Genomic DNA, 114,627 nt, shown 5'->3' with positions numbered 1-114,627 from the left:
GAACACCCTGTCGATGGTCCAGGGCATCGCCGCCCAGACCCTGCGCGGCGTGCCGGACCAGGCCCCGGTCCAGGCGTTCACGCAGCGCCTCATCGCCCTGTCCCAGGCGCACGACGTGCTCCTTCAAGATAGCTGGGCGGCCGCGTCGATCCGTGCCGTCGTCGAGCGAGTGCTGACCCTGCAGGCCCCCCTTGAGCGCTTCCAGACCGATGGACCGGACCTCGCTCTCGCGCCGCCGGCAACGCTATCGCTGTCCATGCTGCTGCACGAGCTGACCACCAACGCGATGAAGTACGGCGCACTCTCGACGGAAGCGGGAACGGTCAGCGTGGCTTGGCGGATCGAGGATGACGACGAACGGTCGGCCGTGCTCACCTGGAAGGAACGCGGTGGGCCGCCGGCGCAGGCACCGGCACGCCGCGGGTCCGGGACACGACTGATCCAAATCGGGCTCGTGGGAACCCGTGACACTCAGTTGAGCTATACCTCGCTGGGGCTCGACGTAGAATTTCGCGCGCCCAGCTCACAGGTGATAGCGTCGTGATCCGGGCGGTGACGGGTTCTCTCAAGGGGAATCCATGACAACGCTGGGCGACCAGCGCCGGCCGATCGTGCTTCTGATCGAAGGCGAGCCTATCCTGATGATGACCCTGTCGGACCTCATTGAGGAGGCGGGCTGTGAAGTCGTCGAGGCACCGACGGCTTCCAAGGCAATCCGCATTCTGGAGGAGTGCACGGACATCCGGGTGGTCATAGCGGATCTGGACGTGCGCGGATCGATGATGGGTCCCAAGCTGGCCGGGCTGATCCGTGATCGCCGGCCGCCGATCGCACTGATCCTCACGGGAGCAGTCAAGCCGGCATTAGCGACCATTCCGGCTCGTGGCGTTTTTCACGACAAACCATTCAATAACGCGATTCTTGTTCGAAGCATTCGTTCATTTATATCAGCCAAAATATAATTGACTAACACAGAACTACGGCTTCGAGCTAAATTGAAACACAATATTTGAATGTATTGTAGAAATTGCGAACAATTTATAGCTCTATACGAAAAAATATATTTCTATCATATTGATAAGAATATTTCGATTAGTTATTATTTTGTTTATAATGCAATATACCCCTCGATTTTGATTTGATATTCCGCTTATGATGTCCATGGAGCCAATTCGGCGTGTGGATCAACGTCGAATTGGGACCCATGCTGAATCAGAAGTAAAACCATGAGGATAGACCGAAGATATGCTCCAGGACGCGTTCCGCTCGGCGCCGAGCGGGACCTCTCCCGAAGTACTTTTTATGATTGATCACTGATTTAGGCATTATATTTCGTGGGGATCCGCTTCGGTGCTGATCTACACACCGTCCTCACGGAGCCGGCCGGAGCCTGGACCTCCGAGCAGTGGATCCTGCACGGCGCGGGGCACGCCTGGGCCGGCGGCCATCCGTCCGGTTCCGAGGTCAACCGCGAGATGATGCGGTTCTTCCTGGCCCACCTGCGCCGCCGCCGGCGAGGCGGCCACCGACCGGCCGCGAGGCTGCGGGCGGCGCCTAAGGGGAGACCGGGCGCCCTACGGCGAGGAGGCGCTCGTACTCGGCCTCCGGGCCGCCGTAGCAGGCACCGGCCTTCGCGAGCAGCGCGGCGCGGTCGAGGATTGCGATGGCGCCGCGCTCTGTCCGGATCATGCCGGTCTGCTCGAACGCCGACAGCGCCGTCGTCAGGCCCGGCCGGTTGATCCCGAGCATCAGCGACAGGAAGCGATGCGTCGTGGGCAACTCGTCGCCCCTGGTGCGGTCGTGGCACATCAGCAGCCAGCGTGCGAGGCGCTGGTCCACCTTGTAGCGGGTGTTGGCGAGCGCCGTGCCGGCGATCTGCACGGTCACCGAGTAGGCGTAGCGCAGCAGGAAGGCCTGCAGGTCGGGGCTGCACGCGAGGATCTCGCGCATCGCGTCCGCGTCGAGGCACCAGGCGTAGCCACTCGCCTGGACCCGTCCCTCGTGCACGCTACGATCCGTGCCCATGAGGACCGGCAGGCCGAGGAGGCCCTCCCGTCCGATCAGCGCCAGATCGATCTGTCGTTCGTCCGACGCCGTCGCGACCACCGAGAGGATACCGTCCTCGATGAAGAGGATGTGCCGGATCGGAACGCCCGGCGCCATCAGGACTTCCCCTATGCGTAACGGCACCGTCATCAGGTGAGGCTGGAGCCGCGCAAAATCCGCGGGCGGAAGCGCCGTCAGCAGACGGTTGTGGCAGGCTCTCTGGACGGACACGATCCCGACCTCGTTGGGGGGCGGGAGCCAAGTACCCTCACCGCTTGCGCCGGGTTGCATCTGCAAGCGACACCCCCTTTATGATCTTAATCGCCGTCGATCGCAAGAAAACAATCATAAGACTGGGCGGAGGTCGGATTTGCGACATATATTGTCGCATCTCTCTGACTGATGTAGCCGATGCAGGACGCACTGATCCGAAAGCTTGAGAGCTTCGAAGAATTGACCGAAGCGGATCGCAAGGCATTGAGTGCCTTGACGCTCCGCATTCGAAAAGTGCCCGCGCGCACCGATCTGATCAGCGAGGGCGATCCGCCGAACAGCGTCCACCTGATCCTCGACGGCTACGCTTGCCGCTACAAGGTTCTGCCGGACGGGCAGCGTCAGATCATGGCCTATCTCGTGCCCGGTGACTTCTGCGACCTGAACGTCTTCATCCTCGACCAGATGGATCACAACATCGGTACGATCTCGGCATGCCAGGTCGTGGACATCCCGAGGCAGGCCATCGTCGAGATCACGGACGACCATCCCCGGGTCACGCAGGCCCTGATGTGGTGCGCCCTCGTCGACGAGGCGGTCCTGCGCGAGTGGCTCGTCAACGTCGGAGGCCGCCCCGCCAACCTGCGGATCGCCCATCTCATCTGCGAGCTTCTGCTCCGCCTGGAGGCCGTGGGTCGCGTGACAGACAACAGCTTCAGCTTCCCGTTCACCCAAATCGACATCGCCGACACGATGGGCCTGTCGAACGTGCACGTGCATCGCACGCTGCGCGACCTTCGCTCGCTCGGCTTGATCGCGCTCAAGCGCCGGACCCTGACCATCTTGGACGTGCCGCGGCTGAAAGCCCTGTGCGGCTACAACCCGAATTACCTGCACCTGAAGAACACACGGTGGGGCGCGCGCCGCCGCATCCCATGGCCGAGCGTCGGCCGACGGGGCTCGGGATGACTCTCACGCACAACGTCGAGACTCTTGTCGTGCTTCAACCGATCGGCGTCGACACGGGCAGCGACGATCGTGAGGGTTTGCTCGTGATGGCCAACGGTCTGCTGGTTGGGGTGCTCGTGCGGCTCGATACGCCCGGCCACGAGCAGATCCACGGCTGGTTCCTCGAAGCGGGATTCGGCCGCCTCGCCGGCCTGCGGGCACCCACCTTCCACACGCCGGAAGCGGCGACCCGCTGGCTGCGGCAGCGGCTGAGACGGTGAGCCAGATGGTCTTGCCGCATCCGGGGAGCGCAACGTGACCGACCCATTACCGCGGCGGCCGGTCGAGGACGCAGCCGCGGACGTCCCGCGCTCCGACCCCCACGCCCTGATCGCAAAGCTCGAACGCGGCGCGAGCCTGACGGATGCCGACCGGACGACGCTGGCGGCGGTGACGAGCCAGCGGAAGGTCGTATCCTCCCACGTCGACCTGATCCGGGAGGGCGATCGCCCCGAGAGCGTCTTCCTCGTCACCCAGGGCTTCGCCTGCCGCTACAAGATCCTGGCCGGCGGCCAGCGCCACATCCTCGGCCTGCTCGTGCCGGGAGACACGTGCGACCTGCACGCCGCCATCCTGAGCCGCATGGACCATTCCATCGCCGCCCTGACGGCCTGCGAGATCGTGGAGATTCCGCGGGGCACCATCGTCGACCTGACCGGCAACCATCCCCGCATCGCGCAGGCGCTCTGCTGGGCGACGCTGGTGGATCAGGGGATTCTGCGCGAGTGGTTGACGAATCTCGGGCAACGTGGGGCGGACCAGCGGATGGCGCATCTCTTCTGCGAGCTGCTGCTGCGCTTGCAGGTCGTCGGGTTGGCCACCCGAACCGAGTGCGTCATGCCGCTGACGCAGGCCCATCTCGCCGATATTCTCGGCCTCTCGATCGTCCACACCAACCGCACGCTGCAGCATCTGCGCAGTCTGGGTCTGGTCGATCTCAAGCAAAAACGATTGAACATTCCAAACGCGGCGCGGCTGCAGGATTTTTGCAGCTTCAATTCGAATTATCTGCACCTCTCTCGGCGGACGTAAGTTATCAACTAAGACCCGTTTCGAGACTTGATGCCGTGCGGCGGGCGGCATGGACTTGGTGCGAGGGTCGTCCGACGCGGGGCTTGGGCCGCTCCCATCGCAGATCCTGCCCAAGCACCGCCCCGCGCGGATGAGGGCGTGGGTTGTCTTCGGCGGCAGGGACGTTGCCGACGGGCCCGGGGCCGGCCACGGCGGTCGTGCCTGCCGACCCACGAGGCGTTGGGCAGCGCGGGCGATGTGCCGGATGTCCGGCGCGATCGGCCTCGAGATGGGAAGGACCCGCAGGCGGGTATCGGCCTGGACACGTGCCTCGTCACGCCGGCGCAATCAGCCCCACTCGCCACCCCGAATTCCGTGGTCATTCCATGAGTATGACTGAGAAATAACGTTATTTGCCTGCATGTCGGCAGCTTTCGTCCAGCGAGGGAGAGGATGAGTAAAGTGTTGCCGTCTATGGTATTCCCGCCCCGTCGCCGCACGTTGCGGTCGAGGCGGTGCGGCAGATAATGCCGCGTGACGTGCATGTTGAGCTTGCCGGCACCCTCTCCAGGAAGGTCGCGCGAGCCCTTCGGCTGAAGCAGGGCGAGGCCAGGCGGCTGTGACCCGAGCCGTCCGAGAGCGCCCCCCCACGCTCACCGGTCTATCAGCAGTCCTGAAAATGTCAGGGTGGCGGCGTAGACGGTCCGACGATCGTCGTTGGTGACCATCACCGTGATCGTGTGGCGGTCCCCATCTCGCGGGATGGAGTCGAGCGCCATCGCCGGCAGGGTGCGCTTCGCGTGGCGGCAGGTTTCCTCGATATTCCTGCACTCGACACCGACGTCATCGCGACTCCCCCGTCACGGATGTCGAAGAAGAATCTGGGCATCGCACTCTCCATCCGAGCCGTCCGAGCATGCGCACGTCTCGCAGCCTCCATCGGGCATGATGGAGGCTGGAAACGATCGACGATTGCCACAAGAAAACCTCCGATCACCGAGGCTTTTTTATGAATCACACATTATATGTCAGAATTACGACCGCAAATCGGCTCGGAAATCTTGCTATTGAAAGTAGAATGGCAAAGCACCAGTTCCGGTAAAGGACCCCGATCGTTTGCGATCGGGGTGACGAGAGAGACACCATTCGGAAGCGAACGGGGTACCGGGCGGGCGAGCCGCCGATCCGGAGGACATCGAGACACGTCGGGAGGGACTGGAGGCGCCATGACACGCACCATCGACCTTGCCCCCGCACCCGCCCGGGTATTGGCCTGCGTCGCTGGCGCGGCATCAGGGCTGAGGCGGGCGGCTCGGCGCATGCGAGCCCGACGGAGGCGCTTCTTTGGCGCAGCGACGACCTGCCCTTCTGCCGACCCCGAGCGGCGCGACGTCATCGCTCGCGAACTCCACGAGCTCACCCGCAGGCGCATCCCGTCCTTCCCTGCTTGGGAAGATCTGGATGCGAGCGATCCGTGGCACGCGGGGATGATCCGGATCGCCTACAAGCGGGCGCAGGGTTTCATGGCCGATCAGGACTGACGCTGAGAGAGCCATGACCCGACCGGTCTTTCGGGCCGAGTCGATCGAGGCTCTTTGCGGGGCAGGGTGGCGGCTCTCGCCCGCCGGGCGGCCACGGGCGGCCGGACGGTCAGGTCCGGAATGGTGACGGGCACGGGCGGCCGGTAACCCCGGGACGATCGCGGCCCGACGCGGTGACGGGTCTTTCGCCAGCGACCGCGACCGAGCGGCCTCGAGGAGCCCTCACGCCCGGGGCGCCACCGAAACGGCGGCGGGAGCGTGGGCCGCGCCCGGCACGACCGCTCCGGTGTCCCGCGACGGGGCCGTCGAGCCCGCCCGGCGCCGCAGCCTCAGCATCGGGCGCTCGATCGCCAGCCAGCTGACCGAGGACAGCAGCGCCGTCAACCCGACATAGACGACGATCCGGAGGATCGGGGACCGCGCGAAGCCGTAGGTGGCGATCATTCCGGCCAGCCAGTGCCAGAGGTAGATCGAGTAGCTGAGGCGGCCGATGAGGACCGGAATCCTCCCCTCGAGCAGGCGGCGCAGGCGGGACGGGCCGACGAGGAGGGCGGGAACCGCGATCAGGAAGGCGAGCCCCTGGACCGTGTAGCGAAGGACCTCGCGGAAGGTCTCGTCGCGCACGAGGAAGCCCGCCGCGATCAGGCCGAGCGCCGCCGCCTGCGCGCCGCGGGCGTGCAGGAGCGGCAGGAACCGCCGCGTCTCGGTCTGGACGGCGAGCAGGGCGGCGAGCGCCCCGTAGGCGAGGGAGTCGAAGCGCGTGTCGGTCGCGGCGTAGATGCGGATCTCCGGCACCATCCCGCATCCGGACCCGGGCAGCGGGCCGTGGCAGATCGCGTGGAGGACGGCGCGCCAGACCGGCTCGACGAGGCAGAGGAGCACCAGCAGCGCGACGGCCGCCCGCCATCCGCCGGCCCGCAGCAGCGCGAACAGGGCGACCGGCCAGAGGAGGTAGAAGTGCTCCTCGACGGCGAGCGACCACAGGATGCTGAAGGGGTGGGCCACCGCCACGGCGCCGTGCGGGCCCGCGACCGCCAGGTCCGAGCGGTAGCCGGCGAAGATGTCGAAGTAGTTCGCCCCGTAGAGGAGGGCCGAGACCCATTCGGCGGCGCCGAGCGACCCGCCGAGGGCCAGGAAGACGAGGCCGGAGACGGCGACGAAGGCGAGCCCGGCCGGCAGCAGCCGCAGCATGCGCCGCAGGTAGAAGCCGCGGAAGTCGATCCGGCCGGTGCGGCGATGCTCCTCGGCCAGCTGGCCGGTCAGCAGGTAGCCGCTGATGAAGAAGAACAGGGTCACGCCGAACCCGCCGGGGACGAGGTGCGCGGGCGCCGCGTGCGAGGCCACGACGAGCAGCACGGCCACCGCCCGCAGCCCGTCGAGCGTCGGGATGTAGCGGGTGGGGCGCAGAGCCTCCCGGTCCCGCTCCGCCCGCGCGGCGGCGTCGGCCCCGCTCATCGCCGCGTCTCCTGCGGCTCGCCCGGCGGAACGAAGACGCGGATGCGGTCGATCTCGAAGCGCGCCGGGAACGGCGTCGTCGCGTCGGGGCTGCCGGTCCAGGTGCCGCCCACCGCGAGGTTGACGAGGAGGAACATCGGCTGGTGCAGGTCGGCGGGCGTCGCCATCTCGAAGACCGGCGCGCCGTCGAAGGACCAGACGATGCTCTGGGCCGTCCAGGTCACCGCGTAGACGTGGAACGCCTGCGAGAGGTCGGGCACCGGCACCTTCCGCTGGACCTGCCGGTGGCTCCCGCCCTCGCCGGTATGCACCGTGACGTCCAGGGTGGTCGGGCGGTCGCCGTAGACCTCGAGCACGTCGATCTCCGGCGGCCATCCGCCCTTCTGGGCGAGCAGCCAGAAGGCCGGCCACAGGCCGCGCCCGGGCGGCATCCGGGCGCGGATCTCGGCGTAGCCGTAGCGGAACGCGAAGCTGCCGTGCGTCGTCAGCATGCCCGAGGCGTAGGGAAGACCCTGGCTCGCGCGGCGCTCGGGGACGGAGAGCGGCCAGGCCCGGATCGCGAGCACGCCGTCGGCGACCGCGAACGGGGTCGCGCCGGCCAGGGGCGCCATCTCGTGTTCCGGCCGCGGATCGACGTAGTATTCGAGCTCCCGGTTGCCGCGGTTGGTCCGCCAGCCGTCGGGATAGGCAAAGGCGAAGCGGCCCGGCGCCAGCACGGAGGTCCCCAGGTCGTCGAAGCGCTCCTCAAAGGCGAGCCGCCAGCCGGATGGCGGGCCCGACGGGTCCTCGCCCCGGGCCGGGAGCGGCGCGCCGGCGAGCAGGGCGAGCAGGGCGAGCGCGGCGGCCGCCCGATGCCGGGGGGATGGTCTCATGGCGCTGCGCCTTCCTGGGGAGGCCGGGGGGTGGGATGGGGCACCCGCCAGGCCGCGTCGCGCGCCAGCACGGCGAACACGACGAGGTTCTGCAGCGCCGGCATGATGAAGATCGGCGCCTCGCTCAGCCCGGAGACGACCATCAGCAGCGTCACCTGATCGCGGGTCGGGTCGGGCGAGCGCAGGAGCCGCCAGAGCAGGCCCGCCACGAAGCCCAGACCGGGCAGCGCGCCGAGGAAGCCGAGGCCGAGCACGAGCTGCACGCTCATGTTGTGGGTGTTGACGTGACTGCCGTAGAAGGTCGTCGGCACGCTGTCGGCGATGAGCTGCTCGGTGCCGTTGTAGCCCCAGCCGAGGAGCGGGCGCTGCGAGATCAGGTCAGCGGCGACCGACCAGATCTCGGTCCGCCCGGTCAGCGTCGTCAGCTCGCTGGCAGATCCGCTGCGGGTGAGGCCGCCAAAGAGCCCGTCGAGCCCCGTGCCGCCGCCGAGCGAGCCGGCCAGGAGGGCGAGCGCCGCCGCGACGCCGACCGGGATCGCCAGAGCGCGCAGGCGCCCGCGCTCGCGCAGCCCGACCAGCGCCCAGGCGAGCAGGCAGGCCAGCAGGGTGGTGCGGCTGTTCGAGAGCAGGATCGCGACGATCGCCACCACGAGGCAGGCGAGGACGGCGCCCCGGCTCAGGTGCCGCTCGCGGCGGGCGCAGAGCGCGAGTGTCAAGAGGTAGCCGGCCTGCTGCGCATAGACGTTGGGCTGGCCGGACAGGCCCTGGAAGCGCCATTGCGGCTCGCCGTGCGAGGGCGGGATCCAGCCGAGATCCGGCAGGAGGGTCCCGATCACGAGGCCGCCTCCGATGAGGGCGAACAGGCTGCCGGTCGTCACCCGGAGCGCCGTCCGCTCCGGGAGACGGACGGCGACGAGGCAGGCGAGGCCGAGATAGCCGACCAGGCCGATCCCGTTGACGAGGGTGTAGAGCGGCGCAAGCGACCAGGCGGCCGAGACCAGGGCGACGAGGACGTGCAGGCCCGCCAGCGCCAGCACGGGATCGCGCAGCATCCAGAGGAAGCGGCGGGCCTGGAGCAAACTCACGAGGGCGAGGAACAGCCACACCACCAGCTTGAGGAAGTTCTGCGGCGTCAGGCCGACCTCGCCCTCCTGCCGCTGGTCGAACGCGATGGTCAGGCCGGCGAGCACGACCACGAGCAGGATCGCGACGCCCACGGGGCGCGCCGCCGCGGCCCCGGCGAGGGCGACCGCCAGGACGGTGAGGACGGCGGCCAGCGCGGGCGCGGCGTAGACCGCCGGTCCCAGCCGGGGCTCGAGGGCGACGCTGCCGGCCCATCCCGCACCGACGAGCAGCGGGATCAGGACGGTGCTCCGGTCGAGGATGGAGGCCGCGCGGCGCATCACCGGTCCCGCCCCGTCACCGTTCCGCGAGGGGCGCAGGAGGGCTGCCGGGACCGCGCTCCGGCACCTCGCCCGTGCGCCGCGCCGGCGGCGTTCCGAAATTCGGCGGCGGCCGCCCGGCGGACCGATGCGTCAGCGCGCGGCATCGGCGAGCGCTCCCGCCCTGGCGCCGACGACGAGCTGATCGGGCCGGATCACGACCTCGATCACGTCGTCCGGCTGAATCTCGGTTCCCTCCTCGACGGCGAGGCGGACGGTCCCGTCCGCGCCCTTGCGGTGGATCACGATGTCCGGGGCGCGGCCCGTGCCGCGCAGCTGCGCCTTCAGGGCACCGGTATAGAGCAGGCGCTCCCCGGCCGAGCGTACCTGCGCGCGCTCCCGCTCCATCTCCACCACCGTCGCCTGGAGGTTCTGGAGCAGCGCGGAGCGGTGCTCGTCGACCGTGCGGTCGAGGCGGCGTTCCAATTCGGCCAGCTCGCGCCGGGCCTGCGCCAGGCGCGAGGTCGCGTCGGTCTGCTGGCCCTTGAGCAGGGCCACCGCGCGCCGCTCCTCCTCCAGGCGGTAGGTCGGCGACAGGCCGCGGGCGGCGTTGCCCGCGGTCCGCTCGATCGACTGGACCTGCTGCTCCACGGTCGCCTGGCTCTCGCGCAGCGACCGTTCCAGGCCGGCCACCGACGTCTTCGTCTGGGCGACCAGCGCCTGGATCGCCTGGCGCTCCTTGCGGAAGTTGGCTGCCCGGGTGACGAGGTCGCGGGTCTCGAGGCTGGCGATCTGATCGATGACCCGGGGATCGACCGGCGCCTGTCGCAGGACGGCGAGATCGACGGTGTCGCCCTCGTCGATCTCGGCCTGGAGGCTCAGGACCCGCGCCTTGCGGCGGACGAACTCGACCCAGTGCGAATCGTACTGGCTCTGCATCTCGGGAGCCGCGAGAAGCGGGTTCTCGGCGCGGAAGCGCAGCGCATCGTAGCCGCCCGCCACCGCCACCGCGTGGCGCACCGTCATGCCGGGTCGGTAGGGCTGGGCGCCGGGGCGCGCGACGTCGCCGCTGATGTAGAACGGGCGGTGCTCGACGAGCTCCACCGTCACGTCCGGATTGCGCACGGTACCGCTGGCCTCGAGCCCGGTCGTCACCGCCTTGCGCAGATCCGCCAGGCTGAGGCCGGCGGCCTTCGCCTCCCCGAGGAAGGGCAGCGAGACGGTGCCGTCGATGTTGACGGTGACGCGGCGGCGGTAATCGGCCATGCCGAAGATCGCGACCTCGACGATGTCGCCGGTCCCGAGGCGATACTCGGCCAGGGCCCGGCCGCTCGCGAGCGGCAGCAGGGCGGCCCAGAGGCCGACCGCGACCGCGATACGGGGACCCCGGGACCGCGTCGCCCCGGCTTTGCCGGGGCTCCGACCTCGACCCGCGCGGGGCCCGCCCTCCGACGCCGCGGCGTCGGGTCGCCTGCCTGTGCTCATCGTGATGCCTCGCCGCTCGGGACCGGGATGGAGCCTGTCGCGCCGGGTGCGGCGCCGTGCAGCCAGAGGGCGGCCGCCAGCGCGAGGAGGCCGAGCAGCACCGCCTGGGTGGCGACGGCGCGCCGCGCGGCCTGCGGCGACAGGATGCCGGCGCGCCGGAAGATCCCGGCGAGGCCGACGAACAGGAACAGGCCGGTGCCCGCGCAGGCCAGGCCCTGGCCGGCGATGCCGGCGAGCGCGTCCCCAGCCGTCATCGCCGCGGCGAGGAGGACGAGCGTCGGCCCGAACACCCGCACCGCCTCGCGCAGCGGCGCGTCGGTCAGCACCAGGGCCATCGGGACGACCCAGGCGACCGTCCCCAGCGGCAGGCAGGCGAGGGCGAGCCAGACGGTCGCGCCCGCCGCCCCCTCGTAGCCGGGAAACAGCAGCGCGATCAGCGGCGCCGTGACGGGAATCGCCGCGAGCGCGCCGGGGGCCAGGACGAGGCTCACCCGCCGGAGCTCGCCCGCCAGGAGGTCGCTCCGTCCCTCCGGCGCACGGGCCATGGCGCCGAGGAGCTTGGGGTAGCGTACCTGCGCGACGGCGCCGACGATCGTCAGCCCGACCAGCGCGAGGTTCGCCCCGAAGGCGAAGAGGCCGAGCTGGTCGGGAGCCGACAGGAGCGCCGCGATCCACCGGTTGGCCGTGACGGCGATGAGCCAGAAGCCGTTGAAGACGAACAGCGGAAGGGCGGCCCGCACCATCGGGAGGACTACGGGGAGCCGCCAGGCGAGGGCATGACCGGGATGCGCGAAGGCGAGCGCGAGCAGCCCCGAGCAGAGAAGGAGGGCGGCAAAGCACCCGGTCACGCCGCCGATCAGCAGGCCGGCCAGCCGGGGCGCCGTGAGGCTGGCCTGCTGGAGCAGGGCGAGCAGGGCGAAATCCCAGTGCTGGCTGGTGGCCCGATAGAGCGAGGTCGGGGCGTGGGCGACCATGCCGAGCACGCCCGCGACCACCGCCAAGGCCGCATCCCCGGGCGCGAACCGTCCGCTCGCCACGGCGCCCGCGACGGCCAGCGGCGTGAGGATCACGATGGCCAAGAGGCCCAGGGCCCAGGAGGCCCGCAGCAGCTCGACCCCGCGGGCGGCCGCGGCCCCGGCATCGGTCGCACCGGCCCGCGCCAGGTCCCGGTCGGCGAGCTGCGACAGGCCGAGATCGGCGCGCGCCGCGTACTGGAACAGCGTCCCGAGCAGGGCGAAGGACCCAAAGGCGACCGGATCGAGGAGCCGCGGCACGATCAGGGTGGTGACCATGCTGAGCAGGCTGATGAGGCAGACGCCGACCGCGTAGGCGGACGGTCGCGCGAGGAAGGACAGGCCGATCCGCCGCCGCACGCTCCGGAGCACGGCGGACCGGGGCAGCTCGACGCAGTCGAGATCCGCGCTCACCGACTCGCTCTCCGCGGCAGGGCACCCGGCATCGCCACGGGCTCGGCCGCGACGGCTTCCGGGAAGCCCGGGGGGGCCTGGAGATGGCCGAGGGCGAGGAGCTGGGCGGAGGAGCGGTACGTGTCGCTGCCTTGATAAAAGAAGCTCAGGTCCGGCCGGGCCTCGGCGATGGCGCAGTAGCGGGCGTACTCGGCCGCGCCGTCCCAGTGCTGGCCGCGCCGCGCCTCGACAACGGCGCGGGCGTGGAAGTCGGAGAAGAACTTGAAGTGGAGCAGGGCGGCGGTCACGGGGGCGGGCCGGAACGGCGTCGTGGCGTGGTTGCCGGTCCAGTGCAGGCCCGGCCGCACCTTGAGAAGCGCGACCTTGCGCAGCTCCGGCGGCAGGGCCCGGCCCCAGGGCAGGCGCGAGAGGCCGAGCCGCTCGCCGAGCGGATGCAGGCGCAGCATCCGCCACGCCCGGCGTGCCAGCAGCCCGGCCGGGCCGACCTCCATGAACTCTGGGTAGAACACCCGCAGGCGCGGGCCGCCGACATACGCGACCGGGGCGGTGCGCGATCCCGGGCGGCGACGGCGCGCGTAGGTCCGGTCGAAATGCGGGCAGACGCTCAGGAACGGCAGGCCGGCGGTGTAGTGCGCCTGCCGGACCGGCCCGTGGCTGTACATGTCGAGCATCAGCGTCTCGACGCCCTCGCTCCCCATCGCATCGAGCAGCGCGCAGAACCGGGGCAGCCGCAGGGTCTCGCAGAACGGGTAGACCAGGAGCTCGTCGGCATCGACGAACAGGCACCAGCTGCCGACCGTCAGCAGGGCCAGGAGCGCGTTGATCCAGTCCATGCCGCAGCCGGCCTCGCGAAAGCTGTCCTGCGTCGTGAAGACGTGGCAGTCGGGCTGGGCGAGCAGCCAGTCGCGACCGCCGTCGGTGGACCCGTTGTCGACGACGAAGAACCGATCGACCCCGAGCTTGCGGTGATGCTCGAAGACGTGGGGCAGCCGGATCGCCTCGTTGCGCACGACCATCAGGGCGGAGACGGCCGAGCGGGCCGGCGAGATCGGATTTCGGTCGAGGCGCGTGAGCGGCATGGCGATCCTCTGGGCGGCGGATGGAGACGGGGCGGCACTCAGAGTTCGAGGAAGCGGCGGCCCCATCCCAGCAGCAGGCGCCCGTTCAGCGCCGCGCCCGCCAGGCAGGCGGCCAGCAGGGTCCCGAGAGCGTAGAGCGGCAGGCTGGGGAAGGCGGCCGCCCGCGGCATCTCGGGGCGCGACACCACCTCGACGTCGGTGCGTTGCGCCCCGCCGCTGGCGGTCTGCCCCTTCAGCCGGGTGAGGGCGTCGGACAGCGCCGTGCGGTCGTTGGCGGCCTCCTGCTGCAGGCGCTCCAGCACCATCGTGGCCTTCTGCCGCTCGGTCAGCGCGGCGCGGATGGCGCGAATCTGCGCCTGGAGCGCGGCCTCGCGCCGGCTCCAGTTCTCGCCCTCGGCGGTGGCGCTGCGGACGATGCGGCTCGACTCGGCGGCGATCTGCTCGGTGATGGCCCGCTGCTCGGGCGACATCACCACCGTCCGGCCGAGGGCCGCGCTGAGGCTCTGCTTGAGCGCCTGGATCGTGGTGGAGGCCAGCACCTCCGGCGCGCCGTCGAGGCCGTTCGACGCCTGCAGGGTCGCCAGCGTGGCGGCCCGCGTCGTCAGCTCGATCGACCGCGCCTTGGCGAGCGCCGCCTCCTGGCTGAGGGTGACGAGCTGCGCGTCCAGCGAGATCTGGTCGCCGCGATCGACGAGGCCGGAGCGCGCCATGAAGTCCTCGACGGACTGTGCGCTGTCCTGCTCCTTGGTGCGCAGCAGGGCGACGCGCAGCTCGAGCCACTGAAACAGCGACTCGGCCGCCTGGCGCTTGCGCGTGACTTGGTCGTCCAGGTAAGCCGACACCAGCGTCTGCGCGACGGCGTGGGCCTTGGCCGGGTCCGCGGACCAGAAGCCGACCCGCACCGTGTAGGAGCGCCGATCGCGCGCGACAACGAGGTGACGCCGGACCCGCTCCCGCAGGTCGGCCTGCGTCGGCGCCACCGGGCCGGGCGTCCAGCCGGTCCGGTGGGCGAGGTCCGCGAGCAGGGACGGGGTGGCGAATTCCGGATCGGCGGCGACGGCGTGGCGCTCGATGACGGCGTCGATCACCGAGGTCGCCGAGACGAGGTCCATCTCGGACTGCACGGCGTTGTCGTCGAGCGGCTGGCGCATGGCGAGCGCCGAGTCGGACTGTCCCTCCCGGTCGGTCGGGCGCAGGATGACGCTGCCGATCGCCTCGAAGCGGCGCGGCAGGACGGGCCAGGCCGCTACCGCCACGCACAGGACGAGGAAGAAGCCGGTCACGAAGCGCCGCAGGACGGCGGCGTCGACGTGCGCCTCGCGCCTCAGCAGGTCGCCCGGCATGAAGCGGATGGTCTGCCCGACCGGCGGGAGGCGGCGCGATGTCAGATCGTCCACGGGGATGGCCCCTTCCTATCGGGTCGACGGGGGAGCGGTCAGGTCCGCGCCAGGGCGTAGAGCCTGTTGCGCAGCCCGCCCGAGATCAGCCGGAACACCGTGTAGAGCGCGGTGATCACGAGGAACTGCCGGGTGTCGAGGAAGCCGGCGCGCCGGCAGTCGAGCCGGAACCGGACCTCGTTGAGGGCGTAGCGCAGCCCGCCGCGGCGCCGGCGCTGGTCGAGGCTGGCCCGGATATGCACCAGCACCTTCGGGATGACCCGGAAGCGGGCTCCGCGCAGGGCGAGGCGCACGAACAGGTCGTAATCCTCTAGCAGTCCGTACTTGGCCCGGTAGCCGCCGACCGCGCGCAGGGAGTCCGTGCGCACGAAGATCGTCGAGTGCTGGATGACGTTGCGCCACCGCAGCGCGGCGATCAGCGCCTCGTGCGTCACCGGGGCGACCTTGAGGCGCACCGGCCCGCCGCCGTCGAAGAACTCGTCGTTCCACGAACAGAGGAAGTCGCTGTCCGGCGTCTGCATCGCGCAGCGGGTCTGCAATTCGATCCGGTCGGGCAGGCAGAGGTCGTCGCTGTCCATCCGGGCCGTGTAGTCGCCGGTGCAGCGCGCGAGCCCGGCATTGAGGGCGTGGGCGAGGCCGACGTTGTCGGGCAGGCGGAGGACGTCGAGCCGGGCGGCGTGAGGGCCGGCCGCGTGGCGGGCGACGACCGCCTCCTGGTCGTCGCCGACCGGACCGTCGAGGACGAGCACCACCTGGTCGGGCAGCACGGTCTGCGCCCAGAGGCTGTCCAGCGAGGCCTCGAGATTGGCTGCGGTCTCGCGGGCATAGGTGGACATCAGCACGCTGACGCCGGGCCGCCCCGGCAGGGCGGCGGGGAGGGGAGCCGGCATGACGGGCCCCCTCACTTGGCGCCGCAGCGGCGCAGCACCGCCCGCGGCGTGGCGAGAAGGATCCAGAGGTCGAGGCGCAGGCTCCAGCCCTCGATATATACACGGTCGAGGGCGACGCGGCTGTCGTAGCCGAGGTCGTTGCGCCCGCTGACCTGCCACAGGCCGGTCATGCCCGGCACGACGCCGGTATAGAGGCGGGCGACCGGCCCGTACCGCGTCAATTCCGGGCGCGTCACCGGCCGCGGCCCCACGAGGCTCATCTCCCCCCGCAGCACGTTCACGAGCTGCGGCAGCTCGTCGAGGCTCCACCGTCGCAGGACGGCGCCGATCGGCGTCACGCGCGGATCGCGGTCGAGCTTCTGGCTCAGGCACCACTCGTCGTTGGCGTGCGGATGATAGGAGAGGTACTCGGTGAGGCATTCCGCGGCGCCGGGGATCATGGTGCGGAACTTGAGGCAGTCGAAGCTGCGTCCCCCCTGGCCGATGCGGCGGTGGCCGTAGAAGACGCTACCGCCGTCGAGCGAGACCAGCGCCGCGATCACGAGGAAGAGCGGCGAGAGCAGGACCAGCAGGCAGGCCGCCCCGCAGACGTCGAGCGCCCGCTTCGCTCCTTGGGCGAGCTGATGGGAGGTCGGGCTCGCCGGCGGGCCGATCAGGCCGACCGGCGCCGGACTCCCGAGCAGGTCCGCCTTGGTTATCCGATGGCGATCGATCTTCGTGTGCGCCGATTGCTCGTTCATCCGATGTCCTCCCGGTATCCGGAGAGGTCAGGGAGCGCCCGCCGCCGAAGGAATGCGGACACCCGGTCGTACGGCGCGGGGAGTGTGCGGCCGGCGAAGCCGCCGCACTCTGTCCACGCTTGGCACTGTACAGAACGTTCCCGCGGGATGCCGAAGACCGATTCAGATCTTCTTAAGGGATTTCCTGTATTCCGGCCCCTGACGCATGCCGATGGGGCCAATAGGGCCAGGATGGCGGCAATTCGCAATCTATGCTGAAGCGGTAGTTCGGGCGCGCACGGCGTCGCGCCGCGAAGGCGGGCGATGGCTGGCCGGATGTCCGATCCTCGCGGGTCGCGCGCCGGACCCTGCTCCCCTTCGCTCAGGCGACGAGGCGAGCGACGGCCCTTCCGTTTCGGTCCGCGTTCGAGTTGGAGGCCGAAGGGCCAGCCCCGTTCCCGGCCTCATCCCGAGGGACTAGTCGATTCGCGATCACCCCCCCCGCGACCGGGGGTTTCGGATGGCGCCCGGCCTGCCGGGGCGTCCTACCTCGAGGCCAGCCCCCTCCGGTGGAGCGCGATCGCCGATCCCCGGCCCTTCGCCGCCCGGGACGGGAGCGCAGATGACACGTCCACCGCGATGACGGCTTCACCGGACGGACAGGCCCCCGAATCGCGCCCGTTTGTCGGGATGAGGGCGACGGCATCCCCCGGATGGGACAAAGCCCCGGGTCCGCTCGGTCCGCCAGGCCCCGTGCCGGCCCGGCGCGGTGTCCCGCGCCGGGCCTCGTTCCGCCTGCGCGCGCGCTCAGGCGAACATCCAGTCTCCGTGATGGAGCTGCGAGGGCAGGACGTGGTCGATCGTGGTCAGCGGGACGGGACCGCTGCCCCCGGCGTCGAAGGCGACGTCCGTTCCCCCGGCACCGTTCTGCGTCAGCGTCAGGTGGTGGTCGGCGAGCGGGTCGGTGCCCGCATAGCCGGTCGACTTGAGCAGGTTGCGCAGGTCGAGCGTGTCGGTGCCGGGCTGGAAGTCGGTAACGTGGCCGGCCTGCCACGGCAACTCGTCGAAGCGGAAGCTGTCCGCCCCCGCGCCCCCGGTCAGGGTCGCCGGCCCGTGCTTGGCCACCAGCGTATCGTCGCCGGCCCCGCCGGACAGGTGGGCCTCGTTCCAGGCCGAGGCCAGGATGTTGTTGTTGCCGGCATTGCCAGTGCCGGTCTGCGGTCCGCTGCCGTTGAGCTGCAGGTTCTCGACGTGGTCCGGCAGGGTGTAGCTCGTCAGGGTGGTGCGCACGAGGTCAACGCCGCCATTCGCCGCCTCGGACACCTTGGTCGCGGGATTGGCGACCATGTAGGTGTCGTCGCCCGACCCGCCCGCCATCGAGACGGTGCCCCAGCTGCCGACGAGCAGGTCGTTGCCGGCACCGCCGGACAGGGCCGTCCCCGCCGACGCGGTGACGGTGTGGGTGGGATCGGCCGTCCAGGGAAGGTCCGCATGCACCGGGGCCGCGGCCTGCCCGGCCGCAGCCGGGGCCGCGACCGGATCGACGGCCGACGATGGCGCGAGCGCCGCCGTGGCGGTGGACTGGGACGCGGAGCCGGTCGTGTCGGCCGGCGGAGGCGTGCCGCCGCCGGGCATCTCGGAATAGGCCCGGACGTAGTCGATCAGCATGTGGTTCGTGCTGCCGTCCGGCTGCCCGGCCCACTGGCCGCCCGCCGCGAGGTTGGCCAGCATGTACATCGGCTGGTGCATGTCCGCCGGGGTCGGCGCCTCGTAGACCTGCTTGCCGTCGAGGTACCAGGTGATCGTGTCCGGCTGCCAGTCGACGCCGTAGGTGTGCATGCCCCCGCTCGACAGCCCCGGCACCTCGGTGGCCTTGTTCACGAACTGATGCCCGTTCTGGTCCCAGTGCACGGTGGTCACGAGCGAGTTCGGCGAGGAGCCCACGACCTCCATGACGTCGAGCTCGGGCGGCCACGCACCGCCCTCCTGCAGCAGCCAGAAGGCCGGCCACATGCCCTGGCCGGCCGGAATGTCGGCCCGCATCTCGAAGTAGCCGTAGGTCTGGCTGAACGACTTCTCCGAGTTCACCATCCCGGAGGTGTAGTGGTAGCCGTTGACCAGCGACTGGGTCGCCGCGTCGGCGGGAGCCTCCTTGATGTCCAGGACACCGTCATGGACCGTGTAGGTCTGGAGATTGGCGGTCGGGGCGTAATCGGCGTTGACGTACCATTCCGCTTCGCCCTGGGAGGTGTTGGTGCTGCCGTTGGCGGCGCCCCAGGGATAACCTGTCCCCCACTTGGCCGTGTCGAGCGTCTGACCGCGGAACTCGTCCGAGAAGGTCAGCGTGGCAGTGCCGGCGAGGTTGTTGGGATCAATAGCCATGAATGTCCTCGTGCGGCCTCGTTCCCGGCGGGACGCCGAGGCCGGATCGTACGTCTGGGAAGAGCTCCGGAAGCCGGCGAGGACGGCGGAGACAGGTCTCGGTCGTCCAAGCCTCCATCAAGCCTCGATCAAATCGGTCTTGATCGAATGAGTCTTGGCCGTGCCAAGCCTGGCCGCAGCGGCGGGTCCTGGCCTTGCCGGTCGCTGCCGGCCGCGCCCGTTCCGGCGCCGTCGCGTCGAGGGCTGGCCGGGGCGGATCGTCCGGAGATCGCGGTGTAGAGGTCGGCGGCGCGATCCGTAGCGGATCGCCGTGTCGGGAACCGGGTATCAGGCGAGCGGCATGGAAACCTCCTCCGTTCGTGGCGGGAATGCCGCGCGTCCGCCAGGGCGTGGTCGCGCGGAAAGGGGGCGGTCACTTCTCCCGGAAGGCCCGGGCGACCTGATCGGCGAAAGGCTTGGTGACGTAGCTGAGGACGGTGCGGGCCTGCGTCTGGACGAAAACCTCCACCGGCATGCCAGGCGCGACCTTCACGTCGCCCAGCCGCGCGAGCTGGTCGTCCTGCACCGCCACCCGCGTCGTGTAATAGGCCTGCCCGGTCTTCGGATCGGTCGTGACATCGGCCGAGATCATCGCCACGCTGCCCTCGATCTCCGGCGTCGTGCGCTGGTTGAGGGCCGAGAAGCGCAGGATCGCCCGCTGTCCCGGGTGGGTCTGGTCGCGATCCTGGGGCGGCAGGCGCGCCTCGACGGCGAGCCGGTCCTGCGCGGGGACGACCCGCATCAGGGTCTCGCCCGCCGCGACGACGCCGCCGACGGTGTGGACGGCGAGCTGATCGACGACGCCGTCCTGGGGGGCGCGGATCTCGACCCGGCTCAGCTGGTCCTGCGCCGAGACCTTCCGCTCGACCAGCTCGGCGACGCGGTTCCAGATCTCGCTGAGGTCCTGGCCGACCTTGGTGCGCATGTCCTGGTCGAGCTGGATCAACTGCAGCCGCGTCTCGCTGATCCGCCCGCGGGTCTGCGCCACCTCGGAGACGAGGGCGCCGCGCTCGCCGCGAATACGCACGAGGTCGCGTTCCAGGGCCGTCACCCGCTGGATCGGGATCAGCTTCTTCTCCCAGAGCTCGCGCACGCCCCTGATCTCGCCCTCGATCAGCTCGACCTCGCGGGCCTTGGCCTCGATCTGCTCGGAGAGGCCTTTGACCTGCTCCTGCGACTGCGCGATCCGCTCGGCGAGCTGCGCCTTCTGGCCGTCGAGGGCCGCGCGACGGATCGCCAGCAGGCTCTCCTCCGCCTCCATCACCCGGCCCGCCTCCGCCTTCCGGGCGAGGAGCTCGGCCGGGAAGGTGATCGCCGTCGCGTCCGCCTGCTCGGCCTGGAGGCGGGCGCGGCGCGCCAGGGCCTCGTCGAGGGCGTTCGACACGATGGCGAAGTTCGCCTGGAGCAGGGTCGCGTCGAGGCGGACGAGCACGTCCCCCGCCCGCACGGCGCTGCCGTCTCGCACGCGCAGCTCGCCGACGACGCCGCCCGACGGGTGCTGGACCTTCTTGACCTGCGACTCGACGACGAGAAGGCCCGAGGTGACGACCGCGCCCGAGAACTCGACCCGCGTCGCCCACACACCGACGCCGAGGACGAGGGCCGCGAGGCTCGCCGAGGCCGCGACGAGCTGCCCGCGCAGCCGCCGCGCGGTGGCCGGGCTCAGGGCATCCAGGGCCGCCGGACCGGACCCGGCCGGGGAGGGGGACAATGTTCCAAGACCGATCACGAGACAGCTCCCGCGGTGTGCGCTCGGGGCGCGGAGGAAGCCTGCGGCGAGGCGGGGACTTGCGGCGAGGCGGGGACTTTCGGGAAGGCGGGGACTTGCGCGGCCGACCCGCCGGCGGGCGGCACCGCCTTGAGGGTGTGGGCGAAGACCGTCTCCTTCGGTCCCACGGTGAGCATCCGCCCCTCGCCCATCACGAGCACCCGGTCGACGGCGGCCAGGGCGCTCGGGCGGTGCGCGACGACGACGACGATCCCGCCGCGGCGGCGCACCGTCATCAGCGCGTCGGTGAGCGCCTGCTCGCCCTCGCCGTCGAGGTTCGAGTTCGGCTCGTCGAGGACGACCAGGAACGGGTTGCCGAACAGGGCGCGGGCGAGCGCGATGCGCTGGCGCTGCCCCGCCGAGAGGTCGGTGCCGCACTCGCCGATCCTGGTCTGGTAGCCGGCTGGCAGGGCTTGGATCATCGTGTGGACGTTGGCGGCGCGCGCCGCCGCGATGATCGCCTCGGCGCCGGCATCGGGGCGGAAACGGGCGATGTTGGCGGCCACGGTCCCCGGCAGAAGCTCGGATTCCTGGGGCATGTAGCCGATGTGCCGGCCGAGCGCGTCCGGATCCCAGTCGCCAAGCGCCGATCCGTCGAGGCGCACCGTCCCGCGCACCGGTGCCCAGATCCCGACGAGCAGGCGGGCGAGGCTGGACTTGCCCGAGGCGCTGGCGCCGACGATGCCGAGGCCCTGGCCGCTCTCGAGGGTGAAGCGGATGTCGACCGCCGTCAGCCGCGCCGCGCCGGGCGGGGCCGCGCTGGCGTTCTCGACGCTCAGGACCGCCCGCGGCGCCGGCAGCGCCATCCGCGGCGGCGCCTCGGGGGCCGCGAGCAGGGCCGTCAGGCGCCGGGCACTCTGGCGGGCGAGGGCGAAGCCCTTCCAGTGTCCGATCGCCTGATCCACGGGGGCGAGGGCGCGGGTGGCCAGGATCGAGCTCGCCACGATCACGCCGCCGGTGGCGTCCTGGCGCAGCACCAGGCAGGCCCCGAGGCCGAGGACGAGCGACTGAATCAGCATCCGCAGGACACGCGAGAGCGCCCCGAGGCCCGCCGTCGTCGCGGCGACGCGCTCCTGATGGCGGCTGTAGGGCCGGCTGGCTCGATCCCAGACCCGGGTCAGCTCCGGCAGCATTCCCATCGCCCGGACGGCCTCCGCGTTCCGGCTGAGGCAGGCGACGACGTGCAGGCGGGCGCCGCCCGCCGCAACGGCCTCTCGCGTCGGTCCGCACACCGCGGCCTCCGCAACCAGCGTCAGCCCGATCATCAGGAGGGCGCCGACGAGCACCGCCGCCCCGATCCAGACGTGGAACAGGAAGCACAGGGCGAGATAGATCGGCAGCCACGGCAGGTCGAAGAACACGGCGGGACCGCCCCCCGTCAGGAAGGCGCGGACCTGGTCGAGGTCGCGTACCAGCTGCGCGCCGTCGCTGCCGAGGGAGGCCTCGCCCGGCCGCAGGAGGGTGGCCCGAAAGGTCCGCTCGCTCAGCGCCTCGTCAACGTGCGCGCCGACCGTCAGCAGGAGCCGGCCCCGGATGAGGTCGAACAGGCCGTGAAAGGCGTAGAGCAAAAGGATCAGGGCGGTGAGGCCGGCCAGCGTCGCGAGGCTGTGGCTCGGCAGCACCCGGTCGTAGACCTCCAGCATGTAGAACGAGCCGCTCAGCGCCAGCAGGTTCAGCACGCCGCTCAGGAAACCGACGACGAGGAGCGCGGTGCGGCAGGGTCGGATCACCTCGACGAGCGCATTGCCTTTCGCCCGGTGCAGTCCCCGGCCGATCAGGTCGAAGGCCATGGCGACACGATCGGATATTCTGTCTCTATTTAGATGTATCGCCATCGATCCCATTGACCTCCATTCTCAAAAAAGATGATATTTGCCCAATTTATATTTCGGATTCATCATAATTCATGTTATTAACTTCTGATCGAAAGATGGCGTGGCTTGGGCTCCGTCGAGGGCCGGGTCGGGATTTCTCGCCAAAATTCCGGCAAAAGCGGCCAAGCTGGCCGGTCCGGCCGCGCCGGGCCGCGGGCCCCCTCGTCCCCCCTTCGGGACCCGGCGATAGCGCGAAGGTCGTAGACGGCTTTGGCGATTGCGCGGATGTGGTCGGGACATCGATCATGCGGCGGTGAGGTTGGCCGTGCCCCGCACGCCGCCGGCGCCGCCTTTGCCGGCGCGAGGATGGCGCGGCCTTTCCGCGCCGGCGAAAGGGCGCGCCATGGTCGAGACCCCGATCGGCCCGTCGTTGGCTCCGCGCGAGGCGGATCCGGGCTCGGCCTCCTCGCCGCTCGCGGACGCCACGCTCGCCCGGCTCGCGTGCAGGCATCTCCTCGCGAGGGGGCGCCCGGCCCGGGCTCTCCTGCGCGAGGCGGGGTTGCCGCCCTCCGTCATGGATCAGCCCGAGACGGTCGGCGCGATGCAGCAGGCGAGCTTCCTGGAACTGGCCGCGCGCGACCTCGGCGACGACCTGCTCGGCTTCCACCTCGCCGAGACCGTCGACGGTCGGGTGTTCGGCCCGTTCTTTCACCTCCTGGCCTCATGCACCGATCTGGGCGAGGCCCTCGCAAGGCAGGCGCGCTACCTCGCGACGGTGAACCGCGCTCTGCGCTGCCAGATGAGCGGGGGCGCGGCGCCGGCTTCCGCACCCGTCGCGCTCGACCTCGCCCTGGAGGGCGTCGACCGGGCGCTCGCGGGGCAGGAGATGACCTTCTGGGTCACCTTCCTGGTCCAGATGGCCCGGACGCTGACGACGCTGAACCTCGTGCCGGTTCGCGTCGCCTTCGTGCACACGCCCCCGGCCGGCACCGGCGAGATGGCCGAGTATTTCCGGCGCGAGCCCGTCTTCGGGGCCGCAGCGGACGGCGTCGCCTTCGACGCGCAGGTGCTGGCCCTGCCCCTGATGCGCAGCGATCCCTACCTCAACGCCTTCCTGACGGAGTTCCACGAGGACCGGCTGGCGCGGGAGGCCTCCGCCTCGCCCGCCCTGACGGCCCGCATCGGCGACGTCCTCGCCCCGCTGCTGGCCCAGGGCGAGGCCCGGCTCCTGACGGTCGCGGGCGAGTTCGGGATGAGCGCGCGCACCCTCGGGCGGCGGCTGGCGGAGGAGGGCGTGACGTTCCGGGTGGTCCTCGACCGCCTGCGCGCGGACCTCGCGACGCGCTACGTGCGGGACACGACCATGCCGCTGTCCCAGGTCGCCTGGCGCCTGGGCTACAAGGATCCGAGCGCCTTCATCGTCGCGTTCAAGCGCTGGACCGGAAAGACGCCGTCTGCCCTGCGGCGCGAGACGCGCGCCTGAACCCGGCCGCCCGGGCGTCACCATCCCCGAAGGTCCTACCCCTTGCGAGGGAATTGCGGCCCGCTCGAACCCGTTGCCACTCTGTAACCGTCGAGACGGCAACCGGGAGCGTCTTCAGCACCGGCCCACCTCGGATCGGAGAGTTCAGCGGAAGTCCTTCCCCGGGTCTTCCGTGGTCTAGCGACAATAATTTTTCAAAGGCGGCGTCAGGAGACAGACCCCGATGTGCGGAGTGGTCGGCTACGTGGGCGATCCTGGACCGGAGGACGGTCTGTCCCTCCTGCACGGCCTGTGCGGCGCGCTGCGCCACCGGGGGCCGGACGACGACGGCGTCCTCCTCCTCGACGGGGCCGGCCTCGGCCACACGCGGCTTGCCGTCGTCGACATCGAGGGCGGGCGCCAGCCGATGGCGAGCCGGGACGGGCAGGTCTTCGTCAGCTTCAACGGCGAGATCTTCAACTACGTCGAGCTGCGCCGGGAACTGGAGGACCGGGGCCGGCGCTTCCGGACCACGTCCGACACGGAGGTGCTGCTCCAGCTCTACGAGGAATACGGACCGGACTGCGTCCGCCGGCTCAACGGCGACTTCGCCTTCGCGATCTGGGACGCCCGCCGCCGCCGGATGGTGATGGCCCGCGACCGCATCGGCGTCCGGCCGCTCTTCGTCACGCGGCGCGCGGGCCTCGTCGTGTTCGCCTCGGAGATCAAGGCGCTCCTGACGGTGCCGGGCGTGCGCGCCGAGATCGATCCGATCGCCCTCGACCAGATCTTCACGCTCTGGGCGCCGATCCCGCCGCGCACGGCCTTCAAGGACATCGAGGAGCTGCCGCCCGCGCACATGCTGATCGTCGAGGACGGGCGGGCGAGCCTGAGCGCCTACTGGGAGCTCGCCTTCCCCCGGCGGGGCGAGGTGCGGCCAGCCCGCGGCGAGGCGGCGTGGCGCGACGAGGTCCGCGCCCTTCTCGAGGACGCGACGGCGATCCGGATGCGCTCGGACGTGCCGGTCGGAGCCTACCTGTCGGGCGGGCTCGATTCCGCGGCGGTCGCCGCGCTGGCGGCCCGCCTGGCGCCTGCGGGCCTGAACACCTTCTCGGTCACCTTCGACTCGGCCGAGCACGACGAGAGCGCGTTCCAGGCGGTGATGGTCGACCGCCTCGGCACCCGGCACCGCTCGATCGCCTGCGGCGGCGGCGCGATCGCCCGGGCGTTCGCGGCGGTCGTCGCCCATGCCGAGCGGCCGATCCTGCGCACCGCACCCGCGCCGCTCTACCTGCTCTCGGGGCTCGTTCGCGAGAGCGGCATGAAAGTCGTCCTCACCGGCGAGGGGGCGGACGAGATCTTCGCCGGCTACGACCTGTTCAAGGAGGCCAAGCTGCGCCGCTTCTGCGCCCGCCAGCCGGCCTCTCGGCGGCGGCCCCAGCTCCTGCGCCGCCTCTATCCGTACCTGCCCGGCCTCCAGCAGCAGACGCCCGAATCGCTCGCCGCCTTCTTCGGGTCGGACGCGGACATGGCGGACGATCCGCTCCACTCCCACCGCCCGCGCCTGCGCGGCACGGCGGCCACCAAGATGTTCTTCGGCGCCGACCTGAGGGCGACGCTCGGCGACTACGACGCGGCGGCCGAGCTCGTCTCGCGCCTGCCGGAAGGGTTCCGGGAGTGGCACCCGCTGCATCAGGCCCAGTACCTCGAGACCCGCTTCCTCCTGCCCGGCTACATCCTGTCGAGCCAGGGCGACCGGATGGCGATGGCCCACGGCGTCGAGGGCCGCTTCCCCTTCCTCGACCACCGCCTCGTCGAACTCGCCGCGACGATTCCGCCGGAGATGAAGCTGCGGGGGCTGCGGGAGAAGCACATCCTGCGCGAGGCGGTGCGCGACTGCCTGCCGGCGGCGATCCTCGACCGGCCCAAGCAGCCCTACCGGGCCCCCGACAGCGCCGCCTTCTTCGCCCCCGGCGAGCCCGACACGGTGAGCGCCCTCCTCGAGCCGGAGGCCGTGCGCGCCGCCGGCTTGTTCAACCCGGCCGCCGTCGCCCGGCTCGCCGACAAGTGCCGCCGGGGCCTGGGCCGCGGCTTCCGGGACAACGCCGCCTTCGTCGGCATCCTGTCGACCCAGCTCTGGCACCGCACCTTCGTCGAGCGACGGGAGAGCGGGGCGCTGCCTCGATCCCGGGCGACCGCCCTCTGACCCCGGCGGTCGCCCGCCGTGGCGGGGCCGAGCCGCCTTCACCAGCACCCCACGAGGAGAGACGTCATGCCGTCCGACATCCGAGACCAGCTTCGTGCCTTCGTCGTCGAGACCTTCCTGTTCGGCGACGCCTCGACCGACCTGCCGGAGCACGGCTCCTTCATCGAGCACGGCATTATCGACTCGACCGGCATCCTCGAACTCGTGGCCTTCGTCGAGGACACGTTCGGCCTCGCGGTCGCGGATGCCGAGATCCTGCCCGCCAACTTCGATTCGATCGCCCGTGTCGCCGATTTCGTCGCCCGGAAGCGGACGACGGCGCAAGCCGCGTGAGGAGGGGTCGGATGCGCATCGAGACCTATCTCCGCGACAGCGCCCGCCGGCTGGGCGCCAAGGTCGCACTCGTCACGCCCGAGAGGCGGCTGACCTACGGCGAACTCGACGCCCTGTCCGACGCCCTCGCGGCGGCGCTCCAGGCCCGCGGCGTCGAGCGGGACGACCGCGTCGTCGTCCAGATGGAGAACGGCTGGCAGGCGGTGGTGTCGCTGTTCGCCGTCCTGAAGGCCGGCGCGGTGCTCAGCCTCGTCAACCCGACGGTCAAGCCTGACAAGCTCAGCTACATCCTGCAGAACTGCGAGGCGCGCGCGCTCCTCATCCGGGGCGGCCTTGCCGCCGCCGCGGCGGAATGGATCGCCGCCGTCCCGAGCCTCGCCGTGACGATCGCCGACGGCGAGGCCGCGGGCCTGGACGACGCCGTCGCGTTCGATTCCTGCCTGGCGCCGGCGCGGCCGCTGCCGCATGGCGGCATCGATTCCGACCTCGCCATGCTCGTCTACACCTCCGGCTCCACCGGCCGGCCCAAGGGGGTGATGATGACGCACCGCAACGTCGACGCGGCCGCGACCTCGATCACCGGGTACCTGCGCAGCGTCGAGGACGACGTCGTCCTCTCCGTCCTGCCGCTCGCCTTCGATTACGGCCTCTACCAGGTGCTGATGGCCGCCAAGGTCGGGGCCCGGCTCGTGCTGGAGCCCTCCTTCGCCTATCCGCAGGCGATCCTGGCGCGGATGCGGGAGGAGGGGGTCACGGGCCTGCCCCTCGTTCCGACGATGGCCGCGCTGATCCTGCGGATGCGCTCCCTGGCACCGGGTAGCGTTCCGACCCTGCGCTACCTCACGAACACCGCCGCCGCCCTGCCGGTCCCGCATATCGAGCGGCTGCGGCGGCTCTTTCCCGGCGCCGCACTCTACTCGATGTACGGCCTGACCGAGTGCAAGCGCTGCACCTACCTGCCGCCGGAGCACCTCGACGGCCGGCCCGGCTCGGTCGGCATCGCGATCCCGAACACGCAGGCACGGGTCGTCGACGAGGCGGGGCTACCGGTTCCCCCGCACGTCGTCGGCGAGCTCGTGATCCGCGGGCCCCACGTCATGCAGGGCTACTGGCGGGACGAGGCGGCGACCCGCGCGGCCCTGCAGCCGGGCTGGAACCCGTGGGAGCGGGTCCTCCATACCGGCGACCTGTTCTTCTCCGACGCGGACGGGTTCCTCTACTTCGTCGGCCGCAAGGACGACATCATCAAGACGCGCGGCGAGAAGGTCGCCCCGAAGGAGGTCGAGGCCGTCCTGCACGCGCTGCCGGGGATCGCCGAGGCGGTCGTCGTCGGCCTGTCCGACCCCGTGCTCGGGCAGTCGATCCTGGCGCTCGTGGTCGCCTCCGACCCGGGCCTGACCGCGGCCGACGTGATGCGCCACTGCCGCGCCCACCTCGAGGACTTCATGGTGCCGCAGGCGGTCGAGTTCCGCGCCGAGCTGCCGAAGACCGAGACCGGCAAGATCAGCCGCCGGCTCGCCGCCGAAATCCTGCTGGAGGCCTGACGATGACGCCGGTTCTCGCCCTCGCCTCCGCCCCCGGGGCATCCCCGGTCGCTTCCCCGGCCGCCGCTCCGTCCCTGCCGCAGCCCTTCACCGCGGACGCGCTCCGGCTCGACGCCGCGGCGGCCGTCGCGCGGATCACCGACGCCCTGCGCCGGCAGGTGCGCGGCACCCTGCGCAAGCGCGGCGTGGTGCTCGGGCTGTCGGGCGGCGTCGATTCGAGCCTGTGCGCCGCGCTCGCCGTCCACGCCTTCGGGCCGGACCGGGTGCTCGGCCTGATGATGCCCGAGCACGATTCCGAGGACGAGAGCCTCACGCTCGCCCGCGCGGTCGCGGACGCCCTCGGCATCCCCCGGCTCGTCGAGGATATCGGACCCGCCCTGGAGGCCATGCACGGCTACGCGCGGCGCGACGAGGCCATCCGCGGCGTCGTGCCGGATTACGGCCCGGGATGGACCTCGAAGGTCGTCATCGCCGATCCCCTGGACGGCGCCGAGTACGGGATCTCGTCACTCGTCGTCCGCGCGCCTGGCGGGGAGACCCGCAAGCTGCGGCTGCGCGCGGAGGCCTATCGGGCGATCATCGCCGCGACCAACATGAAGCAGCGGACCCGCAAGCAGATCGAGTACTACCATGCCGACCGCCTGAACTACGCGGTCATCGGCACGCCGAACCGGCTCGAATACGACCAGGGCTTCTTCGTCAAGAACGGCGACGGGGCCGCGGACGTCAAGCCGATCGCCCACCTGTACAAGACCCAGGTCTACCAGCTCGCCCGGCATCTCGGGGTTCCGGACGCGATCCTCGCCCGTCCGCCGACGACGGACACCTGGTCGATGCCGCAGACCCAGGAAGAGTTCTACTTCGCGCTGCCGTGGCGGACCATGGACCTTTGCCTCGCCGGCCTTTCCGCGGGGGCCACGCACCGGGAGATCGCCGCCTGCACCGGGCTCGCCGAGGACCAGGTGGCCGAGGCCGCGCGCGACATCGCGGCCAAGCGCAAGGCCACGATCCCCCTCCACCTGCCGCCGCTCCTCGTCGACGAGTGAAGACCGCCATGGGAGCGGCGCGGCGCCGCTCGGGAGTGCCCACATGCAATCGGACAGCCAGGGACAGGACCGCGAGCGGGAGCGGACCCGCGCCCGCCGCCTGGAGAAGCTGCGCTTCTGGCGCTCCGCCTGCGCGGACGGGATGCCGGTCGCGGCGCGCTACAACGAGGTGTCCGATGCGCCGCCGTTGTTCTTCTTCCACGGGGACTGGGACAACGGCGGCTTCTACATGGCCCGGCTCGCCGCCGAGCTGCCGTGCCCGGTGATCGCCCTCGCCCCCCATCTCGATCCCGTGCCGCCGACGGTCCGCGCGATGGCGCAGGACAGGCTGCCCGCGATCCTGGGCGCCCAGCCGGACGGCCCCTACCGGATCGGGGGCTTCTGCAACGGCGCGCTCGTCGCCTACGAGGCCGCGCGCCTGCTGATCGAGCAGGGCCGGGCGGTCGAGTCGGTGCTGCTCGTGGCGCCGCCCTCCCTCAACGCCCGGCGGAGCTACCGCGTGATCCTCGCCCTGGCCGCGCGGTGGCTCGCGGCGGGGCCGGACACGCCCGCCCGGCGTCACCGCGTCGTGGTCCTCATGGGCCGGCTGACGAAGCTGTGGCGCCTGAGGGGCTACTCGTTGGCCGATCTGCGGACCGTGGTGGCGCGCAAGCGGCGGCTGCGCGCCGCGGCGCGGGCGCGCCTCGATCCGCGACGGGCACGAGCCCCCGCCGACATCGCCGCGGAGGCCGCGGTCCTCCATCGCCGGCGGGCACTCCTGTCAGCCTACGAGGCGGCGGTCCACACCTACGGGCCCTCGCCGATCCCCTCGCGGCTCGTCGTGTTCGGGACCGGCCTCGGCGCGGCGGGCCGGCCGGGACCCGGCTACGACGCCGCCTATGACGGCCGGGCCTGGGCCGAATTGTGCCCCCAGGCGGTCTGCGTCCCGGTCTCCGGCGACCACTACACCTGCATCGCCGACCACGCGTCGGACCTCGCGCGCGCCTTGCGCCTGGCGCTGCGCGCCGGCCCGGAGGTCGAGGCCGGCGCGGGGGCCGACACCGGAGCCGATACGGCACGGCGCGGCGCCTGGTTCGCCCCCGTCGTCGCACCGGTGCCGGAACAGGCCAGGCTTACGGGCTGAGGACCGGTGCCGCCCCCGAGCCCGGCGGTCGCCCGGGTCGGGGGCGGCGAGACGATGCGGGCGCCCGCTTCCGGCCGCCCTCTTGCGAGGACCGGCATTCGGGGACGGACGGCGAATGGGGGGAGGAAGGCACGCCATGAGCGGAACGGTCGCCGGCGCAACCGACGAACGGACGACCCGCCTCCTGCGGGTGGGGGGTGGTCCGGCCCAGACCGAGGGACTGCCGGGCCCGGCCGCGGCGCCCGCCCGCGCCGGACCGCCCGACGAAGGGCGGCGGGACGCGCCGCGCCTCACCGTCGCGCCGAGCCGGGCCTCGGCGCGATGCTGGGACGCCTTCGCGCAGACCTGCGACGCCTCGTTCTGGAGCAGCCGGGGCGGCGCCCGGATGTGGCAGTTCAAGCTGCACGCGCGCTTCCGCCTGCGGTTTTTCGATCTGATCCTGACGATGCCGACCGGCGAGCGCTGCAAGATCGGGCAATGCGCCGTCGGCCTCGGGCCGCGCCTGCGGGTGATCGCGGACGGCCTGGCCCTGAGACCCGAATACGCCGATCTGTGGCCCGTGGCGATGGAAAGCCTGCTCGGCCATCTCGGTCCCGGCCGCTACGTCTACGGGTCGTTCTGGAGCACCGAGGTGCCGCGCCACCGGGCGATCCTGCGCCTGCCGCATACGCGGGTCGTCGCGGTCCGGCGTCTCGTCGTCGAGGCCATCGACCTCAAGCGCGCCGAGCGTTGGTCCGACTTCCTTGGCCGGGTCAGCCGCAACGTCGTGCGCAACGCCAGGGGCTTCCAGCAGGCGCATGCCGACCGGCGGTTCCTCGTCAGCTACGGCGCAGGCTGCCTGACGCTGCTCCCCAAGGTGATCCGGCTGCGCCGGCGGATGTACGACCGCAAGCGCATCGCCTTCAGCCAAACCCGTGCGATCGTCAGCTACGTCCTGCGCAGCCTGCTGCTGCGGCGCTACGTGTCGATGTGGGTGACGGTGGCGGGGCGGCGCGTCCTGGCCTCGGCCGGCACGGTCGCGTTCGGAGAGTCGGTCTCCTTCCTGGACGGGGCCTCCGCCCCGACCCCGGCGGGAGCGGGCTGGGACGTTCTGCTCCACGCCATCGAGGATGCCCACCGCTCCGGCCGGACGCGCTTCCAGCTCGGCTACACCGACGTGACGGACGAGTTCGACGGCCGGGCCTGGGTCAGCCCGATCCGCTACCGGAGGGACTGCCGGGCCCGGGCGATCGAAACCAGCCTCTTCGCCTTCGACTTCGCGATCGAGGGAGCGGGCGACCGAAACGTTCCCCCGGTCCTGCTTGAACGAACTGACCCGTGCTGGACGGGCGAGGCGCAGACATAGGGCATGCCGGCTCGCCGGGGAACGGCGCGTCGTGACGAGGATTCGGAGGCGTGATCCGGGCCGGTGCGGTCGGGCACGGCTTCGGGAGCGGACCGACGGAGCCCTGGCGGGCCTCCGCGCACCGAGACGGAGTCACCGATGATGGACGACCTCTACCCCTCGCCCGACGGCCTCACGGCATCGCTGATCTCCGAGCGGGACGGCACGCCGGCCCCCGGGGAGGCGCGGGACGACGGCCCGCTCTTCGTCGCCCGCGTCGGCTGTCCGGTCTGCGGCGCGGACCGTCCGGCCACTCTCTACGACGCGACCTACGACAGTCCCGCGGTCCTGCGACACGTCGACAGCCATTACCGGCGGCAGGGCAAGGTCGACCACTCCCTGCTGCGCGGCGTCGATTTCACGATCTTCGAATGCCGGGACTGCGCGCTGATCTACCAGAAGATGGTTCCGGCGCCGGCGATGCTGCATCACCTGTACGATCGGTTCATCGACCCGGAGAAGCTCAAGGACCACGAGCACGCCCGGCTGACGCTCGACAACCATCTGGATGTCGCGACCCGTCTCGCCAGCCTGCTGGTGCGGATCGGCAAGGAGCCGAAGGACGCCACCCTGCTCGATTTCGGCTTCGGCTACGGCCGGTGGGCGCGGGTCGCCGTCGGCATGGGGATGCAGGTCTTCGCGACGGAGATCTCGCCCGAGAAGATCGCCTTCGCCCGGTCGATCGGCGTGCGCATCGTTGACGAGTCCGCCTTGGCGCGAATGCAGTTTGACATCGTCCACACCGAGCAGGTGTTCGAGCATCTGACCCATCCGGTGGAGGTGTTCGACATGCTGGCGCGGTGCATCGGCCCCGGGGGCGTGCTGAAGCTCGCCGTCCCCCGGCAGGGCCGCATCCGGCAGCTTCTCCGCAGGAACGGATTCATCGATTGGTCGCCCTACGAGAAGGACTTCCGGTGCGGGGCCTACAACGACTACAATGCCGTGCTGCCGCTCGAGCACCTGAACGCGTTCTGCCGCAAGACCGTCGAATCCCTGGCGCGCCGCCACGACCTGGTCGTCGAGACCGGACGCTACGGCGGTAACGCCGTCTTCCTCGACGCCTCGAGCCGGGGGCGCTTCCTCGCGTCGGCCCGGCACTCCGCAAGGCGGCTCCTCAAGGACCTCTACGTTCGGGTCGGGCCGGGACGGGCCGATACCGGATGCTACGTGCTCGCCCGAAGGGCGTGAGCGACCGGCGCGGGCCGGTGTCGTACCGGCCGGAGGGCCGCGACACCGGCGCGCCCGACCCGTCCCGACGAGCGCCGACACGGCGTCGTAGTCCGGTTCCATGCACGTCGCGGAGGCTTCGCGCCCGGGTTCGGGCACGATCGGCGAGGTCGAACGCTCGTCGTTCCCGCCTGTGCCGGGAAGCGAGAGGCTCGCTCGGCCTTCGGGCCCGCCGCGATCCGCTTTCGGGAAGATCCCTCGCGAAAACCGGGTTGCCGGCCCGCGCGGCGGCCGAGCGGAACCGATTCCCGCGCGGCGATACCAACGATCTGAAATCATGGGGCGCCACGATCGCAGCGCCGACGTTCGCCTCGCGACGGCTGACCGGTCCAGGCACGGCGTTACGTCGCTCTTCGGGCCGGACGAACCTATCCTTTTGAGCTATGGGAAAAACCCGACATCTTGATCTGAATCAAATTTGTATGGGAAAAATTATATAAATCATAATCCGAAATGAAAGCAATTCAATATATAAAATTCGATCTTAAATAAATCACATGCATAAAACATCTCTTTTGTTAAAATTTATGTATAAAAATTCTTACCATTGGTAATACACATAAAGGTGAAAATTTTGATATTAAGTTTTCATAACGATAAATAATCATTAAACCGTCTGCATATCGTGTCTATCAAAGCGAATACTGTGCAACAGGGATGGGTAATATGAACGAGAAATCCCGATCGCCGGCAGCGACCAGGCGGAAGGGCGGCGCGTCGCGGCGGGACGCCGATCAGGTCCGCAACAGGAATTGTGGTGTCCTGCTCGCGATGAGCAACGCGATCCTGCGGGAAGGACTGCGCAGCATGATTACACAGTGCGGCTTTCGGGTCTTCGATTGCCAGGCCACGCATCAGGGCTTCGTTCTCGACGATCTCGTCGTGAAGAAATGCCGGATCTACGTCGTCGACGCGTCGGACGACATCGACTTCAGCCGGACGAAGGCGTTCGTGGCGCAGATCCGCCAGCGGAACGCGCACGGGCACATCGTGGTCCTGATCCCGCCGCACCTCGCCAACGCGCCCGATCCCGCGGTCGTCGCCGAGGCGAGTGCGATCGTGACGACCGATGTCACGGTCTACGTGATCGGGAACCTGCTGCAGCTCGTCTCGGAGAACTACGTCGTCCGTTCGGCCATCGTGGCCGTCGCCCCCGATCCTTCGAGCGCCGGCATCGCCGAAGGGGCCGGGCCGCCCGGTCCCGCCGACTCGCCGCTCCCCGGCCGCGACGGGAACATCCCCGGCGGGAACATCCCCGGATTGTCGAGTCGCGAGAGCGAGATCCTGCTCCACCTGATCCGGGGCTCGTCCAACAAGGACATCGCGCGGGCGCTCGGGATCGCCGAGGCGACCGTCAAGATCCATATCAAGGGCATCTTTCGCAAGACCGGTGCCACCAACCGGACGCAGGCCGCCTTCTACGTCTTCAACAAGCGCTGGCTCGGCGGCCAGACGGCGGGCCGGCAGGATGCCGGGGACCCGCCGCGGCAGAGGCCGAACTCGTTTGAGAACGGACTGGACGTCATCTTTCCGAACGGCGGGCCGCGCTGACGGTGCGCCACGGGGGGATCCCGCGTCCGCGGGCGGGCCGGTCACCCCCGCGTCCAGGGGCGCGGGTCCCCGCTTCCGCCGGCGGCCGGCAGGGGGCCGTCAGCCCCGGTCGGGGTCGCGGACGTCCGGTGGGGCTGCCGCCGTCCCGACGCGAGCCCCCTCGGTCGGCGATCCGTCCCGCCGCGCCACGGCAACGCGCGGCACGCCCCGCGGGTCGCACCTGTACTGGAGGTCGTGATAGCCGCCCGCCCGGCGGAACAGGGCGGCGATCTGGTTCTCCTGCCGCTCGCCGAATTCCAGCGCAACCCATCCGCCGGGCCTGAGGTAGCGCAGGGCCGAGCCGATCACCCGCTGGTGGATCGTGAACCCGTACAGCCCCCCGTCGAACGCCTCGCGCGGCTCCGCGTCCAGGAGGTGGGCCTTGTCGCCGTCGAGCCGGAGGCTCGGGATATAGGGGGGATTGCAGATCACGAGGTCGATGCCCCGGTCGAAGTCCTCGATCGGGAGCGCCGCGAACAGGTCGCCCCGGCGAACCTGCACCCGGTTGGAGAGCCCGAGCCGATCGACGTTGTACGCGGCGGCGGCCACGCAGGCCGGCATCAGGTCGCAGGCCCAGACGGTGGCGGCGTCGCAGGCCGTCGCGACGGCGCAGGCGAGATTGCCCGAGCCGCAGCACATGTCGACGACGCGGGCGGGGCCGGGTCGGCCACGCAGGATCTCGATCGCGGTGCGCCCCAGGAGCTCGGTCTCCTCTCGGGGCGCCAGGACATCCGCGCGATACGCGATGTCGACATCCAGGAATCGGCCGGTGACGTAGGCGACCTCATCCTGGTTCTGCGACACCTGCCGGCCCTCCGGGTTCCGCACCACATCAGATCCCACCGCCCATCCCTTGCGGAGGAGTCCGCGATTCATCCCTCATCCTCGGAAAGCGGAATTGATCCATCTCAACGCCGCGACAGATCGACGGCCCGCATCCCGGCGGGACCGCGGCCGTACCCGGCCCGCATTGGGGGACCGCACGCCCGTCGCCGTCGCGGTCGCCGCGAACGTTCCTTGCGTCAGCCGCGCGTGACGGCCCCGGTCAGGAATCTCACAACCGCCCACGCGATCGGCAGCTCCTCGTTCGCCGGCACGACGTAGGCCGCCGCGCGCGAGCCGACCCAGCCGATGCAGGTCTCGGCCGTTGCATTGCGCGCCGGGTCGAGTGCGACCCCGAAGGCCGCGAGGCCGGCCGCGATCGCCGCCCGCATGCGTGGCGAGCGCTCGCCGATGCCGGCCGTGAACATCAGGGCGTCGAGGCCGCCGAGGGCCGCCACGAGGGAGCCGGCCTCCCGCACTACCCGGTAGACGAAGAGGTCGAGGGCCTCGGCCGCCCGCGGATCGCCGGAGGCCTCCAGCACGCCGACGTCGTCGCTGATCCCCGAGACGCCGAGCAGCCCGGACCGGACATAGAGGAAATCCGCCACGGCGTCGGGCGAGAGCCCGCGCTCGCGGATCAGGTGGAGCACGAGGCCGGGATCGACCGCGCCCGAGCGCGTTCCCATCATCAGCCCGTCAGGCCCATCGTCGCGGCGATGCTGCGCCGGTCGCGCAGGGCGCAGAAGTTGGCGCCGTGGCCGAGATGCGCGACGATCACCCGGCCCTCCGCGCGCGGTCCCGCCACCTCCGGCAGGGCCGCGGCGACATGCTCGCAGGACAGCCCGTGGAAGCCGTAGCGCAACAGCCCCTCGTCGCTGAGCGCCCGTCATGCACGACCCGGTGCCCCGCCCCCCGCACGGCGAGGCCCGGCACGCGCCGGAGCGCCCCGAGGAGCCAGGCGAGCGCGCCGGCATGATTGCAACCGGGTGCCGGCCCGGTCCCCGCGAGCGTCAGCGCGCCGGAGACCCGAAGCGCGGCCGCGCCGCCGAGGACCGACACCCCGCCTCGGCACAAGGGCCACGAGCGTCTCCGCCGCGTAGAGGGCGAATTTCAGGGTCGACGAGCCGGCGTTGATCGCCAGGATCGCGTCGGTCATGGAGCCGCTCCTGCCGGATCTGCGACGGTGGCCCCGTCCCGGCGCACGACCGGGCGGCTGCGACGGGCCGCGCGGATCCCGGCGGCGCCGATGGTCGGGATGTCGCGATCCCGGGCGGCCCTAGAGCATGACCGGGTCGGCGCCCCAATGGGCGACGAAGGTGTGGTCGCGCACGGCGACGACACCCGGGATTCCCGCCGAGGCGGTCACCAGCGCCTGGGCCTCCGCCTCGTTCGTCACGGCGCCCCAGAGATGCACGACGCCGTCGAGCACCGTGACGTTGCCCTCGGTCTTGTCCGTCCAGGGCTGGCGAGCGAGCTCGGCCAGCAGCATGTCGCGCAGGTGCCGGTCGGTCAGGTCGCAATCCGTGACCGCAGCGGGCGGCACAGGGATCAGGGTCGCCAGCGCCCGCACGAGGTCGCCGCGCGTCACGATCCCGATCAGCCGCTCGCTGCCGTCGGGCCCGGCCTCGACGATCGGAACGCGGCGGATGTGGCGGCACTCCATCAGGTCGACGATCTCGGACAGCGGGGCGTCGGGGCCGGCGGTCACGACGGAGCGCGCCATCACGTCGCGCGCCAGCCGGCCGTGGGCGCTCCGGTAGGCGTTCGCCAGCGTCTCGATCGACGCGAAGGCGTCGAGCCAGCGGTTGCGCCGCCGCTCGGTGCCGAGCTCCTCTCGGTGGAGCAGGTCGGCCTCGCTGACGATCCCGACCAGGCGGCCGCCCGCGTCGGTGACCGGAACGGCGCCGAACCGCTTCTCGACGAGCAGCCGGGCGATCGCCCCGAGGCCGGTCTCCGGGGTCACCGTGACGACGTCGCGATGCATGATGTCGCGTGCACGCATGGCACTTCTCCGCTGAACCATGCGGGGAGACTGCACCCGGATTCGCCGGCCGGCATTGATCCTGCGCAAGGACCGGCCGGCGTCGCCGCGCCCGACCCGGCGCCTCGTTGATCCAGCGCATGGCCGGCCATCCGCCTTTGCGCGCGTCTCGGAGAGTCGTCGTCGGGGAGGCAAGGGACCGCCATGACCAGATCACGCGCGCCGGCCGGGGCGGTCCGGGCAGTTCCGGCCGGATCGGCGACGGCCCTGCAGGCGCGCTCGTCGCGCTGCCGCTTTCCGGCCTGGTCGCCGGGCTCGTCGCCCACGCCCTCGGGCAGGCCGGCACCGCCACCCTGGCCTGGAGCCTCGCCACCCTGGCGGTCCTCGCCGTCCTCCTCGTCCAGGTGGCGACGAGCCTGGCGCGCGGGGATGTCGGGCTCGACCTCGTGGCCCTGCTGTCGATGGCCGGTGCGCTCGCCCTGTCGCAGGCATGGCGCGGCTGGCGGACCGCTACGGCCTCGTCTTCCTCCCCGTCACGCTTCTCCTCGCCGGCAGCGCCTGGGCCGTCGCGGGCGACCCGCTGCGGGCCCTGTCCGTGCTGGTGGTCGCGACACCCTGCCCGCTGATCCTGGCGGTGCCCGTCGCCCTGGTCCCGGCCTGCCGCGGGCGGCGCGGCACGGCATCGTGGTCAAGGGCGGCGGCGCGCTGGAGACATTGGCCAAAGTGGCGGTCCTTGTGGTCGACAAGACCGGCACCCTGACCCAGGGCCGGGCGCGCCTGACGGCCGTCGCGGCCTTCCCGCCTTTCGGGGAGGCGGAGGTGCTGCGGCTGGCGGCCTCCCTCGATCAGGCGTCCGCGCACCCGGTCGCCCGCGCCCTCGTCGACGAGGCGAGGGCGCGTGGCCTAAGCAGACTTGCGTTGGCAGGCCAACGCTTCGCCCGCTTAGGTTCTTGTTTTGGCGCAGATTTTCGGCGCCGAACCGGCAACTACTTCGGCGAAATCTACGTAGCGCTCGCCTCCCCGTCGGACGTGACGGAGATGCCCGGCGACGGCGTGATCGGGTTTGTGGAGGGCGGCGCGCGAGCGCGGGCGGACCGCGCCGCATGCGCCTGCAGGCGATCGCATTTCCGTCCGCGGGGTCCGGTGCGGACGGGCAGGGCGCCGCGGTGCGGGTGCGCGTGGCGATCGACGGCCGGCCGCGATCCTGTCCTTCGCCGACCGGCTGCGCCGCGGCGACGCCGACACCCTCGCTGCGTTGCGGGCCTGCGGCATCGCGCGGATCGTGCTCGCGACGGGGGACCGCCGCGCCGTCGCGCAGGCGCTCACCGCCGGCCTGCCGATCGACGCGGTCGCGGCCGACCTCGACCCGGCGGACAAGACACGGATCGTCCTCGAGGAACGGCGGCACGGGCCGGTGATGATGGTCGGCGACGGGATCAACGACGCCCCGGCCCAGGCGGTCGCGGATCTCGGCGCGGCGCCCGAGGCGCCCGAGGCGCCGCTGCCGGCGGCGATCCGCATCGCGCGGCGGGCCCGCGCCATCGCGCGCCAGAGCGTGCACGCCGGGCTCGGGCTCTCGCTCGCCGGCATGGTCGCTGCGGCCTTCGGCGCGCTCACGCCGGTGCAGAACGCCCTGCTGCAGGAGGCCATCGACGTCGCCGTGATCCTGAACGCGATGCGGGTCCTCTCGGGCCCCGGAGCCCACTCGCGGATCAGACCGGGCGGGCGGGGGCGGACAGCTGCCCTGAACGGCCCCCCGCCCGGCGGGCCGGCATCCGGGAGCCCCGGGGCGGGCGGTGCCGGGTCGCGGGGCGCCGCGCCGGTCAATGCGCGAGGAACAGCGGGACCGGTGCGTCCATCAGGAGCGAGCGGGTCACGCCGCCGAAGACGAATTCCCGCACGCGGGAGTGCCGGTAGGCGCCCAGCACCATCAGGTCGGCCCGGAACAGGCCGGCATGGCCGCGCAGCGTGTCGGCGATGCTGCCGACCTGTGGCAAGTCGCTGAGCGTGACGGCGACGCCGTGCCGCGCGAGGCGAGGCGCGATCTCGGCCCCCGGCACCGTTGCCAGGAGGTCGTCCGCGTCGCCGACCGACACGATCTCGACCGCCTGCGCAGCGCGCAGAAGCGGCATGGCCTCGCTGGCGGCGCGGGCCGCCTGCAGGCTGCCGTCCCAGGCCAGGAGGATCCGCCGTCCGGCGAAGGCGGGGTGCGTGTGCGGAACGGCGAGGACCGGGCGGCCGCTCGTCATGAGCGCCGCCTCGATTGTCTCGAGCGAGAGGATCTCGCCGCGCGGATCGAGGTCGAGAACCGTCAGGTCGTGCAGGCGCGCCTCGGCGGCCAGCCGGTGCACCACCTCGGGGTAGGGCAGCCGCGGCGTTTCCCGCGTGCAGACCAGGCCGGCTTGCGCCGCCGCGCCGGCCGCCGTCTCGGCATAGGCGCGGGCCAGGGCGTCGAGCCGGCGATCGATGACCGTGAGGCCGTCGTCGGACGCGCCGCCGAGCCAGGTATCGGTGCCGAACAGGCACCACGAGGACGACTGGATCGTCACGTGCGCGTTGGCCGCTTCGGCCAGTGACAGACCGTACCCGATCGCCGGCGACACCGGGTCGTGCTCGTCCTCCACGACGGTGCCGATGAGGACGTCGCGCAGGGCGGCGAGCGGGGAGGGGGGAGGCATCGACATGGATCGTCTCCGGTCATGAGCCGAACGCCATGCTTCGTCCTGAGTGGCCGGCCCGGCCTTGATCTACCGCAACGGAGTGCCGACTGCGCGCCCTCGCCGCGGTGGCCGGCGTACCGAATGCGCGCGGGTCCCGTCCGGACCGGTCGCCCTCATCGACGGAACAGGGCCGGCACGGCCACGGGACAGTGATCGCCCCTGGCCTCTCCGGTGGAATATCGGATCTCTGCTGTAGACTCTTGGCATAACACAGGTGATTCATGCATGATAGAGCGGGGTGGACAACTGGATGCGGATATTTAACAAAAGATAGTTCACGGATCAGCCGTTCGAACTAGTGATCGGCGGTGCTCCGGGGCTAGGGCTGTCCCTCCTTCAGAACGATGAACCACACGATGACTGCATTCGCGGTGGATCCGGGCGGCGCCGGCACGTCGACCCCCGACGAGCTTCGAGAGACCCTCGACGAGGTCGGCGTCTGCGTCTGGTCGCTGGACTTATCGACGGGTCGGGTCGCGGTCTCGTCGGCCTGCGCGCGCGTCTTCGGCGTTCCACCCGGCGATCTGACGACGTTCGCGGCGACCCAGGCCGTGGTGCACGCGGACGACCGGCCCATCAGGGCGCAGACCATCCAGGGCGCGCTGAAGGACGGCGGGCCCTACGACCTCGCCTATCGCGTCACGCGGCCCGGCGGGGACGTTTGCTGGGTGCGCTCCCGGGGACATGTGCATCTCGACGCCGCCGGTCGACCGCTCCGGCACCGCGGGATCGTCGTCAGCATCGACGAGCAGAAGCGGGGCGAGGCGGATCTGCGCGCGCGGGAGGCCCACCTGCGCTCGATCCTCGACACCGTTCCGGATGCGATGGTGGTCATCGACGAGGCCGGCCTGATCCGCTTCTTCAGCGCCGCCGCCGAGCGCCTGTTCGGCTACTCGGCCGGCGAGGCGGTCGGGCGGAACGTCCGGCTCCTGATGCCCGAGGCCGCGCGGGGCGAGCACGACGGCCATCTCGCCCGCTACCGCCATACGCGGGAACGGCGCATCATCGGCACCAGCCGGGAGGTCACCGGTCGCCGGCGCGACGGCTCGACCTTCCCGATGGAGCTCGCCATCGGCGAGATGCGCTCGGGCGCGCAGGTCTTCTTCACGGGCTTCATCAACAACCTCACCGAGTACCAGCGGATCCAGGCCCGCCTGCAGGAGCTTCAGTCCGAGCTGGCCCACGTGTCGCGCCTGAGCGCGATGGGCGAGATGGCGGCGATGCTCGCCCACGAGATCAACCAGCCACTGGGGGCCATCGCCAACTACACCAAGGGCTGCCGCCGCCTCCTCGCTCATCCCGATCCCGATCCCGGCACCGTCGCCACGGCGATCGAGATCCTCGACAAGGTCGCCGCACAGGCGCTGCGGGCCGGTCAGATCATCCGCCGCTTGCGCGACTTCATCGCCCCGGGCGAGACCGAGCGGCGCATCGAGCCGGTCGCCGAGCTGATTGAGGACGCCTGCGCGCTGGCGATGGTCGGGGCCCGCGAGCAGGGCATCGCCCTGCGCCTTCGCCTGGACGAGCGGATCGGCTGCGTGCTCGCCGACCGGGTCCAGGTCCAGCAGGTGTTGGTCAACCTGATCCACAACGCCCGCGAGGCGATGGCGCGCAGCCCGGTCCGCGTGCTCGGCATCGCGGCCCGGCTCAATCCCCCCGACGAGGTCGAGATCGCCATCTCGGATACCGGACCGGGGATCGCCGAGGACGTGGCCGAGCGCCTGTTCCAGCCCTTCGTCACCACAAAGCCGGGCGGCATGGGCGTCGGGCTTTCGATCTGCCGCACCATCGTCGACGCGCATGGCGGGCGCCTCACGGTGGGGCGCAACGCGTCCGGCGGCGCAACCTTCCGGCTCGGCCTCCCGGCGGCGCATGACGAGGAGCCGGACCATGGCGGCTGACACGGTGCACATCGTGGAGGACGACCCCGCCCTGCGGGATTCGCTCGCCTTCCTGCTCGAAGCCGCCGGCTTCACCGTCCGCCTCTACGAAACCGGCATGGAGTTGCTCGAGCGGCTGGCCATGCCGGCGGCGGGCTGCATCCTGACCGATATCCGCATGCCGGGCATCGACGGCCTCGAGCTGCTCCGCCGTCTGCGCGAGGCCAGGCATGCGGTGCCCATCGTCGTGATGACGGGCCACGGCGACGTCTCGCTCGCCGTCGAGGCGATGAAGCGCGGGGCCTGCGACTTCATCGAGAAGCCGTTCGGCGACGAGGTGCTGCTTCGGGCCTTGCGCACCGCCCTGTCGCCTGGCCGCACCGGAATCGCGGCCGACCCGGCGGTGCAGGACTTCGTGCACCGGGTGGAGACGCTCAGCGAGCGCGAGCGGCAGGTCCTGGACCGTCTCGTCGCCGGTGCCACCAGCAAGGAGATCGGCCGTGCCCTCGGCATCAGCCCGCGCACCGTCGAGATCTACCGGGCGAAGTTGATGGCCAAAACGCAGGCGGCCAGCGTCCAGGACCTCGTACGCCGAGCGGTGCTGGCCGGACTCGCCTGACGCGCTTGAGGCAGATCAAGGCGGGCCGCGGGGCGGTGGCCGAGGATCGGATCCCGTAGCCGAACCTCGATCGCGCGGCGGTCCGATGCCACACGCTTCACCCCTCCACCTCGACGACGACGACCCCGCCGTCCTGCAGTCGACCCGCTTGCTGTTTGAGAGCGAGGGGCACCGCGTCGAACCTCCGCCAGCGGGCCCGAACTCCTGTCGGCCTTACCCGATCCCTGTCCCCGCCGCGAGCCGCTCGACCAGATGATGCCGCAGATGGACGGGCTCGACGCCTGCCGTCGCCTGCGCGCCATCGAAACCGGCATTCCCGCGGTCCTGGTCACCGGACATCCCGACCCGCGCACCCGGACCGACCCGCTCACCCGGACACGCGCCAGCGAGGCCGGCGTGCCCCTCCTCGACGAGCCGCTCGCGTTCGAGGCTGTCGTCGGCCTCCTGGCGGCCCGCCACGGCCGCCTCCGGGTCGGGCCGCCAGCCGACAAGGGGTTGTCCTTAAGGGGGGTTCCTTAAGCGACGGGCCGGAATATCGGTCCGACACCGTTCCTGACACCTTCGCCCCTTCCAGGGCGAGGATGAGGGACGCATTGATGTCGCGAGAGATGGTCCGGCCTCCGGTCCGGCGTGCGACCGCGAGCCTGCGCACACCGTTTCCGACACGCGACGGCGCCGGTCTCTTCTCCGGCTGCCCGGAATTCGTCGGCACGCCGCTCGCCTATGCCCGCGAGGAGGAGATCTTCGGGGATGGGGAGGAGGCCGAGAGCGTCTATCGCGTGGTTCAGGGCGCGGTCCGCACCCTCAAGATCCTGAGCGACGGCCGGCGCCAGGTCACCGGCTTCCACCTGCCGGGCGACCTGTTCGGCTTCGAGCAGGCCGAGACCCACCGGCACACCGCCGAGGCCCTGTCGGGAACCCGGGTCCTGATCTTCAAGCGGCGCCAGATCGAGCGGATCGCCGCCCTCCGGGCGGAGGTCGCCTGCCAGCTCTGGAGCCTGGCGAAACGCTCTCTACGCCACGCCCAGGATCACATGCTGCTGCTCGGGCGACGGTCGGCGCAGGAGCGCGTCGCGGCCTTCCTGCTCGACGTCGACGCGCGAATGGGCGGTACCGGCACCTTCGATCTGCCGATGCCGCGCCGGGACATCGCCGACTATCTCGGGCTGACCATCGAGACCGTCTCGCGGACGTTCTCGCAACTGGAGGGCGAGGGCGCGCTCCAGCGCTCCAGCGGCCGGCAGATCAGCCTGCACCACGACCGGATGCATCGGCTCGTCGAGGATTGAGGGCCCGCGGCGCGCGGGAGGCTCGTCACGGGAGGGTGTCATGACGACGTTCGATGAACGCGAGCGGGTCTTCGAGCGCCGCTGTGGATCGCCGTCGAATTGGGACCTAGGCTGGACCAGAAGGAAGCGTCTGAAGTCGAACGGAAAGTATTACTCCATAAAGCGTCCCAATCGGCGCCGATTAGGACCTATTTTGGAGTATATTTTTTTGTTCAATCGATTTTTTCTATAAAGTAGTTGGCGTAGGTCCGCTTCGGTGCTGATCGACAGCCAGAGTATCGCATGGCTCTCCTCAACGACCTGGAGGGAACCCACGATCCGGGTGCGGCGGCACTTGGCGATGGGCTGCCGCTCCCTCCTCGTCTGCGAACGGGAACGCTGACAGAAACCTGAACCTGTGATCCTTCTCAGCAAAGTCTTGCAAAGGTCCACAAAGACGGTGCAATCACGATCTGGAGGCATGGTCCGTGCTGGTACTGGTGGCCTCCTGCCTCGTCATTGGCTATTCTGGAAAGTCAGTGCGCGGGGATCCGTTGCCTGATGGACCAGAACCCCGCCGCGCTGGCAATGCAGCGGAAGCCTCCACGGATCTCATCGCTCACGTCCGGTGAACCAATTTCCGGTCCAGCCACAGCAATACACCATTGGCCGACAATGCGACGATCATCAGCATCAGGATCACGGCCGTTGTCTGTTGAACATTGTGCAGGCTGATCCCGTTTACGATGAGAAAGCCGAGCCCTTTCTGCGAGGCGAACATCTCACCGACCAGAACTCCGAGCAGCGTAAGCGAGAAGCCGACCCGCAGGCCGGTGACGATCTCGGGGAGCACTGCGGGGGCGAGGATCGTGCGGATCGTCTCGGCTTGGTTCAATCGCATCGCGCGGGCCGTGCGGATCAGCACCGGGTTGATGCCCTTGACCGCCGTCAGGGTGAAGAGGGTGATCGGGATCACGCCGTGGATCACCCCGAACGCCACCTTGGCGCCGAGGCCGAGGCCGAAGGTCAGCAGGATGACCGGGTAGAGCGTGACCTTGGGGACCGAGTACAGGCCAGCGAGGATCGGCTCGGCCACCTCGCCAGCGAAGCGGCGCAGGCCGAGCACGAGACCGAGTCCGACGCCGAGCACGGCCGAGATCGTCAGTGCCGCCGCAAAGGCGGTGAGCGTCGCACCCACGTGCGACCAGAAGCCCGCGGTGGCCGCGAGGCTCGTGAGGTGCCGCACGGCCGAAAGCGGCGAGGCGATCGCCGCGTCGCCGGCGTAAGCGTGCAGCGCCTGCCAGAGCGCGACGAGGACGATGATGGTCACGACACCGTCGACGATGCCTGAGCGGTCCGGACCGGCGGGACCGAGCGCGGCGGGAGCGCTCACGAACGGACGCGGCGGCGCATCAGGCGGCCCTCCCAGGCATGCAGGGTCATGTTGAGACCGGTCACCACGACGAGCACGAACAGCATCAGCGCGTACATCGTGCGGTTCTCGAACCCGTCATAGGCATACGCGATGGCGTGGCCGAGACCGGCATCGGCCAGGATGAACTCCCCGGCGATGATGCCGATGAAGGCGTAGGCGAGCGCAAGCTTCACGCCGGTCAGCAGGTAGGGCAGGGCGCTCGGCATCACCACGTGGGCAAGGGTCGACAGCCGTCCGAGCCGGTGAGCCTTGGCGGTGCGCACCAGCACCCGCGGTACGCGGTCGAGGCCGTTGAGGGTCGAGAGGATCATCGCTGGTACCCCGAACGCCATGCCGAGCACGATCAGCGGCGCGCTGTTGAGACCGAAGATGGCGACGAAGAGCGGGTAGAAGACGAAGGTCGGGATCGAGTAGTAGGAGGCGAGCAGCGGGTCGAGGCCGCGCCGCAGCCGCGGCAGGGCGTGGATCGCGATGCCGAGGCAAAACCCGATCGCGACCGAGAGGACGAGCGCTGCTGCGACGGTCGAGAAGGTGCGGGCGATGTCGCTGGCGATCTCGCCCGAAGCGAGCATGGTCCAGAGCGTGGCGATCATCTCGCTCGGCGGGATCAGGGTCAGCGGATCGATGAGGTGCAGGCGGCAGGCCGTTTCGAGCATCAGCACGAAGCCGGCGATGCAGCCGATCCGGGTCAGGGCAATCGCGCGCTTCCGCGTCATCGTCCGCGTCATGGCAGGCTCTTCCTGCCGATGGCCTTCAGCGACTCCTCGCGCAGGTGCGACCACAGCCTGGCGGTCACCGGGCCGAAGCGTTCGTCGGCGACGATGCGGCTGTCGCGCTCGCGCGACCAGCCGGTCTCAACGATCTCGATGAAGCGGCCGGGCCGCGAGGACATCACGCCGATACGGTCGGAGAGCATCGCCGCTTCGTCGAGCGCATGGGTGATGAGGAGCACCGTGGCGCCCGTCTCGCGCCACAACCGCAGGAGCTCGTCGCCCATCAACAGGCGGGTCTGCTGGTCGAGCGCCCCGAACGGCTCGTCGAGCAGGATCAGCCGCGGCTGCGTCACCAGCGTGCGGGCGATGCAGACCCGCTGGCGCATGCCGCCGGAGAGCTGGGCCGGGTAGGCCCCGGCGAAGTCGGCGAGTCCCATGAAGCCCAGGGCGTAATCGACCCGGCGGGCGATCTCGGCCGCGTCGGTGCCGGCCCGGCGCAAACCGAAGGCAACGTTGTCGTGAACCGTCAGCCAGGGGAACGAGGCGTCCTCCTGAAAGACGATGCCGACGCCGTCGGGCACGCCCTCGACCGGCGCCCCCTCGAACGACACGGTCCCGGCATTCGGTCGCCCGAGGCCGGACAGGACGTCGAGCAGGGTGGACTTGCCGCAGCCGGATGGGCCGACGACCGAGAAGAACTCGCCCCGGACGAGGTCGAGATCGAGGGGACCGAGGGCGGCGAGCCGGCCGTAGACCCGGGTGACGCCTCGCAGCTCGGCATGGATCTCGCGCGCGGTCGCGGGGATCCCACCACCCGGATCGGCGAAGGCAGCGACGGCCATGTTGGCACCCATGTCGGCTTCCTTACTGCGTGGCCTGGAGGTCTTTCGGCAGGAAGGAGGTGTCGACGACCTGCTTCCAGTCGACCGGCCCCTTCAGGCGACCGACGAGCTTCATGCCGTCGAGCATCCTGTTCATGTTGTCGTAGTGCAGGCGGCCGTCACCGAAATATGCAAAGCCGATGAAATGCTTGAACACCTCCCGGAAGGTCTTCGAATCGCCACCATAGGCCTCGGCGACGATGTCGGCGGATTCGTCCGGATGCGCCTTGATGTACGCGACGCCCTCACGTCTTGCCTCGATCAGCGCACGCAGCTTGTCGCCGCCGGTTCTGGCGAACTCGGTCGTGGTGATACCGACCGTCTGGGTCAGCGCCGGGTTCATACAGTCCTTGGCCCAGAACGCCGCCTTGACCTTACCCTGGTTGGCCGACCACAGCGGCTCTCCCGACATCGCCGCGTCGACGGCGCGGTTGAGGACCGCCGACAGGTTGGCGCCGAGATCGCCCGCCGCCACGAGTTGCAGGTCCTTCTGCTCCAGACCGGCCTTCTGCAGGCAGTTGAGGATGATCATGTTGGTCACGGAGCCGGGCGCCGTGTAGGCGATCTTCTTGCCTTTCAGGTCGGCCAGTGAGCCGACCTTGCCGTCGGGCTGCGTGATCCAGAGGATGTCCTCGACGCTCTCGACGCCGCCGCTGATGATCTTGATCGGCTGGCCGGACTGGATCGCCAGGATGGCGGCCGGCAGCGCGACCTCGCCGAACGGGACCTCGCCGGCGAGCGTGTTGCGTACCGAGGTGCCGCCACCGGCCGAGGTGAGAAAGCCGGTGATGTCGAGCCCGCGCTTTTTAAAGAAGCCTTTCTCGAGGGCGACCGCATAGGGCGCGCCGTAGAAAGCCGAGCCCCAGTGGGTGACGGTGATGGTCTCCGCTCGGGCCGCCGTCCCGGCAAGACCCGCGCCCGCCAGGAGCAATCCCAGGGTTCCGGCGCGCAACACATTCTTGAACATCGTGTCTCTCCCCCGTCTCGCCGGCTTCGGTCTCGTTCTGGTGCCCCTACCCGGTGGCCCAGATCCACGGCCGCGCGGCGCGGTCGCGTGACTGCCAAGCCGCGATCTCGGAATCGCGCTTGAGGGTGGTGGCGATCTCGTCCAGCCCCTCCAGCAGGGCCTGCCGGCGCTGGGGATCGACGGTGAAGGGGATCGCCTCGCCGGACGGCGTACGGACCTCGCAGGCGACGAGGTCGACCGTGACGGAGGCGCCGGTCGCGGCTTCACCGGCGAGCCGATCGAGACTTTCCTTCGGCAACACGACCGGCAGCAGGCCGTTCTGGAAGCAGTTGTTGAGAAAGATGTCGCCGAAGCTCTCGGCGATCACCGCGCGCAGGCCCAACCCCATCAGTGCCCAGACCGCAGCCTCGCGGGACGAGCCGCACCCGAAATTGCGGCCGGCGATCAGGATCGGTGCGCCCCGGAAGGGGGGCCGGTCGAGGATGAGATCCGGCCTCGGCAGGCTCTCGGACGGGGTGCGCCAGACCTCGAAGGCGTAGGCGCCGAGCTCGGACCGGGGCACGCCCGTCAGCCGCTCGATGCGGATGATGATGTCGGTGTTGATGTTCGGTTCGAGGAGCGGCGCGGCCGGGCCGGACACGGTCGTGAAGGGCTGCATCAGATCCGCCTCACGTCGGTGAGGGCACCCGTGACCGCCGCCGCGACCGCCATCGCGGGGCTGGCGAGGTGAGTGCGCGCGCCCGGGCCCTGACGTCCGACGAAGTTGCGGTTCGAGGTCGAGACGGCGCGGGCACCGGGCGGCACGCGCTCGCCGTTGGCCGCGACGCAGAGGCTGCATCCCGGCTCGCGCCAGGCAAAGCCCGCATCGCGAAACACCTGGTCGAGGCCCTCGGCCTCGGCGTCGCGCTTGACCCGCTCGGAACCCGGCACCACCCAGGCGGTCACACCCGGCGCGACGTGGCGTCCACGGGCAAGGGCGGCGGCCTCTCGCAGGTCCGAGAGCCGGGAATTCGTGCAGGAACCGATGAACACCCAGTCGACCGGCGTGCCGGCGAGCGGCTGGCCCGGCTCAAGGCCCATATAGGCGAGCGCCGCCCGCCAGGCCTCACGGCGCTCGGGGTCGGGCGCCGCCCGCGGATCGGGGATCGCCGCGTCGATCGGGATCGCGTGCTCGGGGCTGGTGCCCCAGGTGACGGTCGGCTTGACCTCGGCGACGTCGATCACCTCCTCGCGGTCAAACAGCGCGTCGGGATCGCTGGCGAGGCTCCTCCACTCCGCCACGGCCCGGTCGAACAGCGCCCCCTTCGGCGCGAAACGGCGGTTCTCGACATAGGCGAACGTGGTGTCGTCGGGCGCCACCATGCCGATCTTGGCGCCGAGTTCGATCGACAGGTTGCAGACCGTCATCCGGCCCTCGATGCCGAGCGACCGGATCGCCGAGCCGGCATACTCGACCGCGTGGCCGGTGCCGGCGGCCGCGCCGAGGCGGCCGATCAGGTGCAGGATCAGGTCCTTCGGAGCGAGGCCCTGACTCAAGGTGCCCTCGAACCGCACCCGGAGGCGCTTGGGCTTCTGCTGGCGCAGGGTCTGGGTTGCCAGCGCATGGGTCAGTTCCGACGAACCGACGCCGAAGGCGAGCGCGCCGAGCCCGCCATGGGTACAGGTGTGGCTGTCGCCGCAGATCAGGCTGACGCCCGGCAGGGTGATGCCGAGTTCCGGCCCCATGACGTGGACGATACCCTGACCGACCTCGCCGAGCTCGAAGTAGTGCAGGCCGGCCTGCGCGGAGCGCGCCTTGAGCCCGGACCAGAGCGGCGCCCCGGGAGCGTAGCTCTCCCCGGTCCGGCCGGGTGCGCTCGACACCGCATGGTCGGCGGTCGCGAAAGCGAGGTCCGGGTTGCGGACGGTCAGGCCGCGGGCGGCGAGCGCCTCGAGCCCGGCGGTACCGGACAGGTCGTGCAGCAGGTGGCGGTCGATGTGGAGCAGCGACCAGCCGTCCCCGAGATCGGCGACGACGTGTGCGTCCCACAGCTTGTCGAGGAGGGTGCGGCCCATGGCGCCTACTCGGCCGCCGCGGCGCGGGCGGGTTCGTCGCGGAACTGCGTCCGCAGGCCGTCCCAGCGGTCGGCGCCGAGACGGCGGAAGCGCTCGCGGATTGCCGGCGCGCCGGCCGAGCTCGGCGGCGCATCGGTCTCCTTCAACGTCGCGAGCGCGGCGTCGAACGCCTCCATCGCCGCGCCGAACAGCAAGCTCGGCAGGATGGCCAGCCGGTACCCCATTGCTTGCGCGGCCGGCATGTCGATGTCGGGCGTCTTACCGCCGCGCACCACGTTGAGCAGGCACGGCCCCGTGACCAGGCGAGGTACCGCCTGCATCTCCTCCAGGCTCTGTGTCGCTTCGACGAAAGCCATGTCGGCGCCGGCCGCGAGCGCGAGATTGGCGCGGGCCACCGCCTCGTCGAAGCCGGCGACGGCCCGGGAATCTGTGCGCGCGATGATGATGATGTCCGGGTCGCGCCGGGCCGCCACCGCGGCGCGGATCTTGGCCACGAATTCCTCGCGCGGCACGATCTCCTTGCCGTCGAGATGGCCGCAGCGCTTCGGGCTGACCTGGTCCTCGATATGCAGGCCGGCGACGCCGCGCATCTCGTATTCGTGCACGGTGCGGGTGACGTTGAGCTCGTTGCCGTAGCCGGTATCGGCGTCGGCGATGACCGGGATCTCGACGGCTCGCGCGAGGGCGCCGGCATTCGCGGCCATCTCGCTCATCGTCACGAGACCGAAATCCGGGTAGCCGAGGGCGGCCGCGGTTCCGGCACCGGTCATGTAGACCGCCGGAAACCCCGCCTGCTCGATGAACTTGGCGGTGATGCCGTCATAGGCGCCGGGCGCGACGACCATCTCCGGGCGCGCGAGGAGCGCGCGCATCTGGCGGGCCTGAGCCATCCGTTCCTCCCTGGCCGGGCGTCGCCGCCCGTTGCCCCGTCGCGGGGGCCCGCGGCTTGGCCGCGCTCTGCTTTGTTGTATTTGTCCGGACAGGCTACTCCCTGTTGCGGGTCTGTCAATGGCGGTTCGGCGGGATGTTAGATCCTGGGCGCCGCGCACGGCGCGGCAAATCCCTCAACTGGTCCGTTTGCTTTCGACTCCATCCCGACGTGGCCGACGAGTGGGGATCGCCCCGTGATGCCGGAGCGTCTCCCGGCGGAGTGATCTCACGCCCGCCATTCCCCCCGCCGGATCCGCGTCGTGTAGCGGCACTGCTCGCCCGGATGCCAGTTCACCGAGGCCAGCATGATGCCGCCGCTGACGTCGTAATAGCGGCGCACGAAGCGCATCGCCGGGGCACCGCGGGGGCGTTTGAGAAAGCGGGCGACCGCCGGCGGCATCGGCTGGGCCGAGATCTCCTGCGACGCCTCGGCGATCACTTCGCCCGAGCGCGCCTCGACGAGGCCGTAGACCGCGCCGCCGACCTCGCGCAGATCGGTGAGGAGTGGCGCGAACCGGGCGTGCACGTAGACGCTGACAAAGCAGATCATCGCGTCCCGGGCCGCCGTCCATCGCACGCCCTCCGCCCTGAGCCAGGACGACCCGACCGGAGCCTGCACGAAACCGGCGACCTCCGGATCGATCTGGATCATCCCGAGCGCCGCCACATCGAGATGCGTGTCGCGGGCGTATTCGAACATGTCGGCGAGGTCGTCGAAGACCTGGGCGAAGCCCGGCTGCGCGGTGGTGGCGATGACCGTCGAGCCGGCGCCCTGGCGCCGCTCGACCAACCCTTTGTCGACGAGCTTGCGCAGGGCCTCGCGGATCGTGAACCGGCTCGCCTCGAAGCGCGCGCACAAGGCCGTCTCGGTCGGCAGCGTCGCCCCCACCGGGTGCAGGCCGGTCCGGATCTCCTCCTGCAGCGCCCGCGCGATTCGTTCGTTGAGCGGGCCCGCCTCCGCGCCGCGCTCCCGCATTCCCGATGCCCTGCCGGACAAGATTCCCTCCGATTCTGCGACCGGCCACTTGTCCAGACAAATTTGCCCGATTAGGCTCTGACGAACAAGAGGAACGCCCGATGATCCAGACCATAGACCCTGCCGCTGCGCCAGCCCTGTCTGACCTGCGCGTCCTCGAGATGGGTCAGCTGCTCGCCGGGCCGTTCTGCGGCCAGCTCCTCGCCGACTTCGGTGCCGAGGTGATCAAGATCGAGCAGCCCGGCACCGGCGACCCGATGCGCGAATGGGGCCGCGAGAAGCCCCACGGTCAATCGCTGTGGTGGCCGGTCATCGCCCGCAATAAGAAATCGATCGAGATCAACGCACGCGAAGCCCCCGGTCAGGACCTGATCCGGCAACTCGTCGCGAAGTCAGACATTCTGATCGAGAACTTCCGACCCGGCACGATGGAGAAGTGGGGGCTCGGCTACGACGCACTCTGCGAGATCAATCCACGGCTGATCATGATCCGCGTTTCCGGCTACGGTCAGACCGGACCCTATTCACAGAAGGCCGGCTACGGCGCGATCGGCGAAGCGATGGGCGGGATGCGCTACGTCGCCGGCGACCCCTCGCACCCCCCGTCCCGCGCGGGCATCTCGATCGGCGATACGCTCGCGGCCACCTTCGCCTGCGTCGGAGGATTGATGGCGCTCCATGCCCGGACCCGCACCGGCCGCGGCCAGGTGGTCGACAGCGCGATCTACGAGGCAGTGCTCGCCGTGATGGAGAATCTCGTCACTGAGTACGACAAGACCGGCTACATCCGCGAACGCACCGGTGCGATCCTGCCTAACATCGCACCCTCGAACGTCTATCCGACGAAGAGCGGCGTCTATGTGCTGATCGCCGCCAACCAGGACAGCGTGTTCCGACGCCTCGCCGCCGCAATGGGACGTCCGGAGCTTGCCAGCGACCCGCGCTACGCCACCCATACCGAGCGCGGCAAGCGCCAGGCCGAACTCGACGCCTTGATCGCCGCCTGGACCGGTGGGTTCGAGCGGGAAGACCTCGGGCGTCTCCTCGACGAGGCCGGTGTGCCCCGCGGCGACATCTATCGTGCACCCGAGATGCTGGAGGACGCGCATTTCAGGGCACGACAGACCATCGTCGACGTCGCCCACCCGCTGTTCGGCAACCTCAAGATGCAGAACGTCGCACCGCGCCTGTCGGCCAATCCGGGTCGGGTGGTCACCGCCGGGCCGGAGCTCGGCCAGCACAACGCCGAGATTTTCGGCGACCTCCTCGGCTTGAGCGAGGCGGAGCGTGCGCGGCTGATCGAGGCACGGGTGATCGGTGGGTCGGCGCGGGACGCGGCGTGAGCCTCCCCTCAGGCTCGGACGATGCTTGGAGACGACGAACATGACCGCACAGCGCCCGACAACCGTCGAGATCGTCGAGGTCGGCCCCCGCGACGGCTTGCAGAACGACAGCCGCCTGCTCTCGACCGACGCCAAGGTCGAGATGATCCGGCGCCTCGCGGAGGCGGGCCTGCGGCGGATCGAGGCCGCGAGCTTCGTCAACCCCAAGCGCGTGCCGCAGATGGCCGATGCCGAGGCGGTGCTGGCGCGCGTCGTCGACCTGCCGGGGGTCAGCGTCTCCGGCCTCGTGCTCAACGCGCGCGGCTTCGAGCGGGCGCTCGCGGCAAAGCTGCGCGAGATCAGCTTCGTGGCGGTCGCGACGGACACGATGGCGGCGCGCAATCAGGGCACGACCGCGCTTGGACTGGTCGAGACCTGGTCCGACTTGGCGGTGCGCGCGAAGGACGCCGGCCTGTTCCGGTCGGTCACGATCGCGGTCGCCTTCGGCTGCCCGTTCGAGGGCGAGGTGGCGCTCGACCGCGTGATCGACATCGCCTTTGCATTGGCCGAGAGCGGCGTCGACGAGATCTCCCTTGCCGACACGATCGGCGTCGCGACGCCGCGGATGGTCGAGGAGCGTTTCGCCGCCTTGGCGCGGGCCGTGCCCGGCGTGCCGATGCGGGCGCATTTTCACAATACGCGCAACACCGGTTACGCCAACGCGGATGCGGCGCTCCGCTCCGGCGTCACCGTCCTGGATGCGAGCCTGGGAGGCCTGGGCGGCTGCCCGTTCGCGCCCGGCGCCACCGGCAATATCGCCACGGAGGATCTCGTCTCGATGCTGGAGCGGGATCGCGTCGTGTCCGGGATCTCGCTGGAGGCCTTGCGCGCCGCGACCTGCTGGCTCGAGGGCGAGATGGGGCGGCGCCTGCCGGGCCACGCGGCCCACGTCGCGCCCTGGCCGGGGGTGCTGGCGGCCTAGACCCACAGCAATGCCCGCCTGACAGGCGCCGCCGACGCCGCCAGCAAGAGAGCGGCCGGGGGAGGGAAGGGAACCTTGACGATGGTGCCAACGTACTCCGCCGGGGCGCGTCTCGACCGCCTGCCGATCTCCGGCTTCCACCGCCGGATCCTGTGGCTGATCGGCGCCGGGATGTTCTTCGATAGTTTCGACATCTACCTGGCGGGCGGCATCCTCGGCGCCCTGGTCAAGGATGGCTGGTCGGACCTTCGGCTCAACGCCGCCTTCATCTCTGCGACATTCATCGGGATGGTGATCGGAAGTTTCTCGGCCGGGATCCTCGGCGACCGGTTCGGGCGCCGGTTCACCTACCAGGCGAACCTGATGATCTTCGGGCTCGCCTCCCTCGCCGCCGTGTTCGCCCCCGACATGTGGAGCCTGATCGTCCTGCGCTTCTTCATGGGCGTGGGCTTGGGGGCCGAGATCGTGATCGGCTACGCGACGATCGGCGAGTTCATCCCGCCTGCGCAGCGCGGCCGCTGGGCGGCCTACCTGTCGATCATCACCAACACCGCGCTCTTTGCCGCGACGCTGGTCGGCTACCTGGTGATCCCGACCTTCGGCTGGCGCGCGATGTTCGCGATTGCCGGCACCGGGGCGCTCGCTGTCTGGTACGCCCGCAAGAGCATGCCGGAGAGCCCGCGCTGGCTCGAATCCGTCGGCCGCACCGACGACGCCGACCGGGTTCTCGGCCGGATCGAGGCGACCTACGGCGCGGGGCTGCCGACGCCGCGCCACGAACCGGTGGCGACCCATGCCGATCCTGGCCTCAAGGTCCTGTTCGGCCGCCCCGTCATCCGCCGCACGCTGCTCGCGACGGTGATCAACGTGATGATCAACGTGTCGATCTACGGCTTCGTCGCCTGGGTGCCGACCTTCCTGGTCAAGCAGGGGCTCAGCGTCGGCTCGTCGCTCGGATACACGACGTTCATGTCCCTCGGCGGCCCGGTCGGCGCCTGCCTCGGCGCTCTGATCGCCGAGCGCCTGGGTCGGCGCAACGGCCTCACCGTCACGTCGCTCGTCGCTGCACTTCTCGGCGTCGCCTATACTCTGGCGCCGTCGATCGAGATCGCCACGGCGGTCGGCTTTGGGCTCTTCACCTGTATCTATCTGATGGTGGCCCTCGGCATCGCGGCCTACATCCCGGAACTCTTTCCGACCGAGTACCGGCTTCGCGGCACGGGGGTGGCGAGCACGGCGGGACGGATCGCCGGCATCTTCATCCCGCAGGGGGTGGTCTTGCTCTACGCCTCCGGCGGAATCGTGCCCGTCTTGATCATGCTGGTGGGTGCGCTGCTGCTGCAAGCCGCCTGCGTCGGCCTGTTCGGCATCGAGACCCGCAACCGTAGCCTCGAGGAGCTGCGGCCGGTCTAAGCAGATTTCGCCGAAGTGGACACCGGTTCGGCGGCAAAAATCTGCTGCAGAACAAGAAGCTAAGCGGGCGAAGCGTTGGCCTGCCAACGCAAGTCTGCTTAGGACCCGGCCCTCGCGCCGGTCGAGCGCTGACGCTCGCCGCTCCCGGCGCCGGTGCGCGCAACCGGCTCACCGGCGCCCGGTTTATGATCTCGCGAGGAAGGCACCGGAGCGCCCGGCTGTGCGGCGGCCGGCCCGCCCAGCCGGGCGGGTGAGCAACCCACATGATCGATCGGGCCGAGGCGGCGCAGTCGCGGGCGCTGTACGGTGACGACACTCCCGGCCGACATGATTGGTCAGGTAGGACAGGCGGGGAAAGCCGAGGCCGCGACTGTCGACAGCACGTCGGAATCTGGCCCCTCGGCAAAAGCGCGACCGGGTTATCACCGAGCCCGGGTCGGCGTTCAGGCCGTCTTCGCGGTTGCGGAGAGGGTCGCATCGATATCCGCCAGGGCGCTGAAACGGGCGCTGCGGATGTGCTTGCGCATGGCGCTCTCGGCCCGATCGGGATCGCGGGATTGCAGACCCGCGAGGATCTCCCGGTGCTCCGACAGGGCGGCCTGGGCCCGCCCGGGACGGGTGCTCGATCGCAGGCGCTGGAGCCGCAGCTGGTAGTACACTTCGTCGAGGAGAAGCTGTTCAAGACGCGGGTTGCGCGCGCCGCGCACGATGGCGAAATGGAAGTCCTCGTCGGTGCGACCCTGAACGTAGCTCCTTCCGGAGGCGACGTCCGGTTGCCCGGCATGCCGGTCGAGCAGGTCGGCGAGCTCGTCCTGCTCCCGCCCCGTCATGCGTTCGGCCGCGAGACGTGCCGCCATGCCCTCGAGCGCCTCGCGGACGAGGAAGAGCTGCTCGAGGGTGTCCCGGTCGAAGGCGACCACCCGCACGCCGATCCGCGGGGTGCGCACGACGAGCCGGCCCTCGAGCCGGTGCAGGGCCTCGCGCAGCGGCCCGCGGCTGATCCCGAGCTGGCGCGCCAGCTTCGCCTCGGAAAGGCGCTCACCCGGCGAGAACTCGCCCGACGTGATGGCCTCGACGAGCTTGGCAAACGCCTCGTCGACGAGGGAGGTAGACGAGATCGGATAGAGATTGCTCATTCGGTCACCGGAATGCCGGGTTACGAACTCATGTTATGTGCAAACTGTCAACCAGACAGGCAGCGGCGCTAGGGAATGGGCGCCGGCACTTCGTGACAAGGGTCGCTCCGGTCCTGAGCAGGCCGGCGATCGTAGCCATCGCCGAGATCACGATTGCCCCCGGCATACCGTGCCGACGAGCGGAGCGCCGATCCTTCGATCGGGTATCGTCCCACTGGCGCTCTCCTGGACAACGGGCCGGAGCCCGTCCGCGGACCTCCTGCCATCCGACCCCTTGGACGATGACGCCACCAGTTTTTGTGGCAAACTGTTGACAGTTTGCCGGTCATGCGAAACCTTGTGACATCGATCGGGCCATGACGCCCGGGACGGCGCCCTCCCGGGGGCGCGATGCCTTCCAGAAGCCTTCAAGGACCACGCCGAGCGATGCGAGCCACCCAGACCCTGAAATCGATCCTGGCGCGCCGCGAGGCGGTAAGCGTTCCCGGCGCCGCCAACGCGCTGTTCGCCCGCGTCATCGAGGATCTCGGCTACGAGGCGGTCTACGTGACGGGGGCCGGCGTCGCGAACATGCATCTCGGCGCGCCGGATATCGGGCTCACCACCGTCACCGAAGTGGCGGGCGCGGTCGCTGCGATAGCGGACGCCGTGAATCTGCCGATCATCGTCGATGCCGATACGGGCTTCGGCAACGCCGTCAACATGGTCCGCACCGTGCGCCTGCTCGAGCGATCGGGCGCCGCCGGCATCCAGATCGAGGACCAGGTCTTCCCCAAGAAGTGCGGCCACTTCACGGGCAAGGATGTCATCCCGGCCAGCGAGATGGTGCAGAAGGTCAAGGCTGCGGTCGATGCGCGGCGTGACGGCGACCTCCAGATCATCGCCCGCACCGACGCCCGGGCGATAGAAGACCTCGACCGGGCGATCGAGCGGGCGCGGGCCTACATCGAGGCGGGTGCCGACGCGACCTTCGTCGAGGCGCCGGTCTCCGCCGAGGAATTGGCGCGCATCGCCCGCGACCTTCCGGTGCCGCAGGTTGCCAACATCGTGTTCGGCGGGCGCACGCCCGATCCGGGCCGGCAGGCGCTCGCCGGGATGGGTTTCTCGATCGTCCTCTACGCCAACGCCGCCCTGCAGGCGGCACTCAAGGCATCGTTCGACGTGCTCGGCGCGCTCAAGCGCGACGGTTCGCTCGAGGCGGTGGCCGACCGGCTCGCGTCGTTCGAGGAGCGCCAACGGGCCGTCGACAAGGGGGCCTGGGACGCCCGCGAAGCCCGCTACCGGATCGCCTGAGCGAGATCACCGATGAGCAGCGAACACCCGAACCAGAAACTCACCCATTCAAAACCCTGGGACGGCCTGATCTCCGAGGAGGAGCAGCGGGCCTACAACGCCGCCGGCTTCGGCCGGACCACGGGCCTGGGACAACGCCCGGCACTCCTCGTGATCGACGTGCAGTACCGCACGACCGGCACGGCGCCGATGCCGTTCTGGCGGGCGATCGAGGAATATCCCACCTCCTGCGGAGACGTCGCCTGGGCGGCGGTAGCGCATATCGAGCGGCTGATCGGGCTGTTTCGCGAGCGCGGCTGGCCGGTCCTCTATCCCCTCGTCGCGCCGAAGGCCGGCTTCGATCAGGGCCGGCTGTCGGACAAGGTGCCGGCGATCATGAACGTCGCCGCCAAGGGCTACGAGTTCCCACCCCAGGTCGCGCCGCGGGACGGCGACATCCTGCTGCCGAAGAAGCATCCGAGCGCCTTCTTCGGCACGCCGCTCGCGAGCTACCTCATCAACCTCCAGGCCGACAGCCTGGTGGTCACGGGCTGCTCGACCAGCGGCTGCGTACGCGGCAGCGTCGTCGACGCCTTCGCGTACAATTTCCGGGTCCTGGTCCCGCACGATGCCGTCTACGACCGAAGCGCGACCTCGCACGCGGTCAACCTCTTCGACATGGCCTCGAAATATGCCGACGTGATGTCGACCGACGAGGCTCTGGACGCCCTGCGCGCCCTCGCCTGAGCCGCCCCCGGGACGTGTCCCGGGCGCGCCTCGCGCCCGGGTCGAGAGCCCCGACGAACCTTGCCGATGAACCCTGCAATCAGAGTGGGACCGATGAGAGCGCGCGCAGCAGCACCTTTGAGCCGCCGGGCCCTGGTGGCCGGCACCCTGGCGATGTCCCTCGGCCTTGCCGGGGCGGCGCGCGCCGAGGAGCCGCTTCGCTTCGGCATGGCGATGCCGCTCTCGGGCGGGCAGGCGACCTACGGCCAGGACCAGGTCAAGGCCGCCGAATGGGCAGTGGCGGAGATCAACGCCAAGGGCGGGGTCGCCGGCCGCAAGCTCGAGATGATCGTGCTCGACACCCGGGCGGATCCGCAGGCCGGCATCCAGGCCGCCAACCGGTTGATCTCGGTCGACAAGGTCCCGGCCTTCGTCAGCGCCTGGTCGGCGGTGGTCAAGGCGATCGCCCCGGTGGCGAACGACACCCGCACGGTGCAACTCTCGGTCGGTGCGAACTCGGCCGAGATCGCCCGACTTGGCGACTACACTTACACCACCTTCCCGCTCGCTGCCGTCGACATTACGGCGGTGGCGAACTACGCGGCCAAGGAGATGGGCAAGAAGCGGGCGGCGGTCCTCTACATCAACAACGAGACCGGAACGGTCGCGGCGCAGATCTACCGCGACGTCTTCAGCAAGGCCGGCGGTCAGGTGGTGGCCTACGAAGCATACGATCCGCGCGCCTCGGACTGGACCGGGCCGCTGCTCAAGGTCCGGGCGGCCCAGCCCGACATCGTCCACATCCAGGGACTCGTCGCCGACACGCCGCAGGTCATCGCCCAGATGCGCCAGCTCGGCCTGACGATGCCGGTCTCGTCCTACTCTGCGGTCTACAACCCGAAGCTGATCGAGCAGCTCGGCAAGGCCTCCGAGGGCGTCATCGCCACCTCGCTCGCCCCCGGCGCTGCCGACGACCCGGCGGTCGCCGCCTATCTGGCGCGCTGGAAAAAAGAAGTCGGTCGTGAGCCGAACGGCCTGCCCTACACCCAGTACCTCTACGACGCGCCCTACCTCGTCGCTGCCGTCTACTCCAGCCTGATCGACAAGAAGATGCCGCTCACCGGCGAAAATTTCCGAAAGGAAATGCTGGCGATTCGCACCTTCGACCTGCCGCTCACCGGCAAGCTGACGATCAACGACGATCATACGGTGAACAAGACCGTCTACCTGATGGAAGTGAAGAACGGCGCCTGGGTCAAGAAGGCGGTGGTCGAATAGGGCGCGGGACGCAAGCGGGAGGCGACACCATGCTGACCTTCGACATCCTCGCGCAGGTGCTGTGGACGTCGCTCGCGACCTCCGCGCCGCTGGTGCTGTTCGCGGTCGCCTTCGCTCTGGTGCTGAAGGTCAACCGCATCTTCAACTTCGCCCAGGCCGGCGTGATGACGGTGGCGTTCTACGCTGCCCACTCCGCCGTCTCGATGGCGGGCCTGCCCGGCTGGGTCGGCTGCCCGCTCGCGCTCGCGGCTTCCGCGGGAGCGAGCGCGCTCCTTGAGCGGGTCGGGTTCCGACCGCTGCGGCGGCGGCGCGCGACGCCGATGTTCATCTTCATCTTCACCCTGATCGTGTCCGAGCTGATCGCCTACCTGGCGATGCTCGTGTTCGGCACGTGGCCGACCACGGTGTTCCCGTCGCTGTTCTGGCCTGTGACGCTGGTCGGCAACGTGGCGATCAGCGCCTGGGACGGTCCGGCAATCGGGGCGATGCTCGTCTCGCTCGCGCTCCTCTTCACCTATCTTCGCCGCGCCCGGACCGGCCGATTCATGATCGCGGTCGCCGACAACCCCGATCTCGCCGAGCTTTACGGCATCGAGAAGGACCGGGTTTATCTCGCCACCGTGGTGATCGCCGGCCTTCTCGTCGGCGTCGGCATGTGCCTCTACGGCGCCCGCGCCCAGGTCCAGCCGACGACCTCGATCGAGCTGATGCTGTTTGCCGTCGCGGCCACCATCATCGGCGGTATCGGCAACCTGTACGGCGCGGCCCTCACCGCGGTGGCGCTCGGGGTCGTGCAGAACGCCAGCGTGCTGTTCATCCCGGCCGAGTGGCAGGGCTTCCTGCTCTACGTCTTCCTGTTCCTCGCCATCGTGTTCCTGCCGAACGGCATCCGCCTGCCGGAGCGCAAGCGCGGCTTGGCACGCCGGGTCGCCAGTGTCGATCTCGGCGATCCCGCTCCCGATCCGGCGCCTGCCCGCAGAGAGGCGTAAGCCATGGACTACCTGATCACCCTCGCGATCCTGATCGGGTTGAGCGTCGCGCTCGCCTCGAGCTTCAACCTGATCATCGGCTATGCCGGCCTGGTCTCGATCGCCCATCCGGTCTTCTACGCCATCGGCGCCTACGTCTCGGCGCTGCTCGCCCGCGACCTCGGCCTGCCGGTGCCGCTCGCGATGCTGTGCGGGGCGCTCGCCGCGGCGGCGGCCTCCGCCGCGGTCGCGCTGCCGTCCTTGCGGGTCTCGGGCGACTACCTGCTGATCGCCTCGATCGGCTTCCAGCTCGGGGTGCTCGAGGCCATCAAGAACGTCTCCGTCACAGGCGGCGCGGGCGGGCTCACCAACATCCCGGCCTTCCTGGTCCAGGACGGCGGCAAGGGCGCCTACGCGGCCCTGGTCATCGCCTTCGCGGGCCTCACGGTATGGCTCAACTGGCGCATCGCCCACGGGCCGTACGGCCGCGCCCTCTCGGCGATGCGCGACGACGAGACCGCCTTCGCGGGCTTGGGCCGCAACGCGGTCGCCATGAAGGTCGCGGTCTTCGCGTTCGGCTCCGGCATCGCCGGCCTCGCGGGCGCCCTCTACGCTCATTACTTCCGCTTCGTCACGCCCGAGCAGTTCGAGATCCTGCAATCGGCGGCACTCCTGACCATGGTGGTGGTCGGCGGCGTGCGCACCACCTGGGGCCCGGTGCTGGGCGCGGTGCTGCTCCAGGCGCTGCCGCAGGCCATCACCTTCGTCGACCTGCCGCCCGCCATCCTCGGGCCGCTCCAGGGACTGCTGTTCACCGGCCTCGTCCTCGTCTTCATGGTCCTGCGGCCGCAGGGACTGATCGCGGCGGGCGAAGCCTGGCATCCGGCGAAGAAGTATTCCGCCAAGACCCGGGGAGACGCGTGATGACCCCGGTCCTCGAGATCGCCGGCCTCGACAAGCGTTTCGGCGGCATCGTGGTCGCGGACGGCATCGACCTGACCCTCAATCCAGGCCGGGTGGTCGGGCTGATCGGGCCGAACGGCGCCGGCAAGACCTCGCTGTTCAACCTGATCTCCGGGGTGTTCCCCTCCGACGCCGGCACGATCCGGCTCGACGGGCAGCGCCTCGACGGACTGGCGATGCACCGCCGGGCGTCGCTCGGCCTCGCACGCACCTGGCAGAACCTGCGGTTGTTTCCGTCGCTGTCGGTGCTCGACAACCTGATGGTCGGCCCGCGCCGCTACCTCGGCGACCGTCTCCTGCGCCTCGCCCTCGATCCGTCAGGGGTCCGGGCGCAGGAGGCGGGGACGCGACGGCGGGCCGAGGAGGTGCTGGAGCGCACACGTCTCTCGGGCGTCGCCGCGACTCCGGCGGCCGACCTGACATTCGGCCAGCAGAAGCTCGTCGGCGTCGCCCGCGCGCTGATGAACGACGCCCGCTGCCTGCTCCTCGACGAGCCGATGGCCGGCGTCGAGGGTCAGGCCTACGAGATCATGCAGCAGGTGGTGCGCGAGGTCGCCGAAGGGGGCGTCGCGGTCTGCGTCGTCGAGCACAACGTCGCGTTCATTCGCGACCTCTGCGACGAGGGCGTGTTCATGTTCGCCGGCAAGGTCCTGGCCCGCGGGCCGGTCGCCGACCTGATCGCCGATCCCCGTCTCACCGAACTGTATTTCGGGACCTGATCCGATGCTGGAGATCCGCTCGCTCTCGGCCGGTTACGGCACGCTCACTGCCCTCGACGCCGTCTCGGCCCGGTTGGAGCCGGGCAGCCGGCTCGGCGTCTTCGGCCATAACGGCGCCGGCAAGACGACGCTGCTGCGCTGCATCGTCGGCGCCCACGCCGCCCATGCCGGCGAGGTCGTCTTCGACGGCAAGCCGGTGCTGCCCGGCAATGTCCCGGCCACGATCCGGCGCGGCATCGCCTTCGTGCCGCAGGGCCACAACGTCTTCCCCAACCTGACCGTGGCGGACAACCTCGCCACGGCGGGTCTCCTGTTCGACGGCAAATTCGCCGGCGAGGTGCTGAAGATCTTTCCGCTGCTCGAGGAGCGTCGCGGTCAGCGCGCCGGCTCGCTCTCAGGCGGCGAGCAGCAGATGCTGGCGCTCGGCATGGCCCTGATGACCCAGCCGAAATGGCTGCTCCTCGACGAGCCGTCCACGGGCCTTGCGCCGGTGATCGTGCGCAACGTGATGAGCCAACTCGCCAAGGTCAACGGGGCCTTCGGCACCGGGCTCATCATCGTCGAGCAGAACGTGCCGGCGACCCTGAAGGTCGTCGAGCACGGCCTGATCCTGAAGTCCGGCCGAACCGTGTTCTCGGGCGAGGCCGCGACGCTCGCGGCCAAGCCCGACCTCTGGGAGTGGTTCTAGACCATGGCACCCGATTCCGATCCCGCCCAGCGTGCCCGCAGCGCCGACGCCGTGCGGTCGCTGATGGCCTGGGCTGCCGCGTACTCCCACGAGGCGTTGCCCGGGACCGTCCGCGGCCGTGCTGCGCTGGTCCTCGCCGACGATCTCGGGGCGATGGTGGCCGCCGCCGGCGAGCCGGCGGTGGCGCGGATGCGCGCCGTGCTGGCGCGATCCTCGGGCCGCGCCGAGGCGACGGTGTTCGCCCCCGGCAGCCCGCCCCTCGACCGGGCCTCGGCGGCAGCTGCCAACGGCCTCGCGGCGACCTGGTGCGAACTCGACGAGGGCTATCGCGGCGCGCCCTGCCACGCCGGGGCCTACATCCTGCCGGCGCTGCTGGCCGAGGCCGAGGCCGAGGGGGCGAGCGTCGCGCGAGTGCTGGAGGCGCTGGCGCTGGCCTACGAGATCACCGTGCGATGCGCCCGCGCGTTTCCGTTCGCCACCATGACGGTCCACCCGCACGCCGCCTTCGCGACGATCGGGGCGGCGGCCGGCATCGGGCTCCTGCGCGGCTTCTCCGGCAAGCTCCTCCTCGACGCGGTGTCGGCCGCCGCCAGCATGACCTTCGCCGGCCCCTACGGTCACGCGATCGAGGGTGCGCTGGTGCGCAACGCCTGGACCTCGGCGGGCGCCTGGATCGGCCTGCGCGCCGCCGACGGGGCCGAGGCCGGGATCGCCGGCCTGCCCGAGACCTTCCATGACGTCTTCGTCGGCGGCCTCGGCACGGCCTGCCTGCCGGAGGCCCTGACGGACGGCCTCGGCACCGACTGGGCGATCCATGGCGGCTACCACAAGGTCTTCGCCTGCTGCCAGTACGCCCACGGAGCGATCGAGGCATCCCTATCGCTGCGGGCGCAGGTCGCCGGCGGCGACGGGGCGGTCGATCCGGTCCCGGAGATCGACGAGATCCTGGTCGAGACCCATCCCCGCGGCCTCACGCTCACCACCGTCGAGCCGGCGACCGTGCTGGCGGCGAAGTTCTCGATGCCGCACGCGCTCGCCGCGGCCGCGGTGACCGGGACGGGCGGGCAGGGGGCCTTCGACGAAGCCACGCTGCACGAGCCGCGGATCGCGGATTTGCGCCGCCGGGTCCGGCTGGCGCCCCTGCCCGAGATCGGCCCGCCGCCGAACGACCGGCCCTCGCGGGTGACCTGGCGCCTGCGCGACGGGACCGCCTTGAGCGCGCTCTGCGAGAGCGCCCGCGGCGGTGCCGATCAGCCCTTCGACACCGACACGATGCTGGCCAAGCTCGCTGAGACCAGCCGCGCGTACCCCCGGATGGCTGCCGTCCTCGAACGGATCGTGCGCAGGGCCGAGGACGACGAGCGGGATTTGCAGAGACCGTGGCGGGATTGCGTGACCGAGATGACGGGCGGGGTGGCACGGTGAGCGACGAACTCGACATCCTGGTGATCGGCGCCGGGGCCTGCGGCCTCGCGGCGGCCATCGCCGCGCACGATGCCGGAGCGAGCGTGGCGGTGATCGAGAAGCAGGAGCGGCCCGGCGGCAATTCCTCGCTCTCGACCGGCTCGGTGCCGGCGGCGGGCAGCCGTTTTCAGCAAGAGGCGGGCATCGCGGACGAGCCGGCCCGCATGGTCGCCGACCTGATGGCGATCGCGGGCGGCGAGACCGACGACCGTGCCCTGGTCGAGCGCCTCGCGAGCGTCTCGGCCGAGACCGTGGATTGGCTCGTCGACACGGTGGAGGCGAAGCTCACCCTCATCACCGCCTACAAGCATATCGGGCACTCGGTGCCGCGCCTGCACGCCCCGGTCTCGCGGCGCGGACAGGACCTCGTCGACGACCTCGTGGCGGCAGCCGAGCGGCGCGGAATTCCGATCGCGGTCGGCAACGGCGCCCGCGCGCTGATCGTCGAGGACGGGATCGTGTGCGGCGCCCTCGTCGAGGCCGCCGGCGAGACGGTCGAGATCCGGGCCGGCAAGACGATCCTCGCCCTCAACGGCTTTGCGGCGAACCCGGAGCTGGTCCGGCGCTTCTGCCCCGAGATCGCCGGGGCGGAGTACTTCGGGGCCCGCGGTTCCACCGGCGAGGCGGTTTTGTGGGGCGAGCAGCTCGGAGCGGCGCTCGCCAACATGGCGGCCTACCAGGGCTACGCCGCCGTCGCCTATCCGCAGGGCAGCCTCCTGTCCTGGACCACCGTGGAGAAGGGCGGGATCATCGTCGGCGACGATGCCCGCCGGTTCGGGGACGAGAGCCTCGGCTATTCCGGCTATGCCCGCGAGGTTCTGGCACGGGGAGGGCGCGCCTACGCGGTGTTTGACCAGAAAATCTTCGACGTCGCCTCCGCCGAAGAGGAGTTCATGGAGCTCTGGAACTACGGCGGCCTCAAGCGCGGCGACACTGCCGAGGAGATCGCCCGACCCTTCGGACTCGATCCGCAGGTGCTCGCCGGGGAGATCGCTCAGCGCAACGCAGCGGCGGCCGGGACCGTGCCCGACCCGCACGGACGGCGGGATTTCGGCCTCGGTCCCCTGGCGCCACCCTACTATATCGGCCGCGTCGTGCCCGGGCTGTTCCACACCCAGGGCGGGCTGCGGGTCGATGCCGACGCACGCGTGCTGCGCCCGGATGGAGCCCCGGTGCCCAACCTCTTCGCCGGCGGCGGCGCGGCGGCCGGGATCAGCGGCCGGGCCGGCGCGCTCGGCTACGCCTCCGGCAACGGGCTCCTGTCGGCGATCGCGCTCGGACGCCTCGCGGCGCTCGCCGCCGCCCGCGAACTCGGGAGCACGCCGTGACGCTCGCCCGCGACCTCGTCCAGCGCGTCCGGGCGGTCTCCCGCGACGGCCTGCCGCCGGAGGTGGCGGCCACCGCGCGCCTCCACCTCCTCGACGCGATCGGGGTCGGTCTCGCCTCGGCGGGCTCGGAGGCCGGTGCGCCCTACCGGCGCTACGCCGCGGGGCTCGGGCCGGGGAGCGCCAGCCTGATCGGGATCCCCGGCCGTGTCGCGCCGGCCGCGGCGGCCCTCGTCAACGGCGGCCTGATGCACGGGCTCGAGTTCGACGACACCCATACCGGCTCGATCGTCCACGGCTCGGCCGTGCTCGCTCCCGCGGCTCTCGCCGCCGCCCAGGCCGCAGGCGTTTCTGGAGCGGCGCTGACCACGGCCTATGCCGTCGGCTGGGAGGTGCTGGTCCGCATCGGCCTCGCCGCGCCCGGGGCTTTCCAGGCCCGGGGCTTCCAGGTCACCTCGGTCGGCGGCGCCCTGGTGGCGGCTCTCGTCGCGGCGGAACTTACTGGCCTCACCGAGGACGAGACGGTGGCGGCCATGGGGATCGGGCTCAGCGGCGCGTCCGGCGTGTTCGAGTTCCTCACCAACGGCGCCACTGTCAAGTCACTGCATCCCGGGCTTGCCGCCCAAGCCGGTCTGAGTGCCGCTGACCTGGCGCGGGCCGGCCTTACCGGGCCGGAGACCGCCTTCGAGGGGCGCTGCGGGCTGTTTTCGGCCTTCGCCGGGGACGCGCGCCTCGCCGGGGCGTTCGCGGCCGCCCTCGACGGGCTCGGCACGGAGTGGCACCTGCCGCAGGCGGCGTTCAAGTTCCACCCCTGCTGCCACTACCTGCACCCCTTCATCGAGGCCGCCGGAATCCTGGCCGAGCGGGGCGTGGAGCCCGACGACGTCGCCGCGCTGACCTGCCGGGTGCCTCCAGGCGCGGCACCGATCATCTGCGAGCCCTGGGGCGCTAAGCAGGCCCCCGCCAGCGGGCACGCCGCGCGCTGGAGCCTGCCGGTCGCGGTAGCGGCGCGCCTCCTCGAGGGCCGGGTCGATCTCGCGACCTTCGAGGCGCCGGCGAGCGCGGCGGTGCTGACGCTCGCCCGCCGCATCGCCTGGGAGCCGCTCGCCGGCGCCCGCTTCCCCCAGGTCTTCGAAGCCGAGATCGTCGCCGAGACCCGCGATGGTGCCCGGCACGAGATCCGGGTCGACGACGTCTACGGCAATGCCGGACGGCCTGCCGGCGACGACGCGGTACGATCGAAATACCGCCGCAACGCCGTCCGCAGCCTCGCGCCGGAAGGCATCGCGTCCCTGGAGGCCGCCATCGACTCGCTCGCCGAAGCCCCGCGCATCGACGCCCTCACCCTGTCCTTGTCCCACTCCGTCCGGAGCGACGCATGAGCACGGAATACGACCTCCTCATCCGCGGCGGCAATGCCGTCCTGCCGGGGCATGGGCGCACCGCGTGCGACATCGCCGTCCGCGACGGCCGCATCTCCGCGATCCTCGCCCCCGGCGCGCCGGCCTCGGCCGCGACCGCGCTCGACGCCCGCGGCCTCGTCGTCCTGCCCGGCGCCATCGACGTTCACCTCCATCTCGGCCACGGCCGCGACATCGCCCGGCCGCGCGTGCCGGCGGATGCCGCGCAGGAGAGCGCGGCGGCGGCCGTCGGCGGCATCACCTGCTTCATCCCGTACCTGATGACGAGCGACCCCTTCGCGAGCGTGCTGCCGGAGGTGATCGGGGTCACCGAGGCCGGATCGCGGATCGATTTCGGCTATCACCCGATCATCTCGACCGAGGCGCAGCTCGCCGAGGTCGAGGCCTGCGCCCGGGACCACGGCGCGCCGACCTTCAAGATCTTCATGAACAACCGCGGCGGGGAGGGGGCCCGCCTCGGCCTGCCGGACATCGACGACGGCTTCCTCCTGCGCCTATGCGAGGCGGCCGCCCGGGCCGGCGGCATGGTCTGCCCGCACCCAGAGACGATCGAGCTCGCCTGGGTCACCCGCGAGCGCGCCAAGGCCGCGGACCCGGACGGCACCGGGGGGCTGGCCACCTGGAACGCCAGCCGGCCGCCCTTCGTCGAGGCCGACGCGGTGCAACGCGCCGGCTTCATCGCCCGCACCGCCGGCGCGCCGCTCTACGTCGTGCACACCTCCTCGGGCGAAGCCCTGGCGGCGGGCCTGCGCCAGCGCGAGGCGGGCGCGCAGCTCTTCCTCGAGACCTGCCCGCACTACCTGACCCACGATATCGGCTGGGACGGGGGCGAGACCGGCGGGAGCGACACGGCCAAGATCAATCCCCCCTTGCGCGAGGCCTCCGACCGTGAGGCCCTGTGGGCCGGCATCCTGTCGGGGGCCATCGACACCGTGGCGACCGACCACGTCCATCGCGGCCTCGACGCCAAGGCCGGCGGCATCTGGTCAGCCTCGCCGGGCTGCCCCGGCCTCGAGACCCTGTTGCCGGTTTTGCTCACAGAGGGCTATCACGCCCGTGGCCTCGACCTCCCCCGGGTGGTCGACCTCGTCTCGACCCGTCCAGCGCAGATCATGGGGCTTGCTCATCGAAAGGGAGCGATCGTGCCGGGCCTCGACGCCGATTTCGCCCTCGTCGACCTCGACGCCGACTGGACCCTCACACGTGGGGACGTCCGCTCGAGCGCCGGTTACTCGATCTATGAGGGCCGGCGGTTCCGGGGACGCGTGCTCCACACGGTCGTGCGCGGCCGGATAGTGCTGCAAGACCGTGCGCTTCGGGACGAAGCCGTCGGCACCGGCCGCTACGTTTCGCGACGGCTTGCTGCCGCTTCTGCCTGAACGAAGTGAAGGTGAATCCAAGTGATCGTGGCAACGGCTGAGCGCAGGGCGGTTGCGAGGGCAGGTCGGCGGGTTTCGAAGCAGTGCCTGCGAGATAAGCTTCGGTCACCGGGGCGTCTCGGGGTCGGTTCATGCGCGCCGCAACGGGCTCTAGGGCACTTCACGATCGCGTTGCAATTGCGAAGCGCTCTCGGTTTTTGATTTTGCCGCATTTTCGTCGACGAACCGGCATCCACTTCGTCGGAAAATGCTCCAAGCAGATTTCGCCGAAGCGGTTACCGGTTCGGCGCCGAAAATCTGCGACAAAACAAGAACCTAAGCGGGCGAAGCGTTGGCCTGCCAACGCAAGTCTGCTGAGGCGATCGCCGTCGCAGCCTGTGGCGCTCCTTCGAGGCGATGGAGTGTGCCAACCTTGGAATGGGTCGACTGGTACAACCATCGCCGCCAGCTCGCACCGATCGGCAACGTCCCTCCCGCGGAGACCGAAGCGCTCTGTTCGGCCCCACGTCGGCGACCACGCCCTGGCCGCCTGACACAGGACTAATACCTTCGAAAAACCCTGAGCGGGTCAGTGCGGCGTCCTTGCTGCCGGCACAGTACGGCGGTGCTGAAGTTATGCTGATCAGCCTCGTGTAGCGAGATTATATCTTGCATCGCACGCAGGAGATGTCGGTACGAAAGATCTCAACCGACGAAATCTATCGCATTTGACATTAGAGAAGCTGGTTCGATGGGCCTCTGCTGGCGAGTCGCACTATTGCTGGATCGGTCGAGGCAAGCCAGAAGGCGGCCAAGGGGGGCATCTGGTCGATATGGGGCGGTGGGTTGATCGCCAGGCAGAGGCCGCGCGGAAGGAGGGCCGGCAGCTCTGTGGTGCCTCCTCCATGGAAGGCCGCCGCATCGGCGGCAGGGCCGACAGCCAGGCCCTGAGATCCGAACGCAGGATGATCGTCGAGCGTCCGAGCCTGGATGCTTGCAAGCGGCAGCTCTCTTCCATCATGACCCGTAGTGGACCTAGCCGTGGTTCGAGGTAGCCCGCCGTCCGGGCTGGCGACGTCGTCGCGATCAGAGCGTGATAGCGCGACCTGAGCATACGATCATGAACCCCCTCCGACGCATGCTACCCTCCAACCATGCTCTGTTCGTGTTCGAGGCGGTCGCGCGGAACATGAGCTTCACCCGGGCGGCAGCCGAGCTGAACGTGACCCAGCCGGCGGTCAGCAAGGCGATGGCGCAGCTCGAACGTCACCTCGGCGTGCGCCTCGTCGACCGCTCGGGCGACGGCCTCGCCCTCACGGAGGACGGTGCGATCCTTCATCGCCGAGTGGCGGACGGCTTCCGCGGTATCGAGGCGGCGTTGCGCGAGATCGACATCCGCCGCACCGGCATCGACACGGTTACGCTCTCCCTGTCCTCGGCTTTCACGACCCATTGGCTGATGCCGCGCATCAACACCCTGCAGGAGGCGTTCCCGTCGGTCGATTTCCGCTTCCAGCTCATTCCCGGGGCGCTCGCCGGCCCGGTCGATGCCGTCGATCTCGGCATGCGCTTCGTCGAGGGACCCGACCTCGACCACGAGGCTCTGTTCCTGATGAACGAAGTGATGCTGCCGGTCTGCAGCCCCGCCTACCTGGCGGGTCGGGACGCCGATGGCAGCCGCACCACCTTCGTGAACCTTTCAGCCACCTCGCCGATGTGGAGCGGTGGAGTCGATCCGGGGCCGGACTGGAACGGCTCGCGCGCCTCGCTCAACTTCTCGGATTATGCGGTGGTGCTCCAGGCCGCTCTGCTGGGCCAGGGCGTTGCGCTGGGCTGGGCCAGCGTGGTCTCGCACTGGCTGGCGACCGGCGACCTCGTACCGGCCGCCGCCCGCCTCACCCGCACCGCGCGGATGTGCCAGCTCATCCACCTGCGCTCGCGGCCGCTGCGTCGGTCCGTCGCCGCCGTGCGCGACTGGATCGTCGCCGAAATGCGGGCCGACGTCGCGAAGGTCGACCGGCTCTATCCCGAGCTCGGCATGGGCCGGGCCTGCTTCGATGCGCCATAACCTGGAGTTATGGGCGTGCAGATTTTTTCGACATTGAACCCGAGCGCCGCTTTTGTGAGCTTTCCGTCGGTCGACAGCACCGGACGCGAAGGCGGTACCCCACGATGGCGGCAGCGGGATCGAATTCGGGCGTGAGCGGCGGACCGCTCGCCGGCGGCAGCGTCGGGGTATCGATCCGCAACGCCACCCGGCGCTACGGCGCCTTCACGGCCCTCGATGACGTCTCGCTCGACGTCGCGCCGGGCGAGTTCCTCTCGCTCCTCGGCCCCTCGGGCTCGGGCAAGACCACGCTGCTCGGGATCCTGGGCGGCTTCATCGTTCCCTCCTCCGGCAGCGTGCATTTCGGCGGTACCGACGTCACGTTCACGCCGCCGCACAAGCGCGACATCGGCGTGGTGTTCCAGAACTACGCCCTGTTCCCGCACTTGAGCGTGGCCGAGAACGTCGCCTTCCCGCTGCGGGCACGGCGCGAGCCGAAGGCCTCCTGGGGGCCTCGCGTCGCGGAGGCCCTCGCGATGGTCGAACTGTCCGGCTACGAGAATCGGGCGATCTCGCAGCTCTCCGGCGGCCAGCGCCAGCGCGTGGCGCTCGCCCGCGCCATCGTGTTCCGGCCGCGGCTGATCCTGATGGACGAGCCGCTCTCCGCCCTCGACAAGCACCTGCGCGAGACGATGCAGATCGAGCTGCGTCGCCTGCACCGGCAGCTCGCAGCCACCATCATCTACGTCACCCACGATCAGCGCGAGGCGCTGACGATGAGCGACCGCATCGCCATCCTGCGCGGCGGGCGCCTCGCCCAGGTCGATACGCCCGAGCGCCTGCACGACCGGCCGATGAGTGCCTTCGTGGCGAGCTTCATCGGCGAATCGACCCTGGTGCCGGTGACCCGCGCCGGCACCGATACCGTGGCGCTCGGATCCACTCCCTTGCGCAGCGCCCGGCCCCTGCCGGCGGGCGAGGCCCTGCTGCTCGCGATCCAGACCGAGAAGCTGATCGTGGCCGGCGACGCAACCTGCGACGGCTACAACCGCCTGGAAGGGCGCGTCACGGACGTCGTGTACCAGGGCGAGAGCCTGCGGGTGTTCGTCGCCCTCGATGGCGGGCCCGAGATCTCCCTGCGCCAGCCGGCCCACCATGCCGGGCGCCTGGCGATTCCCGCCCCCGGCGGCGCGATCACCGCGCTCCTCCACCCGCAGGACACGATCGTCGTCCCGGCGGAGCCCGCCTGACCCTCCCCACCTCGATCCTGGAAGGTAAACCAATGTCTGCTCCCTCCCTCGATACGTTCAAGGTCCTCACTTTCGATGTCGTCGGCACCCTGATCGACTTCGAGAAGGGCATTCTCGACCACCTGCGCACCGTGTCCGGTCGCAGCCAGGCCGAGTTGAGCGACGCGACGATCTTCGCCTCGTACCTCAAGGGCCGCGAGCTGAACTACGAGCGCTCGAGCGAGGTGTTCGCCGACGTTTATCGTCACGTCGCCAAGGACCTCGGCTTCCCGAACACGGACGCCGATGCCGACGCGTTCCAGCTCTCTGTGCTGCGCTGGCCGGCCTTCTCGGATTCGGTGGCGGCGCTGAAGCGCCTGCGCAAGCATTACCGCCTTGTTGCGATGACCAATGCCGACCGCTCGGCCTTCTCGTTCTATTCCCACACTCTCGGGAACCCGTTCCACGACGGCGTCACCTACGACGATACCGGCGTCGCCAAGCCCAATCCGCAATTCTTCGCGTTCAACCGCGGCCGCCAATCGGCTCTCGGCTACAAGCAGAGCGATATTCTCCACGTCGCCCAGAGCCAGTACCACGACATCGGCATCGCCCGGGACCTCGGCTACACCGTCTGCTGGATCGAGCGTCGCCAAGGCCTCGAAGGGTTCGGCGGCACGCCCGAGCCCGAGCGGCTGACGACGCCCGACTACCACTTCCCGACGCTGGAAAAGCTCGCAGACGCCGCCGACGCGGCTTTCGCCATCGCTCGGCAGGCGGCCTGACCATGGAGGCCTTCCCGAAGCCTCCGGCCGCCTCGCTCTGGGCCGCCGGCGCCGTGCCGGCCGGGCGCTTCGGGCCGCTCGATCGCGACGTCCAGGCGGATGTCGCGATCGTCGGCGGCGGCTATACCGGCCTCTCGGCCGCCCTGGCGCTGGCCGAGCGGGGGGAGCGGGCGTTGGTGCTGGAGGCCAATGCGATCGGCTGGGGCGCCAGCGGGCGCAACGGCGGCGTCGTCTCGGCAAAGTTCCGCCCGTCGTTCCAGGCGATCGCGAGCCGGCACGGGCTCGGCGTCGCCAAGCGCATGCACGCCATCTCCTACGATTCGGTCGAGACCCTGGAGCGGCTGATCGCCGAGCACGGCATCGCAGACGCCAATTACACCCGGGTCGGCCAACTCAAATGCGCCCACACGTCCGCCACCCTGGCGGCGGCGGTCGCCGACATGGAGTGGATGCGGCGGGAGATGGGCGACACCTCCGTCTCAGTCCTGTCGCGCGAGGCAGTCGCGGAGGAGACCGGCTCGCAAGATTTCGTCGGCGGCGTGCTCTCGGCGAAGGCCGGGGGGCTGCACCCGCTCAACTATGCCCGCGGCCTCGCCCGGGCAGCGTCGGCCAAGGGCATCGCGATCCACGAGGCGAGCCCGGCCTTGCGCTTCCACCGAGAGGCCGGCGCTATCCGGATCGAGACGCCGGGCGGCTCGGTACGGGCGCGCCAGGTGATCGTGGCGACGAACGGCTACACCGATCTCACCAGCGCGGCCGCGCCGTTGCGCACCCGCCTGATCCCGTTCCGCAGCGCGATCCTCGCCACCGAGCCCCTGTCGGACAACCTGCGCGCCGTGCTCCTGCCGAGCCGGCGGATCTACGTCGAGACGCGGCGGATGATGCGCTGGTTCCGCATGGTCGATGGCCGGATGGTGTTCGGCGGCCGCGGTGCTTTCGGGCGCTCCGATTCCGAGGCCGCCTTCGCCACCCTGCACCGGGCCATGGTGCGCACCTTCCCGGCTCTGGCCGACACAGCCGTCGCCCATCGCTGGTCGGGCCTCGTCGGGATGACCCTCGACGCCCTGCCGCATGTCGGCCGGCTCGACGACCGGGTCAGCTTCGCCATGGGCTACAACGGCGCCGGGGTCGCGATGTCGAGCCACCTCGGAGGCATGGCGGCCGCGTTCGCCCTCGGCGAGAGCCCGGACGTGGCCTTGCTCGGCGCCGGCGGCTTCCAGCCCGTCCCCTTCTACGGCTTGCGCGAGCCGGTGATCCGGCTCGTCGCGGGCTGGTACCAGTTCTTGGACACGATCGGCCGCTAGGGCGCGGCTTGTTCAACCAGAGGAGAAGTCGAGATGGCGTCGCTCATCAGAACCACCGTCCTGGCCTGCCTCCTCGGCACGGTCGCTCCGGCTCTCGCTGCCGAGCAGATCACCTTCGTGTCGCAAGGCGGCGCCTATCAGCAGGCCCAGACGAAGGCGATCCTGGACCCAGCCGCCAAGGCGCTCGGCATCACCATCAACCAGGACAGCGCCCCCGACGCCTGGCCGGTGATCCGCACGCAAGGCGCGACCGGCAAGCCGACCTGGGACGTTGTTGACACCCCGACCCAGGATTGCGTGCGCGGCGGCAAAGCAGGCCTGATCGAGAAGCTCGACTTCTCGAAAATCCCGAACGCCGCTGCTATTCCAGCAGCTTACAAGACCGATTACTCGGTGCCGTACGAGTTCTATTCGAGCGTGCTCGCCTACAACAAGAGTAAGTACGGCAAGAATCCGCCGCAGAGCTGGGCTGATTTCTGGGACGTGAAGAAGTTCCCGGGCGCCCGGGCCCTGCGCAACCATCCCTTCGCCACCTTGGAAGCCGCTCTGATGGCCGACGGCGTAGCGCCTGACAAGCTCTACCCCCTCGACGTCGACCGTGCCTTCCGCAAGCTCGAGGAGATCAAGCCGCATATCTCGGTTTGGTGGACCTCCGGCGGCCAGTCGGCCCTGCTGATCCAGGGCGGCGAGGTCGACATGGAGATGATCTGGAACGGTCGTGTGTCGGCGGTGATGGAAGCCGGGGCGGATGCGGACTACACCTACAACCAGGGCATACTCCAGAACACCTCGCTCTGCATCCTGAAGAACGCCCCGAACCTCGCCAACGCGGTGAAGTTCGTGAACCAGGCGATCGACCCGAAGCTCCAGGCCAACCTGCCGCTCAACATCCCCTACGGCCCCGGAAATCCTGCGGCCTTCGACACCGGCATCATCCCGGCGTCCCTCGCGATCAAGCTGCCGAGCGCGCCCGAGAACGCGAAGAAGCAGGCGGTGCTCTCTGCCGAGTGGTGGACTTCGGAGGCCGGCGACGCCGCGCTCAAGCGCTGGGCGGAGTTCGTGCAGAGGAAGTGAGCGCGACGCGCAACCTCTCCCCCTTCCGGGGCAGGGCGGCGAGCGTAGACGCCCCGGGGGAGGGGGCGATGCTACCGGAGAGATCGCGTACTTCATGACGTGCGACGACCGGATCGGTATCGCGCTGCTCCTCTCCCGTCCTCCCTTTGGCCGGACATCCTGCCCGGCAAAAGGGGGCGTAGCGGCCCGCTCGCCGTCCTCATCTTCGTCCCACCGACCATCCGTCCCGGACCACGCGCCATGACCCACCCCAGCGCCGCCCTGCGGCGGCATGAGCGGCGCGAGCAGCTGCTCGTGCTCGCGCTTCTCGCCCCCGCCCTCGCGGTGGTCGCGGCGCTCCTCGTGGTGCCGCTCGCCTGGCTCGCCGTGCAATCGGTCACCACCGACGGCGCGTTCACCCTGGAGCACTACCGGCGCTTCCTCACCGAGGACATCTACTGGCGCAGCTTCCTGCTCACCTTCCGCATCGCCCTCACCGTCACCGGGCTGGCCGTGCTCCTCGGTTATCCAGTCGCCTACGCGGCAGCGACCTTGCCGCGGCGCTGGAGCGTCATGGTCCTCGGCTTGGTGATCCTGCCGTTCTGGACCAGCGTGCTGGTGCGCGCCTATGCGTGGATGGTGCTTCTGCAGCGCCGCGGCCTGGTGAACGGGATGCTCCAGGGCCTCGGTCTTACGGATCAGCCGATCGCGCTCATCAACAACGAGTTCGGGACGGTGCTGGCCACCCTGCACATCCTGCTGCCGTTCATGGTGCTGCCGCTCTACGCCACGATGCAACGCATCCCCCGCGACCTGATGCTGGCCGGCGCGAGCCTCGGCGGCGGTCCCCTCCACGTCTTCCTTCGGGTCTTCCTCCCGCTGTCGATGCCGGGCGTCGTCGCCGGCACGGTGCTGGTCTTCGTGCTGGCGCTCGGCTTCTACATCACGCCGGAACTGCTGGGCGGCGGGCGCACCTTCATGGTGTCGATGCTGGTGAGCCGCAACGTGGAGATCTACAACCAGTGGGGCGCGGCGAGCGCCATCGGGGTCGTGCTGCTCGTAGCGGTCGCCGCCCTGTTCTGGCTCGCCTCCCGGGTGGTTCCCCTCGAGCGCATCATGGGAGCGCGCTGATGCCGGCCTCGGTTGCCCCCCGCCTCGCCCTCGGCATCCTCGTCGCGCTGGTCTTGCTTTTCCTGGTACTGCCGATCCTGATCGTGGTGCCGATGTCGTTCTCGAACGCCCGCTTCCTCACCTTCCCGCCGCCGGGCTATTCTTTCCGCTGGTACGAGGCGTTCTTCGGCAACCCGTCCTGGATGCAGGCGGCGCGGGTCAGCCTCGGGGTCGCCTTGGCGACCGCGCTCGGGGCAACCCTGATCGGGACCGCGGCGGCCTACGCTCTCAGCATGAGCGGTGCTCGCCTCGCCCGCAGCCTGACCGTGATCCTACTCCTGCCGCTGGTCGTGCCGATCGTGATCACGGCGATCGGGGTGTTCTTCGTCTTCGCCAAGACCGGGCTGCTCGCGACGCTGCCGGGCTTGGTGCTCGCCAACGTGATGCTGGCCACGCCCTACGTCGTCACCGCGGTGCTGGCGGGCCTGCGCGGCTTCGACCCGGCTCAGGAGATGGTGGCGCGCAGCCTCGGCATGAATCGCCTGCGCGCCTTTCTCACCGTCACCCTACCGCAGATCCGCCCGAGCGTGGTCTCCGGCGCGCTGTTCGCCTTCATCTCGGCCCTCGACGAGACCGTGGTGGCGATCTTCATCGCCGGCGGCGAGAACCAGACCCTGACGAAGCGGATGTTCACGGCGCTCCGCGACGAGATCGATCCGACCATCGCGGCGATCTCCTCGCTCCTCACCGCCGCCTCGCTGATCGTGGTGGTGCTGGCGAGCCTGAGCGCCCGCAAGTCGTCCATCAGTTCATGACCGCGATCCTGATCATCGGCGGCGGCTCAGCGGGCTGCGTGCTGGCCGCGCGGCTCTCGGAAGACCCGTCGTTCCGCGTGACACTGCTGGAGGCGGGCGACGACTTGACCGCCGCCGCGATGCCGCCGGAGATCCGCAGCCGCTATCCCGGCCGGGCCTATCTCGATCCGCGCAACATCTGGCCGGCTCTGACTGCCCGGATGGGCGCGCCTGCCGGCAACCGGCCGGAGGCGCCGGCCCCGCGGCGCTACGAGCAGGCGCGCCGCCTCGGCGGCGGCTCGGCGATCAACGCCATGATGGCCAATCGCGGCGCGCCCGGCGACTACGACGAATGGGGCGCGCTCGGCGCCGAGGGCTGGTCATGGGCGGCCTGCCTGCCCTACTTCCGCAAGCTCGAGGCCGACCGAGACTGCACCGGGGAGCTGCATGGTAGGGACGGGCCCCTTCCGATCCGCCGCGCCAAACCCGAACAACTCTCCCCCTTCGTCGCCGCCGCGATGCGGGCGCTCGAAACGCAAGGTTACCCTGGCGGGTTCGACCAGAACGGGCCCTGGCGCGACGGGGTCTATGTCGGCACGACCGCGATCTCGGATGCAGGCGAGCGGGTGCCGGTCTCGGTGGCCTATCTGACGCCGGCGGTGCGGGCGCGAGAGAACCTGATCGTGCGCACCGGACTCCTCGCTGACCGCGTCCTGTTCGAGGGGAGGCGGGCGGTCGGCGCCACGGTGGCGCCCCTGGCCGGCGGTCCGTCCGAAACGATTCTCGCCGACCACATCGTGGCGGCAGCGGGCGCGATCCACAGCCCGGCCCTCCTCATGCGTAGCGGCGTCGGACCCGGGGCAATCCTTCGCCGGCATGGCATCCCTGTCGTCGCCGATCGGCCGGGCATCGGCCGCAATCTGATGGAGCACCCCTCTATCGCCGTCTCGACCTACCTGCCCCGCGCCGGCCGGGTCCGCGACCAAGACGAGCACCACGAGCAGGCGATCCTGCGCTACTCCTCGGGCCTGCCCGGCACGCCGGAGGGCGACATGCACGGCGCGATCCTGTCGCGGACGGGCTGGCACAGCTTGGGCCAACGGATCGGCGGGATCTTCTTCTGGGTCAACAAGTCGTATTCGCGCGGCGAGGTCAGCCTCGCCGCGCCCGATCCGAGGACCGAGCCGCAGGTCGATTTCCGCATGCTGTCCGATCCGCGCGATCTCGCTCGCTTGACGGACGCCGTCCGCCGTGGCGCCCGCGCCCTGCGCGACCCCTCCCTGGCGGGGATCCGCGGGCCCGTCTTCCCGGCGAGCTATTCGCCCCGGGTCGCACGGGCTGCGGCGGCGAAGCCCTGGCCAGCGGTGCAGCGCGGGATCCTGTCGTGTCTTCTCGATCTTGCCGGCCCCGCCCAAGCGACGCTGATCCACGGCCTCGTCACCCGGGGGGTCACCCTCGACCGCCTGCTCGCCGACGAGCGGGCACTATCGGCCTACGTGGCTGCTGAGGTCGGTGGAACCTGGCATCCGTCCGGCACCTGCCGCATGGGGGCGGCCGACGATCCGTTGAGCGTTTGCGACGGGCGTGCCCGGGTGCGCGGCATCGATGCCTTGAGCGTCTGCGACGCCTCCCTGATGCCGACGATCCCGCGGGCCAACACCAACATCCCCACCGTGATGATGGCCGAGCGAATCGCCGACCTGATCCGGCAGGATGCCGCCGCAACGCGTCGCACCTAGGCAGACTTGCGTTGGCAGGCCAACGCTTCGCCCGCTTAGATCCTTGTCTTGTCGCAGATTTTCGGCGCCGAACCGGCAACTACTTCGGCGAAATCTGCTTAAAGCATCGCCCGATCAGGCTGAACCGTAGCGATCTGTCCGGTATCCGGCTGCATTGAGGTAGTTGCGACATTCCTGTGGGGCGAAGGCCGCGAAGTCTTGGCGGATCGCATCATGCAGGTCTTCGACCGTTCGCGCGGCCGCGGTGCACAGTTGGGATTGGGATTGCCCCGGATCGGTTGGTCAGGCACGAGGCAACGTGCCTTCACAGCAGGAGTGTCTCGTTCCGTGACAGCTACACCACGCCCTGGGATACGACCGCCAGGTTGAAGGCCAGGTCAACCGCCTCAAGCTGATCAAACGCAGCATGTATGGTCGCGCCAAGTTCGACCCGCTCCGCCAGCGCGTGCAGCGTGCAGCGTGCAGCGTGCAGCGTGCAGCGTGAACCGAGACACCCGGAGCTTGGCTGGACAAGGACCCGTCAGCACCGAAAGTGCGGATGAACCGCTGTTCCACGCCTAATCACACCATAGAGAAACGTGACGCGGTCAGGCTGCACCGCGGGCCGGCGCCGCCGCGGGCTCGGTCCTGGCCCGCCAAGCGGCGAGCGCCTCGAGCAGCACCTCATCGAGGGCAGGCGGCACCGTTTCGCAGACTCGCGGGCGCAGCCGCGTCTCGACGAGGGACAGGTGGGTCGTCATCGCCCGCACCGCTCCCGCCCGCGAGCGTCCGCTGAGCGCCCGGAACACCGCCCGGTGTTCGGCGCACTGGCAAGCCACCGAGCTGTCCGGCTCGAAGAACGCCACCAGCATCATCGTGCGGGCGACCAGTTCCTGCATCTGGCGCCGGATCAGCACATTGCCGGTGAGATCAGCCAGGATGGAGTGGAATTCCGCCGACAGGCGGATCGAGGTGAAGCGGTCGCCCGCCGCCATTGCGGCGTCCTCTGCGGCGAGGTGGGCGGCGAGCCGCGCCGCGCCGGCATCGTCGAGCGCCGTCGCGAGATGGCCGACGATGCCGCCCTCCAGGATGCGCCGCGCCTCGTAGACCATGCGCGCCTCCTCCAGGTCGGGGGCGATGGCGAAGGCGCCGCGGTTCTTCTCGACGGTGATCAGCCGCTCGTGCCCGAGCCGGTGCAGCACCTTGCGCACACGCTCGCGGCTCACCCCGAAGATCTCGGCCAGGAAGTGCTCGCCGAGCTTCGTCCCGGCCGGAACCCGCCCGTCGAGCAACACCCGCGCCAGCACCGCGTGGACCGCCGCCTCGTCCATCTCGGCCTGCGCCGCCTCGCCGTTCGACGGAACGGCACGCACCGCCTTCCAGTCCATCAAGCCTCTCCCGACCCCGCATCGGCCCTGGCCCGAGATAAGGCCGGGCGCGCCGCCGCCCAAGCCCATTCATGCCGTCCGACGCTCCAAGATTGTGCACAATTGCGCTGAGTTTGTGCTTCATTGTTGGGGCGTTCAGCCGTACCCCTGGGACGTCGTCCGCTACGTCCGGAGGGTTCCCGCCATGCCGTCCTTCTCCCCCGATCGTCGTTCGGTGCTGCGCGGGGCGGCGACGCTCGGTGCCCTGGTGGCGGCGCCCAGCATCCTGCGGGCGCAGACCCGCGAACTCGTCGTCGGCGGAGCCGCCGGCCACAAGGCCTGGGTCGAGGAGATCGTCGTCCCAGCCTTCGAGAAGCAGCATGGCGCCAGGGTGATCTTCGAGGGCACGCGTTCGCTGGTGAACCTCGAGAAGATGCAGAAGAACCGCGACCGGCCCTACATGTCGGTGGTCCAGATGGACGACCCGGTGATGATCCTGGCGGTCAAGGAAGGACTGCTCGATCCCCTGACGCCGGCGAAGGTGCCGAACCTCGCCGCCCTCGTCCCCGGCACCGTTCATATGGACGGGATGTGGGCGAACTACCTCCAGCCCTGGCTCGGGATCGCCTACAACACCGAGGCGATGCGCCAAGCCCCGACCTCCTGGGCCGACCCCTACGATCCCAAGTACAAGGGCAGGGTGATCCTCCCCTCGCTGCAGAACACGGAAGGGCTGCCCAACCTCTTCGTCGCGGCAGCCCTCGCGACAGGCCGGTCGCTCGACGCCGCACAACGGGAGGTCGAGCCGGGCTTCCGCAGGCTCGCGACGCTCAAGCCGAACCTGCTGACGGTCTACACGCAGCAGCCCCAGGCCTACAACCTGCTGGAGCAGGGCGAGGCCTGGATGATCTCGTCCGCGATGTCGTCCTACGCCCTGGAGCGCAAGGCCGCCGGCGCCCCGATCGACCTCGCGGCGCCGAAAGAGGGCGTGTTCGCGATGCCGTCGGGCGTCGCCGTCGTGAAGGGCTGCCCTCAGGCGGATCTCGCCTTCGCCTACGTCGACATGCTGCTCGGGGCCGAGCTGCAGCAGCGCCTCGTCGGCCCGACCTTCTCGTTGCCGACGAACCGCGCGGTGCCGCGCCCGGCGGGCCTGCCCACCGATCTCGTGGTGCACCAGATCGACTGGGCCGCCGTCGCCCGCGAGCGCGACGGCTGGATCAAGCGCTGGGACCGCGAGATGGCGATCTGAGGCGCACCATGTCGCAATCCCTCTCATCCGATCCCGGCTTCCTGGCGATCACCGGGGCCGAAAAGCGCTTCGGCGACAGCGCCGTGCTCGGCGGCGTCGACCTCGCCGTGACACGCGGCGAGTTCGTCTCGCTGCTCGGTCCCTCCGGCTGCGGAAAGACGACCCTGTTGCGCATCGTCGCCGGCCTCGTGTCCCCCGATCGCGGCAGGGTCGCGCTCGACGGGCACGACATCACCCGCACCCCGCCGCATCGGCGCGACGTCGGGGTGGTGTTTCAGAATTACGCCCTGTTCCCCCACCTCACGGTTGCCGAAAACGTGGCTTTCGGGCTCAAGGCAAAGGGGCATCCCCGGGCCGGGGTCGGCGGCACGGTCTCGCGCTTCCTCGATCTCGTCCAGATGGCGCCCTTCGCCGACCGCCGCGCGCAGGCGCTGTCGGGCGGGCAGCAGCAGCGGGTGGCGGTGGCCCGGGCGCTCGCCGTCCGGCCCAAGCTCCTGCTCCTCGACGAGCCGTTCTCGGCCCTCGACCGCAAGCTCAGGGAGGCGATGCAGATCGACCTCAAGCGCCTGCTGCGCGAACTCGGCATCACCGCCCTGTTCGTCACCCACGACCAGGACGAGGCGCTGACCATGTCCGACCGGATCGCGGTGATGAACCGCGGCGCGATCGAGCAGCTCGCCGATCCGGTGACGCTCTACCGCCGGCCTGCCACCGCCTTCGCGCTCGGCTTCGTCGGCCTGTCGACCCGGATCCCCGGCCTCGTGCGGGAGGAGGGGGCTGGGATGCTCCGGGTCGAGACGCCGCTCGGCTCGGTGCGGGCGCCGGGCCGCTTCCTTCCGGGCAGCCCGGTACTCCTCGGCGTGCGGCCGGAGCGGATCCGGATCGGTGGCGACGGCCCGAATACGATCGAGGCCGCGCTCGTCGAGGTCGCCTTCCAGGGCGCCCGCGCCCACCTGTTCTTCGCCGGCCCGGACGGGAGCAGGACCCTGCTGGCGGAGACCCCCGAAATCCCGCCCGGCGCGGCGCCCGGCGCGCGGATGCACCTATCCTGGGCGGTCGAGGACACGCTGGTCTTTCCCGCCGAGCCGGCCCTGCGGGAGGCGGCATGAGCGTCCCGGCCACGATCTCCGCCGCTCCCGCCACGGCCCGCCGGCCGCGTCTCCGGCGCCCCGACCCGGTGGCGCTCATGGCGCTTCCGGCCTTCGCCTATCTCGCCGCTTCCTATGGCTGGCCGCTCATCGCCCTCCTGGGTCACAGCCTCTCGGGGCCCGACGGGATCAGCCTTGCGCCCTTCGCTCAGTTCCTGTCCGATCCGTATAGCTGGCGGGTCATCGGCAACACGGTGCGGAGCGCGCTCTTCGTCACCCTGGTCTGCCTGCTCGCCGGCTATCCGGCGGCGATCGCCCTGGCGCGGGCCCGCGGTGCGGTGCAGGCGCTGCTGCTGCTCTCGGTCATCCTGCCGCTCTCGGTCGGGGTGGTGGTCAAGGCCTATGCCTGGCAGATCGTGCTGCGCCGCGACGGGGTGGTGTCGCAGTCCCTCGTCGGGCTCGGGATCTGGGACGCGCCGCAGCGGCTCTTGTTCACCGAGACCGGGCTCGTCATCGGCGCCGCCAACGTCTTCCTGCCGTTCATGATCCTGCCGATCTACTCGGTGATCCGCCTGATCGACCCGCGCCTCTCGGAGGCCGCCGCGACCCTCGGGGCATCGCCAGCGCGGCGCTTCCTCACCGTGACCCTGCCGCTGACCCTGCCGGGGATCGTCTCGGGGATCGCCTTCGTGTTCTCGCTCGCGGTGTCGATGTACGTCGTGCCGAGCCTCGTCATCGGCGACCGCTACCAGACCCTCGCGACGCTCACCGGCCGCGCCTTTCTCTTCATGCGCGACGAGCGGCTCGGCTCGACCACGGCGGTGATCCTGCTCGCGCTCGCCGTCACCGTCGTGGTCGGCTCGACCGCGCTCGCCCGCCGCCTCGGCGGAGGAGGACGATCATGACCGCGACCGAGCGCCTGTCACTCGCTCTGGTCTGGGCCGTCGCGGGGACTTCAGCCGCCTTCCTGCTGGCGCCCCTCGTCGTCACGGTGGCGGTCTCGTTCGGGTCGAGCGCCGTCTTCACCCTGCCGCCGCCCGCCTGGTCGACGCGATGGTACGAGCGGCTCTGGGCCTCCCGCGACCTCTGGCCGGCGCTCTGGACCTCGCTGCGGGTCGCCGGCCTCGCCACCGCCCTGGCGCTCGTCGTCGGCACGCTCTGTGCCATCGCGGTGGTGCGCGGCCGCTTCCCCGGGCGCGAGGCCCTGGTCACCTTCCTGATCTCGCCCCTGATGCTGCCGGGCCTCGTCGTCGGCATCGCGATGCTGCAGGGATTTCGCGCGATGGGCCTGCGCGACGTGGGTGTGAGCCTGCTCGTCGCCCATGGGGTGATCACGCTGCCTTACGTCGTGCGCAACGTGATGGCGGCTTTGTCGCTGTTCGACTTCACCCTGATCGACGCCGCCCGAACGCTCGGCCTGTCCTACCCGGCGGCCATCCTGCGCGTGCTGGTGCCGGGCCTCGCGCCGGCCTTCCTGACATCGGGCCTGTTCGCGTTCCTCGCCTCGATGGACAACTACCCGATCTCGATCTTCTTCACCGATGCCTGGACCAAGACCTTGCCGATCCAGATGCTGCAACTCGTCGAGGAGCGGCCCGACCCGACGATCGCGGCGGTCTCGACGCTCCTGATCCTGCTCGCCGTCGCGGTGCTGATCGTCGGCGACCGCCTGGTCGGCCTGCGCCGGCTGGCCGAGGTCTGACGCCATGGTCCACGATCGCGATTTCCGCGGCTACGGCGGCCGCCCGCCCAAGGTCATCTGGCCGGGTGGCGCACGGCTCGCCGTCTCGGTCGTCGTCAACGTCGAGGAGGGGGCGGAGCTCTCCCTCGGCATGGGCGACGAGCGCAACGAGTCGGTCTACGAGGTGGTGGAGGAGGTCGTCGGCTCCCGCGACCTCTGCATGGAGTCGCATTTCGAGTACGGCCCCCGGGCCGGCTGGCCGCGGATCCGGTCCCTGCTGTCGGCCTACGGCGTCGCCGCCACCCTCAATGCCAACGGGCGCGCCGTCGCCCTATCGCCGTGGCTGGCGCAGGAGGCCGTCGCCGACGGGCACGAGGTCGCGGCCCATGGCTGGCGCTGGGAGCGCCATGCCGGGATGGGCGAGGCCGAGGAGCGGGCGGCGATCGCCAAGGCCGTCGCGGCGATCCGCGACGCCACGGGCCGGGCTCCGGTCGGCTGGCATACCCGCTCGGCGACCTCGGACAACACCCGCCGGCTGCTCATGGAGCAGGGTGGTTTCCTGTACGACTCGAACGCCTACAACGACGACCTGCCCTACCTCGTCCCCGGACGCGAAGGACGTCCGCACGTGGTGCTGCCCTACGCCTTCGACACCAACGACATGCGCTTCCAGCGCGGCGGCGGCTTCGTGTTCGGCGACGACTTCGCCCGCTACTGCATCGACGCCTTCGACCGCCTCTACGCCGAGGGAGGCGACGCCCCCCGGATGCTGTCGGTGGGTCTGCATCTGCGCATCATCGGCCGGCCCGGCCGGATCGGTGGACTCGAACGCTTCCTCGCCCATGCGGCCGCCCACGAGGGCACGTGGTTCGCCCGCCGCGATGCCATTGCGGGGCATTGGCTGCGGGAGCTGGCCTGAGCGGCGTGAGGAGGGGGGGGTGAAGCGTCGTTGTCGTCCTGGTCGGAGCCGTCGCGGTGGCCGATTGGGCGATCGAGGAGCAGGCCAGGCGCCGCGATCGTGCTCGAGACCCCGGAGACTCGAGACCCCGGAGACTTGCGCGACCGCGCTGCGATCGGGCAGGGGCCATGCCTCTGCCTCTCTCGCGGCCACCGGCAAGGCGGCGCCTGCAGCGTTGGAGGATGCCCTTATCGCATCGACGAGCCGGCGTAGAACGGGTTGCCCGGTGCCGCCGGCAGGTAATCGGCATAGAACGCCTTCACGTGCGGAAAGACTGCCCGGCCGAGCTCACGCCGTGCCACCTCTTCGGGCGAGCGCGGGCGGCCGAGCACGTCCGCGATCTCGGCCAGCACGGCATCCCGGTCGATCCTGGTGAAGCGGCCTTCCGCATAGACCAGCTCGCCGTCGATATAGACCGCATCGACGCACTCGGTCTTGGCGCGCTGGACCAGGGCGTCGAGCACCGGGATGTCGGGGTCCTGGAACGGGTAGGTAGCGCGTCGCCAGTCGATCAAGGAGGCATCGAAGAACCGGCCGGGATCGAGGCGGCCGATCTCGGTCCCGAACGCCGTGGTCATGGCGCCCGATTCGGTCGCCATCTTCACCACCTGCGACGGGGTCGGCACGTCGTCGTCGTCCATACCGGGCACCCGGTGGGCCCGGAGCGCCAGCCGCAACTCCTGGAGCATGTCACGGTCGTCGTTGATGCCCGCCTCGTCGAGCCCCATCCCGACCGTGATGCCCTTCTTCTCCCAGGCGTTCAGCGGGGCGAGGCCCGAGCGCAGGCGGAAGTTCGACGAGCAATTGTGACAGATGCAGGTGCCGGTCTGCGCCACGATGTCGATGTCCTCTTCATTGAGCCAGACGCCGTGGCCGAGCGTCATGTGCGGCCCCAGCACGCCGAGGTCGTGGAGGTGGCGGAGCGCGGTCTTGCCGGTGCGGCGGCGGGCATATTCCTTCTGGTAGGCGGTCTCCAGCAGATGCATGTGCATTGGCACGCCGGCGGCGCGGGATTTGTCGTGGAGTGCCACCAGCCCCTCGTCGCTGCACCAGTGGAGGTTGGCCGGCGCCAGCTGGATCCGGGTCAGGCGCTGGCCCTCGTTCTCCTGCGTGAGCTGGTCGAACAGGCGCAGGAAATCGGCGAACGGCATCGCCTGCGCCTTGAGGTGGGCGGCGAGTTGGCCCCCGAGATCGGCCGGCAGGCGAGCGCAGAACGCCTCGTCCGCCTCGTAGACGAGCCGGTTCTGCTCGCGGACGGCGTAGCAGTAGGAGGCGCGCATCCCAAGGCTGCGGTAGCCGTTCAGGGTCTTGGTCGCGGAGGCGTGGATGGCCTCGTAGCCGCCGGCCATCCAGCCCTGGATGTGCTGGACCGTGGTAATGCCGGACGCCACCATTTCGAAGGCGGAGTAGAGCGTGTCGAGAGTGAGGTCGAGGCGCCGGGCCGGCAGGCGGCTCGCGAACCACAATTCCAGGGCGTAGTCGGGCGAGCCGAGCTGGAGCGGGGTGAGCCCGACGTGATGGTGGCTGTTGACGAAGCCCGGCAGCATGACGTGGCCGGGATAGCGGCGCAGCTCCGCTTCGGGTGCCGTCCGCTGGATCTCCTCGAACGGGCCGACCGCCACGATCACGCCGTCGCGCGAGAAGACGGCGCCGTTCTCGACGATGACCGGCGTGTTGCGGTCCTTGATCCCGGTGACGACCCAGCCGGCCTGGACAATGAGCTCTGCCATGGGTTTGGTGTTCCATTACGCTGTGGGAAGGGAGAGCCGGACGGTATCCGGCATGGAACCGATCACGGCGCCGAGGACCGGGCGCGGCGCCTCGGGCCGCCACGCCGCGAGGAGGCGGCCGTCCGGCCCGACCACCAGGCTGTCGCCGTCGTGCCGCACCGGCCGGCCCAGGCCGTGCTCGGTGCCGTAGCGCGCGGCCGCCACCGCCGCGACGCCGCAGCGCCGGGCGTGGCCTGCGAGTTCGGCGGCAAAGAAGCCGGGTGGATCCTGGGGCGCCGGCCCGGCGACCAGCACCGCGACGAGGTCGGCCCCGGCCGCCGCGTCCCAGGCTTGCCGGAAGCGCCGGTCGTAGCAGACGAGGGCCGCGACCCGGAGGGAGGCACCACCCGGGAACCCGACCCGCACGGCCCGCGCCGCCGCGGGACCGGCTCGGAAATGGTCGGCCTCGCCGAACTCATCGCCGGGCGACGGCGGCGGAAGCCGGTGCTTGGCCGCAATCCGGACGATGCTGCCGTCCGATTGGGCGAGGAGCGCCGCATTGAGCGGCAGCGTCTCGCCGGGCTCGGAGAAGGCCAGGCCGAACACCAGGGCGAGTCCATGGCGGCGCGCGAGCGCCCCCATGCGGCGGGCGGTCGGTCCGTCCTCCGCCTCGCCGAGTGGGCGCCAGCGCGCCGGATCTTCGCCTGCCGTATAAGGCAGCACCGTCAGTTCAGGCAGGACGGCGAGGCCGGCGCCCGCGGCGGCGGCCTCGGAGACCCCCGTCTCGACTTCCTGCCAAAGGTTGTCCGGATCGTGCCGGGCCGGGCCGACCGGGATCGCGGCGACGCGGATGAGGGATGTCATCGCGCTGCGGCGGCCTCCTGCTCGGCGAAGGCGCGGTCGACCTCGGCGCCGAGCAGTTCCGTGAACAGGTCGCGATAGGCGTGGTAGCGCGGATCCCGCGACGGCCGTGGCCGCGGCAGGTCGATCGGCACGATCGTCTTCACCCGCCCCGGCCGAGCGGTGAATACCACCACCCGGTCGGCGAGCGAGATCGCCTCGTCGATCGAATGGGTGACGAGGAGGACGGAGGCGCCGCTGTCGCGCCAGATCTGCAGCAGGAAATCCTGCATCCGCGAGCGGGTCTGGACGTCGAGCGCCGCGAAGGGCTCGTCCATCATCAGCACCTTCGGCCGCATGGCGAGCGCCCGGGCGCAGGCTGCGCGCTGGCGCATGCCGCCGGACAATTCGTCCGGCTTCTTGTCGAGCATGTCGCCGAGCCCGACCCGGCGCAGCATCTCGACTGCCATCTCGCGCCGCTTGACCGGCGGCACGTGCTGGACGGCGAGGCCGAAGGCGACGTTGTCGGCGATGGTGAGCCAGGGAAACAGCGAAGCGTCCTGGAAGATCAGGCCGCGCTCGGCGCTCGGACCCTTGACCGGCTCGCCGTCCGCCAGGATCTCGCCACCGCTGACCTCCTCCAGTCCGGCGATCATATAAAGCAGGGTGGACTTCCCGCAGCCGGAGGGCCCGAGGAGCACCACGAACTCGCCCGGGGCCACCTCGAAATCGAGGTCGGCCAGCGCCTGGACCGGGGCGCGGCCCTCCGGCATCCAGCGCTTCGAGACGTCGCGGATCGTGACGGCGGGGCGGCTCATCGGGTGCCTCCCGGGCTGACCCACCACAGCATCTTCCGCTGGACCTGCCGCAGGGCGAAATCGGACAGGAAGCCGAGCCCGCCGACGATCGCCATGGTGAAGAAGACGAGCTTGGCGTTGAAGGTCGAGCGCGCCATCGAGGTGATCTGCCCAAGCCCGGTCCCGACCCCGACCGTCTCGGCGATCAGCACCACCATCCAGGCGGCAAAGAGGTTGAGCCGTAGCGTCATGAACAGGCTCGGCAGGATCGCCGGCAACACCACCCGCCAGAAGGTCTGCCGCCCGGTGGCGCCCATGATGCGGGCGACGTGGATGTAGGTCTTCGGCACGCTGTCGATCTGCGCCCCCGTCGAGAGCACGATGGTGAAGAACAGCGTGATGAAGACGAGGAAGATCGCCGGCTTGTCGCCGATGCCGAAGACGAAGATGGCGACCGGCAGCCACGCCACGGGCGAGATCGGGGCGAGCAGCAGCACCGTCGGCAGGAGCAGATTGCGCAAGGCTCGCACGTAGTGGACCAGCGCCCCGACGAGCACGCCGCAGACGAAGCCCAGACCAAGGCCGACGAAGACCCGCATCGTCGTCCAACCCATGGTGATCAGCAAAGCCGCGACCCCGCCGCCGCCGCCTAAACTGCCGATTCGATTGGAGCGATCGAAGTAGCGCAGCGTCCCTGGGATGTCGGCCAGGAACAGGTGGGGCGGTGGCAGCAGCAGCGGATTGACGAGGTCGAGGGCCCATAAGCCCTCCCACAGGCCGGCGAACAGGCCGAGGGAGACGAGGCCCCAGAACAGGCTGGCGAGGCGTCGGCGCCAGGCGGGCGACAGCCCGGGCAGCGCGGCGCGCACCGGCGCCGGGATCGGTCCGATCCGTGCGTGTGTGGTCACGAGGCGAGTGTCCGTGCGGGAGGAGGGGCGGCCGGGCGCGGGGGCCCGGCCGGATGCAAGGTGTCAGGCGGCCTTCAGCTTCAGGCCGGCGTAGAGCCCCTTGTTCTCGGCGATCACCGCGTCGAGCAGGCTCCAGTCGAAAGCGCCCTCGTCCGGAGCCTTCTTGACGTAGCCGAGTTCCTGCATCGAGGTGCCGCGCGCGATGATGAACTTCGTCTGGTCGCGCTGGTCGACCACGATCGGCTGCTTGGCGGAGGCGTCGATCGCTGCCTCCATGCTGGTCTTGTAGTATTTGCCGACTGTATCCTTCAGGGCAGCGGTCTTGTCCGTCTCGGCCTGGGCCTGGGCGACGAACAGCGCCTTGATCACCGCCTTCACAGCGCCTGGGTTGCTCTTGATGAGCGGGGCACGGACCGCGAGCACACAATCCGAGTAGCCCTTGCCGTAGACGTCGGTGCCGTTCGAGAGCACCTTCGCCCCCTTGCGGCCCATGACGCATTGCGAGGCATAAGGCTCGATGTGGCAGATCGCATCGAGAGCGCCGGCCATGAACGCCTGGGCCAGCTCCGGCGAGGTGTCGAGGTACTTCACGTCGACATCGCGAAAGCTCATCCCGGCCTTCTTCAAGTAGTCGTAGGGCAGCACTTCGAGGGTGTCGGCCTGGAAGGTGCCGAAGGTCTTGCCCTTGAGGTCGGCCGCCGCGTTGATGCCCTCGCGGGCCACGATGATGCAGCCCGCGACGCCGCCTCCCGCGACGATCCGCACCGGCGCGCCGGCATCGTACAGGGTCATGAAGTTCGAGTACGGGATCATCGACATGTCGACGAGCCCGGCCCCGAACATCGTGGTGATCTCGGTGTTCGACGGCGTCACCACGAAGTCGAGATCGACGCCGTCCGCCTTGGTCAGCCCCCGCTCCTTGGCGAGGAACATGCCCATGTTGCAGAAGCCGGAGCCGTGGGTGGCCTTCAGCGTGGTGCCCGCCGCGGCAGGGCTCGGCGCCATCAGAGCCGCGAGATGCGCCGGCAGGGCGATCGCCGCCGCAGTGCCGGCGCTCCGGCCGAGGAAGCCTCGCCGGGAGAGGTTACGGTAGAACGACCCGTCACGATCGCACATGGCTTACGTCCCGTCCCGAAGACGTGGACATCCGATGAACGGCACTCTCACCGCGGACTCGGCGAGACCGCTCGACCATGCGCGCATGGACGGGCGGACCCTCAGCGGACACCCGACGATGGGCACGCCAACCCGACAAGAGCCGCTATGGCTCTGCGCTGCGCGATGAGATGTGCAAGCTACGTGCCAGCGGTGCAGGAAAACAATGTCGTTGAGGCAAATGCCCACGGCTTCCGGGCGGCGATGGACGGTTTCCAACCCGCCAGCCGCCTCGGAAAGGCCCTCAAGCAAGACCCGACGGACATGGACCATGCCGAAGCGCGACGGATCACCTTGGGGGTTCGCTTACCCGAGCGTGGCCCCGGGAACTCTGCCCATGCGGCGGATCACCGGCCCACAATTGCAAGCCTCCTCGAACCGGCGATGCTTGCTGTCGTCGATCTGCACCAGCTCGCCCAGACGTTCACGCTGCAGCCGCGGCTGGTGCAAGCTGCGCCGCTGCTGGCGCAACAGCCAGAGGCTGGCCGCGCTCATCCAGCCCCGCAGCGTCTCGAGCGATACTGTCAGTTGATGGTGCGCCCACAGCATCCCGGCCGACAGGGTCGGACCAAAATCCACGCAGCGCTCCCGCATCAGGCTCACGGCCAGCTCGAACAGAGTCTCGCTCGAGGCCCGGCTCGACCGGCACTCGCGACCCTTGTGGCGCAGGCCCGCCGCGCCGTCAGACCGTTACGCTTCGACGAGCCGCTGCGCCTGCCGCCGGCTGATCCCCAGGGATCTGCGCCGCCCCCTCACGGTCTGGGTACCCGCCTCCAGCACCTCGACTCAGGGCAACTCGCGCTCGCTCATCAGGACTCACTCGACGGCGATCTCCCGCGTTCCGCAAAACAGGGGAGTGTGCCAGTCCTTCTTGGCTCGGGCGGGACATTCCAACTTTGCGCCTACATCGGCACTTCGCATAAGTAATATTATGGAACTACCCCGACGTTTATAATGCCATGAACACCGACGCATTCGAGGCATCTCGCGCTCGGCGGGCTTCGTCTAGAGCATTGATGCATTCAGAGGATTCACGGCGGGCGTGAGGTATGCGAGTCTGAGGCATTGGCTCAGACTGTCTGCGTGACCCCCAGCGCCGCCGACTGGCGCGCCTGTCCGCTCTCGTCGCCGATCGGGGGCGGCCCCCCAAGTACATCCAGCGCGCCCGCATCGTCCTTCTCTCGGCCGAACGCCTCTCCGTCCCCGACGTCGCCCGCCGGGCCGGCGTCAGCCGGCCGGCCGTCTGGCGCTGGCAGCAGCGCTACGCCGAGGAAGGCGTCGAGGGCCTGCTGCGAGATAAGACCCGCCCGCCCGGCAAGCCGCCCCATTCCACCGATACCCTCGCCCAGGTGCTGGCCCTGACCTGCTCCGAACCGCCCGGAGAGGTCACCCACTGGACCGGCCGCGCCCTGGCGCAGGCCGTCGGGATCTCCCTGCGCTCGGTCCAGCGCATCTGGGATGCCCATCGCCTCCAGCCGCATCGGGTGCGCAGCTTCAAGCGCTCGAACGATCCGGCCTTCGCCGGGAAGGTCGAGGACATCGTCGGCCTCTACATGGACCCGCCGCGCCACGCCGTCGTGCTCTCCCTCGACGATCCTTCGACAGGCTCAGGATGAGGAGAGCCAGATCCACGCCCTCGAGCGCACCCGCCCGAGCCGGCCTGTCACGCCAGGTCGCCCCGAGACCCAGACCCACGACTACATCCGCCACGGCACCACGACGCTGTTTGCCGCGCTCGACGTGCTGGAGGGCACCGTGATCGGCCGCTGCATGCAGCGTCACTGCCACGAGGAGTTCCTGCGCTTCCTCAACACCATCGAGGCGGCGGTGCCGGCCGGCAAGCTGATCCACGTGATCCTGGACAACTACGGCACGCACAAGCACCCGAAGGTGCGGGCCTGGCTGGCTCGGCATCCGCGCTGGATCCTCCACTTCACCCCGACCTCGGCCTCATGGATGAACGCGGTCGAGGGCTTCTTCTCCGCCCTGACCCCGCGCAGGCTGAAACGGGGCAACTTCAGCGGGATCGTCGACCTTCAGGCTGTAATTCCCCTCGTCAGCCTGCCCACCCTGGCAGCCTGATCGTCCCGGCCCAAGCCGGTGATCGTGGTGGCCCTCACCAAGCTACACCACGCCCAGGGACACGACCTCTCGCACCGCACCAGACGGTCCTGCACGGCCCACCCGTAGCGCCAGGTCTTGGGCTGGAACCCACGGCGCTCCACCCGCCGCTCGGTCATCCGCCCGCAGGCATCGTGCGTCAGCGCCACCTGTTCGCCGTGCGGGCCGTGACCCACCCGCACCGCGCCGCCCGACGTCGCCTCGACCCGCCGCAATGCCCCCAGGATCTCGCCCGCCTCCGGCCCCTCGGCCAGCACCCCGACCACGTTCTTCGCCGCGTGGTAGTCGAACTCCTCGGTCAGGCCCTCGCAGAAGCTCGCCTGCGCCACCTGCCCGTTGCCGTCGTAGCAGTAGCGCGCCGGGCCGAAGAGGGCGTCGTCGATCAGGGTCGGGTCGCCGGCCTTGTCCCAGGCATAGGCCCGGCCGGCCTGGCCCTCCCGGCCCGACCGCTGGCGCGTGAGCTGCCCGACCGGGTCGAAGGCCTGCTCCAGCACGAAGCCTTTCGAGGACGCCCGCCGCGTCTCCCGCCCGAGCGGGTCGCGCGAAACCATCAGCGGCGCGTGGTCGTCGATGGCGAGCGAGGCGAGCGCCCCGAGGGGATCGCGCCCGATCCGCACCAGGCTCGCCCCCGGCTGCCCCGCCCCGATCCGCCGCTCGATCCGCCGCCCGAGCCCGTCGAGACGGCTCTCCACCCGCCGCCCGTTGGTCGTCTCGGACACGATCCGGCCGTTGCCGTCCCGCTCCAGCACCACCCGCGCCGCCCGGCTCGACGCCTCGACCAGAAGCCCGCGGCCGTCGTAGCGCAGATGCGTCTCGTCGCGTGGGCGCGCGCCCTCTGGGTCGTCGGCGGCATGGGTGCGGATCGTGGTCAGCCGGTCGGAGCGGTCGTAGGCGTAGCGGAGTCGCGCGCCGTCGGGCTTGCGCGTCGCGATCACCCGCCCGGCCGGATCGCGGGTGTACTCCGTGCGCCGTCCATCGAAATCCACCTCCGCCGCCACCCAGCCGGCGGGGTCGCGGATCAGGTGGTAGGTGTGGCCGGTCTGGTTGGTGACCGCCACGACCCGGCCCTCGCCGTCGTGGCTAAGGGTCAGGCGCCCGCCGCGGGGGTCTTCGATCGCCTGGAGCACGTCGAAGGCGCCGTAGGCGTAGCGCCAGGTCCGGCCCTCGCCGTCGCTGACCGAGGCCAGCACCCCGTCCTCGGCGAATTGGCGGCTGACGCTGATCCCGTCGGGGCGGATCAGGGTGGTGGGGGTGGCAAAGCCCCCTGCCCCGGCATCGTAGGCGAAGCGGGAGGTCTGGCCGGCGGCATCGGTGAGCGCGACCTGGCGGCCGAAGGCGTCGTAGGCATACCTTGTGGTGCCGCCGCGCGGATCGGTGAGGCTGGCGAGCCGCCCATGGGAATCGTAGGTGCGGCGCTCCTGGCTTCCGTCCGGGAAGGTGGTGCACAGGAGCCGGCCGGCTTCGTCGCGCTCGTGGCGCGTGACGTTCCCCTCGGCGTCGATCTCGGCGACGACGTTGGCGTGTTCGTCGTGCTCGTAGCGGCGGATATGGCCGGCGCCGTCGACGACGAGGTCGAGCTGGCCTTCCGGCCCCCAGCCGTATTCGGTGCTGCGGCCTTCGGGATCGACCACGCTCTTGGGGTTGCCCCAGAGGTCGTACGTCTTGGTGGTGGTGTGGCCGTTGGGATCGGTGAGCGCGGTCTCGAAGCCGGCTTGGTCGAAGGTGCGGGAGACGGTGTGGCCGAGGGCGTCGGTCTCGGCGGTGACGTTGTGGTTCTCGTCGTAGGCGAAACGCTGGGCGCAGGCCGGATCGCCGCCGGGCAGGTAGGTGGTGCGGCGGGTCTCGGGGTCGTAGGCGAAGCGATCATCGTTCCAGAGGCCGTTGGTGGCGGTGTGGAGGACGCGGCCGTCGGCATCGTAGGTGAAGCGGGTCTGCGAGCGGCGGGTGCGGTTGTGCCAGGCGGCCAGGAGGTCGCGGTCGGGGTGCCAGAGATAATCGACCGACATGCCGAAGGCGCAGTCCGCCTCGGTCATGCGGCCGCGCGCGTCGTAGGCGTAGCGGGCGAGGTCCAGGCGCGATCCGTCGGTACCGATCAGCGTGATGCCGGTGCGCCGCCCGCGTTCGTCGTTCGTGAAGGCGAGCGCCAGCCCGTCGGTGCCCTCGGCCCGTTCCAGCACCCCGTCGGCGTCGCGCAGGAAGGAGATGGCGTGCCAGTCGAGATCCTCGATCCGCGCGAGGCGGTAGATGTCGTCCTCATCCTGGCAAAAATGCTTGATCAGACGGCGGTCGCGCAGCTCGAGCTGGCGCAGCCAGGGGGCGCGCAGGTCGAGATGGGGGTATCCGGCATTGTGGCTGGCGAGGAAGTTGAATGGCCGGTCGAAGCGGACGACCTTGCCGTCGGCCTGGTGGAAGTCGAGCTGGCCGGGCTCGGGATTGGCGACGATCTCGTCGAACATCGAGATCTGGCAGGGGCCGAGGGGGCTGGTGTAGTCCGGCGGCAGGGGCAGCTTGAGGCCCATGGAGCGCGCGCCGTCGAAGGGCAGCGTCGCCGGGATCGGGAAGTCGTGCAGGTCTCGTGGTACTTGCCGGTGGCGACGGAGACGGGTCCGTCCGGCGCGCCTCGGCCGCCAGACGGTGGTTCTCCCCATGGTTCATCCACCACTCGTGGTCGTGGCGCGCGCCAGGGCACCCCTTCCGCCCGCACGCGCCACGACCCGTCGATGATCTGCCCGTCGATCTCACCGACCGGGGACGGCGGAGCCGGAGCGTGGCGGAAACCGCACCGCCCCGTACAACCGCGTCACGCGCAGGGTCTCGATCCCCCGGCCGCCCCCGAGGAACACGATCGTCACGGCGCGGTCGTCGTCGAGGTAGAACGTGCTGGTCCGCGTCGCTGGGAAATCGTCACGGTCGGGGTCGAGCTTGCCTGTTGCGCTCTCCACCGTCTCGCCCTCGGCCTCCAGGTCGAATGGCAGAGGCGCCCGCAGCGGGTCGAACGTCACGTCGGCGATGAGCCACTGGTCGGGATCGCACAGGGTCGCCCTGTCCCAGAAGGGATAGTGCAGGCGCAGGGCCACCCCGCGCTCGGGCGCGGCATAGAGGGCGAAGCGCTCGGGGCGCGACGGCGGAAAGGTGCCGGCCGGCTGCCCGAGCCAGGCGCCGATCTCGGGCAATTGGTCCGCGATGCCGCTGCACCAGACGAGACCGGCCAGCCGGTCGCTCCAGGCTCGGGCCTCGGGCCGCTCGGACGACGCGCTCATCGGATCGGCGGATGGCCGGGGAAGTCGATCCGCTCCCAGGCATGGCCGTCGAAGCGAACGATGTCCTTGATGCTCATCGCCCACAGGACCCCGTGCGCGCTGTCGACGAAGTGCGGGTCGGCGATCTCGGGCTGCAGTCCGGTACGGACGGGAGCGATGCGTCCGTCGCGATAGGTGAAGAGGCCGAACGGATCGCCGCCGCTGGCCGCGAGATAGAGCGTGCCGTCGTACATCGTCATGCGCTGAAACAGCGTCGTGCCGAGGCCGGTGCCGGGGCAGAGCCGGAACCCGGTCCTGTGGTTGCCCTTGAGCAGGGTGCCGTCGCCGCCACAGATCCAGATCGCGTCGTCGGATTCGACGTGGATGTCGATGAGGGTGGAGCGGACGGGGCAGTCGAGCTTCCGGACGGTCTCGCCGTTCCAGAAATAGATCGATCCGTGCTGTCCGACGGCGTAGACCGCGCGCTCGTGGGGACCGTTGATGCGGGGCATGATGCAGTAGGCGGAGGCCGGTGTTCCGGGCCGCTGGCGCAGGTCGGGCGCGAGGCAGTGCCAGGTCCCGTCCCCGTAGCGGTTGCGCCTGTAGAACTGAAGGCCGTCGCCGCAGGCAAACAGGCTGTCGCCGATCTCCTGGATGTCCTGCATCCGCCCGAAGTACTTGGAGTCCGGCGCGTGTATGCCCGTCTCGGGTATGCGTTCGATGATATCTTGTGGCAATGTATATATAACATCACCTTCGGCAGAAATCATAACATATCTTCGTTCTGGCATAAAGTCTGTCTGAGAAATAGTTATTCCCTGTACGCATACGTCATAATCGTAGCTATACCATTTTGAACCCTCTGGCGATTCATGAATATACCACCAAAATCGCGTAAATGGTGCGTATGTATTATTTTCTTCAACTGCGGCAGATATACCAAGGCGCCGCCCGGCCTTGGTTCGTGTTAGTATAAATTGCGTGTATTTCTGGGACATGGCTCGATTCCTCTGAATTTTTAATCCCCTCCTGGGGGCTTTATGTTTATTTTACCATTTGCGGGATCGCCCGGCTTGATGGGTTTGATTGTGCCTCTAATCGGCGTGTCCGGATCGAACCTCCCGAATTCGTCGTAAGTCTTCGTCAGGATTTCGCCGCTGCATTCCGGTCTCGCCGCGAGAGCGTGCGACACCGAGATGTCAACGCCCTCGCCGAGGGAAAGCACCCCACCGTTGTCGGCAGCCTTGGACTGGATTTCGCCGTCTCCCCCATGCGCAGCGTTATGGGGGGTTCCCTGGGTCGACTTGTTGCCGATCAGGCAGATCGCGGGTCCATCGCCGAACGACGTCAAGCGACTTCCATCATTCGCGTAGAGGCGGTCGCCTCTCTCCCGCATCTTCCTGCTGCCCGCCCCGAGAAGATAATCCGGGACGATGTGATGCGCCTGCGACCCGGGACATTCGACCTGGCAGGCCGTCTTCTGTTTCGAGTAGGGCTCGACGGTGCAAGGGCATTTCCGTTGGCGATCCCGCGCACTGATACGGACGCTGCCCGTTCCCGATTTCGTTCTTGCCTTTTCTTTTTTCTTCTTGATCCCGAGATTGTACAGCGGTCGCTGTAGATAGTCCGAGACCGTTTCCCCGTCCGCCGGCTTGAGCCCCTTGATGCCCTTCCACAGAGCATCCGCCGCCGCCGTTCCCTGCCCCTGCGGGATCGGCGGGACCGGCATCGGCACCGGAACGGGGCCCGGCATCGGCACCGCCAGTTGCGCGTAGTGCGCGCCCGGACGAACCGCATCCGGGCTCGCGTCGCTCGCCGTCTCGCCCGGCGGCCCGGACGCACCCGGCATCCGCGGCGTGATCTCCTTCTCCTCCGGCGTCGCGTAGCGCTTGGCATCCTTGACGTAAGTCAGACGACCATACGTGTTCCTGTGGTTCATCCACCACTCGTCGTCGTGGCGCACCATGGGGCGCCCTTCCGCCCGCACGCTCGACGACCACGTCTTGGGCTCGCACTCCGCCCCCCGCGTCCCCGACCTCACGCCCCCGCCAACCCCCGGCTCGTCGCCGTAGCACTGCCGGATCAGCGAGCCCCGTACGTGCGAGCGCTCGTCGGTCTGGCGCACGCTGTCGGCGGTGCCGGCCCCTTCCACCTGGTGATGCGTGTAGATCTTGTAGGGCACGATCGCGGTCGGCGAGCGGCACCAGTCCATCGCCTCCGCGACGATGATCCCCTCGCCGATCGTGCGCGAGCCCTCCCGCGGCAGGCTCATGCGCCCGCCTCTGCGCTCAGCCCGTGCTCGCCCGACACCGCCAGCCCCGCCGCCCCGGCCAGCGGCAGCACCCCCAGCACCGCCCCGTGATAGGCCGGGCAGCGCGCCACCCAGCCGCGCCAGGTCAGGTCGACCCGCCACGGGGCCGTTTCCGCCCGCAGGTCGAGATGCACCCCGTCGAGGTGCAGCCGCGCCGACACGGCCCGGCCGTCGAACCAGGCGTGGTGGGCCACCGGCACCAGCCCGGGCAACCGGAACGCCAGCGCCCCGCCCGGCACCAGCCCGTCGAGCCGCACGGTCTCGTCGCCGTGGAGGTGCGGCCGGACCAGGGCGGGCGGGGCGGTCTGGAAGAAGCGGTAGTCGAAATCCGCCGGCATCTGCGGGCAGCGCTCGCGAAGCCACGCCTCGTCGCGGGTGCCGCAATGCCCCTCGCGCCAGCGCCAGAACGGCGGCACCGGCCCGAAGCCGGCCGGGCGCACGACCGCGAAGGGATCGGCGAGGGCCGCCTCCGGCGCCTCGATCCGGGGCGCCGGCAGCACCCGGCCGACCGGGCTCCAGTCCCGGTGCAGCTGCCCCGGGCCGATCGGGTTGTCGGGGCTCGTCGTGCCCTCCGGATCGCCCACGATGCGCCCGCCCGCGGCGAGGCGATAGTCGAGCGGCACGCGGGTGGCGGGCTCGGCCGGGCCGAGCTTCCAGGTCGGCCGCAGGAAGCGCAGCGCCGGTTGCCAGGCGCGCGGCCCGTGGACCCGCAGCGCCGCGCGCGTCTCGCCCACCGTCAGCGCGACCGTCCACGAGCGGGCCGGCCGGCCGCCGGGCGCGTGGGCGTGGCCGAGGACGGTCACGTCGGCGCCGGGCTTGTAGGGAATCAGGTCCCCGACCTGCACGAGCGGCGTGCGATGGGGATCGCCGGCATAGACGTCGTTGAGCACGAGCGCCTGGGTGTCGGCGAGGCTGAGCGCGCCCTCGGCGGAGAGGTCGTAGCGGCCGCGCACCGCGACCACCGCCATCCCGATCCCGTCGCGGTGCAGGTCGCCGAAGCCGAGGGCGGCGAACGGCGTGTCGTTGCGGATGAGCATCGGCCCCCCCGTCAGCGCGACGGGTTGAGGTCGATGACCTTGCCCCAGTGCTTCACCTGGTCGGAGAAGTCGGTGGTGAAGGTCTTGCCGGTGATGGTGACGTTGCCGTCCTTGTCCATGGTCAGCGTCGAATCGCCGACGACGATCCGGAACACCTCGCCGACCTTGACCAGCATCTCCTGGCCGACCTCGATCACGTACTGCTCGCCGACCGTGTGGGTATGGGCCTTGCCGACGTTCTCCCGCATCGTCTGCCCGACATTGACGACCTTGCTGACGCCGACCTGCTCGGTCGAGGCGATGCCGGTGGTGGAGTTCTGGAAGCGCGTGACCATCGTGTTCATCACGCCGCCCAGGCCGCCCATCATCCCGCCGACCTGGCCGGCGAGCGCGGTGCCCGCCGCCGCCATCCCGGCCCCGCCGGCCATGCGCAGGCTGCGCACGCTCGCGTCGTTGATCCCGGCCCGGGTTCCGTCGATGCCGGCGCCGATCAGCCCGCCGATGCCGCCGCCGCCCACCAGCCCGCCGAATCCCGACGCCAGCCCCGCCAGCGCGCCGCCGCCCGAGAGCGCGCCCGCATCGACGGGGGCGTCCGATCCCCCGGCATCGGCTCCCATCGCGTCCATCGCGACGCCCATCGCCTGGCCCAGCAGACCCGCCGTCTGACCCGACATCGCCGACATCGCCGCGGCCAGGGCCGCGCTCGCCGCGCCCCCCACCGCCCCCACCGTCAGCGAGCGCGAGCCCCCGATCGCCTGGTTCTGGTTGTTGGCCACCTCGAACGAGTGGTTCGCCCCCACGCTCCCGACCTGGTTGGCGTCCACCCGCGCCGTCGCGTCGTTGAGCACCTTCGTCGTCATGTCCTTCTGGGCATGCGTGAACAGGTTCTCCCCGCCCGCCACGTCCTCCATCGAGATCTCGTTGTAGCCCCGCCCCTTGTAGGTGTTGGACCGCACCACGAGCTTGGTCTTGTGCCCCGGCAGCTCGTAGGGCACCGGGTTGTTGGGGTTGGGCGCGATGCCGATCACGATCGGCCGGTCGGGATCGCCCTCCTGGTAGGCCACCAAGGCTTCCATCCCGACCCGCGGGATGATCTGCTGGCCCCAGCTGGTACCGCCCTAGGACTGTGTCACCCGCACCCAGCCGGTATCCGTCCCGTCGCCCCGGGCGCGCCGGTCCCAGGGCAGGGTGAGCTTCACTCTCCCGAACGCATCGGTGTGGATCTCCTCGCCCGGTGGGCCGGCGATCTTCGCAATCTGCAAGCCGTCGATGCGCGGGCGCGGCACCGTGCGATGCGGCGTCGCTGGGCGGTCCGCCGGCAGCGTCGTGAACGCATTCTCGTAGTGCGGCGTGCCCGCCCCGCTCTCGTAGGTCGGGTCCTCGGCCCGGTGCAGGACCTGCGTGATCACCTGCGCCGGGTAGACGTGGGACGGGTGGGCCACCTCGTAGGGGGTGAAGCGCGATCCGGCCGCGAGGGTGCGGACGCTGGAGCGTCCCTCGATGCGGTCGAAGCCGGTCTCGGTCGCCTGGATCCGCAGCCGCGTGGCGCGCTCGCCGGCCTCGCGGGTGAGCGCCCTTGCCGGATACTCGTAGAGTTCGTAAGCCGTGTTCTCGGGAACCCGGTCGATCGATGGCGTATCCGCAGTAAGATCAAGATTTGGGGTTAGAAACTCATAGTCGTTACCGGCTCGTCTTCCTGGCGTGAACGAGAGCTGCCGGCGCCAGTCGTGGATGTGCTCGGCATCCGACGAGCCGAAGGCGAGACGGACCCGAGTGTCAGCGCCACCGTCGTACGCGGACGGATGATCGCCGACGACGAGCGTGTGCTTGCCGCGCTCATGGCGGAACCAGAAAAAGATGCCTTCTTCTTCGAGACGACGCAGCAGATAGGCGAGATCGGTCTCGTTCCACTGCACGACGTAGTCGCGCTTCTGCGGCGGCCGGGTGACGCCGGCCAGATTGTAGTCGCGGATGCGGTGCTCGGAACACAGCGTCTCTAGCACCTCGAGCGTCGATTGAGTGAGGAAGATGCGGCAGTCGCTGCGCTGGCTCATCAGCCACAGCCGCGGGCGCAGGGTGAGCGCGTACTAGCGCGCGCCTCTCGTGACGATCGGTCCCTCGTGCAGCTCGGTGACGAGGCCGTTCCAGACCCGCTGCGAGCCGTCGGCGAGGGTGAGCGAGATGTCGGCGGCGGTGCCGACGATCTCGTCGGGCCGGACCTCGTCGCGTTGCGCCCTGACGCGGGCCTGGATGGTGAAGAGGCGGTTGATGCCCTCCTCGACCTCGAGGCGCTCGAGCAGGAGGACATCCGCGCCGAGCACGGTGTCGATCGCCATCAGGCGCCCGGCCTGGGTGTAGCGCACGTGCTCGCTCATCGCCTGCCCTGCCCTAGAGGTCCGTAAGGGAACCAATAGACTAGGGCGCGACATCATGACGATCAACCCGGCGGAGCGCGGACGATGCATCGGGCATGACGCTGAAGCACCGGGATGCCTGATCCTCCCTCGGTTTTGCGGATACCTCTGACACGCTCGTTACGGGCGGGGAAGGTGTTTGATGGCAAAGACACGATGCGAGTTCACCCCCGAGTTCGAACGCAGGGCGGTCGACCTACTCGAGAGCGGCGGCCGGTCGCAGATGCAGATCACCGCCGAGCTCGGGATCCAGCACTCCATGCTACGCCAGTGGCGAACCGTGCTGATGGACGGCTCCCCGCAACGGCGACCCGCCGGCGCGCCGGACTCCGCTCCCACGAGCCCGGTTGCCTCGCCGTCCGACCAGGCGGCCGAGATCGCCCGCTTGCGCCGTGATCTCGACCGGGCGCGGCGCCAGGCCTCGATCTGGATGCGGATCGAGGAGCGGCCGACCGAGACGACGTGGGCGTGGAGGCTGGCCTCGTCGCCGACCACCACCGGCTGCAGGAAGGTCATGCCCTCGACCGCAATGGTGGCGCAGCGCCCCCGGGCGCGCCGCGCCGCCACGTTGCCGGCGTCGAGGTCCATCTGCGCCATCAGCCAGCCGCCGAAGATGTCGCCGGCCGGGTTGGTGTCGGCCGGCATCGCGATGGTGCGGATCACCGGGGGTCCCCAGCTCGCATCGGGGTCGCAAGGGACGGAGGCTTCGGTCATCGGCGGGATCGCACGCGGGAGGCAATCACGGTCGGACACATCTTGCTCTGCGTCAGCACGCGGCCGCGAGCGACCCAGGATCGAGGCCGTGGGCCTCTGCCAGCCGGTGCAGGTCGCGAGGGTATGGTCGATCTGGCCACGCACCACGGCCGTGTCGGCGATGTCGAGGACGCGCGACGCGTCCTGGCCCGCCGGGGCGGCCTAAGCAGACTTGCGTTGGCCAGCCAACGCTTCGCCCGCTTAGATCCTTGTCTTGGCGCAGATTTTTGGCGCCGAACCGGTAACCAACTCGGCGAAACCTGCTTAGGACCACGGGTTGTTGCCGAGAGCCTTGATGCACCCACCCCAGGGGGCGTGGACGGGCTCGCGTCGGTGGACCGGAAGCCGATGCACCCGGCCCGCGCCGCCCTCGGGGTGAAGGACATGGCGGTGCCGACATGATTGGGGTTGCGCACCGCCACCACGCCGATTCCGTGCGCTCGCGCCCGGTTCGTCACCTCGTCCATGGCGCGGGCGGCCACGATCTGGCCCATCGCCTCGCGCCCGTCGATCACCGGGAGCCCACCGGCATCGACTACGAACTCCTGTGTCGCGCGCGGGTCGCAGGCGCCCGCTTGCAGGCGGGCGGCGTACCAGGATAGGCGCATGGCGCCGTGCGACTAGCGGGCTCCAGAGGGCGGCCCAGATCAGGCTGTCGGCGCAGAGCCGGGGGTCGTCGGGGCGCCGGCGGAGATGCGCGGGGCGGTCATGCGGCGTCGCTTGGCGGCGGATGGGGCCTTGGGCAGGCGGCTGGGGTGCGGATCGATGCCCGCCTGCCGCCCGACGCCGAGTGTCGGACAATGCCGGCTCGCCCGCCGGGAGCCGTCGAGGAGAAGGGCGGACGCGGGTTATGTGCCCTCCCCCGCCGGCGGGGGAGAGCCGAGCTCCGAGCGGGCTCGAGGGAGCCCGCTCGGCGAACCGGCAACCCTACCCTCAGGCGATCCACCGCATCACCACGAGCACCGCCGTGACGGTGACGGCGCCGCCGATGCGGGTCGCGATCTGGGCGAAGGGCATCAGCTGCATGCGATTGGCGGCGGTGAGGATAGCGACGTCGCCGGTGCCGCCCTGGCCCGAGTGACACGCATTCACGATCGCGGCCTCGATCGGGTACATGCCGAGCCGCCGCCCGACGAAGGCACCGGTGACCATCAGGGTGAACACCGTCGCGACGATGGTGATCAGGTTCGGCACCGTGAAGGCCGACATCAGCTTGTCCCAGGGGGTGAGGGACACGCCGATGGCGAACAGCAGCGGGTAGGTCATGCCGGTCTGAACGAACTTGTAGACCACGAAGCCGCCGGCCTGGAGGTGGGGCGAGACCGCGCTGGTGAGCTTGGCGAGCACCGCCAGGAACAGCATCGCGACGGGCGCCGGCAGGCCGAGGACGTGGTGCAGCATCACGCCGAGGAGGTAGAGCGTCACCGCCGTCAGGCCCGCGGCCGCGATGGTGGAGACGTCCATGGCGCCGCCGCCCTTCTCGGCGGTCACCGCCTCGTCCTTGGGATCCATGTCGTCGTGCTCGCCCGGCTGCAACCGGCCCTCGCCGGTCAGGTGCGGGTACTTCTTGCCGACGAAGTTCAGGATGCCCGAGAACACGATGGCCGTGAGGCTGCCGAGCATGACCGGGGGCAGCACCTGGGCGAACAGGTCGCCCTGCGACGCGCCGAGGATCGCCGCATAGCCGATCGAGAGCGGGATCGCGCCCTCGCCGACGCCGCCGGCCATGATCGGCACGACGATGAAGAAGAAGGTGTGGTAGGCGCCGAGACCCAGCGCCATCCCGACCAGGGTGCCGACGATGCCGGCCGCGATCGACCCGATGCCGAGCGGCACGAAGATCTTCAGGAAGCCCTTGATCAGCACGCCGCGGTCCATGCCGAGGATGCTGCCGACGATGATCGCCGCGATGTAGAGGTAGAGGAAGTTGGTGAACTTGGTGAAGTCGATGATCGACTTCTCGATCTGCGGCGGGATCAGCTTGTAGTAGGCGAGCGCCGAGGGGATGAAGGTGGCGAAGATGGCACCGGCGCCGATGTTGCGCAGGATCGGCAGCCGCTTGCCGATCTCGGCGCAGGTGAAGCCGCCGAGCACCAGGACGGCGATCATCGTCGGTGAATCCGGCTTGATCTCGCGCTCGAGCGTCAGGATCGTCAGGAGCACGACCAGGATCAGGTAGACGGGGATCGGGATGATGCCGATCTTGATGTCCATCAGCCGCCACCAGCCCTGCGGCCAGAATTTTCCGGATGCCGGCGCAGCCGCCGGCGCGGCGGTCTCGCCGGGCTTGGCGAGGGGTACGGTTCCAGATGCCATCGGTGTCCTCCCGAACGCTGTTCTTCCGAGCGATATGCTTCGAGTGATGTTTTTGGGGCCTGTCCGGCCGTCTTTACGGTTATCCCGTTCCGACCATAGGGAAATAATCAGGAACGGGAAGATGATGGACTGTTCACATTGCGGAGACCCTAAGTCAAGTTGGCCCTCTCGGGATGCTGAGGCGCCGGCCCGACCCAGGGGCGGGGGTGGGCGGATGCGCCGTTGGGGCCACGAAAAGGCAGCGGGAGGCGGCCGTCCGCGTACCCATGGTGCGGCCGCGGTTCCTGCGGTCGTCGACCTCCGTCGCGCAGCCGGGCCTCCGGGCGAACAGGAAGATCATGAACGCCGCGGTCTCGAGCGCCGAGCCGGAGAAGGTGCCGTCGCGGTTGGGCTGCCCAGCATCGTCCGGAGAAGCACCGCGATCACCGCATCGATGCTGACGCAAGAGACGGCGCGCAACGCGCCGGCGTCGAACGGAGCCTGCCCCGGCGCCCGGTTGCTCCCGGCCGCCCTGGCGCATCGACCGGTCGGCCCGGCGGGTGTAGGCGACGACTTTGCTCATGATCAGATCGAAGCCGAACGGCCGAAGGGGCAGGTCGAGCGCCTCCGCGGCGTCTCGCAAAGCCCCCCATGCCGCCGATGAAGTCCGGCCCGCCGCGCCCGGCGACGGTGTCGCGCCGCCCCTTCTCGCGCAAAGCCGTCTTCAGGTCGTGGGCGCGGCAGAGCAGGACCATCTTACCCTTGTCGCCGACGCCATCCTCGAACCCCGGCGTGAAGAATACCGAGCCCTCGCGGTCGATGAGACGCTCGATCCCTTCTTCACCCGCGTCCGGCCCCGGAACCTCGGCCGCAGGGAAGCCTGCGGATTGCAGGAGCTTGGCACCGTGCAGCATGCCCGTGACTTGCACCGTTTCCTCCGTGCTTGTTGGGGCGCATGGTAGAGGGCGAAACTGTCGGCAACCTGTCGCGGCGCGGGTCGGGCGTTCCGGTGAAGGTGGGAGCTTTCGCGCCACCTCCCCGCCCTTGACGGCCCTTAGGGCGGGCGGGTGGGGGAAAAGCCCTGGGGAGCGGAGGCTTCAGCGCGTCGTCCTCGACGGCACGGCGGGTGGCGGCGCGCAGCCTCGGCGGCGCCTGCCCTCACCGCCCCTCGATCGCCCGTCGCCATTGCCGCAGCGTGCGGCCGCGCTTGATCTGATCGAGGGAGATCAACAGCTCCGGCCCGACAGGGATCGGCCGCAGGGCGGTGGAGCCGGTGACCGGATCGTCCGGGGCGCGGGCGTCCGCGCGGACGGGCGTGACCGAGCGGGCGGCGAGCAGCGCCTGGCCTTCCCGGGACAGCAGGTAGTCGAGGAACAGCCGCGCCGCCTCCTTGTGCCGGGCCGCCTTCGGGACCAGGGCGATGCGCGAGGTGACGAGCGTGTAGTCGCTCGGCAGCACCACCCCGAGGGCCGGGTCGTGCTTTGCCCGCTCGCGGGCGTAGGACCCGAGCACGTCGTAGGCGAGGACCGCGTCGCCGGCCGACAGCCGGTCGAGCATCGTGGCGGTGGCGGTGAAGAGCTTCACCCCGACCTGGCCCATCGCCCGGACCGTATCCCAGGTCCGGGGCGTCACTTCGAGGTTCTGCGTCAGGACGAGAAAGCCGACGCCGCTGCGCTCCGGGTCGTAGGTCGCGACCTTGCCCTGCCAGTCCTCGGGATGCCGGGTCAGGCTCCGAAGGAAGTCTGCGTGGCTGCGGGGCACCCGTGCCTCGGGCAGCAATGTCCTGTTGTACGCGATCGCGATCGGCTCGGCGGTGATGCCGTAGGCCTCGTTGCGCCACACCGCCCAGGCAGGCCACCCTTCGGTCTCGCGCGAGACGTGGCGCTCGGCATAGCCGTCATTCACCAGCTTGATCTGGAGGTCCATGGCCGAGCTCCAGAGGAGGTCCGCCGTCCCCCCACCGGACTCGGCCTCGGCCAGGAATTCGTCATAGAGCCGCGACGAGTTCATCTTCGTGTAGGCGACCGCGACCTCCGGGAAGCGTCTCCGGAAGCCCGCGAGCAGGGCCGAGGCCTCCGCCTCGTCGGTCGTCGCACGGATCACGACCACGCCGTCCCGCACCGCTTCCGCGCGATCCTGGGCTTGCGCGTCGATGGGCGGGTCGATCTGAGCCAGAGCCGCTTGGGCCAAAGTCGCTTGGGCCAAAGTCGCCTGGTCCAGAGTCGCCTGGTCCGAAATCGCCTGGGCCCGGGCCGGTCCGAGGATGAGGGCGAGGCTCACCCAGGCGGCCGTCAGGGTTCTCACGCGCGCCAAATCCCTTCCTGCCCCAAGGCGTGCGGTTGCCCGCGGCGGTGGCCGCGGCGAAGATCGCAGGCTACAGGCTCACGCGGCGAAGTTCTATGCACGTGCAGAGCGCGACGAGCCTGAGGGGGGGACGGCGGGATGCGGGTGCTCGTCGCGGAGGACGACGCGGCTCTGGCCCGGGGCCTCGTCGCGGCGCTTCGGGCCGCCGGGCTCGCGGTCGATCACGAGCCGGACGGCGAGGCGGCCGCCGTGATCGCCCTGTCGGAGCCCTACAGCCTGATCGTGCTCGATATCGGCCTGCCGGGCCTGTCCGGTTTCGAGGTGCTGCGGCGCATCCGGGCGGCGAGCGCCGTCCCGGTGCTGATCCTCACCGCCCGCGACGGCATGACCGACCGGGTGCACGGGCTCGATCTCGGGGCCGACGACTACTTGGCGAAGCCCTTCGCTCTCCCCGAGTTCGAGGCGCGGGTGCGGGCGCTCATCCGCCGCGGCCAGGGCCTGCGCAGCCCCGTCCTGCACTGCGGGGCGCTCGTCCTCGAACGATCGACGGGGACCGTGACCCTCGACGGCGAGCCCCTGGGCCTGCGGCGGCGGGAACTCGCCGTGCTCGAGGTGCTGATGGCGAAGGCCGGGCAGGTGGTGCCGAAGGAGCGGCTCGCCGGCGAAGTGTTCGGCTTCGACGACGAGGTGGCGCCCAACGCCCTCGAGCTCTACGTCGCGCGCCTGCGCAAGAAGCTCCAGCCGAACGGGCCGGAGATCCGCACCATCCGCGGCCTCGGCTACCTCCTCCACGCCCGATGAGCCGCCGCCCGCCTTCCCTCAGGCGCGAGCTGATGCTGCGGATGCTCCTGCCAGCCTCGGCGCTCGCGGGGGTGCTCGGCCTCGGCGGCGCCCTCGTCATCCGGAACGTGGTCGAGACCACGCATGACCGCCTCCTCGACGGCTCGGTGCTGGCCATCGCCGAGCGCCTGGCGCTCGACGACGATTCCGAAGTGACGGTGGACCTGCCGCGAGTGGCGCTCGGGATGCTGGAGACCCAGTCGCAGGACCGCGTCTATTACAGCGTCAGCTACCGCGGCCGGCTCGTCACCGGCTACCACGACCTGCCCCGCCCGGCCGGGGAGGTCGAGCCCGGCCCCACCCGGCATTGGGACGCGGTGATGCGGGGCGCGGCCGTGCGGATCGCCGCGCAGGCGCGGACGATCTACGGCAAGCCCGGCGCGGTGCTGGTGCAGGTCGCCGAGACCCGGGAGGCGCGCCGCAGTCTCGAATGGCGGCTCCTCGGCGGGCTGTTCCTGCTCGAGGGCGTCCTCCTCGCCCTCGTCGGCGTGCTCACCTGGTACGGGATCGGCCGCGGCCTCGCCTCTCTCGACCGGCTGAGCGCCGAGATCACCGGTCGCGCCGCTCCCGGCGCGGTCGGCCTGCAGCCCCTCGATGTCTCGCCGGTGCCGGTGGAGGCGCGAGCCCCGGTCCTCGCCTTCAACACGCTCCTCGGCCGCCTCGACGAGGTGATGGGGGCGGTGCGCCGCTTCACCGGGGATGCCTCGCACCAGATGCGCACGCCGCTCGCCGTCCTGCGCATGCATGTCGACCTCGCTCGGCGCCACAGCGGCGCCGCGCCGCCGGAGGCCCGCGCCGCTCTCGACGACATCGAGGGCGCGGCGCGGCGCCTGGAGCACCTGATGGTGCAACTCCTGGCGCTCGCGCGTGCCGACGAGGACCGGGATGCGATCACCCTGACCGACCTCGACCTCGCCGCACTCGCCGCGACGGTGCTCGCCGACCACGTCCCGCGGGCGCTCAACGCCGGCATCGAGGTCGAGTATATGCGGCCTGACGGGTCGGTGATGGTGACGGGCCACCCGACCGTGGTGTGCGAGATCCTGGGCAACGTCATCGACAACGCGGTCCGCTACGCCGGGCCCGGCGCCCGCGTGGTGGTGCGGGTGGCGGTGTCGGGCGAAGGCGCCTTCGCCGAGATAGAGGATGACGGCCCGGGCATTCCGCCGGAGCATCGGGAGAGGGTGTTTTCCCGGTTCTACCGCGTGGCCCGCAGCGACGGATCGCAGGGCAGCGGCCTCGGCCTTGCCGTCGTTCGCGCCTTCGCCGACCGGATCGGCGCAGCGGTCACGCTTCATGACGGCGCGAGCGGTGGTCCGGGCTTGCGGGTGAGGATTATGTTTCCGTCAGCTCCAAGTTGACAAGTCTGCCCTCATTTAATTTGATGATATGATATAGAACTTAACTTCTATGATAATAATATTTTTCGCAACTTTCAGTTTATATTATGATTCGGCAATGATGATATTAATCATACCCAGTCGATCGGTCCCCACGGGGCGGTCCGACTTCGAAGTTAGTGCAAGGTCGAACGCTGCTCCGCGGGTAGCTTGGCCGGCGGAGCCAGTCGGGTGGGCGCAGCCGGCCACGGGGAAAGGGCGGGCACGACCATCTCCGGGGCTGGCGGCCGGTAGCCGAGGGACGCGTGCGAACGCACGCCGTTGTCGTTTCGTCGCCAGCTCTCGATCACGATCTGTGCCTCCTTGAGCGTGTAGAAGATCTCACCGTTCAACACTTCGTCTCGCAGCCGTGCGCCAAAGCTTTCGACGCAACCGCTCTCCCGGGGTGAATCGGGTGCGATGCATGCGGTCCACGTGTGAATCAGCATCGAACGGGTCCCTACCAAGAATTTTAGCTGAATATTTGATTGCACAAAAAATATTATTATTGTGTTATGAACTATTTGATACGTGAACGAGCTTGCTGAGCATGTTACAGACAAAGGCGACCATGTAGATCCCGGCCAGCGTGGTGGCATAGCGCTCGTAGTCCTTGACCAACCGGCGGCAGCGCGTCGCTCAGGCCAGCGAGCGCGCCACCGCCCACCGGCGCGGCAGCAGCACGAAGCCGCGCTGGTCCTCGGGCGCCTTGACCACCTCCAGCTCGATCCCGTTCGCCGCCGCCGCGAAGGCCGCCTTCTCGCCCGTGTAGCCCTGGTCGACGAACGCCGTCTCGACGCTCCCATCCGTCTCCGCCTACACCGCACAGGTCAGCGCCCCGACCTGGCTGCGGTCGCCGACAGTCGCCGGCGTGACGTGCAGCGCCACCACATGACCAGGCGTACCAACCGCCAGGTGCACCTTCGATCCGCTCTTGCGCTTGGCCCCGGCGTAGTCTGCTCACTTGCGGCTCCTGGGCCAGGAGCGCTGGGTCCGACTGTCCGTGTGGGATTGGGATTGCCCCGGATCGGATACTGCTGGCGAATGCCGCGGCTCAGACAGCTTGGCTGATGAGGCGAGCGAAAAATAATCGCCGCATCGAGGCGACGGTCTCACCCACCAGCCAATCGGCGATTCGGCCAATGTCGAGAGCGGCAGTGGTCAGCACATGCTGGAGGTGGACCTTGGCCAGCCCGAGGGAGCGGACCGTCGCAGATGCAGGGCCCGCACGCCCAGCGACAGCGTCCCTTCGATGCCCGCCCGACAGCGGTACTGCTCGGCGAAGGCCCCGTCGACCTCTCTGTGATCGGGGCTCCAACTCGTCGTAGTGTGTCCGGCCGGACAGGTGGCGATCTTCCGACCCCAGTCGATCTGGAAGTCCTGAAGCCTGAAGGCTCCCGACTGACGCGACTGCCACTACGTATCCTGCGGGCTCGGCCCGAGCAGCGTCACGGCGTGATCGCGTGTACTGGCGAGCAACAGGTCGGCATCGACGTAGCCGGCATCGACCAGGTGCGTGTCGGGGAGAAGATCGTGGGCTGCCAGGTCGGCATGGATCGACCCGAGTGCGTCACGGTCGGCGATCGGGGCCAGTGTGGTCGCCACGTGAGTGATCAGGCGGGGGCGATCCGCGTCGCAGGTCTCGGTGAGGTGGACCTTGTCGCCGATCCACGTCGTCGACCGTTTCTTGGCGTAGTGGGTCTCTGGATCGTAGGGCGAGGCGATCATCAGCAGTGAGGGCGGAATGCCTTCCGATGAGGTTGGCCAAACAACGCGCGTGGTCTGCGGCCTTAGCTGATCCGTGTCGTCTTTCGTGCCGCTCTCGTCATCGACCGAGACGATCTGGACGTTCTGCAACCAGACCCGGTCGAGCAGGATCACGGCCGGGATCTCGCGCAGCCAGACCGGTGCGGCGGGCGAGAACACGGCCGCCAGGAGTGTGTGTCCGTCGCGGCCGATCTGTTCGGCATGAGCACGACGGGCCGCCTCGCCTTGCGGGACGTACGATCGTCCGTAGGTTTGGCGTAACGCTCGCTCCAGCTCTCCTCGGCGTGGGCGCGCAGCCACTCGGGAGCCGCGACCGCAAGGGCATTGAGCGCGGCACGCAGGGTCTCGGTGGCGCAGCCGAGGCTGTTGAGGCTGCGCACGGCCCCCAGGACGTGCGTGCCGTCGGTGCGCTGACGGCCTCGCGCCACCAGGAGCCGGCGCTCCCGGCACAGGGCCAGGAGCGTGTCGAGCAGGAGGGGCTCGGGGTGACCGGCCACGAGGCGAGAGCGGAACTCGCTGAGCACCGAGTCATCGAAGCCCGGGTCGGTGAGATCGAGGCCCGGCAGGTCCTTGCAGTCGACGCGGCCACGGGCCGCCTCGGCCGCGCGGCGATCCGAGAGGTTCTCGGCGAATTGCAGCACGGTGACGAGCGCCAGCCGCCAGGGCGCTTCGGCCGGACGGCCGCGGGCGGAGAACAATGCCGTGAACTGCACGTCGGTGAATACTGTGCCGAGTTCATCCCTCAGCCGCATGTACGCATTGCCCCGCGGGAACGCGGCTCGGGCCACGGCGGCAGTGTGGCTGGGGACCTCCGCGGGCGAGCCTGGCTGCAGCGACATGACGACCCTCCGCGAGCGTCGGACTCCGCTGCCATATCAACGAGCTAACCAGACCGATGGAGTCGCCAGCAGTATCAGAAACGAGGCAATCCCACATCCGGTGAATGCCTCTTGGAGAAAGTGCGACTGAGACGAGGGAACGCCGGCCACTGGCCAAGCCGGCGCACGCCGTTATCCACCTTTCATGCAGCCCCTAAATGGAAGCTCCCACCCCCAGGATTGGCGCGGAACTGCGCCCAGGCGGCATGGCGAAGCCCATCCAGCATGCGAGATCGAAGGCGGCGAATGGAAGGGATTTTAACATCTTGAGACACTGGTCGGCCGCGGTCGCCAATGTGCCCGGACCTCATGATGTCATGGCCGCCGCTTTGAGGTCCGCTTTTGCCTCCAAAGCGGACATCCGAACAGGCAGGGAGGAAAGTCCGAAAGAGGTCAACAGTTCGCTTATCTGGTGTTTGACTGTGCGCCTTAGAGGCCGAGCTCAGGATGCCCCAGGACCGCCGCGACGATCCAGATGCATGGCCTGAAAAGGGGGACGCGTGAAAGGCACTATACGACGCTCTTGGCGTGACTTTACACCCGTCGCCCTCCCTTCCCGCAGCACACGATATCAGATTGTCTTTGCCGATCGAGCGAAAACTAAATAATTATTTCTGTAAAATGCTATTTCTCGCTGTGCGACAGCGATATCATTCACTAGTAATGTTGGCCTAAAAATCGCCGCTCACTTTTTGGTAGCATTAACGTGTATTAATAAATTTATTTTCAATGAATCGATTGCCGATTCAGCACGCGGTGCTTACCCGCTCGACGCATCTACTCAATACAGTTTCCGGGTCACACCGCCAGATTTCTTCCGAGAAGATCTCAATTTCGATCATCCCGCCGAAACCAGCTTCCTCGACTGCCGACCTCAATGCTCTCAAGTCGATAACCCCGTCGCCCATCAAGCCGCGATCCAGGAGCATATCGCGTGTTGGGATAAGCCAGTCGCATACGTGGAATGCCAGAAGGCGTCCGGAGGCAGCTCTGATCTCCTGTGGGACCTGCCAGTCCCACCAAACGTGATAAGCATCCACGGCGACGCCAAGACCGCCGATACTGTGCCTATCTAATTTATCACAAAGGGCAATTGCCTCGGCAAGACTCGTGAGGCAGGAGCGATCACCAGCGTACATCGGGTGCAATGGTTCAAGCGCGAGAGGCACACCAACCGATCGTGCATGTTCCAGGAGTTCGGCCACTCCGTCCTCGACCTGTCGTCGCGCACCGGCGAGGTCGCGTGAGCCGGCCGGAAGACCGCCGACGACGAGGACGAAGCACGCCGATCCGAGCGCGGCTGCATCCTCGATCGCCCGCCGGTTATCTCGAACGGCTTGCTGCCTCTCAACCCGGCTCGCTCCCGTCAAGTAGGTGCTGCGGCAATAGCCGCTGACGGAAAGGCCCGCGTCGCGGATCTGCCGCGCGACCACCCGAACATCGTGCCTCTCGAGATCGCGCCGCCAGGGCGCGATGCCGCCGAAGCCGTGCTTGGCGACGCGCTCGATGACGGTGCCGATCGGCTCCAGATGTCCGAGAGTCGCGGTGTTGATGGAGCAGTCGGCAGCCGTAAGCGACCGCTGGATCGGCGAAGTGGCTGGCGACACCGTCATGATTTCACCGCACCCACGGTCAAGCCAGCCACGAAGTGCTTCTGCATGAGGAAGAACAGAGCAACCGGTGGTATCGCAGCCAGGATGGCCCCGGCCGAGATCAGGTTCCACGCCGTCAGCCACTCTCCCTTCAAGCCGGCGAGGCCGAGCGTCAAAGGCTTGGCCGCGTCGCTCTGCACGAGGACCAGTGCCCAGAAATAGTCGTTCCAGACGAACGTGAAGAGCAGGACCGACAGGCCCGCGAGGGCTGGCCGCAGCAGCGGCACGATAATCTTGGTGATGATCTGAAACTCGTTCGCGCCCTCCAGCCGCGCGGACTCGAACAATTCGTCGGGAAGAGCGACAATGAAGTTCCGCATGAACAGCGTCGCGAAGCCGGTCTGGAACGCCGTATGGAAGAGGATCAGTCCCCATACCGTATCGTACGCGCCCAGGTGCAGCACGAGATCACGCACCGGGATCATCAGGATCTGATAAGGCACGAAATTGCCCGCGATGAACATCGCGAACAGCGCTGTGCGACCAGGGAAACGGTATTTGGCGAGCGCGACCGCCGCCATCGTGCTGAGCATCAGAACGGACGCGACGGTGACACAGGTCACAATCATGCTGTTGATGAAGAAGATCCCCATCGGTGAGGTCGTGAACACCTCGCGGACGTTCGCGGACAGCGAGAACGCCGTCGGTAGGCCCCAGTAGTTGCCGGCGAGCAGGTCGCTCTGCGAGCGTACCGCCGTCATCATGATGGCGATGAGCGGCGCCATCCAGACGACGAGCACGGCGTAGAGTATCACCCGGTAGGCGGCCTGCGTCGGCGCGGGGGCGAGTTGGATCGGGGTCGGATACATCAGCGCGCCCGAGCCTCCTGCTTCAGGGAGTGGCGAAGAAAGACGGCGATGTAGACACTCATGATGGCGAACAGGATCGTGGCGATCGCCGCTCCGTAGCCGGCGCGATAACTGAAGATAGTGGCGTCGAACATCTGGTAGGCCAGCACGGTCGAGCTTCCGTAAGGCCCTCCTTGCGTCATGACTGCGATCATGTCGAAGTTCCTCAGGGACATGATGATCGTGATGATCGTCGCCACGAAGGCGACGGGCCGGAGCTGGGGCAGGACGATGTGCCGGAACAACGACCAGCGTTCGGCGCCGTCCAGACG

General features: G+C 69.8%; 94 protein-coding genes and 10 pseudogenes (2 of these 104 cut by a window edge). 53 read left to right on the top strand and 51 right to left on the bottom strand.

Annotation, left to right across the window (positions count from 1 at the left end; all coding sequences use genetic code 11):
- Both BMX97_RS17110 and BMX97_RS17105 read left to right on the top strand, forming a co-directional pair.
- Positions 1–544, top strand: the 3' portion of a protein-coding gene (locus BMX97_RS17110; protein ID WP_177202263.1) for a PAS domain-containing protein. 2,225 nt of this gene lie to the left of the window's left edge; only the last 544 of its 2,769 coding nucleotides appear in the window; the start codon falls outside the window, past its left edge; the stop codon is at positions 542–544.
- 34 nt (positions 545–578) lie between these two features.
- The gene (locus BMX97_RS17105) at positions 579–962 is read left to right on the top strand and encodes a response regulator (protein WP_091752553.1); all 384 of its coding nucleotides are present in this window, start codon (positions 579–581) and stop codon (positions 960–962) included.
- A 592-nt stretch (positions 963–1,554) separates the two neighbouring features.
- Here the strand turns inward: BMX97_RS17105 and BMX97_RS17100 are convergent.
- Positions 1,555–2,196: a Crp/Fnr family transcriptional regulator gene (locus tag BMX97_RS17100; RefSeq protein WP_280142802.1), complete on the bottom strand. Its 642-nt coding sequence runs from the start codon at positions 2,194–2,196 to the stop codon at positions 1,555–1,557.
- 261 nt (positions 2,197–2,457) lie between these two features.
- Here BMX97_RS17100 and BMX97_RS17095 point away from each other — a divergent pair, with 261 nt between their 5' ends.
- The 4 genes from BMX97_RS17095 to BMX97_RS17080 all read left to right on the top strand — a co-directional run bounded on the left by BMX97_RS17095 (position 2,458) and on the right by BMX97_RS17080 (position 5,819).
- Positions 2,458–3,228 carry a Crp/Fnr family transcriptional regulator gene (locus BMX97_RS17095; RefSeq protein ID WP_091752551.1) on the top strand — a complete coding sequence of 257 codons (771 nt, stop codon included), beginning with the start codon at positions 2,458–2,460 and terminating at the stop codon, positions 3,226–3,228.
- On the top strand, positions 3,225–3,488 hold the full coding sequence (locus tag BMX97_RS17090) for a hypothetical protein (RefSeq protein ID WP_091752574.1): 264 nt from the start codon (positions 3,225–3,227) through the stop codon (positions 3,486–3,488). Before BMX97_RS17095 ends, BMX97_RS17090 begins: the two co-directional genes overlap by 4 nt.
- A 34-nt stretch (positions 3,489–3,522) precedes the next feature.
- Positions 3,523–4,299 (top strand): Crp/Fnr family transcriptional regulator, encoded by a 777-nt coding sequence (locus BMX97_RS17085; RefSeq protein WP_091752550.1) that lies wholly within the window; start codon positions 3,523–3,525, stop codon positions 4,297–4,299.
- A gap of 1,205 nt (positions 4,300–5,504) precedes the next feature.
- Positions 5,505–5,819 (top strand): hypothetical protein, encoded by a 315-nt coding sequence (locus BMX97_RS17080; RefSeq protein WP_143074637.1) that lies wholly within the window; start codon positions 5,505–5,507, stop codon positions 5,817–5,819.
- 222 nt (positions 5,820–6,041) lie between these two features.
- On the opposite strand, the gene BMX97_RS17075 is transcribed toward BMX97_RS17080, so the two are convergent.
- From BMX97_RS17075 to BMX97_RS17020, 12 genes are all read right to left on the bottom strand, one after another.
- On the bottom strand, positions 6,042–7,274 hold the full coding sequence (locus tag BMX97_RS17075) for an acyltransferase family protein (protein ID WP_091752548.1): 1,233 nt from the start codon (positions 7,272–7,274) through the stop codon (positions 6,042–6,044).
- The gene (locus tag BMX97_RS17070; RefSeq protein ID WP_091752547.1) at positions 7,271–8,146 is read right to left on the bottom strand and encodes a glycoside hydrolase family 16 protein; all 876 of its coding nucleotides are present in this window, start codon (positions 8,144–8,146) and stop codon (positions 7,271–7,273) included. Before BMX97_RS17070 ends, BMX97_RS17075 begins: the two co-directional genes overlap by 4 nt.
- Positions 8,143–9,549, bottom strand: a complete 1,407-nt coding sequence (locus BMX97_RS17065; protein ID WP_091752546.1) for an O-antigen ligase family protein — start codon at positions 9,547–9,549, stop codon at positions 8,143–8,145. Before BMX97_RS17065 ends, BMX97_RS17070 begins: the two co-directional genes overlap by 4 nt.
- A 132-nt stretch (positions 9,550–9,681) precedes the next feature.
- Complete coding sequence (locus BMX97_RS17060; RefSeq protein WP_091752545.1) at positions 9,682–11,013, bottom strand: polysaccharide biosynthesis/export family protein; 1,332 nt, start codon at positions 11,011–11,013, stop codon at positions 9,682–9,684.
- Positions 11,010–12,440 (bottom strand): lipopolysaccharide biosynthesis protein, encoded by a 1,431-nt coding sequence (locus BMX97_RS17055; RefSeq protein ID WP_091752544.1) that lies wholly within the window; start codon positions 12,438–12,440, stop codon positions 11,010–11,012. Before BMX97_RS17055 ends, BMX97_RS17060 begins: the two co-directional genes overlap by 4 nt.
- Positions 12,437–13,519: a glycosyltransferase family 2 protein gene (locus tag BMX97_RS17050; protein WP_177202261.1), complete on the bottom strand. Its 1,083-nt coding sequence runs from the start codon at positions 13,517–13,519 to the stop codon at positions 12,437–12,439. Before BMX97_RS17050 ends, BMX97_RS17055 begins: the two co-directional genes overlap by 4 nt.
- Positions 13,520–13,557: 38 nt before the next feature.
- Complete coding sequence (locus BMX97_RS17045) at positions 13,558–14,916, bottom strand: GumC family protein (RefSeq protein WP_091752542.1); 1,359 nt, start codon at positions 14,914–14,916, stop codon at positions 13,558–13,560.
- Positions 14,917–14,954: 38 nt separating this feature from the next.
- Positions 14,955–15,806, bottom strand: a complete 852-nt coding sequence (locus BMX97_RS17040) for a glycosyltransferase (protein ID WP_091752541.1) — start codon at positions 15,804–15,806, stop codon at positions 14,955–14,957.
- Between the two features lie 11 nt (positions 15,807–15,817).
- Positions 15,818–16,546, bottom strand: a complete 729-nt coding sequence (locus BMX97_RS17035; protein WP_091752540.1) for a sugar transferase — start codon at positions 16,544–16,546, stop codon at positions 15,818–15,820.
- A gap of 786 nt (positions 16,547–17,332) precedes the next feature.
- Positions 17,333–18,907 (bottom strand): family 16 glycosylhydrolase, encoded by a 1,575-nt coding sequence (locus BMX97_RS17030; protein WP_091752539.1) that lies wholly within the window; start codon positions 18,905–18,907, stop codon positions 17,333–17,335.
- A gap of 412 nt (positions 18,908–19,319) precedes the next feature.
- Entirely contained in the window at positions 19,320–20,675 is a 1,356-nt protein-coding gene (locus tag BMX97_RS17025) for an HlyD family type I secretion periplasmic adaptor subunit (RefSeq protein ID WP_244538478.1), read from the bottom strand.
- Complete coding sequence (locus BMX97_RS17020) at positions 20,672–22,504, bottom strand: type I secretion system permease/ATPase (protein ID WP_244538477.1); 1,833 nt, start codon at positions 22,502–22,504, stop codon at positions 20,672–20,674. Before BMX97_RS17020 ends, BMX97_RS17025 begins: the two co-directional genes overlap by 4 nt.
- 427 nt (positions 22,505–22,931) lie before the next feature.
- Between BMX97_RS17020 and BMX97_RS17015 the strand changes: the two genes are divergently transcribed.
- The 9 genes from BMX97_RS17015 to BMX97_RS16975 all read left to right on the top strand — a co-directional run bounded on the left by BMX97_RS17015 (position 22,932) and on the right by BMX97_RS16975 (position 34,404).
- Positions 22,932–24,011 (top strand): AraC family transcriptional regulator, encoded by a 1,080-nt coding sequence (locus BMX97_RS17015; RefSeq protein WP_091752537.1) that lies wholly within the window; start codon positions 22,932–22,934, stop codon positions 24,009–24,011.
- Between the two features lie 223 nt (positions 24,012–24,234).
- On the top strand, positions 24,235–26,196 hold the full coding sequence (asnB, locus tag BMX97_RS17010; protein WP_091752536.1) for an asparagine synthase (glutamine-hydrolyzing): 1,962 nt from the start codon (positions 24,235–24,237) through the stop codon (positions 26,194–26,196).
- Between the two features lie 66 nt (positions 26,197–26,262).
- The gene (locus tag BMX97_RS17005) at positions 26,263–26,529 is read left to right on the top strand and encodes an acyl carrier protein (protein WP_091752534.1); all 267 of its coding nucleotides are present in this window, start codon (positions 26,263–26,265) and stop codon (positions 26,527–26,529) included.
- A gap of 11 nt (positions 26,530–26,540) precedes the next feature.
- Positions 26,541–28,073 carry a class I adenylate-forming enzyme family protein gene (locus tag BMX97_RS17000; protein ID WP_091752532.1) on the top strand — a complete coding sequence of 511 codons (1,533 nt, stop codon included), beginning with the start codon at positions 26,541–26,543 and terminating at the stop codon, positions 28,071–28,073.
- Between the two features lie 2 nt (positions 28,074–28,075).
- Positions 28,076–29,119: an NAD(+) synthase gene (gene nadE / locus BMX97_RS16995; protein WP_091752531.1), complete on the top strand. Its 1,044-nt coding sequence runs from the start codon at positions 28,076–28,078 to the stop codon at positions 29,117–29,119.
- A 43-nt stretch (positions 29,120–29,162) separates the two neighbouring features.
- The gene (locus tag BMX97_RS16990; protein WP_091752529.1) at positions 29,163–30,242 is read left to right on the top strand and encodes a thioesterase domain-containing protein; all 1,080 of its coding nucleotides are present in this window, start codon (positions 29,163–29,165) and stop codon (positions 30,240–30,242) included.
- A gap of 136 nt (positions 30,243–30,378) precedes the next feature.
- Positions 30,379–31,587: a hypothetical protein gene (locus BMX97_RS16985; RefSeq protein WP_091752527.1), complete on the top strand. Its 1,209-nt coding sequence runs from the start codon at positions 30,379–30,381 to the stop codon at positions 31,585–31,587.
- A 138-nt stretch (positions 31,588–31,725) separates the two neighbouring features.
- Complete coding sequence (locus BMX97_RS16980) at positions 31,726–32,814, top strand: class I SAM-dependent methyltransferase (RefSeq protein ID WP_091752525.1); 1,089 nt, start codon at positions 31,726–31,728, stop codon at positions 32,812–32,814.
- Between the two features lie 810 nt (positions 32,815–33,624).
- Complete coding sequence (locus BMX97_RS16975; RefSeq protein ID WP_177202260.1) at positions 33,625–34,404, top strand: response regulator transcription factor; 780 nt, start codon at positions 33,625–33,627, stop codon at positions 34,402–34,404.
- Between the two features lie 99 nt (positions 34,405–34,503).
- Here the strand turns inward: BMX97_RS16975 and BMX97_RS16970 are convergent, their stop codons facing one another.
- From BMX97_RS16970 to BMX97_RS16960, 3 genes and pseudogenes are all read right to left on the bottom strand, one after another.
- Positions 34,504–35,247: a N5-glutamine methyltransferase family protein gene (locus BMX97_RS16970; RefSeq protein ID WP_244538476.1), complete on the bottom strand. Its 744-nt coding sequence runs from the start codon at positions 35,245–35,247 to the stop codon at positions 34,504–34,506.
- A gap of 218 nt (positions 35,248–35,465) precedes the next feature.
- Positions 35,466–36,127, bottom strand: a pseudogene (locus tag BMX97_RS16965) (hypothetical protein).
- 414 nt (positions 36,128–36,541) lie between these two features.
- A complete protein-coding gene (locus BMX97_RS16960; protein WP_091752522.1) occupies positions 36,542–37,267 on the bottom strand; it encodes a CBS domain-containing protein in 726 nt (241 codons plus the stop codon).
- A gap of 233 nt (positions 37,268–37,500) precedes the next feature.
- Here BMX97_RS16960 and BMX97_RS34195 point away from each other — a divergent pair.
- Both BMX97_RS34195 and BMX97_RS34190 read left to right on the top strand, forming a co-directional pair.
- A pseudogene (locus BMX97_RS34195) lies at positions 37,501–38,155 on the top strand (hypothetical protein); the annotation flags it as partial.
- 126 nt (positions 38,156–38,281) lie between these two features.
- A pseudogene (locus tag BMX97_RS34190) lies at positions 38,282–38,942 on the top strand (HAD family hydrolase); the annotation flags it as partial.
- Between the two features lie 127 nt (positions 38,943–39,069).
- Here the strand turns inward: BMX97_RS34190 and BMX97_RS16950 are convergent.
- Positions 39,070–39,930: a universal stress protein gene (locus tag BMX97_RS16950; protein WP_091752519.1), complete on the bottom strand. Its 861-nt coding sequence runs from the start codon at positions 39,928–39,930 to the stop codon at positions 39,070–39,072.
- A 392-nt stretch (positions 39,931–40,322) separates the two neighbouring features.
- Between BMX97_RS16950 and BMX97_RS16945 the strand changes: the two genes are divergently transcribed.
- The 4 genes from BMX97_RS16945 to BMX97_RS16930 all read left to right on the top strand — a co-directional run bounded on the left by BMX97_RS16945 (position 40,323) and on the right by BMX97_RS16930 (position 43,754).
- Entirely contained in the window at positions 40,323–41,867 is a 1,545-nt protein-coding gene (locus BMX97_RS16945; RefSeq protein ID WP_244538475.1) for a two-component system sensor histidine kinase NtrB, read from the top strand.
- Complete coding sequence (gene fixJ, locus BMX97_RS16940) at positions 41,857–42,465, top strand: response regulator FixJ (RefSeq protein ID WP_091752515.1); 609 nt, start codon at positions 41,857–41,859, stop codon at positions 42,463–42,465. The genes BMX97_RS16945 and fixJ overlap by 11 nt, the downstream gene beginning before the upstream one ends.
- Before the next feature lie 252 nt (positions 42,466–42,717).
- On the top strand, positions 42,718–42,984 hold the full coding sequence (locus BMX97_RS34345; RefSeq protein ID WP_348273125.1) for a response regulator: 267 nt from the start codon (positions 42,718–42,720) through the stop codon (positions 42,982–42,984).
- Positions 42,985–43,061: 77 nt separating this feature from the next.
- Positions 43,062–43,754, top strand: coding sequence for a helix-turn-helix domain-containing protein (locus BMX97_RS16930; RefSeq protein ID WP_244538474.1), 693 nt, complete (start codon positions 43,062–43,064; stop codon positions 43,752–43,754).
- A 598-nt stretch (positions 43,755–44,352) separates the two neighbouring features.
- On the opposite strand, the gene BMX97_RS16925 is transcribed toward BMX97_RS16930, so the two are convergent.
- The 8 genes from BMX97_RS16925 to BMX97_RS16890 form a co-directional block, all read right to left on the bottom strand.
- Positions 44,353–45,063, bottom strand: a complete 711-nt coding sequence (locus BMX97_RS16925) for an ABC transporter permease (RefSeq protein WP_210187646.1) — start codon at positions 45,061–45,063, stop codon at positions 44,353–44,355.
- A 59-nt stretch (positions 45,064–45,122) separates the two neighbouring features.
- Positions 45,123–45,896 carry an ABC transporter permease gene (locus BMX97_RS16920; protein ID WP_210187645.1) on the bottom strand — a complete coding sequence of 258 codons (774 nt, stop codon included), beginning with the start codon at positions 45,894–45,896 and terminating at the stop codon, positions 45,123–45,125.
- Complete coding sequence (locus tag BMX97_RS16915) at positions 45,893–46,735, bottom strand: ABC transporter ATP-binding protein (RefSeq protein ID WP_244538473.1); 843 nt, start codon at positions 46,733–46,735, stop codon at positions 45,893–45,895. The genes BMX97_RS16920 and BMX97_RS16915 overlap by 4 nt, the downstream gene beginning before the upstream one ends.
- A 10-nt stretch (positions 46,736–46,745) precedes the next feature.
- Positions 46,746–47,729 carry an ABC transporter substrate-binding protein gene (locus BMX97_RS16910; RefSeq protein WP_091752511.1) on the bottom strand — a complete coding sequence of 328 codons (984 nt, stop codon included), beginning with the start codon at positions 47,727–47,729 and terminating at the stop codon, positions 46,746–46,748.
- A 46-nt stretch (positions 47,730–47,775) separates the two neighbouring features.
- Positions 47,776–48,387, bottom strand: a complete 612-nt coding sequence (gene leuD / locus BMX97_RS16905) for a 3-isopropylmalate dehydratase small subunit (RefSeq protein WP_091752509.1) — start codon at positions 48,385–48,387, stop codon at positions 47,776–47,778.
- The gene (gene leuC / locus BMX97_RS16900) at positions 48,387–49,784 is read right to left on the bottom strand and encodes a 3-isopropylmalate dehydratase large subunit (protein WP_091752507.1); all 1,398 of its coding nucleotides are present in this window, start codon (positions 49,782–49,784) and stop codon (positions 48,387–48,389) included. The genes leuD and leuC overlap by 1 nt, the downstream gene beginning before the upstream one ends.
- A gap of 5 nt (positions 49,785–49,789) precedes the next feature.
- On the bottom strand, positions 49,790–50,674 hold the full coding sequence (locus tag BMX97_RS16895) for an isocitrate lyase/PEP mutase family protein (protein WP_091752505.1): 885 nt from the start codon (positions 50,672–50,674) through the stop codon (positions 49,790–49,792).
- Between the two features lie 266 nt (positions 50,675–50,940).
- On the bottom strand, positions 50,941–51,711 hold the full coding sequence (locus tag BMX97_RS16890; protein WP_177202259.1) for a GntR family transcriptional regulator: 771 nt from the start codon (positions 51,709–51,711) through the stop codon (positions 50,941–50,943).
- Between BMX97_RS16890 and BMX97_RS16885 the strand changes: the two genes are divergently transcribed.
- The 3 genes from BMX97_RS16885 (at position 51,696) to BMX97_RS16875 (ending at position 55,407) form a co-directional block, all read left to right on the top strand.
- Positions 51,696–53,033 (top strand): CaiB/BaiF CoA transferase family protein, encoded by a 1,338-nt coding sequence (locus BMX97_RS16885; protein ID WP_244538472.1) that lies wholly within the window; start codon positions 51,696–51,698, stop codon positions 53,031–53,033. The genes BMX97_RS16890 and BMX97_RS16885 overlap by 16 nt on opposite strands.
- Before the next feature lie 40 nt (positions 53,034–53,073).
- The gene (locus BMX97_RS16880) at positions 53,074–53,994 is read left to right on the top strand and encodes a hydroxymethylglutaryl-CoA lyase (protein WP_091752499.1); all 921 of its coding nucleotides are present in this window, start codon (positions 53,074–53,076) and stop codon (positions 53,992–53,994) included.
- A gap of 81 nt (positions 53,995–54,075) precedes the next feature.
- Positions 54,076–55,407 carry an MFS transporter gene (locus tag BMX97_RS16875; protein ID WP_091752497.1) on the top strand — a complete coding sequence of 444 codons (1,332 nt, stop codon included), beginning with the start codon at positions 54,076–54,078 and terminating at the stop codon, positions 55,405–55,407.
- Between the two features lie 443 nt (positions 55,408–55,850).
- Here BMX97_RS16875 and BMX97_RS16870 read toward each other — a convergent pair whose 3' ends face one another.
- Positions 55,851–56,543 (bottom strand): GntR family transcriptional regulator, encoded by a 693-nt coding sequence (locus BMX97_RS16870; RefSeq protein ID WP_091752495.1) that lies wholly within the window; start codon positions 56,541–56,543, stop codon positions 55,851–55,853.
- A gap of 426 nt (positions 56,544–56,969) precedes the next feature.
- Here BMX97_RS16870 and BMX97_RS16865 point away from each other — a divergent pair, with 426 nt between their 5' ends.
- From BMX97_RS16865 to BMX97_RS16775, 20 genes and pseudogenes are all read left to right on the top strand, one after another.
- On the top strand, positions 56,970–57,836 hold the full coding sequence (locus tag BMX97_RS16865; protein ID WP_091752493.1) for an isocitrate lyase/PEP mutase family protein: 867 nt from the start codon (positions 56,970–56,972) through the stop codon (positions 57,834–57,836).
- A 12-nt stretch (positions 57,837–57,848) separates the two neighbouring features.
- Positions 57,849–58,562: an isochorismatase family protein gene (locus tag BMX97_RS16860; protein WP_091752491.1), complete on the top strand. Its 714-nt coding sequence runs from the start codon at positions 57,849–57,851 to the stop codon at positions 58,560–58,562.
- Between the two features lie 93 nt (positions 58,563–58,655).
- Complete coding sequence (locus BMX97_RS16855; protein ID WP_091752489.1) at positions 58,656–59,819, top strand: ABC transporter substrate-binding protein; 1,164 nt, start codon at positions 58,656–58,658, stop codon at positions 59,817–59,819.
- Positions 59,820–59,848: 29 nt separating this feature from the next.
- Positions 59,849–60,808 carry a branched-chain amino acid ABC transporter permease gene (locus tag BMX97_RS16850; RefSeq protein WP_091752487.1) on the top strand — a complete coding sequence of 320 codons (960 nt, stop codon included), beginning with the start codon at positions 59,849–59,851 and terminating at the stop codon, positions 60,806–60,808.
- Positions 60,809–60,811: 3 nt separating this feature from the next.
- Complete coding sequence (locus tag BMX97_RS16845; RefSeq protein WP_091752485.1) at positions 60,812–61,711, top strand: branched-chain amino acid ABC transporter permease; 900 nt, start codon at positions 60,812–60,814, stop codon at positions 61,709–61,711.
- Entirely contained in the window at positions 61,711–62,469 is a 759-nt protein-coding gene (locus BMX97_RS16840) for an ABC transporter ATP-binding protein (protein ID WP_091752483.1), read from the top strand. Before BMX97_RS16845 ends, BMX97_RS16840 begins: the two co-directional genes overlap by 1 nt.
- Before the next feature lie 4 nt (positions 62,470–62,473).
- Positions 62,474–63,157, top strand: coding sequence for an ABC transporter ATP-binding protein (locus BMX97_RS16835; protein ID WP_091752481.1), 684 nt, complete (start codon positions 62,474–62,476; stop codon positions 63,155–63,157).
- Between the two features lie 3 nt (positions 63,158–63,160).
- Positions 63,161–64,582, top strand: a complete 1,422-nt coding sequence (locus BMX97_RS16830) for an MmgE/PrpD family protein (RefSeq protein WP_091752479.1) — start codon at positions 63,161–63,163, stop codon at positions 64,580–64,582.
- The gene (locus tag BMX97_RS16825) at positions 64,579–65,949 is read left to right on the top strand and encodes an FAD-dependent oxidoreductase (protein ID WP_091752476.1); all 1,371 of its coding nucleotides are present in this window, start codon (positions 64,579–64,581) and stop codon (positions 65,947–65,949) included. Before BMX97_RS16830 ends, BMX97_RS16825 begins: the two co-directional genes overlap by 4 nt.
- A complete protein-coding gene (locus tag BMX97_RS16820) occupies positions 65,946–67,328 on the top strand; it encodes an MmgE/PrpD family protein (RefSeq protein ID WP_091752473.1) in 1,383 nt (460 codons plus the stop codon). The genes BMX97_RS16825 and BMX97_RS16820 overlap by 4 nt, the downstream gene beginning before the upstream one ends.
- Positions 67,325–68,746, top strand: a complete 1,422-nt coding sequence (locus tag BMX97_RS16815) for a dihydroorotase (protein WP_091752470.1) — start codon at positions 67,325–67,327, stop codon at positions 68,744–68,746. The genes BMX97_RS16820 and BMX97_RS16815 overlap by 4 nt, the downstream gene beginning before the upstream one ends.
- Before the next feature lie 363 nt (positions 68,747–69,109).
- Positions 69,110–69,290: pseudogene (locus BMX97_RS32125) on the top strand (hypothetical protein); the annotation flags it as partial.
- Positions 69,291–69,845: 555 nt separating this feature from the next.
- Positions 69,846–70,793 (top strand): LysR family transcriptional regulator, encoded by a 948-nt coding sequence (locus BMX97_RS16810; RefSeq protein ID WP_091752467.1) that lies wholly within the window; start codon positions 69,846–69,848, stop codon positions 70,791–70,793.
- Positions 70,794–70,897: 104 nt separating this feature from the next.
- Complete coding sequence (locus BMX97_RS16805; RefSeq protein ID WP_091752465.1) at positions 70,898–72,022, top strand: ABC transporter ATP-binding protein; 1,125 nt, start codon at positions 70,898–70,900, stop codon at positions 72,020–72,022.
- 32 nt (positions 72,023–72,054) lie between these two features.
- Positions 72,055–72,786, top strand: a complete 732-nt coding sequence (locus BMX97_RS16800; RefSeq protein WP_091752462.1) for an HAD-IA family hydrolase — start codon at positions 72,055–72,057, stop codon at positions 72,784–72,786.
- A 2-nt stretch (positions 72,787–72,788) separates the two neighbouring features.
- Positions 72,789–74,090 carry an NAD(P)/FAD-dependent oxidoreductase gene (locus tag BMX97_RS16795; RefSeq protein WP_091752459.1) on the top strand — a complete coding sequence of 434 codons (1,302 nt, stop codon included), beginning with the start codon at positions 72,789–72,791 and terminating at the stop codon, positions 74,088–74,090.
- Between the two features lie 33 nt (positions 74,091–74,123).
- Positions 74,124–75,164 (top strand): ABC transporter substrate-binding protein, encoded by a 1,041-nt coding sequence (locus tag BMX97_RS16790; RefSeq protein ID WP_091752456.1) that lies wholly within the window; start codon positions 74,124–74,126, stop codon positions 75,162–75,164.
- A gap of 240 nt (positions 75,165–75,404) precedes the next feature.
- Positions 75,405–76,274 carry an ABC transporter permease gene (locus tag BMX97_RS16785; protein WP_091752453.1) on the top strand — a complete coding sequence of 290 codons (870 nt, stop codon included), beginning with the start codon at positions 75,405–75,407 and terminating at the stop codon, positions 76,272–76,274.
- Positions 76,274–77,068, top strand: a complete 795-nt coding sequence (locus BMX97_RS16780; protein ID WP_091752450.1) for an ABC transporter permease — start codon at positions 76,274–76,276, stop codon at positions 77,066–77,068. The genes BMX97_RS16785 and BMX97_RS16780 overlap by 1 nt, the downstream gene beginning before the upstream one ends.
- Entirely contained in the window at positions 77,065–78,786 is a 1,722-nt protein-coding gene (locus tag BMX97_RS16775) for a GMC family oxidoreductase (RefSeq protein ID WP_091752447.1), read from the top strand. The genes BMX97_RS16780 and BMX97_RS16775 overlap by 4 nt, the downstream gene beginning before the upstream one ends.
- A 587-nt stretch (positions 78,787–79,373) precedes the next feature.
- On the opposite strand, the gene BMX97_RS16770 is transcribed toward BMX97_RS16775, so the two are convergent.
- Positions 79,374–80,153 carry a GntR family transcriptional regulator gene (locus BMX97_RS16770; protein WP_177202258.1) on the bottom strand — a complete coding sequence of 260 codons (780 nt, stop codon included), beginning with the start codon at positions 80,151–80,153 and terminating at the stop codon, positions 79,374–79,376.
- Positions 80,154–80,337: 184 nt separating this feature from the next.
- On the opposite strand from BMX97_RS16770, the gene BMX97_RS16765 reads away from it, so the two are divergent.
- The 5 genes from BMX97_RS16765 to BMX97_RS16745 are packed head-to-tail and all read left to right on the top strand — an operon-like array spanning position 80,338 to position 85,069.
- The gene (locus BMX97_RS16765; protein WP_091752440.1) at positions 80,338–81,381 is read left to right on the top strand and encodes an ABC transporter substrate-binding protein; all 1,044 of its coding nucleotides are present in this window, start codon (positions 80,338–80,340) and stop codon (positions 81,379–81,381) included.
- An 8-nt stretch (positions 81,382–81,389) separates the two neighbouring features.
- A complete protein-coding gene (locus BMX97_RS16760; protein WP_091752437.1) occupies positions 81,390–82,490 on the top strand; it encodes an ABC transporter ATP-binding protein in 1,101 nt (366 codons plus the stop codon).
- A complete protein-coding gene (locus BMX97_RS16755) occupies positions 82,487–83,374 on the top strand; it encodes an ABC transporter permease (RefSeq protein ID WP_210187644.1) in 888 nt (295 codons plus the stop codon). The genes BMX97_RS16760 and BMX97_RS16755 overlap by 4 nt, the downstream gene beginning before the upstream one ends.
- Entirely contained in the window at positions 83,371–84,171 is an 801-nt protein-coding gene (locus BMX97_RS16750; protein ID WP_091752434.1) for an ABC transporter permease, read from the top strand. Before BMX97_RS16755 ends, BMX97_RS16750 begins: the two co-directional genes overlap by 4 nt.
- A gap of 4 nt (positions 84,172–84,175) precedes the next feature.
- Positions 84,176–85,069: a polysaccharide deacetylase family protein gene (locus BMX97_RS16745; RefSeq protein WP_091752431.1), complete on the top strand. Its 894-nt coding sequence runs from the start codon at positions 84,176–84,178 to the stop codon at positions 85,067–85,069.
- A gap of 227 nt (positions 85,070–85,296) precedes the next feature.
- On the opposite strand, the gene BMX97_RS16740 is transcribed toward BMX97_RS16745, so the two are convergent.
- The 6 genes from BMX97_RS16740 to BMX97_RS16715 all read right to left on the bottom strand — a co-directional run bounded on the left by BMX97_RS16740 (position 85,297) and on the right by BMX97_RS16715 (position 91,120).
- Entirely contained in the window at positions 85,297–86,838 is a 1,542-nt protein-coding gene (locus tag BMX97_RS16740) for an amidohydrolase family protein (protein WP_091752428.1), read from the bottom strand.
- A gap of 15 nt (positions 86,839–86,853) precedes the next feature.
- Positions 86,854–87,681 carry a carbon-nitrogen hydrolase family protein gene (locus BMX97_RS16735; protein WP_091752425.1) on the bottom strand — a complete coding sequence of 276 codons (828 nt, stop codon included), beginning with the start codon at positions 87,679–87,681 and terminating at the stop codon, positions 86,854–86,856.
- Positions 87,678–88,475 (bottom strand): ABC transporter ATP-binding protein, encoded by a 798-nt coding sequence (locus tag BMX97_RS16730; RefSeq protein WP_091752422.1) that lies wholly within the window; start codon positions 88,473–88,475, stop codon positions 87,678–87,680. Before BMX97_RS16730 ends, BMX97_RS16735 begins: the two co-directional genes overlap by 4 nt.
- Positions 88,472–89,362, bottom strand: a complete 891-nt coding sequence (locus BMX97_RS16725; RefSeq protein WP_091752419.1) for an ABC transporter permease — start codon at positions 89,360–89,362, stop codon at positions 88,472–88,474. Before BMX97_RS16725 ends, BMX97_RS16730 begins: the two co-directional genes overlap by 4 nt.
- A 63-nt stretch (positions 89,363–89,425) precedes the next feature.
- Positions 89,426–90,478, bottom strand: coding sequence for an ABC transporter substrate-binding protein (locus BMX97_RS16720; protein WP_091752416.1), 1,053 nt, complete (start codon positions 90,476–90,478; stop codon positions 89,426–89,428).
- A 345-nt stretch (positions 90,479–90,823) separates the two neighbouring features.
- Entirely contained in the window at positions 90,824–91,120 is a 297-nt protein-coding gene (locus tag BMX97_RS16715) for a hypothetical protein (RefSeq protein ID WP_091752413.1), read from the bottom strand.
- Between the two features lie 462 nt (positions 91,121–91,582).
- Here BMX97_RS16715 and BMX97_RS16710 point away from each other — a divergent pair.
- Positions 91,583–92,557: pseudogene (locus tag BMX97_RS16710) on the top strand (IS630 family transposase); the annotation flags it as partial.
- Here the strand turns inward: BMX97_RS16710 and BMX97_RS16705 are convergent.
- From BMX97_RS16705 to tssI, 7 genes and pseudogenes are all read right to left on the bottom strand, one after another.
- Positions 92,554–94,644 (bottom strand): RHS repeat domain-containing protein, encoded by a 2,091-nt coding sequence (locus tag BMX97_RS16705; protein WP_244538481.1) that lies wholly within the window; start codon positions 94,642–94,644, stop codon positions 92,554–92,556. The pseudogene BMX97_RS16710 and the gene BMX97_RS16705 sit on opposite strands and share 4 nt — an antisense overlap.
- A gap of 732 nt (positions 94,645–95,376) precedes the next feature.
- On the bottom strand, positions 95,377–95,898 hold the full coding sequence (locus BMX97_RS16700) for a hypothetical protein (RefSeq protein WP_091752407.1): 522 nt from the start codon (positions 95,896–95,898) through the stop codon (positions 95,377–95,379).
- Positions 95,895–96,647 (bottom strand): hypothetical protein, encoded by a 753-nt coding sequence (locus tag BMX97_RS16695; RefSeq protein WP_143074635.1) that lies wholly within the window; start codon positions 96,645–96,647, stop codon positions 95,895–95,897. Before BMX97_RS16695 ends, BMX97_RS16700 begins: the two co-directional genes overlap by 4 nt.
- Before the next feature lie 248 nt (positions 96,648–96,895).
- Positions 96,896–98,149, bottom strand: coding sequence for a DUF4150 domain-containing protein (locus BMX97_RS16690; protein ID WP_091752401.1), 1,254 nt, complete (start codon positions 98,147–98,149; stop codon positions 96,896–96,898).
- Complete coding sequence (locus BMX97_RS16685; protein WP_091752398.1) at positions 98,146–99,225, bottom strand: DUF2169 family type VI secretion system accessory protein; 1,080 nt, start codon at positions 99,223–99,225, stop codon at positions 98,146–98,148. The genes BMX97_RS16690 and BMX97_RS16685 overlap by 4 nt, the downstream gene beginning before the upstream one ends.
- A gap of 11 nt (positions 99,226–99,236) precedes the next feature.
- The gene (locus tag BMX97_RS33765) at positions 99,237–100,292 is read right to left on the bottom strand and encodes a bacteriophage T4 gp5 trimerisation domain-containing protein (RefSeq protein ID WP_244538471.1); all 1,056 of its coding nucleotides are present in this window, start codon (positions 100,290–100,292) and stop codon (positions 99,237–99,239) included.
- A 51-nt stretch (positions 100,293–100,343) separates the two neighbouring features.
- Positions 100,344–101,561 (bottom strand): annotated as a pseudogene (tssI, locus tag BMX97_RS33760) (type VI secretion system tip protein TssI/VgrG).
- A gap of 220 nt (positions 101,562–101,781) precedes the next feature.
- Here tssI and BMX97_RS16675 point away from each other — a divergent pair.
- Positions 101,782–102,057, top strand: a pseudogene (locus BMX97_RS16675) (transposase); the annotation flags it as partial.
- On the opposite strand, the pseudogene BMX97_RS16670 reads toward BMX97_RS16675, so the two are convergent.
- From BMX97_RS16670 to BMX97_RS16650, 4 genes and pseudogenes are all read right to left on the bottom strand, one after another.
- Positions 102,042–102,353 (bottom strand): annotated as a pseudogene (locus BMX97_RS16670) (hotdog domain-containing protein); the annotation flags it as partial. The pseudogenes BMX97_RS16675 and BMX97_RS16670 overlap by 16 nt on opposite strands.
- On the bottom strand, positions 102,350–103,000 hold the full coding sequence (locus BMX97_RS33755) for an Ldh family oxidoreductase (RefSeq protein ID WP_244538470.1): 651 nt from the start codon (positions 102,998–103,000) through the stop codon (positions 102,350–102,352). The pseudogene BMX97_RS16670 and the gene BMX97_RS33755, both read right to left, overlap by 4 nt.
- A gap of 325 nt (positions 103,001–103,325) precedes the next feature.
- On the bottom strand, positions 103,326–104,708 hold the full coding sequence (locus tag BMX97_RS16660; RefSeq protein ID WP_091752395.1) for a 2-hydroxycarboxylate transporter family protein: 1,383 nt from the start codon (positions 104,706–104,708) through the stop codon (positions 103,326–103,328).
- 1,137 nt (positions 104,709–105,845) lie between these two features.
- Entirely contained in the window at positions 105,846–106,991 is a 1,146-nt protein-coding gene (locus BMX97_RS16650) for an ABC transporter substrate-binding protein (RefSeq protein ID WP_244538469.1), read from the bottom strand.
- Positions 106,992–107,129: 138 nt separating this feature from the next.
- On the opposite strand from BMX97_RS16650, the gene BMX97_RS16645 reads away from it, so the two are divergent.
- Together BMX97_RS16645 and BMX97_RS16640 are read left to right on the top strand one after the other, a co-directional pair.
- Positions 107,130–107,792, top strand: coding sequence for a response regulator (locus tag BMX97_RS16645; protein ID WP_091752392.1), 663 nt, complete (start codon positions 107,130–107,132; stop codon positions 107,790–107,792).
- A 32-nt stretch (positions 107,793–107,824) separates the two neighbouring features.
- On the top strand, positions 107,825–109,192 hold the full coding sequence (locus tag BMX97_RS16640; RefSeq protein ID WP_244538468.1) for a sensor histidine kinase: 1,368 nt from the start codon (positions 107,825–107,827) through the stop codon (positions 109,190–109,192).
- A 155-nt stretch (positions 109,193–109,347) separates the two neighbouring features.
- Here BMX97_RS16640 and BMX97_RS16635 read toward each other — a convergent pair.
- The 7 genes and pseudogenes from BMX97_RS16635 to BMX97_RS16610 all read right to left on the bottom strand — a co-directional run.
- Positions 109,348–109,641, bottom strand: a pseudogene (locus BMX97_RS16635) (transposase); the annotation flags it as partial.
- A gap of 82 nt (positions 109,642–109,723) precedes the next feature.
- A pseudogene (locus BMX97_RS16630) lies at positions 109,724–110,212 on the bottom strand (transposase); the annotation flags it as partial.
- A 414-nt stretch (positions 110,213–110,626) separates the two neighbouring features.
- Positions 110,627–111,091, bottom strand: coding sequence for a hypothetical protein (locus BMX97_RS33750; protein WP_244538467.1), 465 nt, complete (start codon positions 111,089–111,091; stop codon positions 110,627–110,629).
- Positions 111,088–111,729, bottom strand: coding sequence for a transposase (locus BMX97_RS33745; RefSeq protein ID WP_244538466.1), 642 nt, complete (start codon positions 111,727–111,729; stop codon positions 111,088–111,090). The genes BMX97_RS33750 and BMX97_RS33745 overlap by 4 nt, the downstream gene beginning before the upstream one ends.
- An 872-nt stretch (positions 111,730–112,601) precedes the next feature.
- Positions 112,602–113,468, bottom strand: a complete 867-nt coding sequence (locus BMX97_RS16620) for a sugar phosphate isomerase/epimerase family protein (RefSeq protein ID WP_091752386.1) — start codon at positions 113,466–113,468, stop codon at positions 112,602–112,604.
- Complete coding sequence (locus BMX97_RS16615) at positions 113,465–114,316, bottom strand: carbohydrate ABC transporter permease (RefSeq protein WP_091752383.1); 852 nt, start codon at positions 114,314–114,316, stop codon at positions 113,465–113,467. Before BMX97_RS16615 ends, BMX97_RS16620 begins: the two co-directional genes overlap by 4 nt.
- A protein-coding gene (locus tag BMX97_RS16610; RefSeq protein ID WP_091752380.1) for a carbohydrate ABC transporter permease crosses the window boundary here: on the bottom strand, positions 114,316–114,627 show its end. Its footprint extends 633 nt past the window's final position; 312 of the gene's 945 nt are visible here — the last part of the coding sequence; its start codon lies beyond the right edge, outside the window; the stop codon is at positions 114,316–114,318. The genes BMX97_RS16615 and BMX97_RS16610 overlap by 1 nt, the downstream gene beginning before the upstream one ends.

It is taken from the genome of Methylobacterium sp. ap11, assembly GCF_900110515.1.
GTDB lineage: Bacteria > Pseudomonadota > Alphaproteobacteria > Rhizobiales > Beijerinckiaceae > Methylobacterium > Methylobacterium ajmalii.
This window is presented reverse-complemented; position numbering and strand designations above follow the sequence as displayed.

Excerpts from the sequence above, each read along its gene's own strand:
- BMX97_RS16975 (WP_177202260.1), top strand. The coding sequence starts at position 33,625 with ATGAGCAACGCGATCCTGCGGGAAGGACTGCGCAGCATGATTACACAG.
- BMX97_RS17050 (WP_177202261.1), bottom strand. The coding sequence starts at position 13,519 with ATGCCGCTCACGCGCCTCGACCGAAATCCGATCTCGCCGGCCCGCTCG.
- BMX97_RS16790 (WP_091752456.1), top strand. The coding sequence starts at position 74,124 with ATGGCGTCGCTCATCAGAACCACCGTCCTGGCCTGCCTCCTCGGCACG.
- BMX97_RS16835 (WP_091752481.1), top strand. The coding sequence starts at position 62,474 with ATGCTGGAGATCCGCTCGCTCTCGGCCGGTTACGGCACGCTCACTGCC.
- BMX97_RS16930 (WP_244538474.1), top strand. The coding sequence starts at position 43,062 with ATGTCGCGAGAGATGGTCCGGCCTCCGGTCCGGCGTGCGACCGCGAGC.
- BMX97_RS16910 (WP_091752511.1), bottom strand. The coding sequence starts at position 47,729 with ATGTTCAAGAATGTGTTGCGCGCCGGAACCCTGGGATTGCTCCTGGCG.
- leuD (WP_091752509.1), bottom strand. The coding sequence starts at position 48,387 with ATGCAGCCCTTCACGACCGTGTCCGGCCCGGCCGCGCCGCTCCTCGAA.
- BMX97_RS16865 (WP_091752493.1), top strand. The coding sequence starts at position 56,970 with ATGCGAGCCACCCAGACCCTGAAATCGATCCTGGCGCGCCGCGAGGCG.
- BMX97_RS17000 (WP_091752532.1), top strand. The coding sequence starts at position 26,541 with ATGCGCATCGAGACCTATCTCCGCGACAGCGCCCGCCGGCTGGGCGCC.
- BMX97_RS16870 (WP_091752495.1), bottom strand. The coding sequence starts at position 56,543 with ATGAGCAATCTCTATCCGATCTCGTCTACCTCCCTCGTCGACGAGGCG.
- BMX97_RS16700 (WP_091752407.1), bottom strand. The coding sequence starts at position 95,898 with ATGAGCGCGTCGTCCGAGCGGCCCGAGGCCCGAGCCTGGAGCGACCGG.
- BMX97_RS17095 (WP_091752551.1), top strand. The coding sequence starts at position 2,458 with ATGCAGGACGCACTGATCCGAAAGCTTGAGAGCTTCGAAGAATTGACC.
- BMX97_RS16985 (WP_091752527.1), top strand. The coding sequence starts at position 30,379 with ATGAGCGGAACGGTCGCCGGCGCAACCGACGAACGGACGACCCGCCTC.
- asnB (WP_091752536.1), top strand. The coding sequence starts at position 24,235 with ATGTGCGGAGTGGTCGGCTACGTGGGCGATCCTGGACCGGAGGACGGT.
- BMX97_RS17035 (WP_091752540.1), bottom strand. The coding sequence starts at position 16,546 with ATGAACGAGCAATCGGCGCACACGAAGATCGATCGCCATCGGATAACC.
- BMX97_RS16745 (WP_091752431.1), top strand. The coding sequence starts at position 84,176 with ATGGTCCACGATCGCGATTTCCGCGGCTACGGCGGCCGCCCGCCCAAG.
- BMX97_RS16615 (WP_091752383.1), bottom strand. The coding sequence starts at position 114,316 with ATGTATCCGACCCCGATCCAACTCGCCCCCGCGCCGACGCAGGCCGCC.
- BMX97_RS16855 (WP_091752489.1), top strand. The coding sequence starts at position 58,656 with ATGAGAGCGCGCGCAGCAGCACCTTTGAGCCGCCGGGCCCTGGTGGCC.
- BMX97_RS16780 (WP_091752450.1), top strand. The coding sequence starts at position 76,274 with ATGCCGGCCTCGGTTGCCCCCCGCCTCGCCCTCGGCATCCTCGTCGCG.
- BMX97_RS16945 (WP_244538475.1), top strand. The coding sequence starts at position 40,323 with ATGACTGCATTCGCGGTGGATCCGGGCGGCGCCGGCACGTCGACCCCC.
- BMX97_RS17005 (WP_091752534.1), top strand. The coding sequence starts at position 26,263 with ATGCCGTCCGACATCCGAGACCAGCTTCGTGCCTTCGTCGTCGAGACC.
- BMX97_RS16920 (WP_210187645.1), bottom strand. The coding sequence starts at position 45,896 with ATGACGCGGACGATGACGCGGAAGCGCGCGATTGCCCTGACCCGGATC.
- BMX97_RS16795 (WP_091752459.1), top strand. The coding sequence starts at position 72,789 with ATGGAGGCCTTCCCGAAGCCTCCGGCCGCCTCGCTCTGGGCCGCCGGC.
- BMX97_RS16620 (WP_091752386.1), bottom strand. The coding sequence starts at position 113,468 with ATGACGGTGTCGCCAGCCACTTCGCCGATCCAGCGGTCGCTTACGGCT.
- fixJ (WP_091752515.1), top strand. The coding sequence starts at position 41,857 with ATGGCGGCTGACACGGTGCACATCGTGGAGGACGACCCCGCCCTGCGG.
- BMX97_RS16875 (WP_091752497.1), top strand. The coding sequence starts at position 54,076 with ATGGTGCCAACGTACTCCGCCGGGGCGCGTCTCGACCGCCTGCCGATC.
- BMX97_RS16960 (WP_091752522.1), bottom strand. The coding sequence starts at position 37,267 with ATGCGTGCACGCGACATCATGCATCGCGACGTCGTCACGGTGACCCCG.
- BMX97_RS16845 (WP_091752485.1), top strand. The coding sequence starts at position 60,812 with ATGGACTACCTGATCACCCTCGCGATCCTGATCGGGTTGAGCGTCGCG.
- BMX97_RS16830 (WP_091752479.1), top strand. The coding sequence starts at position 63,161 with ATGGCACCCGATTCCGATCCCGCCCAGCGTGCCCGCAGCGCCGACGCC.
- BMX97_RS16690 (WP_091752401.1), bottom strand. The coding sequence starts at position 98,149 with ATGAGCCTGCCGCGGGAGGGCTCGCGCACGATCGGCGAGGGGATCATC.
- BMX97_RS33755 (WP_244538470.1), bottom strand. The coding sequence starts at position 103,000 with ATGCGCCTATCCTGGTACGCCGCCCGCCTGCAAGCGGGCGCCTGCGAC.
- BMX97_RS17040 (WP_091752541.1), bottom strand. The coding sequence starts at position 15,806 with ATGCCGGCTCCCCTCCCCGCCGCCCTGCCGGGGCGGCCCGGCGTCAGC.
- BMX97_RS17020 (WP_244538477.1), bottom strand. The coding sequence starts at position 22,504 with ATGGCCTTCGACCTGATCGGCCGGGGACTGCACCGGGCGAAAGGCAAT.
- BMX97_RS33745 (WP_244538466.1), bottom strand. The coding sequence starts at position 111,729 with ATGCGGCTGAGGGATGAACTCGGCACAGTATTCACCGACGTGCAGTTC.
- BMX97_RS17070 (WP_091752547.1), bottom strand. The coding sequence starts at position 8,146 with ATGAGACCATCCCCCCGGCATCGGGCGGCCGCCGCGCTCGCCCTGCTC.
- BMX97_RS16705 (WP_244538481.1), bottom strand. The coding sequence starts at position 94,644 with ATGTCGGTCGATTATCTCTGGCACCCCGACCGCGACCTCCTGGCCGCC.
- BMX97_RS16950 (WP_091752519.1), bottom strand. The coding sequence starts at position 39,930 with ATGTCGATGCCTCCCCCCTCCCCGCTCGCCGCCCTGCGCGACGTCCTC.
- BMX97_RS16750 (WP_091752434.1), top strand. The coding sequence starts at position 83,371 with ATGACCGCGACCGAGCGCCTGTCACTCGCTCTGGTCTGGGCCGTCGCG.
- BMX97_RS17080 (WP_143074637.1), top strand. The coding sequence starts at position 5,505 with ATGACACGCACCATCGACCTTGCCCCCGCACCCGCCCGGGTATTGGCC.
- BMX97_RS16740 (WP_091752428.1), bottom strand. The coding sequence starts at position 86,838 with ATGGCAGAGCTCATTGTCCAGGCCGGCTGGGTCGTCACCGGGATCAAG.
- BMX97_RS16770 (WP_177202258.1), bottom strand. The coding sequence starts at position 80,153 with ATGGACTGGAAGGCGGTGCGTGCCGTTCCGTCGAACGGCGAGGCGGCG.
- BMX97_RS17030 (WP_091752539.1), bottom strand. The coding sequence starts at position 18,907 with ATGGCTATTGATCCCAACAACCTCGCCGGCACTGCCACGCTGACCTTC.
- BMX97_RS16885 (WP_244538472.1), top strand. The coding sequence starts at position 51,696 with ATGCCCTGCCGGACAAGATTCCCTCCGATTCTGCGACCGGCCACTTGT.
- BMX97_RS16815 (WP_091752470.1), top strand. The coding sequence starts at position 67,325 with ATGAGCACGGAATACGACCTCCTCATCCGCGGCGGCAATGCCGTCCTG.
- BMX97_RS16765 (WP_091752440.1), top strand. The coding sequence starts at position 80,338 with ATGCCGTCCTTCTCCCCCGATCGTCGTTCGGTGCTGCGCGGGGCGGCG.
- BMX97_RS17075 (WP_091752548.1), bottom strand. The coding sequence starts at position 7,274 with ATGAGCGGGGCCGACGCCGCCGCGCGGGCGGAGCGGGACCGGGAGGCT.
- BMX97_RS17105 (WP_091752553.1), top strand. The coding sequence starts at position 579 with ATGACAACGCTGGGCGACCAGCGCCGGCCGATCGTGCTTCTGATCGAA.
- BMX97_RS16695 (WP_143074635.1), bottom strand. The coding sequence starts at position 96,647 with ATGATTTCTGCCGAAGGTGATGTTATATATACATTGCCACAAGATATC.
- BMX97_RS16730 (WP_091752422.1), bottom strand. The coding sequence starts at position 88,475 with ATGAGCCGCCCCGCCGTCACGATCCGCGACGTCTCGAAGCGCTGGATG.
- BMX97_RS16735 (WP_091752425.1), bottom strand. The coding sequence starts at position 87,681 with ATGACATCCCTCATCCGCGTCGCCGCGATCCCGGTCGGCCCGGCCCGG.
- BMX97_RS16685 (WP_091752398.1), bottom strand. The coding sequence starts at position 99,225 with ATGCTCATCCGCAACGACACGCCGTTCGCCGCCCTCGGCTTCGGCGAC.
- BMX97_RS16645 (WP_091752392.1), top strand. The coding sequence starts at position 107,130 with ATGCGGGTGCTCGTCGCGGAGGACGACGCGGCTCTGGCCCGGGGCCTC.
- BMX97_RS16640 (WP_244538468.1), top strand. The coding sequence starts at position 107,825 with ATGCTGCGGATGCTCCTGCCAGCCTCGGCGCTCGCGGGGGTGCTCGGC.
- BMX97_RS34345 (WP_348273125.1), top strand. The coding sequence starts at position 42,718 with ATGATGCCGCAGATGGACGGGCTCGACGCCTGCCGTCGCCTGCGCGCC.
- BMX97_RS16990 (WP_091752529.1), top strand. The coding sequence starts at position 29,163 with ATGCAATCGGACAGCCAGGGACAGGACCGCGAGCGGGAGCGGACCCGC.
- BMX97_RS17090 (WP_091752574.1), top strand. The coding sequence starts at position 3,225 with ATGACTCTCACGCACAACGTCGAGACTCTTGTCGTGCTTCAACCGATC.
- BMX97_RS17060 (WP_091752545.1), bottom strand. The coding sequence starts at position 11,013 with ATGAGCACAGGCAGGCGACCCGACGCCGCGGCGTCGGAGGGCGGGCCC.
- BMX97_RS16980 (WP_091752525.1), top strand. The coding sequence starts at position 31,726 with ATGATGGACGACCTCTACCCCTCGCCCGACGGCCTCACGGCATCGCTG.
- BMX97_RS16775 (WP_091752447.1), top strand. The coding sequence starts at position 77,065 with ATGACCGCGATCCTGATCATCGGCGGCGGCTCAGCGGGCTGCGTGCTG.
- BMX97_RS16760 (WP_091752437.1), top strand. The coding sequence starts at position 81,390 with ATGTCGCAATCCCTCTCATCCGATCCCGGCTTCCTGGCGATCACCGGG.
- BMX97_RS16880 (WP_091752499.1), top strand. The coding sequence starts at position 53,074 with ATGACCGCACAGCGCCCGACAACCGTCGAGATCGTCGAGGTCGGCCCC.
- BMX97_RS16785 (WP_091752453.1), top strand. The coding sequence starts at position 75,405 with ATGACCCACCCCAGCGCCGCCCTGCGGCGGCATGAGCGGCGCGAGCAG.
- BMX97_RS16860 (WP_091752491.1), top strand. The coding sequence starts at position 57,849 with ATGAGCAGCGAACACCCGAACCAGAAACTCACCCATTCAAAACCCTGG.
- BMX97_RS16800 (WP_091752462.1), top strand. The coding sequence starts at position 72,055 with ATGTCTGCTCCCTCCCTCGATACGTTCAAGGTCCTCACTTTCGATGTC.
- BMX97_RS17015 (WP_091752537.1), top strand. The coding sequence starts at position 22,932 with ATGGTCGAGACCCCGATCGGCCCGTCGTTGGCTCCGCGCGAGGCGGAT.
- BMX97_RS16850 (WP_091752487.1), top strand. The coding sequence starts at position 59,849 with ATGCTGACCTTCGACATCCTCGCGCAGGTGCTGTGGACGTCGCTCGCG.
- BMX97_RS16755 (WP_210187644.1), top strand. The coding sequence starts at position 82,487 with ATGAGCGTCCCGGCCACGATCTCCGCCGCTCCCGCCACGGCCCGCCGG.
- BMX97_RS16660 (WP_091752395.1), bottom strand. The coding sequence starts at position 104,708 with ATGGCATCTGGAACCGTACCCCTCGCCAAGCCCGGCGAGACCGCCGCG.
- nadE (WP_091752531.1), top strand. The coding sequence starts at position 28,076 with ATGACGCCGGTTCTCGCCCTCGCCTCCGCCCCCGGGGCATCCCCGGTC.
- BMX97_RS16720 (WP_091752416.1), bottom strand. The coding sequence starts at position 90,478 with ATGTGCGATCGTGACGGGTCGTTCTACCGTAACCTCTCCCGGCGAGGC.
- BMX97_RS16840 (WP_091752483.1), top strand. The coding sequence starts at position 61,711 with ATGACCCCGGTCCTCGAGATCGCCGGCCTCGACAAGCGTTTCGGCGGC.
- BMX97_RS16810 (WP_091752467.1), top strand. The coding sequence starts at position 69,846 with ATGAACCCCCTCCGACGCATGCTACCCTCCAACCATGCTCTGTTCGTG.
- BMX97_RS16915 (WP_244538473.1), bottom strand. The coding sequence starts at position 46,735 with ATGGGTGCCAACATGGCCGTCGCTGCCTTCGCCGATCCGGGTGGTGGG.
- BMX97_RS17100 (WP_280142802.1), bottom strand. The coding sequence starts at position 2,196 with ATGACGGTGCCGTTACGCATAGGGGAAGTCCTGATGGCGCCGGGCGTT.
- BMX97_RS17065 (WP_091752546.1), bottom strand. The coding sequence starts at position 9,549 with ATGCGCCGCGCGGCCTCCATCCTCGACCGGAGCACCGTCCTGATCCCG.
- BMX97_RS16805 (WP_091752465.1), top strand. The coding sequence starts at position 70,898 with ATGGCGGCAGCGGGATCGAATTCGGGCGTGAGCGGCGGACCGCTCGCC.
- BMX97_RS16895 (WP_091752505.1), bottom strand. The coding sequence starts at position 50,674 with ATGGCTCAGGCCCGCCAGATGCGCGCGCTCCTCGCGCGCCCGGAGATG.
- leuC (WP_091752507.1), bottom strand. The coding sequence starts at position 49,784 with ATGGGCCGCACCCTCCTCGACAAGCTGTGGGACGCACACGTCGTCGCC.